The sequence below is a fragment of the Serratia rhizosphaerae genome, assembly GCF_009817885.1.
GTDB classification, from domain to species: domain Bacteria; phylum Pseudomonadota; class Gammaproteobacteria; order Enterobacterales; family Enterobacteriaceae; genus Serratia_B; species Serratia_B rhizosphaerae.
Window position 1 is genome coordinate 1,144,820 of sequence record NZ_CP041764.1, and the last position, 114,348, is coordinate 1,259,167.

The 114,348-nt window shown below is 58.1% G+C and carries 105 protein-coding genes, 7 tRNA genes, 3 rRNA genes, 1 other RNA gene, 4 pseudogenes and 1 other annotated feature (2 of these 121 only partly in view); of the genes and pseudogenes, 42 read left to right on the forward strand and 78 right to left on the reverse strand.

From position 1 onward, the window contains the following. The 5 genes from FO014_RS05435 to FO014_RS05455 all read left to right on the forward strand — a co-directional run. A protein-coding gene (locus FO014_RS05435; protein WP_105229910.1) for an IucA/IucC family protein crosses the window boundary here: on the forward strand, positions 1 to 48 show its 3' end. 1,698 nt of this gene lie to the left of the window's left edge; the window shows 48 of its 1,746 coding nt (coding positions 1,699–1,746); its start codon lies beyond the left edge, outside the window; the stop codon is at positions 46 to 48. After that, positions 48 to 998: a GNAT family N-acetyltransferase gene (locus FO014_RS05440; protein ID WP_201282918.1), complete on the forward strand. Its 951-nt coding sequence runs from the start codon at positions 48 to 50 to the stop codon at positions 996 to 998. Before FO014_RS05435 ends, FO014_RS05440 begins: the two co-directional genes overlap by 1 nt. Next, on the forward strand, positions 995 to 2,746 hold the full coding sequence (gene iucC, locus FO014_RS05445) for an IucA/IucC family protein (RefSeq protein ID WP_160028207.1): 1,752 nt from the start codon (positions 995 to 997) through the stop codon (positions 2,744 to 2,746). Before FO014_RS05440 ends, iucC begins: the two co-directional genes overlap by 4 nt. Next, a complete protein-coding gene (locus FO014_RS05450) occupies positions 2,743 to 4,071 on the forward strand; it encodes a lysine N(6)-hydroxylase/L-ornithine N(5)-oxygenase family protein (RefSeq protein ID WP_105229907.1) in 1,329 nt (442 codons plus the stop codon). The genes iucC and FO014_RS05450 overlap by 4 nt, the downstream gene beginning before the upstream one ends. Positions 4,072 to 4,169: 98 nt before the next feature. Then, a complete protein-coding gene (locus tag FO014_RS05455; RefSeq protein WP_160028209.1) occupies positions 4,170 to 6,368 on the forward strand; it encodes a TonB-dependent siderophore receptor in 2,199 nt (732 codons plus the stop codon). Positions 6,369 to 6,409: 41 nt separating this feature from the next. Here the strand turns inward: FO014_RS05455 and FO014_RS05460 are convergent, their stop codons facing one another. From FO014_RS05460 to dalD, 3 genes and pseudogenes are all read right to left on the reverse strand, one after another. Beyond that, complete coding sequence (locus tag FO014_RS05460) at positions 6,410 to 7,690, reverse strand: RbtT/DalT/CsbX family MFS transporter (protein ID WP_105229905.1); 1,281 nt, start codon at positions 7,688 to 7,690, stop codon at positions 6,410 to 6,412. Between the two features lie 68 nt (positions 7,691 to 7,758). After that, positions 7,759 to 9,222 carry a xylulokinase gene (gene xylB / locus FO014_RS05465; RefSeq protein WP_160028211.1) on the reverse strand — a complete coding sequence of 488 codons (1,464 nt, stop codon included), beginning with the start codon at positions 9,220 to 9,222 and terminating at the stop codon, positions 7,759 to 7,761. A gap of 9 nt (positions 9,223 to 9,231) precedes the next feature. Beyond that, positions 9,232 to 10,601, reverse strand: a pseudogene (dalD, locus tag FO014_RS05470) (D-arabinitol 4-dehydrogenase). A gap of 284 nt (positions 10,602 to 10,885) precedes the next feature. Between dalD and FO014_RS05475 the strand changes: the two are divergent. Further along, a complete protein-coding gene (locus FO014_RS05475) occupies positions 10,886 to 11,827 on the forward strand; it encodes a sugar-binding transcriptional regulator (protein ID WP_111737679.1) in 942 nt (313 codons plus the stop codon). Between the two features lie 95 nt (positions 11,828 to 11,922). On the opposite strand, the gene FO014_RS05480 is transcribed toward FO014_RS05475, so the two are convergent. After that, positions 11,923 to 11,999: transfer RNA gene (locus FO014_RS05480), tRNA-Asp, on the reverse strand. A 156-nt stretch (positions 12,000 to 12,155) separates the two neighbouring features. Next, positions 12,156 to 12,893, reverse strand: coding sequence for a DNA polymerase III subunit epsilon (dnaQ, locus tag FO014_RS05485; RefSeq protein WP_160028213.1), 738 nt, complete (start codon positions 12,891 to 12,893; stop codon positions 12,156 to 12,158). Positions 12,894 to 12,965: 72 nt separating this feature from the next. Between dnaQ and rnhA the strand changes: the two genes are divergently transcribed. Next, a complete protein-coding gene (rnhA, locus tag FO014_RS05490; protein WP_015671062.1) occupies positions 12,966 to 13,433 on the forward strand; it encodes a ribonuclease HI in 468 nt (155 codons plus the stop codon). On the opposite strand, the gene FO014_RS05495 is transcribed toward rnhA, so the two are convergent. Next, positions 13,434 to 14,153 carry a class I SAM-dependent methyltransferase gene (locus FO014_RS05495; protein WP_105229900.1) on the reverse strand — a complete coding sequence of 240 codons (720 nt, stop codon included), beginning with the start codon at positions 14,151 to 14,153 and terminating at the stop codon, positions 13,434 to 13,436. A gap of 44 nt (positions 14,154 to 14,197) precedes the next feature. Between FO014_RS05495 and gloB the strand changes: the two genes are divergently transcribed. Further along, positions 14,198 to 14,953: a hydroxyacylglutathione hydrolase gene (gene gloB / locus FO014_RS05500; RefSeq protein WP_105229899.1), complete on the forward strand. Its 756-nt coding sequence runs from the start codon at positions 14,198 to 14,200 to the stop codon at positions 14,951 to 14,953. A gap of 72 nt (positions 14,954 to 15,025) precedes the next feature. Beyond that, entirely contained in the window at positions 15,026 to 16,417 is a 1,392-nt protein-coding gene (gene mltD / locus FO014_RS05505; RefSeq protein WP_105229898.1) for a murein transglycosylase D, read from the forward strand. Positions 16,418 to 16,475: 58 nt separating this feature from the next. Here the strand turns inward: mltD and FO014_RS05510 are convergent, their stop codons facing one another. Next, the gene (locus FO014_RS05510) at positions 16,476 to 17,255 is read right to left on the reverse strand and encodes an endonuclease/exonuclease/phosphatase family protein (protein ID WP_160028215.1); all 780 of its coding nucleotides are present in this window, start codon (positions 17,253 to 17,255) and stop codon (positions 16,476 to 16,478) included. Positions 17,256 to 17,555: 300 nt separating this feature from the next. On the opposite strand from FO014_RS05510, the gene yafC reads away from it, so the two are divergent. After that, a complete protein-coding gene (yafC, locus tag FO014_RS05515; protein WP_111737681.1) occupies positions 17,556 to 18,452 on the forward strand; it encodes a DNA-binding transcriptional regulator YafC in 897 nt (298 codons plus the stop codon). 56 nt (positions 18,453 to 18,508) lie between these two features. On the opposite strand, the gene FO014_RS05520 is transcribed toward yafC, so the two are convergent. The 24 genes from FO014_RS05520 to rluD form a co-directional block, all read right to left on the reverse strand. Continuing rightward, positions 18,509 to 19,738, reverse strand: a complete 1,230-nt coding sequence (locus tag FO014_RS05520; RefSeq protein ID WP_160028217.1) for a beta-ketoacyl-ACP synthase — start codon at positions 19,736 to 19,738, stop codon at positions 18,509 to 18,511. Continuing rightward, positions 19,735 to 20,466: a 3-ketoacyl-ACP reductase FabG2 gene (locus tag FO014_RS05525; RefSeq protein ID WP_160028218.1), complete on the reverse strand. Its 732-nt coding sequence runs from the start codon at positions 20,464 to 20,466 to the stop codon at positions 19,735 to 19,737. The genes FO014_RS05520 and FO014_RS05525 overlap by 4 nt, the downstream gene beginning before the upstream one ends. Continuing rightward, a complete protein-coding gene (locus FO014_RS05530) occupies positions 20,463 to 20,936 on the reverse strand; it encodes a hotdog family protein (protein WP_160028220.1) in 474 nt (157 codons plus the stop codon). Before FO014_RS05530 ends, FO014_RS05525 begins: the two co-directional genes overlap by 4 nt. Further along, complete coding sequence (locus FO014_RS05535; RefSeq protein ID WP_160028222.1) at positions 20,933 to 22,105, reverse strand: beta-ketoacyl-[acyl-carrier-protein] synthase family protein; 1,173 nt, start codon at positions 22,103 to 22,105, stop codon at positions 20,933 to 20,935. Before FO014_RS05535 ends, FO014_RS05530 begins: the two co-directional genes overlap by 4 nt. A gap of 3 nt (positions 22,106 to 22,108) precedes the next feature. Next, positions 22,109 to 22,678: a DUF3261 domain-containing protein gene (locus FO014_RS05540; protein ID WP_160028224.1), complete on the reverse strand. Its 570-nt coding sequence runs from the start codon at positions 22,676 to 22,678 to the stop codon at positions 22,109 to 22,111. After that, positions 22,678 to 24,978, reverse strand: a complete 2,301-nt coding sequence (locus tag FO014_RS05545) for an MMPL family transporter (RefSeq protein WP_160028226.1) — start codon at positions 24,976 to 24,978, stop codon at positions 22,678 to 22,680. Before FO014_RS05545 ends, FO014_RS05540 begins: the two co-directional genes overlap by 1 nt. Continuing rightward, positions 24,968 to 25,573 (reverse strand): LolA family protein, encoded by a 606-nt coding sequence (locus FO014_RS05550; RefSeq protein WP_160028228.1) that lies wholly within the window; start codon positions 25,571 to 25,573, stop codon positions 24,968 to 24,970. Before FO014_RS05550 ends, FO014_RS05545 begins: the two co-directional genes overlap by 11 nt. Next, positions 25,570 to 25,998: an acyl-CoA thioesterase gene (locus FO014_RS05555; protein ID WP_160028230.1), complete on the reverse strand. Its 429-nt coding sequence runs from the start codon at positions 25,996 to 25,998 to the stop codon at positions 25,570 to 25,572. The genes FO014_RS05550 and FO014_RS05555 overlap by 4 nt, the downstream gene beginning before the upstream one ends. After that, positions 25,995 to 27,713: a glycosyltransferase family 2 protein gene (locus FO014_RS05560; RefSeq protein WP_160028232.1), complete on the reverse strand. Its 1,719-nt coding sequence runs from the start codon at positions 27,711 to 27,713 to the stop codon at positions 25,995 to 25,997. Before FO014_RS05560 ends, FO014_RS05555 begins: the two co-directional genes overlap by 4 nt. Beyond that, entirely contained in the window at positions 27,704 to 28,048 is a 345-nt protein-coding gene (locus tag FO014_RS05565) for a 3-hydroxyacyl-ACP dehydratase FabZ family protein (RefSeq protein WP_160028234.1), read from the reverse strand. Before FO014_RS05565 ends, FO014_RS05560 begins: the two co-directional genes overlap by 10 nt. Continuing rightward, on the reverse strand, positions 28,045 to 29,412 hold the full coding sequence (locus FO014_RS05570) for an AMP-binding protein (protein ID WP_160028236.1): 1,368 nt from the start codon (positions 29,410 to 29,412) through the stop codon (positions 28,045 to 28,047). The genes FO014_RS05565 and FO014_RS05570 overlap by 4 nt, the downstream gene beginning before the upstream one ends. After that, positions 29,379 to 29,957 (reverse strand): COG4648 family protein, encoded by a 579-nt coding sequence (locus FO014_RS05575; protein ID WP_160028238.1) that lies wholly within the window; start codon positions 29,955 to 29,957, stop codon positions 29,379 to 29,381. Before FO014_RS05575 ends, FO014_RS05570 begins: the two co-directional genes overlap by 34 nt. A gap of 15 nt (positions 29,958 to 29,972) precedes the next feature. Further along, on the reverse strand, positions 29,973 to 30,224 hold the full coding sequence (locus tag FO014_RS05580) for an acyl carrier protein (protein ID WP_105229883.1): 252 nt from the start codon (positions 30,222 to 30,224) through the stop codon (positions 29,973 to 29,975). 9 nt (positions 30,225 to 30,233) lie between these two features. Continuing rightward, entirely contained in the window at positions 30,234 to 30,494 is a 261-nt protein-coding gene (locus FO014_RS05585) for a phosphopantetheine-binding protein (RefSeq protein WP_105229882.1), read from the reverse strand. A 4-nt stretch (positions 30,495 to 30,498) separates the two neighbouring features. Continuing rightward, positions 30,499 to 31,308, reverse strand: a complete 810-nt coding sequence (locus FO014_RS05590) for a lysophospholipid acyltransferase family protein (protein WP_160031361.1) — start codon at positions 31,306 to 31,308, stop codon at positions 30,499 to 30,501. Next, on the reverse strand, positions 31,301 to 32,008 hold the full coding sequence (locus FO014_RS05595; protein WP_160028239.1) for a beta-ketoacyl synthase chain length factor: 708 nt from the start codon (positions 32,006 to 32,008) through the stop codon (positions 31,301 to 31,303). The genes FO014_RS05590 and FO014_RS05595 overlap by 8 nt, the downstream gene beginning before the upstream one ends. Positions 32,009 to 32,318: 310 nt before the next feature. Next, positions 32,319 to 32,395, reverse strand: a tRNA-Asp gene (locus tag FO014_RS05600). A gap of 91 nt (positions 32,396 to 32,486) precedes the next feature. Next, positions 32,487 to 32,602 (reverse strand): 5S ribosomal RNA (gene rrf, locus FO014_RS05605). A 106-nt stretch (positions 32,603 to 32,708) separates the two neighbouring features. Then, positions 32,709 to 35,616 (reverse strand): 23S ribosomal RNA (locus FO014_RS05610). 221 nt (positions 35,617 to 35,837) lie between these two features. After that, positions 35,838 to 35,913, reverse strand: a tRNA-Glu gene (locus FO014_RS05615). Between the two features lie 87 nt (positions 35,914 to 36,000). Beyond that, positions 36,001 to 37,542 (reverse strand): 16S ribosomal RNA (locus FO014_RS05620). The 16S, 23S and 5S rRNA genes sit together here with 2 tRNA genes alongside, the layout of an rRNA operon. A gap of 500 nt (positions 37,543 to 38,042) precedes the next feature. Continuing rightward, entirely contained in the window at positions 38,043 to 40,616 is a 2,574-nt protein-coding gene (gene clpB / locus FO014_RS05625) for an ATP-dependent chaperone ClpB (protein WP_160028240.1), read from the reverse strand. Positions 40,617 to 40,745: 129 nt separating this feature from the next. Beyond that, the gene (gene yfiH / locus FO014_RS05630) at positions 40,746 to 41,477 is read right to left on the reverse strand and encodes a purine nucleoside phosphorylase YfiH (RefSeq protein WP_111737689.1); all 732 of its coding nucleotides are present in this window, start codon (positions 41,475 to 41,477) and stop codon (positions 40,746 to 40,748) included. Further along, a complete protein-coding gene (gene rluD, locus FO014_RS05635; RefSeq protein WP_105229878.1) occupies positions 41,477 to 42,454 on the reverse strand; it encodes a 23S rRNA pseudouridine(1911/1915/1917) synthase RluD in 978 nt (325 codons plus the stop codon). Before rluD ends, yfiH begins: the two co-directional genes overlap by 1 nt. A gap of 131 nt (positions 42,455 to 42,585) precedes the next feature. On the opposite strand from rluD, the gene bamD reads away from it, so the two are divergent. From bamD to pheA, 4 genes are all read left to right on the forward strand, one after another. Further along, positions 42,586 to 43,317, forward strand: a complete 732-nt coding sequence (gene bamD / locus FO014_RS05640; RefSeq protein ID WP_160028241.1) for an outer membrane protein assembly factor BamD — start codon at positions 42,586 to 42,588, stop codon at positions 43,315 to 43,317. A gap of 312 nt (positions 43,318 to 43,629) precedes the next feature. Continuing rightward, positions 43,630 to 43,974, forward strand: coding sequence for a ribosome-associated translation inhibitor RaiA (raiA, locus tag FO014_RS05645; protein WP_105229877.1), 345 nt, complete (start codon positions 43,630 to 43,632; stop codon positions 43,972 to 43,974). A gap of 121 nt (positions 43,975 to 44,095) precedes the next feature. Further along, positions 44,096 to 44,222 (forward strand) — a sequence feature (Phe leader region). Beyond that, positions 44,097 to 44,144: a pheA operon leader peptide PheL gene (gene pheL / locus FO014_RS05650; protein WP_102024999.1), complete on the forward strand. Its 48-nt coding sequence runs from the start codon at positions 44,097 to 44,099 to the stop codon at positions 44,142 to 44,144. It overlaps the preceding feature by 48 nt. Before the next feature lie 32 nt (positions 44,223 to 44,254). Then, on the forward strand, positions 44,255 to 45,412 hold the full coding sequence (gene pheA / locus FO014_RS05655) for a bifunctional chorismate mutase/prephenate dehydratase (RefSeq protein ID WP_105229876.1): 1,158 nt from the start codon (positions 44,255 to 44,257) through the stop codon (positions 45,410 to 45,412). Positions 45,413 to 45,465: 53 nt separating this feature from the next. Here pheA and tyrA read toward each other — a convergent pair whose 3' ends face one another. After that, positions 45,466 to 46,587 carry a bifunctional chorismate mutase/prephenate dehydrogenase gene (gene tyrA, locus FO014_RS05660; RefSeq protein WP_111737690.1) on the reverse strand — a complete coding sequence of 374 codons (1,122 nt, stop codon included), beginning with the start codon at positions 46,585 to 46,587 and terminating at the stop codon, positions 45,466 to 45,468. Positions 46,588 to 46,593: 6 nt separating this feature from the next. After that, the gene (locus FO014_RS05665) at positions 46,594 to 47,667 is read right to left on the reverse strand and encodes a 3-deoxy-7-phosphoheptulonate synthase (protein WP_105229874.1); all 1,074 of its coding nucleotides are present in this window, start codon (positions 47,665 to 47,667) and stop codon (positions 46,594 to 46,596) included. A gap of 549 nt (positions 47,668 to 48,216) precedes the next feature. On the opposite strand from FO014_RS05665, the gene FO014_RS05670 reads away from it, so the two are divergent. Then, on the forward strand, positions 48,217 to 49,560 hold the full coding sequence (locus tag FO014_RS05670; protein WP_160028242.1) for an anaerobic C4-dicarboxylate transporter: 1,344 nt from the start codon (positions 48,217 to 48,219) through the stop codon (positions 49,558 to 49,560). A 28-nt stretch (positions 49,561 to 49,588) separates the two neighbouring features. Here FO014_RS05670 and FO014_RS05675 read toward each other — a convergent pair. Next, positions 49,589 to 50,260, reverse strand: a pseudogene (locus FO014_RS05675) (phage repressor protein CI); the annotation flags it as partial. A 424-nt stretch (positions 50,261 to 50,684) separates the two neighbouring features. On the opposite strand from FO014_RS05675, the gene FO014_RS05680 reads away from it, so the two are divergent. From FO014_RS05680 to FO014_RS05715, 10 genes and pseudogenes are all read left to right on the forward strand, one after another. Next, the gene (locus FO014_RS05680; RefSeq protein WP_160028243.1) at positions 50,685 to 50,879 is read left to right on the forward strand and encodes a hypothetical protein; all 195 of its coding nucleotides are present in this window, start codon (positions 50,685 to 50,687) and stop codon (positions 50,877 to 50,879) included. 203 nt (positions 50,880 to 51,082) lie between these two features. Then, positions 51,083 to 51,289, forward strand: coding sequence for a tail protein X (locus FO014_RS05685; RefSeq protein WP_411841398.1), 207 nt, complete (start codon positions 51,083 to 51,085; stop codon positions 51,287 to 51,289). 3 nt (positions 51,290 to 51,292) lie between these two features. After that, on the forward strand, positions 51,293 to 51,511 hold the full coding sequence (locus FO014_RS05690) for an HP1 family phage holin (RefSeq protein ID WP_160028244.1): 219 nt from the start codon (positions 51,293 to 51,295) through the stop codon (positions 51,509 to 51,511). Next, the gene (locus tag FO014_RS05695) at positions 51,495 to 52,007 is read left to right on the forward strand and encodes a lysozyme (RefSeq protein ID WP_160028245.1); all 513 of its coding nucleotides are present in this window, start codon (positions 51,495 to 51,497) and stop codon (positions 52,005 to 52,007) included. The genes FO014_RS05690 and FO014_RS05695 overlap by 17 nt, the downstream gene beginning before the upstream one ends. Then, positions 52,004 to 52,417: an Rz-like lysis system protein LysB gene (lysB, locus tag FO014_RS05700; RefSeq protein WP_160028247.1), complete on the forward strand. Its 414-nt coding sequence runs from the start codon at positions 52,004 to 52,006 to the stop codon at positions 52,415 to 52,417. Before FO014_RS05695 ends, lysB begins: the two co-directional genes overlap by 4 nt. After that, a complete protein-coding gene (gene lysC / locus FO014_RS23920; RefSeq protein WP_246168087.1) occupies positions 52,320 to 52,553 on the forward strand; it encodes an Rz1-like lysis system protein LysC in 234 nt (77 codons plus the stop codon). The genes lysB and lysC overlap by 98 nt, the downstream gene beginning before the upstream one ends. Beyond that, positions 52,528 to 52,761 carry a phage tail protein gene (locus tag FO014_RS05705; protein WP_246168090.1) on the forward strand — a complete coding sequence of 78 codons (234 nt, stop codon included), beginning with the start codon at positions 52,528 to 52,530 and terminating at the stop codon, positions 52,759 to 52,761. The genes lysC and FO014_RS05705 overlap by 26 nt, the downstream gene beginning before the upstream one ends. 12 nt (positions 52,762 to 52,773) lie before the next feature. Beyond that, a pseudogene (locus tag FO014_RS24245) lies at positions 52,774 to 52,863 on the forward strand (GPW/gp25 family protein); the annotation flags it as partial. Positions 52,864 to 53,046: 183 nt separating this feature from the next. Continuing rightward, positions 53,047 to 53,280: an ogr/Delta-like zinc finger family protein gene (locus FO014_RS05710; protein WP_160031363.1), complete on the forward strand. Its 234-nt coding sequence runs from the start codon at positions 53,047 to 53,049 to the stop codon at positions 53,278 to 53,280. Positions 53,281 to 53,392: 112 nt separating this feature from the next. Beyond that, complete coding sequence (locus tag FO014_RS05715; RefSeq protein ID WP_160028249.1) at positions 53,393 to 53,620, forward strand: hypothetical protein; 228 nt, start codon at positions 53,393 to 53,395, stop codon at positions 53,618 to 53,620. A gap of 82 nt (positions 53,621 to 53,702) precedes the next feature. Here FO014_RS05715 and rplS read toward each other — a convergent pair whose 3' ends face one another. The 5 genes from rplS to ffh form a co-directional block, all read right to left on the reverse strand. Continuing rightward, positions 53,703 to 54,059 (reverse strand): 50S ribosomal protein L19, encoded by a 357-nt coding sequence (gene rplS / locus FO014_RS05720; protein WP_004932484.1) that lies wholly within the window; start codon positions 54,057 to 54,059, stop codon positions 53,703 to 53,705. 43 nt (positions 54,060 to 54,102) lie between these two features. Further along, positions 54,103 to 54,870: a tRNA (guanosine(37)-N1)-methyltransferase TrmD gene (gene trmD, locus FO014_RS05725; protein WP_105229852.1), complete on the reverse strand. Its 768-nt coding sequence runs from the start codon at positions 54,868 to 54,870 to the stop codon at positions 54,103 to 54,105. 52 nt (positions 54,871 to 54,922) lie between these two features. Next, the gene (rimM, locus tag FO014_RS05730) at positions 54,923 to 55,471 is read right to left on the reverse strand and encodes a ribosome maturation factor RimM (RefSeq protein ID WP_105229851.1); all 549 of its coding nucleotides are present in this window, start codon (positions 55,469 to 55,471) and stop codon (positions 54,923 to 54,925) included. An 18-nt stretch (positions 55,472 to 55,489) separates the two neighbouring features. Then, complete coding sequence (gene rpsP / locus FO014_RS05735) at positions 55,490 to 55,738, reverse strand: 30S ribosomal protein S16 (protein WP_004712517.1); 249 nt, start codon at positions 55,736 to 55,738, stop codon at positions 55,490 to 55,492. Between the two features lie 215 nt (positions 55,739 to 55,953). Continuing rightward, positions 55,954 to 57,315, reverse strand: a complete 1,362-nt coding sequence (ffh, locus tag FO014_RS05745; RefSeq protein WP_105229849.1) for a signal recognition particle protein — start codon at positions 57,313 to 57,315, stop codon at positions 55,954 to 55,956. A gap of 167 nt (positions 57,316 to 57,482) precedes the next feature. Here ffh and FO014_RS05750 point away from each other — a divergent pair, with 167 nt between their 5' ends. Both FO014_RS05750 and FO014_RS05755 read left to right on the forward strand, forming a co-directional pair. Continuing rightward, the gene (locus FO014_RS05750) at positions 57,483 to 58,274 is read left to right on the forward strand and encodes a cytochrome C assembly family protein (protein ID WP_015671002.1); all 792 of its coding nucleotides are present in this window, start codon (positions 57,483 to 57,485) and stop codon (positions 58,272 to 58,274) included. A gap of 59 nt (positions 58,275 to 58,333) precedes the next feature. Continuing rightward, positions 58,334 to 59,623: an HlyC/CorC family transporter gene (locus FO014_RS05755; protein ID WP_145961159.1), complete on the forward strand. Its 1,290-nt coding sequence runs from the start codon at positions 58,334 to 58,336 to the stop codon at positions 59,621 to 59,623. 21 nt (positions 59,624 to 59,644) lie between these two features. Here the strand turns inward: FO014_RS05755 and FO014_RS05760 are convergent. The 15 genes and pseudogenes from FO014_RS05760 to pncC all read right to left on the reverse strand — a co-directional run bounded on the left by FO014_RS05760 (position 59,645) and on the right by pncC (position 70,942). Then, positions 59,645 to 60,890, reverse strand: a pseudogene (locus FO014_RS05760) (IS3 family transposase). Positions 60,891 to 61,004: 114 nt separating this feature from the next. Beyond that, entirely contained in the window at positions 61,005 to 61,520 is a 516-nt protein-coding gene (luxS, locus tag FO014_RS05765; RefSeq protein WP_105229847.1) for an S-ribosylhomocysteine lyase, read from the reverse strand. A gap of 167 nt (positions 61,521 to 61,687) precedes the next feature. Next, positions 61,688 to 63,289 carry a glutamate--cysteine ligase gene (gshA, locus tag FO014_RS05770; protein ID WP_187043601.1) on the reverse strand — a complete coding sequence of 534 codons (1,602 nt, stop codon included), beginning with the start codon at positions 63,287 to 63,289 and terminating at the stop codon, positions 61,688 to 61,690. Between the two features lie 111 nt (positions 63,290 to 63,400). Beyond that, entirely contained in the window at positions 63,401 to 63,829 is a 429-nt protein-coding gene (locus tag FO014_RS05775; RefSeq protein WP_160028253.1) for a YqaA family protein, read from the reverse strand. Next, positions 63,826 to 64,392, reverse strand: coding sequence for a fructose-1-phosphate/6-phosphogluconate phosphatase (gene yqaB, locus FO014_RS05780; protein WP_160028255.1), 567 nt, complete (start codon positions 64,390 to 64,392; stop codon positions 63,826 to 63,828). The genes FO014_RS05775 and yqaB overlap by 4 nt, the downstream gene beginning before the upstream one ends. A 160-nt stretch (positions 64,393 to 64,552) precedes the next feature. Next, positions 64,553 to 64,671: non-coding RNA, RtT sRNA (locus FO014_RS05785), on the reverse strand. 28 nt (positions 64,672 to 64,699) lie between these two features. Further along, positions 64,700 to 64,776 (reverse strand) — tRNA-Arg (locus tag FO014_RS05790). A gap of 50 nt (positions 64,777 to 64,826) precedes the next feature. Then, positions 64,827 to 64,903 (reverse strand) — tRNA-Arg (locus tag FO014_RS05795). A 107-nt stretch (positions 64,904 to 65,010) separates the two neighbouring features. Next, positions 65,011 to 65,087 (reverse strand) — tRNA-Arg (locus tag FO014_RS05800). A gap of 3 nt (positions 65,088 to 65,090) precedes the next feature. Further along, positions 65,091 to 65,183: transfer RNA gene (locus FO014_RS05805), tRNA-Ser, on the reverse strand. A 312-nt stretch (positions 65,184 to 65,495) separates the two neighbouring features. Next, positions 65,496 to 65,681, reverse strand: coding sequence for a carbon storage regulator CsrA (gene csrA, locus FO014_RS05810; protein WP_004091602.1), 186 nt, complete (start codon positions 65,679 to 65,681; stop codon positions 65,496 to 65,498). Positions 65,682 to 65,933: 252 nt separating this feature from the next. Then, on the reverse strand, positions 65,934 to 68,561 hold the full coding sequence (gene alaS, locus FO014_RS05815; protein ID WP_160028257.1) for an alanine--tRNA ligase: 2,628 nt from the start codon (positions 68,559 to 68,561) through the stop codon (positions 65,934 to 65,936). A 135-nt stretch (positions 68,562 to 68,696) separates the two neighbouring features. Then, positions 68,697 to 69,191: a recombination regulator RecX gene (gene recX / locus FO014_RS05820; RefSeq protein ID WP_160031364.1), complete on the reverse strand. Its 495-nt coding sequence runs from the start codon at positions 69,189 to 69,191 to the stop codon at positions 68,697 to 68,699. 97 nt (positions 69,192 to 69,288) lie between these two features. Continuing rightward, positions 69,289 to 70,341 (reverse strand): recombinase RecA, encoded by a 1,053-nt coding sequence (gene recA, locus FO014_RS05825; RefSeq protein WP_160028259.1) that lies wholly within the window; start codon positions 70,339 to 70,341, stop codon positions 69,289 to 69,291. 112 nt (positions 70,342 to 70,453) lie between these two features. Beyond that, positions 70,454 to 70,942 carry a nicotinamide-nucleotide amidase gene (pncC, locus tag FO014_RS05830; RefSeq protein WP_160028261.1) on the reverse strand — a complete coding sequence of 163 codons (489 nt, stop codon included), beginning with the start codon at positions 70,940 to 70,942 and terminating at the stop codon, positions 70,454 to 70,456. Positions 70,943 to 71,179: 237 nt separating this feature from the next. Here pncC and FO014_RS05835 point away from each other — a divergent pair, with 237 nt between their 5' ends. After that, positions 71,180 to 72,583, forward strand: coding sequence for an MFS transporter (locus FO014_RS05835; protein ID WP_160028263.1), 1,404 nt, complete (start codon positions 71,180 to 71,182; stop codon positions 72,581 to 72,583). 38 nt (positions 72,584 to 72,621) lie between these two features. Here FO014_RS05835 and mltB read toward each other — a convergent pair whose 3' ends face one another. Continuing rightward, entirely contained in the window at positions 72,622 to 73,713 is a 1,092-nt protein-coding gene (gene mltB / locus FO014_RS05840; protein WP_160028265.1) for a lytic murein transglycosylase B, read from the reverse strand. 322 nt (positions 73,714 to 74,035) lie between these two features. On the opposite strand from mltB, the gene mutS reads away from it, so the two are divergent. Beyond that, complete coding sequence (mutS, locus tag FO014_RS05845; RefSeq protein ID WP_160028267.1) at positions 74,036 to 76,588, forward strand: DNA mismatch repair protein MutS; 2,553 nt, start codon at positions 74,036 to 74,038, stop codon at positions 76,586 to 76,588. 73 nt (positions 76,589 to 76,661) lie between these two features. Here the strand turns inward: mutS and rpoS are convergent, their stop codons facing one another. The 8 genes from rpoS to ftsB form a co-directional block, all read right to left on the reverse strand. Further along, on the reverse strand, positions 76,662 to 77,660 hold the full coding sequence (rpoS, locus tag FO014_RS05850; RefSeq protein ID WP_105229836.1) for an RNA polymerase sigma factor RpoS: 999 nt from the start codon (positions 77,658 to 77,660) through the stop codon (positions 76,662 to 76,664). Between the two features lie 54 nt (positions 77,661 to 77,714). After that, on the reverse strand, positions 77,715 to 78,716 hold the full coding sequence (nlpD, locus tag FO014_RS05855) for a murein hydrolase activator NlpD (RefSeq protein ID WP_201282919.1): 1,002 nt from the start codon (positions 78,714 to 78,716) through the stop codon (positions 77,715 to 77,717). Positions 78,717 to 79,035: 319 nt separating this feature from the next. Then, positions 79,036 to 79,662: a protein-L-isoaspartate(D-aspartate) O-methyltransferase gene (locus FO014_RS05860; RefSeq protein ID WP_105229834.1), complete on the reverse strand. Its 627-nt coding sequence runs from the start codon at positions 79,660 to 79,662 to the stop codon at positions 79,036 to 79,038. Further along, a complete protein-coding gene (surE, locus tag FO014_RS05865; RefSeq protein WP_160028271.1) occupies positions 79,656 to 80,417 on the reverse strand; it encodes a 5'/3'-nucleotidase SurE in 762 nt (253 codons plus the stop codon). Before surE ends, FO014_RS05860 begins: the two co-directional genes overlap by 7 nt. Then, on the reverse strand, positions 80,398 to 81,444 hold the full coding sequence (gene truD / locus FO014_RS05870; protein ID WP_160028273.1) for a tRNA pseudouridine(13) synthase TruD: 1,047 nt from the start codon (positions 81,442 to 81,444) through the stop codon (positions 80,398 to 80,400). Before truD ends, surE begins: the two co-directional genes overlap by 20 nt. A gap of 4 nt (positions 81,445 to 81,448) precedes the next feature. Continuing rightward, positions 81,449 to 81,922 carry a 2-C-methyl-D-erythritol 2,4-cyclodiphosphate synthase gene (ispF, locus tag FO014_RS05875; RefSeq protein ID WP_015670983.1) on the reverse strand — a complete coding sequence of 158 codons (474 nt, stop codon included), beginning with the start codon at positions 81,920 to 81,922 and terminating at the stop codon, positions 81,449 to 81,451. 11 nt (positions 81,923 to 81,933) lie between these two features. Beyond that, positions 81,934 to 82,641 carry a 2-C-methyl-D-erythritol 4-phosphate cytidylyltransferase gene (gene ispD / locus FO014_RS05880; RefSeq protein ID WP_160028275.1) on the reverse strand — a complete coding sequence of 236 codons (708 nt, stop codon included), beginning with the start codon at positions 82,639 to 82,641 and terminating at the stop codon, positions 81,934 to 81,936. Between the two features lie 2 nt (positions 82,642 to 82,643). Further along, a complete protein-coding gene (gene ftsB, locus FO014_RS05885; protein WP_015670981.1) occupies positions 82,644 to 82,961 on the reverse strand; it encodes a cell division protein FtsB in 318 nt (105 codons plus the stop codon). Positions 82,962 to 83,363: 402 nt separating this feature from the next. Here ftsB and FO014_RS05890 point away from each other — a divergent pair, with 402 nt between their 5' ends. The 3 genes from FO014_RS05890 to FO014_RS05900 all read left to right on the forward strand — a co-directional run bounded on the left by FO014_RS05890 (position 83,364) and on the right by FO014_RS05900 (position 85,657). Then, entirely contained in the window at positions 83,364 to 84,125 is a 762-nt protein-coding gene (locus tag FO014_RS05890; RefSeq protein ID WP_160028277.1) for a basic amino acid ABC transporter substrate-binding protein, read from the forward strand. Between the two features lie 106 nt (positions 84,126 to 84,231). Continuing rightward, entirely contained in the window at positions 84,232 to 84,951 is a 720-nt protein-coding gene (locus tag FO014_RS05895) for an amino acid ABC transporter permease (RefSeq protein ID WP_160031365.1), read from the forward strand. Continuing rightward, positions 84,935 to 85,657, forward strand: a complete 723-nt coding sequence (locus FO014_RS05900; protein WP_160028279.1) for an amino acid ABC transporter ATP-binding protein — start codon at positions 84,935 to 84,937, stop codon at positions 85,655 to 85,657. Before FO014_RS05895 ends, FO014_RS05900 begins: the two co-directional genes overlap by 17 nt. A gap of 51 nt (positions 85,658 to 85,708) precedes the next feature. Here FO014_RS05900 and FO014_RS05905 read toward each other — a convergent pair whose 3' ends face one another. From FO014_RS05905 to FO014_RS05930, 6 genes are all read right to left on the reverse strand, one after another. Then, the gene (locus FO014_RS05905; RefSeq protein WP_160028281.1) at positions 85,709 to 86,026 is read right to left on the reverse strand and encodes a DUF3561 family protein; all 318 of its coding nucleotides are present in this window, start codon (positions 86,024 to 86,026) and stop codon (positions 85,709 to 85,711) included. Positions 86,027 to 86,120: 94 nt separating this feature from the next. Next, entirely contained in the window at positions 86,121 to 86,750 is a 630-nt protein-coding gene (cysC, locus tag FO014_RS05910) for an adenylyl-sulfate kinase (RefSeq protein ID WP_160028283.1), read from the reverse strand. Positions 86,751 to 86,752: 2 nt separating this feature from the next. Continuing rightward, positions 86,753 to 88,180: a sulfate adenylyltransferase subunit CysN gene (gene cysN / locus FO014_RS05915; protein ID WP_160028285.1), complete on the reverse strand. Its 1,428-nt coding sequence runs from the start codon at positions 88,178 to 88,180 to the stop codon at positions 86,753 to 86,755. A gap of 11 nt (positions 88,181 to 88,191) precedes the next feature. Then, positions 88,192 to 89,100 (reverse strand): sulfate adenylyltransferase subunit CysD, encoded by a 909-nt coding sequence (gene cysD, locus FO014_RS05920; protein ID WP_015670974.1) that lies wholly within the window; start codon positions 89,098 to 89,100, stop codon positions 88,192 to 88,194. Positions 89,101 to 89,110: 10 nt separating this feature from the next. Beyond that, a complete protein-coding gene (cysG, locus tag FO014_RS05925) occupies positions 89,111 to 90,541 on the reverse strand; it encodes a siroheme synthase CysG (RefSeq protein ID WP_160028287.1) in 1,431 nt (476 codons plus the stop codon). Positions 90,542 to 90,735: 194 nt separating this feature from the next. Next, the gene (locus FO014_RS05930; protein WP_160028289.1) at positions 90,736 to 90,891 is read right to left on the reverse strand and encodes a hypothetical protein; all 156 of its coding nucleotides are present in this window, start codon (positions 90,889 to 90,891) and stop codon (positions 90,736 to 90,738) included. Positions 90,892 to 91,232: 341 nt separating this feature from the next. Between FO014_RS05930 and FO014_RS05935 the strand changes: the two genes are divergently transcribed. Continuing rightward, positions 91,233 to 92,306, forward strand: coding sequence for an aminopeptidase (locus FO014_RS05935; RefSeq protein ID WP_160028291.1), 1,074 nt, complete (start codon positions 91,233 to 91,235; stop codon positions 92,304 to 92,306). 63 nt (positions 92,307 to 92,369) lie between these two features. Here FO014_RS05935 and FO014_RS05940 read toward each other — a convergent pair whose 3' ends face one another. The 3 genes from FO014_RS05940 to cysJ are packed head-to-tail and all read right to left on the reverse strand — an operon-like array spanning position 92,370 to position 96,639. Continuing rightward, on the reverse strand, positions 92,370 to 93,101 hold the full coding sequence (locus FO014_RS05940) for a phosphoadenylyl-sulfate reductase (RefSeq protein ID WP_105229819.1): 732 nt from the start codon (positions 93,099 to 93,101) through the stop codon (positions 92,370 to 92,372). A gap of 17 nt (positions 93,102 to 93,118) precedes the next feature. Further along, positions 93,119 to 94,834: an assimilatory sulfite reductase (NADPH) hemoprotein subunit gene (gene cysI, locus FO014_RS05945; protein WP_160028293.1), complete on the reverse strand. Its 1,716-nt coding sequence runs from the start codon at positions 94,832 to 94,834 to the stop codon at positions 93,119 to 93,121. Beyond that, positions 94,834 to 96,639, reverse strand: a complete 1,806-nt coding sequence (gene cysJ, locus FO014_RS05950; RefSeq protein ID WP_160028295.1) for an NADPH-dependent assimilatory sulfite reductase flavoprotein subunit — start codon at positions 96,637 to 96,639, stop codon at positions 94,834 to 94,836. The genes cysI and cysJ overlap by 1 nt, the downstream gene beginning before the upstream one ends. Positions 96,640 to 97,053: 414 nt before the next feature. Here cysJ and queD point away from each other — a divergent pair, with 414 nt between their 5' ends. Continuing rightward, positions 97,054 to 97,413 (forward strand): 6-carboxytetrahydropterin synthase QueD, encoded by a 360-nt coding sequence (queD, locus tag FO014_RS05955; RefSeq protein ID WP_105229816.1) that lies wholly within the window; start codon positions 97,054 to 97,056, stop codon positions 97,411 to 97,413. 63 nt (positions 97,414 to 97,476) lie between these two features. On the opposite strand, the gene queE is transcribed toward queD, so the two are convergent. Then, a complete protein-coding gene (queE, locus tag FO014_RS05960) occupies positions 97,477 to 98,148 on the reverse strand; it encodes a 7-carboxy-7-deazaguanine synthase QueE (RefSeq protein ID WP_105229815.1) in 672 nt (223 codons plus the stop codon). Positions 98,149 to 98,412: 264 nt separating this feature from the next. Here queE and FO014_RS05965 point away from each other — a divergent pair, with 264 nt between their 5' ends. The 8 genes from FO014_RS05965 (at position 98,413) to FO014_RS06000 (ending at position 109,208) form a co-directional block, all read left to right on the forward strand. Continuing rightward, the gene (locus FO014_RS05965; protein ID WP_160028297.1) at positions 98,413 to 99,753 is read left to right on the forward strand and encodes an MFS transporter; all 1,341 of its coding nucleotides are present in this window, start codon (positions 98,413 to 98,415) and stop codon (positions 99,751 to 99,753) included. A 386-nt stretch (positions 99,754 to 100,139) separates the two neighbouring features. Beyond that, the gene (gene hutU, locus FO014_RS05970; protein WP_160028299.1) at positions 100,140 to 101,831 is read left to right on the forward strand and encodes a urocanate hydratase; all 1,692 of its coding nucleotides are present in this window, start codon (positions 100,140 to 100,142) and stop codon (positions 101,829 to 101,831) included. Beyond that, entirely contained in the window at positions 101,828 to 103,363 is a 1,536-nt protein-coding gene (gene hutH, locus FO014_RS05975; RefSeq protein WP_160028301.1) for a histidine ammonia-lyase, read from the forward strand. Before hutU ends, hutH begins: the two co-directional genes overlap by 4 nt. A gap of 101 nt (positions 103,364 to 103,464) precedes the next feature. Beyond that, entirely contained in the window at positions 103,465 to 104,859 is a 1,395-nt protein-coding gene (locus tag FO014_RS05980; protein WP_160028303.1) for an amino acid permease, read from the forward strand. A 63-nt stretch (positions 104,860 to 104,922) separates the two neighbouring features. Continuing rightward, positions 104,923 to 105,903, forward strand: a complete 981-nt coding sequence (locus FO014_RS05985) for an ABC transporter substrate-binding protein (RefSeq protein WP_061324952.1) — start codon at positions 104,923 to 104,925, stop codon at positions 105,901 to 105,903. A 59-nt stretch (positions 105,904 to 105,962) separates the two neighbouring features. After that, entirely contained in the window at positions 105,963 to 106,811 is an 849-nt protein-coding gene (locus tag FO014_RS05990; RefSeq protein ID WP_054305148.1) for an ABC transporter permease, read from the forward strand. Continuing rightward, a complete protein-coding gene (locus FO014_RS05995) occupies positions 106,811 to 107,674 on the forward strand; it encodes a quaternary amine ABC transporter ATP-binding protein (RefSeq protein WP_238404507.1) in 864 nt (287 codons plus the stop codon). The genes FO014_RS05990 and FO014_RS05995 overlap by 1 nt, the downstream gene beginning before the upstream one ends. A gap of 10 nt (positions 107,675 to 107,684) precedes the next feature. Beyond that, positions 107,685 to 109,208: an HAL/PAL/TAL family ammonia-lyase gene (locus tag FO014_RS06000; protein WP_160028305.1), complete on the forward strand. Its 1,524-nt coding sequence runs from the start codon at positions 107,685 to 107,687 to the stop codon at positions 109,206 to 109,208. Between the two features lie 56 nt (positions 109,209 to 109,264). On the opposite strand, the gene FO014_RS06005 is transcribed toward FO014_RS06000, so the two are convergent. From FO014_RS06005 to pyrG, 5 genes are all read right to left on the reverse strand, one after another. Beyond that, positions 109,265 to 110,452 carry a methionine gamma-lyase gene (locus FO014_RS06005; RefSeq protein WP_160028307.1) on the reverse strand — a complete coding sequence of 396 codons (1,188 nt, stop codon included), beginning with the start codon at positions 110,450 to 110,452 and terminating at the stop codon, positions 109,265 to 109,267. A 28-nt stretch (positions 110,453 to 110,480) separates the two neighbouring features. Beyond that, entirely contained in the window at positions 110,481 to 110,861 is a 381-nt protein-coding gene (locus FO014_RS06010; protein ID WP_160028309.1) for a hypothetical protein, read from the reverse strand. 11 nt (positions 110,862 to 110,872) lie between these two features. Beyond that, positions 110,873 to 112,063 (reverse strand): NAD(P)/FAD-dependent oxidoreductase, encoded by a 1,191-nt coding sequence (locus FO014_RS06015; protein ID WP_160028311.1) that lies wholly within the window; start codon positions 112,061 to 112,063, stop codon positions 110,873 to 110,875. Between the two features lie 262 nt (positions 112,064 to 112,325). Continuing rightward, positions 112,326 to 113,621 carry a phosphopyruvate hydratase gene (gene eno, locus FO014_RS06020; protein WP_105229807.1) on the reverse strand — a complete coding sequence of 432 codons (1,296 nt, stop codon included), beginning with the start codon at positions 113,619 to 113,621 and terminating at the stop codon, positions 112,326 to 112,328. A gap of 82 nt (positions 113,622 to 113,703) precedes the next feature. Then, positions 113,704 to 114,348, reverse strand: the 3' end of a protein-coding gene (pyrG, locus tag FO014_RS06025) for a glutamine hydrolyzing CTP synthase (RefSeq protein WP_160028313.1). The gene runs 993 nt beyond the window's last position; 645 of the gene's 1,638 nt are visible here — the last part of the coding sequence; the start codon falls outside the window, past its right edge; its stop codon occupies positions 113,704 to 113,706.

Below are 114,348 nucleotides of genomic sequence, written 5' to 3' on the forward strand. Positions count from 1 at the left end.
ATCTACTTTGATTTCACCAACCCGCTGCGCGCGCAGGAGGATAAATAATGTCGATCGCCAAACTGATGCATGCCGCCGGCGGCTTCCGCTGCGAAATGCTGGCGCAAAACCTGCCGCTGAGCCTCGGGCTGGACGGCAGCGCGGTACTGCACCCGCCGGGCGTCGCCCTGCCCGACGGCTGGCTGGTGCAGGCGCTGGATCAGCTGCTGGTCGCCGCGCCGCAGCTGACGGGCATCGCCCTGCCGTATGCCGCATGGCGTGAAGAGCCGCAGGCGCAGGCGCTGTTCACCCTGGCGCACGGCGACTATCTGGCGCGTGAAGCCTTTTACCAGCTGCCGCTGTGGCTGACGGCACCGCGCGCGCCGGCCGGCGGACAGATGCAGTACGACGCCGAGCGCGAGCTGTGGTTTCCGCAGCGCCCGGCGCGTCCGCAGGGCGAGGTCTACCGCCGTTTCGACCCGCAGATCAAGCACACGCTGAGCTTCCGCCTGCCGGAAGTGGCGCAGGATGCGGAGCGCTTCACCCGCTGGATGAACGCCCCGCGCGTCGCCGCATTCTGGGAGATGACCGGCCCGCAGGAACAACAGGCGGCCTATCTGCAGCGTCAGCTGGATTCCAGCTACTGCTATCCGCTGCTGGGCTGCTTCGACGACCAGCCGTTCGGCTATTTCGAAGTCTACTGGGCGGCGGAAGACCGCATCGGCCGCCACTACCGCTGGCAGCCGTTCGACCGCGGCCTGCATATGCTGGTGGGCGAAGAAGCGTGGCGCGGCGCGCAGTTTATCCGCAGCTGGCTGCGCGGGCTGACCCACTATCTCTATCTGGACGAGCCGCGCACCACCCGCGTGGTGGCCGAGCCGCGCGCCGACAATCAGCGCCTGTTCCGCCATCTGCCGGCGGCCGGCTACCAGACGGTGAAGGAGTTTGATTTCCCGCATAAGCGCTCACGCCTGATCGTCAACCAACGTCACGATTTCTTCCAGGGGCAAGCGGTATGAATCTCACGGAATACACGGACTGGCAGCACGTAAACCGCCAGATGATCGCCAAGATCCTGGCGGAACTTGAGTATGAACGCACGCTGCGCGCCGAAGCCGAAACCGAGGGCTGGCAGCGCATCGCGCTGGGGGATACGGTCTACCGCTTCCGCGCCCGGCGCGGCATCTGGGGCTGGCTGCATATCGACGCCGATTCGCTCTCCTGCGGCGACCAGCCGCTGGCGGCCGACCAGACGCTGCGCCAGCTGGCGCAGGTGCTGACCATGAGCGACGCGCAAATCGCCGAGCACCTGGAAGATCTGTACGCCACCCTGCGCGGCGATCTGCAGCTGCGGGCGGCGCGCCACGGCATGAGCGCCCAGGATCTGATCGCGCTGGATCCTGATGAGCAGCAGTGCCTGCTGGCCGGCCACCCGAAGTTTATCTTCAATAAAGGCCGGCGCGGCTGGGGGCTGGAGGCGCTGCAGCGCTATGCGCCGGAGTATCAGGGTCAGTTTTGCCTGCACTGGGTGGCGGCGCGGCGCGACAACTTCGTCTGGTGCGCCGATGACGACTATCCGCTGGATAACCTGCTGGACAGCGCCATGGACGTCAGTGAGCGTCAGCGTTTCGAACGGCGCTGGCAGGAACTGAAGCTGACGCAGGATTGGATTCCCGTGCCGCTGCATCCGTGGCAGTGGCAGCAGAAAGTCGCCCTGCACTTCCTGCCGCAGCTGGCGAGCGGCGAACTGGTGGAGCTGGGGGAATTCGGCGATCGCTATCTGGCCCAGCAATCGCTGCGCACGCTGACCAACGTCAGCCGCCGCTCGGCCTTTGATATCAAGCTGCCGCTGACCATTTACAACACCTCCTGCTACCGCGGTATTCCCGGTAAATATATCGGCGCCGGCCCGGCGGCCTCCCGCTGGCTGCAGCAGATCTTCGCCGGCGACGCCACGCTGCGCGCCAGCGGCGCCCAGATTCTGGGCGAACCGGCGGCCGGCTACATGGCGCACCAGACCTACGCCAGCCTGCCGCAGGCGCCCTACCGCTATCAGGAGATGCTCGGCGTGATCTGGCGTGAAAATCCGTCCGGCTATCTGCAGGAAGGTGAGCAGGCGATACTGATGGCGACGCTGATGGAAACCGACAACCACGGCCAACCGCTGATCGCCGCCTATATTGAGCGCTCCGGCCTCAGCGCCGAGGCCTGGCTGACGCAGATGTTCCGGGCGGTGGTGATCCCGATGTACCACCTGATGTGCCGCTACGGCGTGGCGTTGATCGCCCACGGCCAGAACATCACGCTGGTGATGAAGGATTACGTGCCGCAGCGCGTGCTGCTGAAGGATTTTCAGGGCGATATGCGCCTGGTGGAGCAGGAATTTGCCGAAGCGGCGTCGCTGCCGCAGTCGGTGAAGGACGTCACCGTGCGCCTGCCGGCCGACTACCTGATTCACGATCTGCAGACCGGCCACTTTGTCACCGTACTGCGCTTTATCTCCCCGCTGATGGCCAGTTGCCAAATCAGCGAAGAACGTTTTTATCAACTGCTGGCGACGGTGCTGCAAGACTATATGGCGCAGCACCCGGACATGGCGGAACGCTTTGCACTTTTCAGTCTGTTTAAACCACAAATTATTCGCGTGGTGCTCAACCCGGTGAAACTTACCTATTCAGAACACGATGGCGGCAGCCGCATGTTGCCGAACTATCTGCAGGATCTGGATAACCCGCTTTATTTGGTCTCCAAGGAGTCTGCCCAATGAATCAGCCCCTCGATTTCATCGGCATCGGTATCGGTCCGTTCAACCTCAGCATTGCCGCGTTGGGCAGCGAAGTCGACGGTTTCAACAGCCTGTTTCTCGAACGCAAGCCGCACTTCTCCTGGCACCCGGGCATGATGGTGCCGGATTGCCATATGCAAACCAGCTTTCTCAAGGATCTGGTCAGTGCGGTGGCGCCGACCAACCCGTACAGCTTTCTCAACTATCTGGTAAAACGTAAAAAGTTCTACCGCTTCCTGACCACCGAACAGCGCACCGTATCGCGCGAAGAGTTTGCCGACTACCTTGACTGGGCGGCCAACGGACTCAGCTCGCTGGCATTCAGCCAGGAGATCCAACGGGTGGAATTCAACGATACGCAGCGGCTGTTTGAGGTCACCACCCAGCGCGGCACCTTCCGGGCGCGCCACGTGTGCCTTGGCATCGGTAAAAAACCGCTGCTGCCGGAGTGCGTCAGCGAGCAGAACGATCGCTGCTTCCACGCCAGCGAAATGGCGCTGCGCAACCCGGATCTGGCCGGCAAACGCGTCACCGTGGTCGGCGGCGGCCAGAGCGGCGCCGATCTGTTCCTGAATATTTTCCGCGGCGAGTGGGGCCAGCCGGTACAGCTCAACTGGGTATCGCGCCGCAACAACTACAATGCGCTGGACGAAGCGGCGTTCGCCAACGAGTACTTTACGCCGGACTACGTGGAAAGCTTCTATACCCTGAACGACAGCGCCAAGCAGCGCATGCTGACGGAGCAGAAGATGACCTCGGACGGCATCACCACCGAGTCGCTGCTGGCGATTTACCGCGCCATGTATCACCGCTTTGAAGTGCTGCGCGAAACGCCCTGGGCGCGCCTGCTGCCCAGCCGCTCGCTGGCGGCGATGCAGCCGCAGGGCAACGGCTACCAGCTGGTCACCCACCACCACCTCGATCAGGGTAAAGAAACCTTTGACAGCGACGTGGTGATTTTCGCCACCGGCTATCAGCCGGAGCGCCCGGCGTTTCTGGCGCCGCTGGCCGACCGGCTGCGGCTGACCGACGACGATAACTATCGCGTGGCGCCGGACTTTACGCTGGAATGGGACGGGCCGGCGGAAAACTGCCTGTTTGCCGTCAATGCCGGCATGCACAGCCACGGCATCGCCGAACCGCAGCTCAGCCTGATGGCCTGGCGCGCGGCGCGCATTCTCAACCGGGCGCTGGGGCAGGAAGCGTTTGATTTAACCTCAAGCCCGTCGCTGATTCAGTGGCGTAGCCAACAATCCGGGGCGACAGCACGAAATGAGCAATCTATGCTGAATTATTCTGAATTTTAGTTTTTAATATTCATCCCTGCGGCGAGCAAGGCGCGCGAAGCCGCGTCCGCCGCCGGGATGCGCAATAATCACAACAACGGGAAAGATTGAGAATAACGATGAAACGCAAGCACCTCTGGATACTGAATCCCTGCCTGCTGGCCATGCTGGCGCCGACCGCCTGGGCGGACGATCAAAAAAATGAAGACCAGTTGGTCGTTTCCGCCAACCGTATGCACCGCAGCGCGACGGAAATGGCGCAGACAACCTGGGTGATTGAAAGCCAGGAAATTGAACAGCAGGTGCAGGGCGGCAAAGAGATCAAAGAGATCCTCGCCCAGCTGATCCCGGGGATGGACGTCAGCAGCCAGGGGCGCACCAACTACGGCATGAACATGCGCGGCCGTTCGATGCTGGTAATGATTGACGGCGTGCGCCAGAACTCCTCGCGCACCGACAGCCGTCAGCTCGACTCGATCGACCCGTTCAATATCGACCATATTGAAGTGATCTCCGGCGCTACTTCGCTGTTCGGCGGCGGCAGCACCGGCGGCCTGGTGAATATCGTCACCAAAAAAGGCCAGCAGGAAAAACAGGTGGAGCTGCAAATCGGCGGTAAAACCGGCTTCGGCGGCCATAACGACCACGATGAAAACGTGGCGGCGGCGGTCAGCGGCGGTAACGAACACGCCTCCGGGCGCCTGTCGGTCTCCTATCAGCGCTACGGCGGCTGGTATGACGGCAAGGGCAAAGAGGTATTGATCGACAATACCCAAACCGGCCTGCAATATTCCGACCGCATCGACGTGATGGGCACCGGCACCCTGAATATTGACGACCACCAGCAGCTGCAGCTGACCACCCAATATTACAAAAGCCAGTCTGACGGCGACCACGGCCTGTATCTGGGGGAGAATTTCTCGGCGGTCACCGGCAACGGCACCGCCTCCAACAGCGGCAACCTCGACTCCGACCGTATTCCCGGCACCGAACGTCATCTGATCAACCTGCAGTACTCCAACACCGATTTCTGGGGCCAGGATCTGGTGGCGCAGGTCTATTACCGCGATGAGTCGCTGACCTTCTACCCGTTCCCGACCCTGAGCAAACAGGGCGACGTCACCAGCATCGGCGCGTCGCAGCAGAAAACCGACTTCTACGGCGGCAAGCTGACGCTGAACAGCAAGCCGGTCGACGGCCTGACGCTGACCTACGGCGTCGACGCCGAGCATGAAAGCTTTAACGCCAACCAGCAGTTCTTCGATCTGGATAAGGCGAAGCAGTCCGGCGGCATGCACCTGGAGAACAGCTACAACGTCGGCCGTTACCCCAGCTACACCACCACCAACCTGGCGCCGTTCCTGCAGGCCAGCTACGACATCAACCCAATCTTCACCCTGAGCGGCGGCGTGCGCTATCAGTACACCGAGAACAAGGTGGATGATTTCGTCGGCTACGCGCAGCAGCAGGGCATCGCCAACGGCCTGGCCAACTCCGCCGACGCCGTGCCGGGCGGTAAAACCAGCTACAACAACGCGCTGTTCAACGCCGGCCTGCTGGCGCACCTGACCGAACGCCAGCAGCTGTGGTTCAACTTCTCGCAGGGCTTCGAGATCCCGGATATCGCCAAATACTACGGTTCTGGCAACTATGATCTGGTTAACGGCCACTATCAGCTGAAAAACAGCGTCAACGTCAATAACTCCAAGCTCGACGGCATCAAGGTCAACGCTTACGAGCTGGGCTGGCGCTACACCGGCGATAACCTGCGCACGCAGGTGGCGGCTTACTACTCGCTGTCCGACAAGACCATTTCGATCAACAAGACCGATATGACCATCAACCTCGACGACGATAAGCGCCGGATTTACGGCGTGGAAGGGGCGGTGGATTACTTCTTCGACGACGGCGAATGGAGCACCGGCGCAACCTTCAACCTGATCAAGTCGCAGACCAAGGTTGACGGCAAGTGGGAGAAACTGACGGTCGATACCGCCAGCCCGTCAAAAGCCACCGCTTACGTCGCCTGGGCGCCGGGCGACTGGAACCTGCGCATGCAGTCGCAGCAGACCTTTGACGTCTCCGATGCCGACGGTAAAAAAATCGACGGCTATAACACCGTCGATTTCCTGGGCAGCTACATGCTGCCGGTGGGGAAAATCAGCTTCAGCATCGAGAACCTGCTGGACAAAGACTACACCACCACCTGGGGCCAGCGGGCGCCGTACCTGTACAGCCCGACCTACGGCGCGCCTGAGCTGTATAGCTACAAAGGCCGCGGCCGCACCTTTGGTCTGAACTACTCGGTACTGTTCTGATCCCTGCCCGAACGGGGGCGCGCCGCGCCCCCGCTTTTCCCTTATGACGATATCCCGGCGGTTTCGCCCTCGCCGCTTGTCTGCCGGCCAATTCCCGGCTGCTCGACGCGAATCAGCGGACAGAGGAAAAACGCCAGCACATACAGCGCCGTGTACGCCACCACCACGCCGATGGTGCTGAAGTACGGCAGCAGCACCACCGCAATCGCCGGCGCCAGGAAGTTCGACATGCCGGCAGACAGGTTATACACCGAAATCGCCGCGCCTTTATGCTTCGGCTCCAGCGCCGGGAACACCGCCGCCATCGGCACGAACGCCGCGACGAAGATCCCCAGGGCAACCGCCGGAATCAACGCCATGGCGAAGTTATGGCCGAAATGCTGCGGGATGTAGTAAAACGCCAGACTGGAGAGCGCCATGCCCACGCAGCCGAACCAGCGCACCACCTTCATCCAGCCCATCTTCTCCGCCACAATGCCCCAGAATACGTTGGAGAAAATGGTGGTAAAGAAGAACACCGCCCATACCTGCAGCCACTCCGGCGTGGTGAAGCCCAGCTCATCGACGAACATCAGCGGCATGATGACCGCAAAGCCGAACAGCGACAGCGTGTTGATAATACGCACCATGCTGGAGAGCAGAATGCTGCGGTTGGTGTACAGCAGCGTCACCGCGCGGCTCAGTTCGCCGAACTTCTCGCGGGTGGTGAGGTTGCGCATATGGCGCGGCGTTTCGGTATTGCGCAGCGCCACCATCGAGATAATGCCGCCGATCACACAGAACACCAGCGCCAGCCACAGGGTGCCCAACTCACCGATCTGCGGAATGGTAAAGCTCGGAATATAGCTGCCGAGCACGCCGATGCCGATGGAATACACCGCCCAGAACCAGCCCAGCGCCGAGCTCGCCCTGTCGCTCGGCACGTTATGCACGATGGCGACGATAAAGGCGTACAAGAACAGCGGATAGGCCAGGCCGCGAATGCCGTAAAACAGCAGAATCAGCGGATAGTTGGCATCGCCCAGGCCGAACACCAGGAACAGCACGTGGAAAATGCACCACATGACAAAGCCGATCATCATGGTTTTCTGCGGAGTGATAATCTCCGCCACCACGCCGGAGATCCAGGCGGCCAGCGCCGCCGCCAGCCCGTAAAGGGTGAAGGCGAAAGAGGCCTGCGCCGGCGTAAAGCCCAGCTCTTTAATGTAGTGCGACAGGAAGGCCAGCTCGAAACCGTCGCCGGTCATAAAGACCGCAATGGCGATATATCCCCATATCAGGTTCAGGGGCAGTCCGAGCCACTGTTTGTTGTTTACCGACATAATGACCTCGTTTTCAGGGTACTGAGGGCCGCCCTGCGAGCGGCCGCGATGTATTATTGTTATTAAAATCAGTGCTTACGGTAATTCAGGTCGTTGACATACAGCGCATTGAACTGTGCATAGCGCGTCATCAGCCGCTGATGTCGCACCGCCTCCGGACGCCAGGTGCGGAAGATTTCCGGCTTTTCACACACCGCCGCCAGCGGCTTGCCGGCCGCCAGACAGGCCAGACGCGCCGCGCCCAGCGCGCCGCCGGTTTCGCCGCCTTTATGCGTCACCACCGGCAAATTCAGGATGTCCGCCAGCAGCTGCGCCCAGAACGGGCTGCGGGCGCCGCCGCCCACCAGCGAACACTGTTCGATACGGGTGCCGCTCTCCTGCAGCACCCGCAGTCCGTCCGCCATGCCGAAGCTCACGCCTTCCAGCACCGCGTAGCCCATCAGCGCGCGCTGGCTGGCATGGTTCAGCCCCCAGAACATGCCGCCCGCGTCCGGGTCGTTATGCGGCGTGCGCTCGCCGGACAGGTAGGGCAGAAACAGCGGCGCGGCGGCTTTTTCTTCCTCGCTCAGCTGGGCAATCTCCTCCAGCAGCGCGTTTTCCGTGACCCCCACCAGCCGGCAGAACCACTGCAGACAGCTGGCGGCGCTGAGCATCACGCTCATCTGGTGCCACAGATTCGGCAGCACGTGACAAAAAGCGTGCACCGCCGACTGCGGCGCCGGCCGGTAAGCCTCCGTGACCACAAACAGCACGCCGGAGGTGCCCAGAGAAATAAACGCATCGCCCGGCGACACCGCGCCGACGCCGATGGCGCTGACGGCGTTATCACCGCCGCCGCCGGCCACCAGCACCGATGGGTTCAGCCCCCAGCGCGCGGCCAGCTGCGGCTCCAGCGTGGCGGAAACCTCACAGCCTTCCACCAGCGCCGGCATATGACGCCGCGACAGGCCGCACTTATCCAACAGCGCGTCCGACCAGTCGCGGCGCGCCACGTCCAGCCACAGCGTGCCGGCCGCGTCCGACATATCGGAGATTTTTTTACCGGTCATTTGGTAGCGCAGATAATCCTTCGGCAGCAGTACCGTCGCGATGCGGGCAAAATTGTCCGGTTCATGGCGGCGCACCCACAGCAGCTTCGGCGCGGTGAAGCCCGGCATGGCCAGATTGCCGGCCACCTGATGCAGTTCCGGCGCGATGTCTTCCAGTTCCACGCACTCCTGCGCGCTGCGGGTGTCGTTCCACAAAATAGCCGGCCGAATAACCTCATCGTTGTCATCCAGCAACACCGCGCCGTGCATCTGCCCGGACAGCCCTATCGCCTTGATGGCTGACCAGTGCTGGCCGCACTTTTCACGCAGCGTGGCCATCAGATAGTCCGTCGCTTCCCACCAGGCCTGCGGCGCTTGTTCCGACCAATGCGGCTGCGGTCGCTGGATAGTCAGCGGCGCGCTGTGGCTGGCGACAATCGCGCCATTTTCATCCACGATCAGCGCCTTGACTTCGGATGTGCCAAGATCGATGCCTAAATACATAGCCGCCCCTCAGTTAATCAGCGCGTAAACCGCGGCAATCTTCTCGCGCAGCAGCGCGACAAAATCCGCCCGCTGCGTCAGTTCGCCAAACAGCGCGCTGTCCTGCGCATAGGCGGCAATCGGATCGTCCGATTCGAACATCGCATGCACCGCCGGCGCATTGAGAATGCCGTCCTGATAGTCGTACGGCAGCCCCCCTGATGCCATCGCTCCATAAAGACAAAGAACAGCGCCGGCAGCATGGCGGTGGCCTCCGGCCGCGCGCCGCGCTGGTAGCACTCCTGCAGGGTAGGTGCAATCATCGCCGGGATCTTGGAGAAGCCGTCCGCCGCCACCCGCTGGTTGGTATCCTGAATATGGGGATTGGTGAAACGCTTGAGCACCACGTCGCGGTAGGCGGGCAGATCGATGCCGTTGTCCCCTAAGCTTGGGATCACGTCCTGTGTGACATAGCGGTCGGCAATGGCGTAAACCGCGGCGGTCAGCGTACTCTCATGGATATATTGCTGACCGAGCAGCGTACCGGCCCAGGCGATGCAGCTGTGCGAAGCGTTAAGAATGCGGATTTTCGCCTCTTCGTAAGGGATCACCGATTCCACCAGCTCCACGCCCACGGCGGCCAAGTCCGGGCATCCGGCGCGGAAATTATCTTCCACCACCCACTGGATAAAGCTCTCCCCCATCACCGGCGCTTGATCGTCGATCCCGGTTTGCGCCTTGATGCGCGCCGGCAGATCCGCCGCCGGACGCGGCGTGATGCGGTCAACCATGGTATTCGGACAGCTGGCGTTGGCCGCCAGCCAGTCGCTGACCGCACTTTTGCCGGTCAGCTGCAGGAATTCCGTCAGCCCGTCGTGGAAGCGATCGCCGTTGTGGCGCACGTTGTCGCAGCTCAGCAGCGTTAACGGCCCGGCATTCTGCGCCATCCGCTGTTCCATAATTTTGGTAATCGCGCCGTAAATGGTTTTGCAGTCACCGTTCAGGTCGGCCGCCAAATCGGCATTCTCCACGTCCAGTTTGTGGCGGGTATTCAGGTAGTAGCCGCCTTCGGTCACGGTAAACGCGATCACTTTCGTCTGCGGCCGGGCGCCCTCCTCAATCAGCGGCTGCAGATCCGGCTGCCACGGCAACAGCGTCTGAATCGAAGTAATCTCTTCATACTCGCGCTCGCCGTCCGGGCTGACGGTTTCCAGCACATAGCGCCCGTCTTGCGCCGCCAGCGCCTGCACCACCTGTTCCGCATCATTACGGATATTGCCGGCGGCAATATGCCAGCGCCGGTCGCCGCCGGCGATCAGACGGTGCAGATACCACGCCTGATGCGCGCGGTGAAAAGATCCCAGACCGATATGCAGCCACGTGTTTTGATCGTTGTTCATGGTTCAACTCCCCAGTACGGTTATGCCGCCCACTGTAGATGATCATTTGAGTTGAATAAGAGCCATGGATCACAAAAGAGCAAAAGACCAATAAAATTACATATGCCCAGAAATGAGCAAATAACTTGCCTGAAGACATAGCTGGCGACACAATGAAAGCCTTGTTCCGACAGGCGCTTTTCCGCTTTCATTTACATGCGGACAGCGCGCTGACAGAGGCTCCCCCGCGCGCATTACGCCGCTACCGGGGGGCGGGCGTGAGGCTTTTACCTGAGGCAGAGTTCGTGAGTAAAGAAGATGATATCCGGCTGGATCAGAAGGTCCGCGCCGCGTGGATGTACTACATCGCCGGTCTTAACCAGAGCGAAATCGCCAGCCAGCTCGGCACATCACGGCCGGTAGTGCAACGGCTGATCGCGGCGGCAAAGGAAGAAGGCATTGTCTCGATCGGGCTGCATCACCCGGTGGCCAACTGTCTGGACTATGCGCAGCTGCTGCAGGAAAAATATCGCCTGCTGGAGTGTAACGTGGTGCCGGCTTACGGCGGCGAGGGAACGCTGGACAGCGTCTCTTTCGGCTGCCAGCAAATCATGGCGCGCTACCTGCGTGACGCCGAGGCCAAGGTGATCGGCATCGGCTCCGGGTTGACGCTGAAAAAAACCATCCACCGCATCGACTTCAGCAGCCAGAACGCCCGCTGCGTCGCCCTGATCAGCGCCATGAACGAAAACGGCGAGTGTAACTATTACGACGATGTGCCGCTGCTGCTGGCGCGGAAAATCCAGGCGAAGTACTACCAATGGCCCGCACCGCGCTACGCGCAAACCACGCAGGAGCACGCCATGTGGAGCGGCAGCCGGCTGTACCGCAACGTCTCGGCGGTGGCGGAAAACTCGGACGTGATCTTTGTCGGCATCGGCGCATTGGGCACGCAAAGCCCGATCTTCAAAGACGGCTTTATCGACCAGCCGCAACTCGCCGAGCTGACCGCGCTCGGTGGGGTCGGTGAAATACTGGGGCGCTTTATCGACGGCGACGGGGAAGTGCTCGACTGTGCGATCAACCGGCGCAATACCAGCTACGATATCCGCCGCAGCGATTGCCCGCGCATCGCCGCAGCCTGCGGTGAAGATAAACGGCCGGCGATACTGGCGGCGCTGAAAGGTGGCTGGATCAATGGGCTGGTGACCGACGAGCACAGCGCCCGCTGGCTGCTGACGCGCTGAACCCGGCGCTGCGCACACCGCGCGGCGCAGGATGTGCTGAATCGCAGAAACGAAAAGGCCCGATGTTATTTGTTAATAACATCGGGCCTGAATAGTGGCGGAACGGACGGGGCTCGAACCCGCGACCCCCTGCGTGACAGGCAGGTATTCTAACCAACTGAACTACCGCTCCGCGTCGTTCCCTCTTGCGGGGGAACGACGCGAATATTACGGATGAGCGCGCATTCCGTCAACGCCTTTTTTTCGGGAAAAACGCCGTTTGCACAGTTTTTCAGCTAACCGGGCAAGCGAGTGATTTTATTGCGCTTTTTTTCGCCGTGAAACGCCGTTATTCTGCGCGCCACAGGCAGTTGCCGCCGCCCTTTTTCGCCACCAGATCCAGGCGCGCCTCATGGGCAACCAGCTCTTCATCGCTGGCGTACACCACTTTCATCGCATTAGCCGGACGCACGATACGCTGCACCTCCTGCACCGAGTCGCTCTGCTGGGTATCCCCTTCCATCTGGAACGCCATCGAAGTCTGGCCGCCGGTCATCGCCAGATAGACTTCCGCCAGGATCTCGGCATCGAGCAATGCGCCGTGCAGCGTACGCTTGCTGTTGTCGATTTCGTAGCGGCTGCACAAGGCATCCAGGTTGTTGCGCTTGCCCGGGAACAGGCGGCGCGCCATCATCAGGCTATCGGTGATGGTACAGAAGGTATCGGTATTCGGGATATCCCGCTGCAGCATGCGGAATTCGTGATCCATAAAGCCGATATCGAACGATGCGTTATGAATAACGAGTTCGCCACCGCGGATAAAGTCGAGAAACTCGTCGGCAATCTGATCGAAGGTGGGCTTGTCAGCCAGGAATTCATCGCTGATGCCGTGAACGCCGTAGGCTTCCGGATCCACCAGCCGATCGGGTTTGACATACACATGATAGTGGCGGCCGGTCAAACGCCGGTTGATCACCTCTACCGCACCGATTTCGATGATGCGGTGCCCTTCATAGTGAACCCCTAGCTTGTTCATACCGGTGGTTTCGGTATCAAGAACGATCTGTCTGGTTGGTGTAGTGATCATATTGCAGTGCTCATCGCGCTCGTTTATGTCAGACTTGGCTTTTAAAACCTAATTAGGAAGAGTCTACCAGAGATGCTCAAACAGGTAGAAATTTTCACCGACGGCTCATGCCTTGGCAACCCCGGCCCCGGTGGTTACGGCGCTATTTTGCGCTACAAGCAGACGGAAAAAAGCCTCAGCGCCGGCTATCGGCTCACCACCAACAACCGCATGGAGCTGATGGCGGCGATTGTCGCGCTGGAAACCCTGACCGCCCCCTGTGCGGTGGTGCTCAGCACCGACAGCCAGTACGTCCGTCAGGGGATCACCCAGTGGATCCACAACTGGAAAAAGCGCGGCTGGAAAACCGCCGACAAAAAGCCAGTCAAGAATGTCGATCTGTGGCAACGGCTGGATCTGGCGATCGCCCGCCATACCGTGCAGTGGGAATGGGTCAAGGGCCATGCGGGCCATCCGGAGAATGAACGCTGCGACGTGCTGGCGCGCGAGGCGGCCGGCAACCCGACTCAGGAAGACAGCGGCTATCAACCGGACGCCTGATTACGGCAGTTTGCGGTAGCTCTTGGTCGCGCCGACCGCGCGGCCAAGGGACGGTTTACGCGCCCCCATTCTCAGCGGCGTCGGCGTCAGCGGCAAGGTGCGCTTACGCGCCACTATCAAGCTCATACAGCCCAGCGCCGGCAGATGCGTGCTGAGAAACTGCCCCCCTTTGCGATGCCACGGCAACACGTGGAAGCGCGTCTGACAAAGCACTTCATAATTCAACAGGCTCAGCCAGTCCAACAGCCGCATCTGCGTGAACATGCGGCTGGCGTACGGCTGACGCTGACGCAGCCGCGGCACCAGTTTTGCCAGCCCCAGCAGGCTGAACGGGTTAAAGGCGCTGATCACCAGCCAGCCGTCATCAACCAGAATGCGGTCCACCTCACGCAGCATACGGTGCGGATCGTCGGCGTAGGGCAGGCTGTGGGCCAGCAGGCAGGCATCCACCGACTTGGCGGCAAACGGCAGTTGGTAGACGTCGGCGCGCACCTGGAGCGCCGCGCCGCTCATCCCCACGTTGACCTGGTGGGAGATGGCGCACTTGTCAGTGGTCAGCTCCGCGCTCAGGCTACCGATTTTCAACAGATGAAAACCAAACAGTTTCGGCCACCAGGGTTGCAACTGCTGCTCCAGCGCTGCACGATAATATTCCCCCCATGGCAACTCGGCCCACGACTGCGGACTATGAAGCTTTTGTAGAGTGTGGGCTGGTTTCATGATTTATTATCTTCTTTCAAGCCGTTGCCAACGAGAGGTGTCCCATGAATCTTATCAGCATTCCTGCCTTCCAGGACAATTACATTTGGTTATTAGACGACCAGCAAGGCCGCTGCGTCATTGTCGATCCGGGCGAGGCGCCGCCGGTGCTGGCGGCATTGCAGCGCCTGCAGCTGACGCCGGACGCCATCCTGCTGACCCATCATCACCACGACCACGTGGGCGGCGTCGCGCAAATTGTCGCGCAATATCCGGCCCTGCCGGTATACGGCCCGCAGGAAACCGCCGATAAAGGCGCGACGCAGGTGGTTAAAGGCGGTGATACGATCGATGTCGGCGGCAGAAACTATCAGGTGATGGCGGTTCCCGGCCATACGCTGGGCCATATCGCCTTTTACAGCGCTCCTTATCTGTTCTGCGGCGATACGCTGTTTTCCGCCGGCTGCGGACGTTTATTTGAAGGCACCGCAGAGCAGATGTACCACTCATTGCAACAATTCATGCAACTTCCCGATAACACCTTAATTTGCTGCGCTCATGAATATACGCTGGCAAATCTTAAGTTTGCACGGGCTATTCTGCCGCAAGATCGACAAATAGAAACATATCAGCAACAGGTTGAGGCATTACGGGCAAAAGGCCAACCCAGCCTGCCGACAACCCTGCAATTAGAGCGAAAAATAAACGTATTCTTACGTTGCCATGACACTGATTTACAAAAAGAATTAGGCTTTAACTCTCCACCGGACGACCTTGCTTCGGCTTTTTCCGAATTACGCCGCCGGAAGGATACCTTTTGAAGCTTTTGGTTGTGTTGATTGGCGAAGCACAGTATTATTGCTCGTCTTTTAAGCAACCACATTGACACACACATGAAGGCTAAAGCGATATTACTCGCCTCAGTCTTGCTTGTTGGTTGCCAGTCGTCCAAGCAGGACGCGCCGGCTCCAGAACAGCATGCACAGAGTTTGTCTTCGGCAGGTCAAGAAAGTGAAGCAGGAAAGTACACAGCAAATAGTCGAGCGAGCTCGGCGCAGTGGCTGAATAAAAACGGCAACAGCGCCCAGCAGCAAGATCTGTGGAACTTCATTAGCGACGAGCTGAAGATGGAGGTTCCGGAAAACTCCCGGATCCGTGAACAAAAAAGAAAGTATTTAAAAAGTAAGAGCTATCTCCACGATGTAACATTACGGGCTGAGCCGTACATGTACTGGATAGTCGAGCAGATTAAAAAACGCAATATGCCGATGGAACTGGTACTGCTACCCATAGTGGAGAGCGCTTTTGACCCACACGCGACCTCGAGCGCCAACGCCGCAGGGCTTTGGCAGATCGTGCCGCAAACGGGTCGTAACTATGGTTTAAAGAACAACAAATGGTATGACGGACGTCGTGACGTCGTCGCCTCAACCACGGCGGCGCTGAACATGATGGAATACCTGAACCGCATGTTTAAGGGCGACTGGCTGCTGACCGTTGCCGCCTATAACAGCGGCGAAGGTCGCGTGATGCGCGCCGTCAAGGCGAACCGCCGCCAGGGCAAACCGACCAACTTCTGGGCATTGTCGCTTCCGCGTGAAACGTCAATCTATGTCCCGAAAATGCTGGCGCTGAGCGAGATTATCAAGCACAGCAAAAAGTATGGCGTGCGTTTGCCGAAAACGGATGAAAGCCGGGCGCTGGCGCGTATCGACGTCGGCCAGCAGATGCGTCTGACCCAGGCGGCCGAGCTGTCCGGGCTGTCGCTGACCAAGATTAAGGCGTTTAATCCGGGTTACAAAAAAGGTGTGACCGCGCCTAACGGGCCTCATTACATCATGGTTCCCCAAGGGCATGCCGATCAGCTGAAAGGGTCGCTGGCTAACCGCGAGGTTGCCGTGACACAGCCAACCACCCAGTTGGCGAAAAACAGCGGCCTGACCGGCGGCAGTACCTATAAAGTGCGCTCCGGCGACACCTTATCGGGCATTGCCCAGCGGCTGAACCTCAGCACCAGCGATCTGCAGAGCTGGAACAACCTGCGCAGCAAAAGCACGCTGAAGGTTGGACAAACGCTGCAGGTAGCCCGCAATGGCGGCAGTAACAGCAGCATCACCTACCGCGTACGCAAAGGTGACTCGCTGGCCAGCATTGCGCGTCGTCACGGCGTTGAAATTAACGACGTGATGCGCTGGAACAGCGCGCTCGAACGCAAGAACAGCAGCTTGCAGCCGGGCCTGACGCTGACGTTGTTTGTGGACAACAATGCCTCGCCGGATACCTGACCGCGCGTAAACGTAAAAAAGCACCTTTCGAGGTGCTTTTTTATTGCCTGCAACCAGGCTAACGCGCCGGCTGAAACTCCACCAGCAGCGGATTATGATCCGAAGCGCGCGTCACCAACACCGACGCCTCCGCCACGCCCAAATCACGGTAGAACACAAAATCCAGCGGACGGCCAAAGGCTTTGCGCCGATGATCGTCAGTAAAGTTCACCTCGCGCAGCGCCATATCGCTGGCAAACTGATACAGCGCATTGATGCGCCTGCGGCTCCAGGCGTTAAAATCCCCCGCCATAATCACCGGCCCCTGATGGCTGGCAATCTGTTCGCCAATCGGCCCCAGCTGTTTACTGTAAACGTCCACGCCCAGGCTGAAGTTCACCGCATGGATGTTCACCACCATCAGCAATTCATTGTTAAATAACGGATAGACGGTAATCAGCGCCGATTTCGCCAGACGCAGCAGCGGCTCTTTTTCACGCAGCGGGCAACAATACACCGGGTGCGCCGCCGCCAGCGTCATCACGCCGGAGGGATGTTGCGGCAGGGAAAAGGCCGGCACCTGATCGGCCGCCAGATAGTTCGACGTGGCGAACTGCACCAGCTCCGGCGTGGTTTGCGCCTCCTGTAACAGTACCAGCTGCGCGTCTTTGCCAAAGCTTTTCAGCACCGACAGCCAGTCGGCGCGCTGCTGCTTGAAGATATTCCAGACCATCACCCGCAGCGCGCCGCCGGTAGGCAACGCGGCGCCCGGCGGCAACGGGGCATTGTGGGCGCCAGGGAAAATGCGTTCTACTGGCTGGCCTGCGACATACCGCATGGCGTAAGTTCGTTTCGGCACGCTATTCGCCTATTTCCCGTTGGATGAAAGGGCGGTAATTATTCCCGCCAACAATGAATTGATTATACGCCGCTCCTGGCCGCTTGTTAGGCTTTCCGCTGCATAACCTTAAATGTTATAGGGGCGACGCTGCGGGTTTTCAATCATAAAGGCGTCCCCCGTCTGTAAAGATAGTCGCTTATTTACTGCCGCATTCAGTTCCCGCCACGCCGGTTCAGATTGATGACGCCCGTTATCCCCTTTATGCTTAACTGATAAAAATGCTCAAAGTTTTAAGTCAGCCTTGCTAGCGGAGCAACAATGAAAGCGAATTCGGATGAACTGATCACCTTTGTCACGGTGGTGGAAAACGGCAGTTTCAGCCGCGCGGCGGAGCGCCTGGGCCAGGCCAACTCCGTGGTGAGCCGCACGGTAAAAAAACTGGAAAACAAGCTGGGGGTGACCCTGCTCAACCGCACCACCCGGCAAATCAGTCTGACGCAGGAAGGAGAAAGCTATTTCCGCCAGGTGCAGAAGGTGCTGACAGAGATGGCGGCGGCGGAAAATACGCTGATGGAGAGCCGCCAGCGGCCGCAGGGACTGCTGCGCGTCGATGCCGCCACGCCGGTGGTGCTGCATGTCCTGACGCCGCTGGTGGCCGAGTTCCGCACGCTGTATCCCGACATGTCGCTGTCGCTGGTCTCGTCGGAAACCTTTATCAATCTGATCGAACGCAAGGTGGATATCGCCATTCGCGTGGGGGAACTCACCGACTCCAGCCTGAAGGCGCGCAAACTGATGAACAGCTACCGTCAGGTGCTGGCCTCGCCGGCCTATCTGGAAAAATACGGCACGCCGACCACCGTGGAGGAGCTGCATCAGCACTGCTGCATCGGCTTTAACGATCTGGTGGCGCTCAATCGCTGGCCGCTCTCCTGCGCCGACGGCCGTCAACTGGAGATCGAACCGGGGCTGACCAGCAACAGCGGTGAAACCCATCGCCATCTGTGCCTGTATGGCAACGGCATCGCCTGCCTGTCCGACTTTATGATTGGTGAAGACGTGAAGCGCGGCGATCTGGTGCCGATCCTGACCGAACAGACGCTGCCGCTCGCCATGCCGATAAATGCGGTGTACTACAGCGACAGCGCGGTCAGTAACCGGCTGCGCAGCTTTATCGATTTTATCAGCGCACGTCTCGGCCCGGTTCAGCCATAAAACAGGCGCCTTACGGCGCCTGCGTCATGATGAGCGGCGGTTCCGCTCGGATATGGCTACGGCCAGCGGCGCAGAACCAGCGAGGTGTTAATGCCGCCGAAGGCGAAATTGTTCGACTGAACAAATTCGGTCTCAATGGCGCGGTAATCCCCCATGATGTAGTCCAGATCGCCGCAGGCGCTGTCCGGCTCGCTCAGGTTAATCGTCGGTGCAAACCGACCGTCGCGCATCATCTCCAGCGCCAGCCAGGCTTCCAGCGCACCGCAGGCGCCCAGCGTATGGCCGAAATAACTTTTCATCGACGAAATTGGCGTACGGTTGCCGTAGATCGCCGCGGTCGCCAGACTCTCGGCAATATCGCCCCGCTCGGTAGCCGTGCCGTGCGCGCTGATATAACCGATATCCGCGGCCGTCAGACCGGCGGCATCCAGCGCCTGCTGAATGCAGATCTGCATGGTTTCACGCTGCGGCTGAGTAATATGTGCGGCGTCGCAGTTGGTGGCAAAGCCGACAATCTCGCCGTAAATCGTCGCGCCGCGCGCCTGCGCATGTTCCAGCGATTCGAGGATCAGCGTCGCCGCGCCTTCGCCGATCACCAGCCCGTCGCGCTGACGGTCAAACGGTCGCGGCGTCAAATCCGGCCGCTGATTCTGCTGGCTGGTGGCGAACAGGGTATCGAACACCGCCGCCTCTGACGGGCACAGCTCCTCCGCGCCCCCCGCCACCATCACCGTTTGGTAACCGTGGCGGATGCTCTCATAGGCATAGCCAATCGCCTGACTGCCGGAGGTGCAGGCGCTGGAGGTCGGGATCACCCGGCCGCGCAGGCCGAAAAACAGGCCGGTGTTGACCGCGGCGGTGTGCGGCATCATCCGCACATAGGTGGTGCCGGTAATATTGTGGGTGTGCTTTTCGGTCAGCATGGTGGCGAACTCGCTCACCGAGTCGGTGCTGCCGCTCGACGAACCGTAGGCGATGCCGGTCGCGCCGCTGGTCAGCACCGCGTCCTCCAGCAGGCCCGCCTGTCCGAGCGCCAGCTCGGTGGCGCGGGTCGCCAGCAGCGACACCCGCCCCATGGAGCGAATGCGTTTACGCGTGTAGTGCTCCGGCAAGGTAAAGTCCTCTACCGGCGCGCCCAACCGCGCATTCAGCCCCCGATACGCTTCCCACTGAGCCATATAGCGCACCGCGCTTTTCCCCTGCCGCAGACGCGCGTCAATCTGCTGCCAGTCGTTGCCGAAGGCGGTGATGCCCGCCATGCCGGTGATCACCACCCGCTGCGTCATACCATGCCTCCGTTAATGGAAATCACCTGCCGCGTCACATAGCCGGCAATATCTGACATCAGGTAGCTGGCCAGCCCGGCAACCTCCTCCGCCGTGCCCATCCGTTTTAACGGAATGGCGCGCATCGCCTCATCCCGCGCCAGTGGCTCCATATCAATCATGCCGGTATCAATCAGTCCGGGAGCAATGCAGTTAACGGTGATTTTGCGCTTCGCCAGTTCAATCGCCAGCGCCTTGCAGGCGCCGATCACCCCCGCCTTGGCGGCGCTGTAGTTGACCTGCCCGCGGTTGCCCATCACGCCGGACACCGACGACAGTGCGATAATTCGCCCGCCTTTGCGCAGACCGATCATCGGCATCACGCACGGATGCAGCACGTTATAAAAACTGTCGAGATTGGTGTGGATCACGCCGTCCCAGTCCCCGTCGCTCAGCGCCGGAAACGCGCCGTCACGGGTGATGCCGGCGTTATTCACCACGCCGTAGTAGGCGCCGTGGCGCTCGATATCCTGCTCCAGCCGCTCGCGGCACTGGACGCGGCCGCTGATGTCAAACTGAATCAGCCGCCCCTGACCGCCGGCCGCCGTGATGTGCTGCAGCGTCTGTTCTGCGCCGACCTTGTCGCGGTGATAGTGCACCACCACATAAAAACCATCGGCCGCCAGACGGCAGGCGATCGCCTGCCCGATTCCTTTGCTGGCGCCGGTAACTAAAACGGAACGCGTCATGCGTTGCCCCCTGGATTGGTGAGTTGAGTAATTTCCTGTTGGTCGGGCTGGTAGGTATTAAGTCTGCCGTGTGCAACCTGCCGCCCATTCAGCGTCAGCGCGCATTCGAAACAGGCCAGCTTCTCATCCTGAAACAGCAGCCGGGCGCTGACCACCAGCTCACTGCCGGCGGCAAACGCCGGCTGCTCGCAGTGAATGGCGCGGCCGCCCAACAGCATGCCCAGCGCCGGCGACCGGCCGGACTGGCGCCCGTGCCAGCCGCTCCAGACGCCGATGGTCTGCGCCATCAGTTCGACCGCATACCAGGCGGGCAGTGCGCCCTGTGCGTCGAGAAATGGCGCCAACACGCCGCGACTGCAGACGCTGACCGCGCAGCAGGCGCCCTCTTCATCCACGCTGACAACCCGCTCCAGCAGCACCATCGGCGCCGCATGCGGCAAATAGTATTCAGCAGCCTGATAACCACTCATGGCAGCGCTCCTAACAGCAGGCAGGCATTATTGCCGCCAAAAGCAAATGAATTCGATAAAATCGTCCGCCGCGTCAGCGCCTGCGGCGCGGTCAGCAAATCGATCGTCGCCAGTTCGTCATCGCGCGGCGCCTGGCTGAAATCCTGCGCCGGCAGCGGCAGATCTTCCGTCAGCAGCAGCCAGCTCAGCCCGGCCTCCACCGCGCCGGCGGCGCCCAGCGTATGGCCGGTCAGATGTTTGGTCGAACTGCACGGCGTGGCGGAGCCAAAGATACGCTGCACCACCTGCGCTTCCATCGCGTCATTCAAGCGGGTCGCGGTGCCGTGCAGGTTGATGTAGCCAATATCCTGCGGCTGCAGCCCGGCGCTCTGCAGCGCCATCGCCATCGCCCGTTCCGCCCCCAGCCCCTGCGGATGCGGCGCCGACATATGCCAGGCGTCGGACGATTCGCCCACGCCCAGCAGCGCCACCGGCGCCGGCTCTGAGCTCAGGAGGATCAGCGCCGCGCCTTCGCCGATATTGATGCCGCTGCGCCCTTGGGCAAACGGCGTACAGCGCGTTGCCGACAGCGACTCCAGGCTGCGGAAACCATTAATCGCCATCCGGCACAGGCTGTCGGCGCCGCCGACAATCGCCGCATCCACCAGCCCGGCGTCGATCAGCCGTTTACCGCTGATGATCGCCCGCGCGCTGGAAGAACAGGCGGTCGACAGCGTATACGCCGGCCCCTGTACGCCAAGCAGCGCGCCAAGAAACTGAGCCGGATCGCCCAGCTCTTGCTGGGCATAATCATAGCCCGGCGGCCAGACGCCGTGCTGCTGGTAATACTGCAGCCCCAGTTCTCCTTCGTGGATCCCCGAGGTGCTGGTACCGAGGATCACCGCCACGCGATCCGCGCCGTAGCGCGCTATCGCGTCCTCAACCTGCGGCGCAATCTGCGCCAGCGCCGCCAGCAGCAGGCGGTTATTGCGCGAATCATGACGGCGCAGCGCCGCCGGCACCGCCGGCAAGCTGTCTTCCACCGCGCCATACCATGACGGCTCATCGCCCAGCAGCCACTGGGTTTGCGGCTGCATGCCCGGCGCATGACCCGAACGCAGACTATGCGCGGTTTGCGCCAGAGTCGTGCCCAGGGCGCTGACCATGCCCAATGCGGAGAAATAAATCATCGCTTATTCATCCAGATTCTCAATGGCGATCCGGTAGTGGAACGCCGACTGACTGATGGATACCGGCTGGCGGCGCGCACTCGTCTGGTAGCGGATCTCACTGATCAGCGCCCCGCGATCGTCATACAGACGACGGCGATCGCCGCGATCCTCCAGCCGCCAGCCCGTCGGCAGTTGAGCCTGCCACTGCGCCTGCGGCCAGTAGCTCAGCATAATATCCGCCAGCACCTGGGCGGCCGGCGGCAGCTCACCCAGCTTGATAAACTGCTGACTGCGGATACCCTGTTCATCATAAACCAGATTAAACAGACGAATACCCAGCGGCGACATGCCCACCAGCGTCAGACGCTGACCGTCGGCGTTCAACAGCACCATCATCGTGTGCCGTTGCCCTTTTACCTGCGCGTTCAGCAACTGCTGCTGGCTGAACGGCTGCGCCAACGTCGGCGGCGGCAGGGCAACCCGTGTACCGGGCTTCAGCCAGGCGCTGGGCGCATCGGGCGCGGAAGATGAACCGGCACAGCCGGTCAGCAGCGCGCCAAGCAGCACGAGCGGGAGCAATAGACCGCGCATCAGACATTACCTCTTAACGTTTTTCTCAGGGTCAGCGGCGCCAGCAAAAACGCCACCGCAATGCCGCCGCTCAGGACGATGCCAAAACTGGCGATCGCCTGCGTATGGCTGAATACCAGCATGCCGAAGGTCAGCTGCGTGGTGAACACCGCCATAAAAATGGCAAACATCGAGGTGGTCGGCGTCCCGCGCGGATTGGTGAAAAACAGCGTGTAGTTGATACCAATCCCCAGCACCAGCACCAGCGCCAGCAGCGAAAACAGATTCAGCGTATGGCCGCTCAGCGCCAGCGCCGCAATGCCGCCGCCCAGCGACAGCAGGGTCGGCACCATACAGCGCAGCGCGTGGCGGATACCGAAGCGCCACAGATAGATAGCCGCAATCGCCGCCACCGACAGCATCAGCAGGTAGGACAGATACAGCCGGTAGTGGCCAAACAGTTCGCTGAACTCCGTTTTGCGGTCGATCCAGCCGCCGCCCGGCACCTGCTGCGCCAGCTTCAGCATCGCGGCACTGTCCTGCACGCCGCTGACGGGGACCAGCGCCGCGCTGCGACCGTCCGGCAGCGACAGCCATAATAGCCGCCATCCTTCGCTGACCACGCTGGTTAACCATTGTTCCGGCTTCACCCAGCGCGCCTGCAGATCGGGCTGAACGACCGCGACGCCGGCCTGCTGCAGCTGCGCCGTCACCTGCGGGGCCACGCGCGCCAGCAGCGCCGCGTCTGCATGCTGCTGACGCAGAGAAGGCAGCGGCAGCAGGCGATAATCACCCAGCAGCCCCTGCCGCTGCGCCTGCTGCAGTTTAGGCCGCAACATTTCCAGCCGCTGCAGCGTCTGCTGCGCATTCTGCCCGTATATCACCAGCCATTTCTGATCGTTATGCTGCCCGGTCAAGGCGGCGATCTGCCGTTCTTGCTGCTGCAGCCCGGCAGGCAGCGACTGCAGCTGACCAATATCATCGTCAACACGCAGTTGACTGATGCCCACGACGACCACCACGGCGATCGCACCGGGCAGACCAAAACGCAGCAGCGGCCGACGCCAGGCCCGCAGCCAGCGCATTATCAGCGTCAGCCCCGGCGCGCTGCGCACCGGCAGACGCCGTGACAGCTGCGGGTACCAGCAGATCACCGTCATGCACGCCGCGCTCAGTCCCACGGCGGCGAACACCGCCAATTGCTGTAAGCCCGGGAACGGGGCGATTAACAGCGCCAGATAGGCCACCACCGTCGTCAGCAGCGCCATCGACAGCGCCGGCAGCAGCTTACGCAGGCTCTGCAACGGCGTCGACTGCTGGCCATGCACCATGCGCTCACTGAGGAAATACAGCGTATAGTCGGCAGAAATGCCGACGATGCTGATGCTCAGCACCAGCGTCATCAGATGAACTTCGCCGAACGCCAGCAAGGTGGCGACCGTTCCCGCCAGCGCGCCGACGCCGATCGACAGCGCACACAGCAGCAACGGCAGCGGCGAGCGGAACATCAGCAGCACCAGCAGAAATACGCCGGCTACAGAGGCCAGTCCGATGGTGGAAATATCGTGCTCAGCCTGCTGGCTGGCATAATCGCTGTAATACAGCGCGCCGCGCTTTAACACCTCACTGCCCGGGAAACGCTGCTGCAGCTGCTGTTGCAGTCCGTTCAACGTCTCTACCATCTGCCGCGCGCTGCGCATATCGTAAGAAGAAGCGCGTAATTCGCCATGCAGCAGGTACCAGCTGCGCCCCTGCCGATCCTGCGCCGTCAGCCAGCCGTCCTGCAGACGCAGCGCGCCGCCGTTTTGCTGCTGCGCCAGCTGCGCGCCCCGCACCAACAGCAGCGGATCGTGCGTCAGTTCCTTGCCGCTGACTCCGGCGAACGCCGAATAGAGCTGGCCGAGGATCCATTGGCTTTGCGCCTCCGCGCCCTGCTGCAAGCGCTGGCGGGTGGCGTCATCCAGCAACGCGTTGCGGTGCTGATAAAAGAACTGCCCCCACTGCTGCTGACGCCCGGCATCCAGCGGGCCGGCGACCTGCTGCAGCGCCGGCAGCGCCTGCAACTGCTGATACCACCAGGTCACCGCGGCGTCATCCTGCCCCGGCGCCGGGCTGACCAGCCACATCAGTTGGCGATCCAAACGCTGGCTGAAACCGTCCGCCAGCGCCTTCGGCACCTGAGACGGCGAGGCGTGCGGCAACAGCGCCAGCACGCTGCTGTTTATCTGGCTGCGCGGCGCCAGCACGCACAGCGCCGCGATCAGCGACAGGCAAACCACCAGCCAGCCATAAGCCAGGCGGCGGTGAATATTAGGGCGCAAAACGTTGCTGCTCCTCGGCGGTCAGCGTCGCCGGCACGGTACGCTGATTAAAGAAGCGGATATGGGTGGCGTCGTTTTGTTTATCATCGATATCGATGGTGTTCAGAAATTGGGCGCCGTTGAGCGTGATGCGGGTAAACAACTTGTCCAGCGGCGTGGTTTTCGGCGTCAGCACCAGGCGCCAGTTTTCATCACCCCGATCGCTGAACTGCAGGGTAAAGTTTTGCTCCAACGCCTGACCGTCCGCATGAAATAGCGCGCTCAGCAGATGGTTGAACTGAAACATCTGCGGGTTATTTTCCGCCGTTATCACCTGCGGCGCCTGCCCGCCCACGGTTTGCACCATGCGCTTGTCATCCAGCAACAGCGTCAGCGGGAAGGGGCGCTGCTGCGCCCACCACAGCCCTTTCTGCTGGGAGATCAGCAACTCGCCGCCTGAGTGCAGCGGCTTGGCCATGCCGCTGATGCTGCGCTGTTGCTCAAATTCGGCGCGCAGCACCGCCTGCTGGCTGAAGCGCTGTTGCAGCTGCGGCAGCGTGACGGCCTGCGCCCCCACGGCAAACAGGCACAGCGTCAGCAAGAGCCACTTTTTCATCGCTTACCCTCCAGCTTGTCCAACAGCACCTGCGGCGCAGCAAAGCACATCTCCTGGCTGCTCGCCTCCACCGCCACCTGAATGGTGTAACCGCTGGTAGTACGCTGGCCGCTTTCCGCATCCAGGATCTGATAGCCGATACGCAGGCGATTCTCATACTCCTGCAGCGTAGCGCAGACAATCACCCGCTGTTCAAAACGCAGCGGCGCGATATATTTCACTCGCGTATCCACGATCGGCCAGATATAGCCGGAAGCCTGCATCTGCCGATAGCCATAGTCGAACTGTTTCAGCAGCGCTTCGCGCGCCACTTCAAAGTAGCGAAAATAGTTGCCGTGCCAAACTACGCCCATCGCATCAACGTCGTGGAACGGCACGGTCATCTCCACCCGTACGGAAAAACGCGGATCGTCTTGCAGATTCATGCCTCAGGCTCCTGTCGTGCAGGCGGCGTGACCGCCAAGTGCCAGAAATCGAAAAAATTAAACCAGTCGAGCGGCGCCTGCAGGCAATAGTGCTCCAGCCGCGCCGCATAGCGATCCACCGCCTGCTGCAGCGCCCGCTGCCGGTCGCCGCGCGGCAGAGGCAGCGGGTCGGCGAAGGGTTCAAAGTAGACCCGCAGCTCGCCCTGCTGTTTAAGGCCGAACATCAGAAAGACCGGGCAGCGCAGCGCCGCGGCCAGCACGAACGGCCCCTGGGGAAAAGGCGCCGCCTGCCCGAGAAAGTCGCTCCAGACTACGCGCGGCTGTTCGCCGCGCTGGTACTGTCCGGCGGAGGTGCGGTCGCCGACGATGGCCACCCATTCGCCGGCGTTCAGCTTATCCATCAGCCGCATAGCCGTTTCCGGTCCCAGCGTGGAAACCTGGATCAGGTTCAGGTTGGCGCGCGGATTTACCTCTTGCATCACCTGGTTAAAGCGTTCAGCGTGTTCGGTAAACACCAGCGCATTGACCTTGACCGCGTCGCCCAATTCGCCCAACGCGCGGCACGATTCGATATCGCCAAGGTGCGATGCCAGAATCAGCGTGCCTTTGCCCGAGTCGATCTGCTGCTGGCAACGCTGGCGATCCATCAGCCGGATCCCCTGCAGATCGCCCTGCCAGCTGGCCAGCTTATCCAGCATGGCATCGCCAAAACGCATAAAGTGGCGAAAGCTGTTCAGCGGCTGCGGTAACGGCTGCTGACGCTGCTGCGCAAAACGCCGCAGGCGCTGTAAATAATCGCGCGATGCCCGGCGCTGCGCGCGTCCGGTCAGCCAGAAATAGCCGGCCACCGGATACAGCAGCAGCTGAAACGCCCGGCGGCCGAACAGCTTGTACACCCTGAGCATTAGGCGAATGCCCCACAGCCCCTGGCGCTCACGCGCCGCCGACCAGTGCTGCGGTTCCGCCTGCCGCCGGCGCTGGCGTAATAAACGCGGAATGCGCGGCAGCATGCCGATAAACAGCCGGGTATGCATCCAGGAAATACGCAGGTTGTCACGCAGCGCGTCGAAGTGGGAAATGCCGCCCGCCGGATAGGTCACGCGGGTCGGTAAAAAGCGGCTGGGTACTCCGCGCCAATACAGGCGCACCATCACTTCGGTATCGAAATCCATGCGCTGCCCCAGCCGGCGGCTGTTCAGCAGCGTCAGCGTTTCTGCCAGCGGATAGACGCGAAAACCGCACATGCTGTCCTGCAGAGAAAAGGAGAGCGTTTCCAGCCATACCCAAAAGTGGGTGATATAGCGGCCATACAGTCGCGCCTTCGGTACCGACTCATCGTATACCGGGCGGCCGGAGATCAGCGTATGCGGATAACGGCGGGCCTCATCCAGCATGGCTGGAATATCGCTTAATTGATGCTGGCCGTCGGCGTCCAGCTGCAGCGCATGGCTGAAGCCACGCTGCTGTGCCAGTTGCAGGCCGGCGCTTACCGCGCCGCCTTTACCGCGGTTTTGTTCCAGCCGCTGCAGCGTCATCCACGGCCACTGCGCCGCCAGACGCTGTAATTCCGTCGCCGTCTCGGCATCGCTGCCGTCGTCAATCACCAGGCACGGCAGTTGATAGGCCGCCAGTTGCTCCAGGACACCGGCCATCATCGCGCCGTGATTAAAACAGGGGACGATCAGGCAGGGCAGAAACTCACGATTCAGCGACATAGTGCAATCTTCCCGCTGCTGGCGATAACCTCACCGACGTGATAGCTGAACAGCAGTTTCTGCCGGGCCGGCTGCCACTCCAGCAACAGCGTCACCGTCTCCAGCGGCAGAATCGGCCGCTGAAATTTCAGCACTTCCATACCGCAGAAAACGCCGTCAATCGGCAACAGCGCGGCGGCGAACTGCATCGCCCAGTTAACCTGCGCCACGCCGGGCAAGATAGGGTGCTGGGGGAAATGACCACGAAACCACGACAGCTCTGCGGGCAGCCTCATCGTCACCGTGGCGTGGGTCGTATCCGTTGTCTGCTGTTGCAGCACCTCGGGATGCATCATAAAAAGAGTTCCTGTAATTCAGCGTAGGCGCGTTTCCCCTGCGGATTGCGCGGGATCGCCGTGACAATCCGCCAGCTGCGCGGCAGCGCCACCGGCTCCAGCCACGGGCGCAGCGCCTGATGTAAACGCCGGGTGAACAGACCTTCCGACAGCGTCTGCCGTTCGGCGCGGCCCTGTGCCGACAGGACAATCACCGCCCCCAGGCTGATGCGCCCTTTACGCCGCAACGGCAATACCGCCGCATCGCTGACGGCCGGCAGCGCCCGCAAGCGTCGTTCCACTTCAGTCAGCGACAGGCGCTTTTCTTCGATTTTAATAATACGGTCGCTGCGCCCCAGCAGGTGAAAATAACGCGTATCCGCCGCCGGTTGCAAAATATCATTCAGCGACAGCGGCGCATCCAGCAGCGGCGAGTCAATCTGCGGCAGCCCCTGCGCATCAACCTGCAGGGTGACGCCGTCAAACAGGCGCCACGCCGACTCTGGCTGATGCTGCTGCCGCCAGCCGATAATGCCGGTTTCCGTCGCACCATAAATCTCCAGCGGTAACGTCCCCAGCAGACGCAGCGAACGCTGCGCCTCTGCGAACGGCAACGGGCCGCCGGCGGAGAACACCAGCGCGCAATCCAGCGGGCTTAGCGCAGCGTCCAGCCGTGTTAGCCAGGCCGGGCTGCTGATAAACAGCAGTTGACCCACCTGACGTTTGGCAATCAGTTGTTCATGATATTCCGTAAGTTGCGCATCGAACGGCACGCCGCAGGCCATCGGCATAAAAAGGCGGAAGCTCAGGCCATATAAATGCTGATGAGAAACGGAGGCCGCGATCCAGCGCCCCTGAAACTGCGGCAACCAGCGGGCTGCCAGTAACGCGCATTCTTCATCCAGCGCCGCGACCGGCTTGTGTACCTTCTGCGGCTCCCCCGTCGAACCGGAGGTATAGAGAACCAGGCTGGCGGCATCCGGCCAGTCCGGCAACGCGGCGCTGCCTGCGGCGCCTTCTTCGACCGTCAGGCTCGGTACGCCAAGCATCAGCGGCAAATCACTCAGCAACGCATCAAAATCCGCGCGCTGCTCTTGCAAAATGGCTTCTCGCTGATGGCCGAAAATAATCGGCACTTTGCCGCAGTACAGCGACGCTAACAACGCGACCGTAAAACGGTAGCAGTCATCGAAGCAGAGCGCCCAACGTTTTTCCCTGTACGCGTTAAGCTCGTGATACAGCCCGGCGACATCACGACGCAGCTGAGCCAGCGTTATCCGCAGCTCACCGCGCCAGGCGACCACGTTATCAGGCGCTCGCTCCTGCGACAGCCAGCGGCTCATCGGCAAGGTCAGCGGCGTTTTACCCTTTGTCTCGCGATCCATTCTCCCCCCATCAGGGCGCCCATCAGCAGGTAACTGATCCCGCCGTTGTATAACGTCCATAGCTTGATATCCCCCAGTTGGCAGGTGATTAATGCTATTGAGGCGTTGACAATAAAGAACCCGCACCAAACCTGGGTGACCCGGCGCGTATAAGCCACGCCTGCGGCAGACAGCGCCGGTTCGCGCAGGCGCGCCAACCGCTCGACTAGCGTCGGGGGAAACCACAGGGAACAGGTGAAAAGCACCAGCAGCAGCAGGCTGACCAGCATCGGGTAGTACAGCAGCCAGTGGGATTGCCCCAGCAACCAGCTGCTCACGGCCAACACGATGCCCACCAGAGCCAGCATTTTCGCCAGGCCGCCATGCTGACGCCATCCGCCGCGCAGCGACAGCAGGCGCAGGGTGAAGAGTAAAGCCAGCAATGGCGCCAGCAGCTGCGTACCCCAACGGCTGACGCCAAACCATACCGCAAACGGATACAGCGCCAGCAGCAGCCAGGTCAGCGCCTGTAACAGCGTTCGACTATGCGCCAGCCAGCGTCTCACCGTGCGCCAGCTGTATCAGTTGCCGGGGTTAAGCAATTGATCGATAGCATCGACCACGTCTTGTACCGTACGCACCGATTTGAACATTTCCGGTTTGATCTTCTCACCGGTGATTTTTTGCAGATGCACCACCAGGTCTACGGCGTCGATGCTGTCCAGATCCAGTTCGTCATACAGGCCGGACTGCGGCGTAATATCCTGGGCATCAAGCTCAAACAGCTTCGCCATCAGCGTCTGAACCTCTACAAAAATCTGCTGCTTATCCATGAAAACCCCTTATTTGCTACGCTGTGCGGAAACAAACGCGGCCAACGTTTCCACAGAATAAAAATGCTGACGCATATCGTCGCTTTCGGCCGACAGCACAACGCCATAGCGGTTTTTCAACGCCAGCCCCAATTCCAACGCATCAATGGAATCCAGTCCTAATCCTTCGCCGAACAAAGGCGCCTGTGTGTCAATCTCATCCGGCGTCATGCCTTCAAGATTGAGCGAATCAATAATCAATTGCTTGATTTCGGTGCTCAATAAATGCATTCCACTATTTCTCATTATTTATAGAATCTGACTGTAAGGCGTCAGTTAAATGCTGGGTTAAACGTCTTGCTGCGCGGGCAGGAGAAACATCGTCCTCGCGCATAAAAGTGCGCGTATCGATCTTATCCAGAACAGTTACGCGAAACTGCGGTTTTGTCGCCGGGATATTATACCATTTGCCCTGTTTCGTCAGCATTGGCGGCTCGCAGTGGATCTGCACCAGTCGGATGGGACATTGGCTGCGAATCGCGATATTCGCCGCACCGCGCTGCAGCGTCAGCGTGGTTCCCGGCGTGGTGCGCGTCCCTTCGGGGAAGATGAGAATCGTGCCGCCGCTGGCCAGACGTTGCCGGCACTGCTCCAGTAAACGCTCAGATTCGGCATTCGCCAGATAACCGGCCGCCTTAATCACGCCGCGCACGAATACATTGCGCAAAAGCGCCTGTTTAACGATGCAGTCGCAGCGCGGCATGCGCGAAGCCAGTAGCACATAGTCCAACAGGCTGGGATGATTGGCGATCACCAGACAGCCGGCATCCTCTTGCAGACGTTCTTCATGCTCGAAAGCATAATCGAGTACGCCGAAAAAACGGCAGGCGGCCAGAAAAACGCGAAAGCTGTGGCGGATAGAATCCTGAGTTAGCTGATGACGCCGGGCCGAATCACGCACCAGCAGGCGCAGCAGATTGAACCAAACGCAGGAGAGCAGCAGGCCGCCGACGCCAAACAGGGCGAATAATCCGCCGGTCGCAACCACGCGCCAGCTGCGGTTCAGCCACGATGAGGGTGGCGTGGGGTTAGCTTTCCTAGCCATCATGCGTCCAGCGCCAATCGTGTCGCGGACCCGGCACGATAAACTCTGTTTGCCCGCTTAACCAGTGGCGCAGAAAGGATAAACTTTGTGGTAAAGACTCAGCGGCCGCTTGCCTGGCGACCGGTACGCATTGTAATGACTCCCCCGCCGCCAACAGCAGCGCCAACGCATAGGGGCGAGCGGTTAGCGAGACAAAAGGTTGGTAGACCTCAGGCAGCGCACCGTCAAAATCCACCAACAAAACCCGTTCCGCCGCGCCGCTGGCTAATATCCCCAGCGCTTCCAGTATTCCCTGTTGAAAACTGTCTTCGCCAGCGGCCAGAGAGGTGGTGGGTAAGGTATTTTTAGCAATGATAGTTAACCAGCCTGCAGCGGTATTATGCACCGACATGGCAAAATCGGTCGGCGACAGCGATTGTTGCTGGTTCAGGTGCTGCAGGATCTTATGGGTGCGCTCCAGCTCGCCGTGGCGGCTGGTAAAGATGGCCATATCCACAACCTGCTGCTCCAACAATGTCAGACCACATTCGACGGCCAAGCGTGTGCCTGCGCTCATGCGTCGTAAAGACATCATGGGAATATGTGGGCAAGGAGGCAAAGTCTGCGTGGTTGTCTCGCCATGTGGCCCTCTGGCCCACTGACGCCAGTTATCTGCAGTTTCATATCCGGCGGCCAACGCCCACCAATTGAGTATCTTCATGCGACCCGCTTGTCACCAGAATATATCGTGCATAAATTTATGATATTTACCCCCGGATAACATGGCTAAAAGTCTGATTTTATAACCTGCATTTATTTTAGTGAAAATAAATTTTATTTATTAGTCAGTTAACTATATATCAATCTGCCAGCGTCGCATTGTGCTAACGCATTAAAGCCGAACGAGACAGGAATAAAATAGGCTGATAACCGCAGCGTTCTTTCCAGGGTAAGGTACTAAGAGTTTTATTAGGTGTGATTTTTGCACATGAAAAAGCCCTGAGTCAGAGACTCAGGGCTTATCAATAAAGTGGCGGAACGGACGGGGCTCGAACCCGCGACCCCCTGCGTGACAGGCAGGTATTCTAACCAACTGAACTACCGCTCCACCGATTCTGTTACGTTGCTTTTTTCAAAGCAGCAAGGCTTCTTTTGAGCCTCGCAATTATCAGGCGTCACTCTGATAACGTTTATTTGATGCCTGGCAGTGTCCTACTCTCGCATGGGGAGACCCCACACTACCATCGGCGCTACGGCGTTTCACTTCTGAGTTCGGCATGGGGTCAGGTGGGACCACCGCGCTATTGCCGCCAGGCAAATTCTGTTTCAATCAACCCGCAACGCATCCACGCCGCCGGTCAATCCAATCTCGGAACTTCGCTGAAAATAAAATCGCGTCTCTAAAACACCTTCGGTGTTGTAAGGTTAAGCCTCACGGTTCATTAGTACTGGTTAGCTCAATGCATCGCTGCACTTACACACCCAGCCTATCAACGTCTTAGTCTTAAACGTTCCTTCAGGGACCTTAAAGGCCCAGGGAAGACTCATCTTGAGGCAAGTTTCGCGCTTAGATGCTTTCAGCGCTTATCTTTTCCGCACTTAGCTACCGGGCAATGCCATTGGCATGACAACCCGAACACCAGTGGTGCGTTCACTCCGGTCCTCTCGTACTAGGAGCAACCCCTCTCAATCTTCCAACGCCCACGGCAGATAGGGACCGAACTGTCTCACGACGTTCTAAACCCAGCTCGCGTACCACTTTAAATGGCGAACAGCCATACCCTTGGGACCTACTTCAGCCCCAGGATGTGATGAGCCGACATCGAGGTGCCAAACACCGCCGTCGATATGAACTCTTGGGCGGTATCAGCCTGTTATCCCCGGAGTACCTTTTATCCGTTGAGCGATGGCCCTTCCATTCAGAACCACCGGATCACTAAGACCTGCTTTCGCACCTGCTCGAGCCGTCACTCTCGCAGTCAAGCTAGCTTATGCCTTTGCACTAACCTCACGATGTCCGACCGTGATTAGCTAACCTTCGTGCTCCTCCGTTACTCTTTGGGAGGAGACCGCCCCAGTCAAACTACCCACCAGACACTGTCCTCACCCCCGATTAGGGGGCCGAGTTAGAACATCAAACATTAAAGGGTGGTATTTCAAGGTTGGCTCCATGCAGACTGGCGTCCACACTTCAAAGCCTCCCACCTATCCTACACATCAAGGCTCAATGTTCAGTGTCAAGCTATAGTAAAGGTTCACGGGGTCTTTCCGTCTTGCCGCGGGTACACTGCATCTTCACAGCGAGTTCAATTTCACTGAGTCTCGGGTGGAGACAGCCTGGCCATCATTACGCCATTCGTGCAGGTCGGAACTTACCCGACAAGGAATTTCGCTACCTTAGGACCGTTATAGTTACGGCCGCCGTTTACCGGGGCTTCGATCAAGAGCTTCTGGTTACCCATAACCCCATCAATTAACCTTCCGGCACCGGGCAGGCGTCACACCGTATACGTCCACTTTCGTGTTTGCACAGTGCTGTGTTTTTATTAAACAGTTGCAGCCAGCTGGTATCTGCGACTGGCTTCAGCTCCATCCGCAAGGGACTTCACCTACGCGCCAGCGTGCCTTCTCCCGAAGTTACGGCACCATTTTGCCTAGTTCCTTCACCCGAGTTCTCTCAAGCGCCTTGGTATTCTCTACCTGACCACCTGTGTCGGTTTGGGGTACGATTTCGTGTTACCTGGAGCTTAGAGGCTTTTCCTGGAAGCTTGGCATCAACTACTTCTGCACCGTAGTGCATCGTCATCACGCCTCAGGGTTAGCAAGTAACCGGATTTACCAGGTCACTCCCCCTACACGCTTAAACCGAGACAACCGTCGCTCGGCTAGCCTAGCCTTCTCCGTCCCCCCTTCGCAGTAACACCAAGTACAGGAATATTAACCTGTTTCCCATCGACTACGCTTTTCAGCCTCGCCTTAGGGGTCGACTCACCCTGCCCCGATTAACGTTGGACAGGAACCCTTGGTCTTCCGGCGTGCGGGTTTTTCACCCGCATTATCGTTACTTATGTCAGCATTCGCACTTCTGATACCTCCAGCATGCCTCGCAGCACACCTTCAACGGCTTACAGAACGCTCCCCTACCCAACAACGCATAAGCGTCGCTGCCGCAGCTTCGGTGCATGGTTTAGCCCCGTTACATCTTCCGCGCAGGCCGACTCGACCAGTGAGCTATTACGCTTTCTTTAAATGATGGCTGCTTCTAAGCCAACATCCTGGCTGTCTGTGCCTTCCCACATCGTTTCCCACTTAACCATGACTTTGGGACCTTAGCTGGCGGTCTGGGTTGTTTCCCTCTTCACGACGGACGTTAGCACCCGCCGTGTGTCTCCCGTGATAACATTCTTCGGTATTCGGAGTTTGCATCGGTTTGGTAAGCCGGGATGGCCCCCTAGCCGAAACAGTGCTCTACCCCCGAAGATGAGTTCACGAGGCGCTACCTAAATAGCTTTCGGGGAGAACCAGCTATCTCCCGGTTTGATTGGCCTTTCACCCCCAGCCACAAGTCATCCGCTAATTTTTCAACATTAGTCGGTTCGGTCCTCCAGTTAGTGTTACCCAACCTTCAACCTGCCCATGGCTAGATCACCGGGTTTCGGGTCTATACCTTGCAACTAGACGCCCAGTTAAGACTCGGTTTCCCTACGGCTCCCCTATTCGGTTAACCTTGCTACAAAATATAAGTCGCTGACCCATTATACAAAAGGTACGCAGTCACACCACGAAGGTGCTCCCACTGCTTGTACGTACACGGTTTCAGGTTCTATTTCACTCCCCTCGCCGGGGTTCTTTTCGCCTTTCCCTCACGGTACTGGTTCACTATCGGTCAGTCAGGAGTATTTAGCCTTGGAGGATGGTCCCCCCATATTCAGACAGGATAACACGTGTCCCGCCCTACTCATCGAACTCACGACCTGTGCATCTTCGTGTACGGGACTATCACCCTTTACTGTGCGACTTTCCAGACGCTTCCACTGACACACAAGCCGATTCAGGTTCTGGGCTCTTCCCCGTTCGCTCGCCGCTACTGGGGGAATCTCGGTTGATTTCTTTTCCTCGGGGTACTTAGATGTTTCAGTTCCCCCGGTTCGCCTCGTTAAGCTATGTATTCACTTAACGATAGTGTGTCGAAACACACTGGGTTTCCCCATTCGGGTATCGTCGGTTATAACGGTTCATATCACCTTACCGACGCTTTTCGCAGATTAGCACGCCCTTCATCGCCTCTGACTGCCTAGGCATCCACCGTGTACGCTTAGTCACTTAACCTCACAACCCGAAGGTGTCTTTCGACATCGTCGCATTGCTACATTTGAGAGACTCTATGACAGGTTACTCCTCATCCCGAACTTCTACGGGGGACAAGTTTCAGCTGCCATGTTTCAATTTTCAGCTTGTTCCAGATTGTTAAAGAGCAAATATCTCAAACATGACTCGCAAGTCAGTTTTGAGATATCGTTTGATACCGTCTTTCACCCGATATCAGCAAATGGCGTCCCCTAGGGGATTCGAACCCCTGTTACCGCCGTGAAAGGGCGGTGTCCTAGGCCTCTAGACGAAGGGGACACGGTATATGTCGGCTTCGCAGACGCTTTGCTCGTTCTTTTCATCAGACAATCTGTGTGGACACTGCACAGTCAGGATATCTTTAGGTAAGGAGGTGATCCAACCGCAGGTTCCCCTACGGTTACCTTGTTACGACTTCACCCCAGTCATGAATCACAAAGTGGTAAGCGCCCTCCCGAAGGTTAAGCTACCTACTTCTTTTGCAACCCACTCCCATGGTGTGACGGGCGGTGTGTACAAGGCCCGGGAACGTATTCACCGTAGCATTCTGATCTACGATTACTAGCGATTCCGACTTCATGGAGTCGAGTTGCAGACTCCAATCCGGACTACGACGTACTTTATGAGGTCCGCTTGCCTTCGCAGGTTCGCTTCTCTTTGTATACGCCATTGTAGCACGTGTGTAGCCCTACTCGTAAGGGCCATGATGACTTGACGTCATCCCCACCTTCCTCCAGTTTATCACTGGCAGTCTCCTTTGAGTTCCCGGCCGAACCGCTGGCAACAAAGGATAAGGGTTGCGCTCGTTGCGGGACTTAACCCAACATTTCACAACACGAGCTGACGACAGCCATGCAGCACCTGTCTCAGAGTTCCCGAAGGCACCAAAGCATCTCTGCTAAGTTCTCTGGATGTCAAGAGTAGGTAAGGTTCTTCGCGTTGCATCGAATTAAACCACATGCTCCACCGCTTGTGCGGGCCCCCGTCAATTCATTTGAGTTTTAACCTTGCGGCCGTACTCCCCAGGCGGTCGATTTAACGCGTTAGCTCCGGAAGCCACGCCTCAAGGGCACAGCCTCCAAATCGACATCGTTTACGGCGTGGACTACCAGGGTATCTAATCCTGTTTGCTCCCCACGCTTTCGCACCTGAGCGTCAGTCTTCGTCCAGGGGGCCGCCTTCGCCACCGGTATTCCTCCAGATCTCTACGCATTTCACCGCTACACCTGGAATTCTACCCCCCTCTACGAGACTCTAGCCTGCCAGTTTCAAATGCAGTTCCCAAGTTAAGCTCGGGGATTTCACATCTGACTTAACAAACCGCCTGCGTGCGCTTTACGCCCAGTAATTCCGATTAACGCTTGCACCCTCCGTATTACCGCGGCTGCTGGCACGGAGTTAGCCGGTGCTTCTTCTGCGAGTAACGTCAATGTAATGCCGTATTAAGACACTACCCTTCCTCCTCGCTGAAAGTGCTTTACAACCCGAAGGCCTTCTTCACACACGCGGCATGGCTGCATCAGGCTTGCGCCCATTGTGCAATATTCCCCACTGCTGCCTCCCGTAGGAGTCTGGACCGTGTCTCAGTTCCAGTGTGGCTGGTCATCCTCTCAGACCAGCTAGGGATCGTCGCCTAGGTGAGCCATTACCCCACCTACTAGCTAATCCCATCTGGGCACATCCGATGGTGTGAGGCCCGAAGGTCCCCCACTTTGGTCCGAAGACGTTATGCGGTATTAGCCACCGTTTCCAGTGGTTATCCCCCTCCATCGGGCAGTTTCCCAGACATTACTCACCCGTCCGCCGCTCGCCGGCAAAGTAGCAAGCTACTTTCCGCTGCCGCTCGACTTGCATGTGTTAGGCCTGCCGCCAGCGTTCAATCTGAGCCATGATCAAACTCTTCAATTAAAAGCTTGATTCGCTAAGTTAATAGCTATTGCTCAAAGATTTACTGCATGAATTTTACTTCAGCTAGTCACTCTTCAAGACTTGATATTTTTTTGCATCCGAAGATGCTGGATATCGCCTTGTGAGTGCCCACACAGATTGTCTGATAAATTGTTAAAGAGCATCGCCGGAGATAATTCTCATCGGCGCGGGCTGCGTATACTACGCTTTTCGCCCGGAGAGTCAAGCGTTTATTTCGCTTTCTTCTCGCTGACCCGGCGGCTTGTCAGTCGTTGTTCCCGGTCAGTGGAGGCGCATTATAGGGAGTTCTCAGAACGCCGCAACCCCTAATTTCAAAAAAAACGCCAACCGCACAAAAAACACGCGATATTGTCATTTTAGGATATTTATTAGGCAAAAAAGGGACTTTTTTGCCCCTCTTCAGTGACAACCCCGACAAAACCGCCAAAAAGAAAAGGAGCGGTTACCCGCTCCTCTTTATAGATACCACTCACGCCCTTCTACTGTTTGGCGACAATATGGTCGTTTTCCACGTCCAGCGTCACCGGTTTGCCGGGCACCAGCTCACCGGAAAGGATTTGCTGCGCCAGCGGGTTCTCGATCTCCTGCTGGATAGCGCGTTTCAACGGACGTGCGCCATAGACAGGGTCGTAACCGGTCTTGCCAAGCAGCTCCAACGCCGGCTCGGTGATAGTGACTTCGTAACCGCGCTCTTCCAGACGTTGATACAGACGATCCAACTGAATCTTGGCGATAGCGGCGATGTGTTTTTGCCCCAGCGGGTGGAATACCACAACCTCATCTATACGGTTGATGAATTCAGGACGGAAGTGATGCCCCACCATTTCCATCACCGATTCTTTCATCTGCGCATAGTTCATCTGGCCAAAGTGTTCCTGAATCAAATCAGAACCCAGGTTAGAGGTCATGATCACCACGGTATTACGGAAGTCGACGGTACGCCCCTGACCATCCGTCAGGCGACCATCATCCAGCACCTGCAGCAGAATATTGAACACGTCCGGGTGCGCCTTTTCCACTTCATCCAACAGGATGACGGAATAAGGACGACGGCGGACGGCTTCCGTCAGGTAGCCCCCTTCTTCATAACCAACATAGCCCGGAGGCGCACCCACCAGCCGAGAGACCGAGTGTTTCTCCATAAACTCGGACATATCGATACGCACCATCGCGTCGTCGCTGTCGAACAGGAACGATGCCAATGCTTTACACAGTTCGGTTTTACCCACCCCGGTCGGGCCGAGGAACAGGAAGGAACCGATCGGCCGGTTCGGATCAGACAGGCCGGCACGGCTGCGGCGAATCGCATTGGATACCGCGCTGACCGCTTCATCCTGACCAATCACCCGTGAATGCAGCTCTTGCTCCAAACGCAGCAGCTTATCGCGCTCCCCTTCCAGCATGCGCGCCACCGGAATACCGGTCGCTTTGGCCAACACCTCGGCGATTTCCGCATCCGTCACGCGGTTACGCAGCAGCTTCATGCTCTTGCCTTCAGCCTGCGTCGCCGCCGCCAGCTGTTTTTCCAAATCAGGGATCTTGCCGTATTGCAGTTCGGACATCCGGCCCAGGTCGCCGACGCGACGCGCCTGTTCCAGCGAGATCTTCGCCTGCTCCAGCTCAGCCTTGATATTCTGCGTGCCGGAGAGGGAGGCTTTTTCCGCTTTCCACTCTTCTTCCAGCTCAGAATATTCACGCTCTTTCTGTTCCAGTTCGGTGCTGAGCATTTCCAGCCGTTTCTTACTGGCGTCGTCCGACTCTTTATTCAGCGCCTGCTGCTCCAGCTTCAGCTGGATAATGCGGCGCTCCAGACGGTCGAGCGATTCCGGTTTGGAATCCATCTGCATACGGATGCTGGAAGCGGCTTCATCGATCAGGTCGATGGCCTTGTCCGGCAACTGGCGGTCAGAAATATAGCGGTGCGACAACGTTGCCGCAGCCACGATCGCCGGGTCGGTAATCTGTACGTGGTGATGCAGTTCATAGCGTTCCTTCAAGCCACGCAGGATCGCAATGGTGTCTTCCACGCTCGGTTCCGCCACAAAGACTTTCTGGAAACGACGTTCGAGCGCCGCATCCTTCTCTATATACTGACGGTATTCGTCCAGCGTCGTGGCACCAACGCAGTGGAGCTCACCGCGCGCCAGCGCCGGCTTCAGCATATTACCGGCGTCCATCGCGCCGTCGGCCTTACCGGCCCCGACCATGGTGTGCAGTTCATCAATAAATAGAATGACGCTGCCTTCCTGCTTGGCGAGATCGTTCAGTACGCCTTTTAAGCGCTCTTCAAACTCGCCGCGGTATTTGGCGCCGGCAATCAGCGCGCCCATATCCAACGACAGCACGCGTTTGTTCTTCAGACCTTCCGGCACTTCGCCGTTCACAATACGTTGCGCCAGCCCTTCGACGATCGCGGTTTTACCCACGCCTGGCTCACCAATCAGCACCGGGTTGTTTTTGGTACGGCGCTGCAGCACCTGGATGGTGCGGCGGATTTCCTCGTCACGGCCGATTACCGGGTCAAGCTTGCCCTGTTCAGCGCGTTCGGTAAGGTCGATAGTGTATTTTTTCAATGCCTGACGCTGATCTTCAGCCCCTTGGTCTTCCACGCTGTCACCACCCCGCATTTGGTCAATTGCCTTGCTGATTTTGTCGCCCGTTGCGCCGGCGGCTTTCAGCAGTTCGGTCAGGGTGCCGCGATCTTCCAGCACCGCCAGAACGAATAATTCGGAAGAGATAAATTTGTCGGCGCGCTTCTGCGCCAGTTTGTCGCACAGGTTCAGTACACGCACCAGTTCATGGGACGGCTGTACGTCACCACCGGTGCCTTCAACCTGCGGCAGGCGCGATAGTGCCTGTTCGATGTCAACACGCACGCGCCCGGCATCAATACCGGCGGACGTTAATAAAGGACGAACCGAGCCCCCTTCCTGATTGAGCAGCGCGCTCATCAGATGTAACGGTTCGATAAATTGATTGTCGTGCCCAAGGGCGAGAGACTGGGCATCGGCGAGGGCCAGCTGGAATTTGTTGGTAAGACGATCCAGACGCATAACACCTCCAATATGGTCAAAATTGCTACTGGAGATTAAATGAGGTCATTCCTCAAATTTTCAAGGTTATTTCGACACTATATTATCGGTACTACGTTATGCGTCAGTGGATCGTCCTAATTCAATAGGTTATATCAGCCAGATTAAACTTGCCAGACGTCCGGTTATGCCATCGCGCCGATAGGAAAAGAAATCGCTCTTTTCGCTAACGGTACAGCGGTCACCGCCGTAAACGGCGTTGATGCCGGCGCGTTGCAGTCGCTGGCGCGCCAGCAGATAAATATCGGCAAGATATTTCTCCCCGAATGGGGTAAAGGCCCGCTCGGCAAGTGCATCCGCAGCGATAAACGCCGTCCGCACCTCAGCACCGACCTCAAACTGCCGCGGGCCGATCGCCGGCCCCAGCCAGGCGCTGATCTCGCCCGGCTCGGCATAAAACTCGGCGATCGTCTGCTCCAGCACGCCATGGCACAACCCGCGCCAGCCGGCATGGGCGGCGGCCACTTCGTCGCCGCGACGGGAGCAAAACAGCACCGGCAGACAATCCGCCGTCATCACCGCACACACCTGCCCCGGCTCACGGGTATACACCGCATCGGCCTGCAGATCGTCCGGCGTCTGCCCGTTAAGGCGTACCACCCGCGTACCATGCACCTGGTCCAGCCAGTGCGGCATCTGCGGCAGGCCGGCGACGCTCACCAGGCATTCCCGGTTTTGCTGTACCGACTGCGGCCGGTCGCCGACGTGCATGCCGAGATTCAGGGAATCATAAGGCGGCAGGCTGACTCCGCCCCGGCGGGTGGTGCTGCAGGCCTGAACGCCTTGCGGCAACGGCCAGTCGGGCAGAATCAACGTCTCCATCACCAATCCATCTGGTCTTTAAATTCTTCGGTATCCGCTTTCAGCGCGTCGATAAGGTCGACCATATCCTGCGGCAGCGGCGCATGCCACTCCATCTGGATGCCGCTGATCGGATGATACAAACGCAGCATGGTGGCATGCAGCGCCTGACGGTCAAAACCGCGCAGGGTATGGATAAACGCGTCCGATGCGCCTTTAGGCGGACGCGGACGGCCGCCGTACAGCGGATCGCCCACCAGCGGGTGGCTGATATGCGCCATATGTACGCGAATCTGGTGCGTACGCCCGGTTTCCAGCCGCAGCCGCAGCCGCGTATGCGCGCGGAAGTGCTCCATAATGCGGTAATGGGTTACCGCCGGTTTCCCCATCGGATGCACCGCCATGTGGGTACGTTTGGTGGAGTGGCGCGCAATCGGCTCCTCCACCGTACCGCCGGCGGTCATGGTGCCAATCGCCACCGCTTCATACTCGCGGGTAATATCACGCGCCTGCAGCGCTTCCACCAGGCGCGTCTGCGCCGGGACGGTTTTGGCGACCACCATCAGGCCGGTGGTGTCTTTATCCAGACGGTGCACAATGCCGGCGCGCGGTACGTCAACAATCTCGGGATAGTGGTACAGCAAGGCGTTAAGCACCGTGCCGTCCGGGTTGCCTGCCCCCGGGTGCACCACCAGATCGCGCGGCTTATTGATCACCAGAATATCCCCATCTTCATAGACGATATCCAGCGGGATGTTCTGCGGCTCCCAACGCGCTTCTTCTTCAATCTGCGCATCAATGGCGACCGTCTCTCCTCCCAGCACCTTCTCTTTCGGTTTGTTTATCGTTTTGCCGTCGACCTGCACCCGATCTTCCAAAATCCACTCTTTTATGCGAGATCTTGAATAATCAGGGAACAATTCGGCCAAAGCCTGATCTAAACGTTGTCCGAGTTGAGATTCGGCCACCGTTGCGGTGAGTTGTACTTGTTGTGCCATATGCAGCTTCTTCGTTAACGTTGGGTTTTCACGGCGATGCCGTTTAATATAATGTGCTATTGTAACTGGTCTTTGTCGGGAGCTTAACGGACAGTCTCCCGGAATAACACCCTGAGGATAATCAAAACGTCATGACGCGTATGAAATATCTGGTGGCTGCAGCCACGTTGAGCCTGGCGCTGGCAGGTTGCTCCAGTTCCAAGGATGCGGTTCCCGACAACCCGCCTTCGGAAATCTATGCTAACGCCCAGCAAAAATTGCAGGACGGTAACTTCAAGGGCGCGATTACGCAACTCGAAGCGTTAGACAACCGCTATCCATTCGGGCCTTACTCCCAGCAGGTACAGCTCGATCTGATCTATGCCTACTATAAATCGGCCGATCTGCCGCTGGCGCAGGCGTCTATCGATCGCTTTATCCGCCTTAACCCGACGCACCCGAACATCGACTATGTGATGTATATGCGCGGGCTGACGGATATGGCGCTGGATGACAGCGCGCTGCAGGGCTTCTTCGGGGTCGATCGTTCAGACCGCGATCCGCAGCACGCCCGTGCCGCGTTCCGCGACTTCAGCCAGCTGATTCAGCAGTATCCGAACAGCCAGTATGCGACCGACGCGCAAAAGCGTCTGGTGTACCTGAAGAACCGTCTGTCCAAGTATGAGCTGTCAGTGGCGGAATACTACACTAAACGCGGTGCGTACGTCGCGGTTGTTAATCGCGTCGAGCAGATGATGCGTGAATACCCGGATACCAAAGCGACCCGCGATGCGTTGCCGCTGATGGAAAATGCGTATAAGCAGCTGCAGCTGAACAGCCAGGCGGACAAAGTGGCGAAAGTCATCGCCGCCAACCGCGCCTGATGCATCCTGCACAGCAGAAAGACAAAACGGCAGCCCTGGGCTGCCGTTTTTTTTGGCGCACTCTTAACGGATGATAAAAAATACGCCAGCCAAAACACGGCGTTAGCAAAGAACTTTCACCGGTTAACCTATCGATAATGCGCCATTACGCACCAAGACTCAAGCGTCAGTTAACGGTTTCCGAAAGCAAATCACAGATTGAACTAACTTTGCAAAAAGTGACAAAAAAAGGCGATTTTCGTCGCCCATTTACGCCAAAACGGGGGTATGCTGAATTTATCCAAAGACGGAAAGACAAGAGAGGTAAGTCATATGACAATCAACATTACCAGCAAACAAATGGATATCACCCCCGCAATCCGTAGTCATGTCGAAGACCGTCTCACCAAACTGGATAAATGGCAGGCCCAACTGATTAACCCGCATATCGTGCTGTCCAAAGAGCCGAAAGGGTTTGTGGCCGATGCCACCATCACCACGCCGAATGGCCCGCTGGTCGCCAGCGCCAAGCATGAAGATATGTATACCGCCATCAACGAGCTGATCGCCAAGCTGGAGCGCCAGCTGAACAAGGTGCAGCACAAGGGTGAAGCACGCCGCGCCTACGCCAGCGTGAAAGATATCGTGCCGGAAGCGGCGCCGGAGCAAGAATCATAATATCAGGCCTGTACCACATCAAACGCGCCTCCCGGCGCGTTTTTTGTCTGCCGGTTTTTATTGACACAGGGAAAAGCCTGCGGTTACTTTAAAACCTGTTGGCAACAGACTTGGATACCCAAATGCAACGCACACCGTTTTTCTTCGCATTCTTTTTTACCTTCCCCTGATTGGGAGGCGTTTCGTCGTGTGATAAAGAATGCGAAGACGAACAGCAAAGCCTCCTGGAGACAGGGGGCTTTTTTTATGACTATTAGAAAAACATAAGGCACAACTGATTATGACCGATAACCCGTTACTGGTGCTGCGCGAACGCATCAGCGCACTGGATCTGAAGCTGCTGGCGTTGCTGGCGGAGCGCCGTGAGCTGGCTCTGGAAGTAGGAAAAAGCAAACTGCACTCTCACCGCCCGATCCGTGATAAAGAACGCGAGCGCGATCTGCTGGATGCGCTGATTGCCGCCGCCAAGCCTTATGACCTTGACGGCTTCTACGTCACCCGCCTGTTCCAGCTGATTATCGAAGACTCGGTGCTGACCCAGCAGGCGCTGCTGCAGCATCAGCTGAACCAAACCAGCCAGCATTCCGCGCGCATCGCCTTCCTTGGCCCTAAAGGCTCCTATTCGCATCTGGCGGCGCGCCAGTACGCCGCGCGCCATTTCGACCAGTTAATCGAACACGGCTGCCAGAAATTCCAGGACATCTTCACCCAGGTTGAAACCGGCCAGGCGGACTACGCGGTGCTGCCGATTGAAAATACCAGCTCCGGCTCCATCAACGACGTGTACGATTTGCTGCAGCACACCAGCTTGTCGATCGTCGGCGAACTCACCAATCCGATAGACCACTGCGTACTGACCACCGGCAACGGCACGCTGGATCAGATTGAAACCGTCTACAGCCACCCGCAACCGTTCCAGCAATGCAGCCAGTTCATCAGCCGCTATCCGCACTGGAAAATCGAATACTGTGAAAGCACCGCCGCGGCGATGGAGCAGGTCGCCAAACTCAATTCACCAACGGCCGCCGCGCTCGGCAGTGAAGCCGGCGGCGCGCTGTATGGCCTGCAGGTGTTGGAACATAACCTGGCCAATCAACAGCAAAATATCACGCGCTTTATCGTGCTGGCGCGCAAGGCCATTGATGTCTCCGAGCAGGTGCCGGCGAAAACCACGCTGATCATGGCGACCGGCCAGCAATCCGGGGCTTTAGTAGAGGCGCTGCTGGTGCTGCGCGAGAACGGCATCATCATGACCAAGCTGGAGTCGCGCCCGATCAACGGTAATCCGTGGGAAGAGATGTTTTATCTCGATGTGCAGGCAAATATCCGCTCAGAGGCGATGCAGAAAGCGCTGCAGGATCTGACGCCAATCACCCGCTCGCTGAAGGTGCTCGGCTGTTATCCCAGCGAAAACGTGGTACCGGTCAACCCTTCCTGATACGCATAAAAAAGGTCTGGCGAATGCCAGACCTTGTTCTTTCACCAAGATGTTTAGCGACGGCTGTCGTTCGCCTGACGCAGCAGTGAGCGGCTCTCAACCAGGAAACGCTGGGCGTAATCGCCAAACCAGTGCTCAACCTTGCGGAAACTGTCGATAAACGCCTGTTTATCGCCCTGCTCCAGCAGTTTGATCGCCTCGCCAAACCGGGTGTAGTAGCGTTTAATCAGCTGCAGGTTGTCGCCTGAAGACATAATAATGTCAGCGTACAGCTGCGGATCCTGCGCAAACAGCCGCCCTACCATCGCCAGCTCCAGGCGATAAATCGGTGATGACAGCGCCAGCAACTGCTCCAGCTGCACATTCTCTTCTGCCAGATGTAGTCCGTAAGCAAAGGTGGCGAAGTGACGCAGCGCCTGAATAAACGCCATATTCTGGTCGTGCTCCACCGCGCTGATGCGGTGCAGTCTGGCGCCCCAGACCTGCAACTGTTCCAGCAGCCACTGGTACGCCTCCGGCTGACGGCCGTCGCAGTACACCACCACCTGCTTGGCTACGCTGCCGACATCCGGCCCGAACATCGGGTGCAATCCCAATACCGGCCCGCTATGCGCCGTCAGCATCGCCTGCAGCGGCGGATTTTTCACCGAGGCCAAATCCACCAGAATACAGTCATCCGGCAGCTTAGGCAGACGGCCAATCACCTGCTCCGTTACGTGGATCGGCACGCTGACGATCACCATCCCGGCATCGCTGAGCAGGCTTTCCGCCTGCGGCCAGTCCTGCTGATCCAGTACTTTGACCTGATAGCCGGACAGCGTCAGCAGGCGGTTGAACAAACGCCCCATCTGCCCGTTACCGCCGATAATCACGATAGGCCGCAGCTGCGGGCACAGCGTTTTAAAGCCTTTGTCGTTTTCGCTGGTGTAGGATTCGCGCATCACGCGACGCAAGATATCCTCAATCAAATCCGGCGGTACGCCGAGCGTTTCCGCCTCCTGCCGGCGTGACGCCAGCATGGCCGCCTCCCGCTCGGGAACATAGACCGGCAAGCCGTAGCGGCTTTTTACTTCTCCCACTTCCGCCACCAGATGCAGGCGCTTTGCCAGCAGATCCAACAGCGCCTTATCCACCTCGTCGATTTGATCGCGTAATGCGGTCAGTTCAGCCACCATAACTTGCTACTCTCCAGTGCGGGCCATCAGCGCGGCGCCCAGTTGCTGATGCATATCACGCAGCAGCGTTTCCGTGCTTTCCCAGTCAATGCAGGCATCGGTCACGGACACGCCGTAGCGCATCTCCGCGCGCGGTTGTTCGGAGGACTGATTGCCTTCATGCAGGTTGCTCTCCAGCATAATGCCGGTAATTGAGCGGTTACCCGCGTTAATCTGCTCAACCACGGAAGCGGCAACCGCAGGCTGACGACGGTAATCTTTATTTGAGTTGCCGTGACTGCAATCTATCATCAGGGACGGGCGGAGTCCCGCATCGCGCATCTGTTTTTCACAGGCGGCGACGTCTTCCGGGCCGTAGTTCGGCGTTTTGCCGCCGCGCAAAATCACATGGCCGTCCGGGTTGCCCTGCGTCTGCAGCAGGCACACCTGTCCGGCCTGATTGATGCCGACAAAGCGGTGCGGCATTGCCGCAGCGCGCATGGCGTTAATGGCCGTACTCAGGCTGCCGTCAGTGCCATTCTTAAAGCCGACCGGCATCGACAGGCCAGAGGCCATTTCACGGTGGGTCTGAGATTCGGTGGTGCGTGCGCCAATCGCCGACCAGCTGAACAGGTCACCCAGGTATTGCGGGCTATTCGGATCCAGCGCTTCGGTCGCCAGCGGTAATCCCATTTCCACCAGGTCCAACAGCAGACGACGTGCAATATGCAAACCGGCTTCAACGTCAAACGAACCGTTCATATGGGGATCGTTGATCAGGCCTTTCCAGCCGACGGTGGTTCTCGGTTTCTCAAAATAGACGCGCATAACGATATACAGCCGATCGCTCAAGTCGGCCGCCAGTGCTTGCAAACGACGGGCGTAGTCCAGCGCCGCATCAGGATCATGGATAGAACACGGCCCGCAGACCACCAGCAGACGGGGGTCGCGCCCCTGCAGAATATCGGCGATGGTTTTGCGCGCCGTGGCGATTTGGGCTTCATCCGCCACGCTGAGCGGGAATTGATTCTTCAGTTCTTCCGGCGTAATCAAAACCTGTTCTGCACTGATGTGCACGTTGTTGAGCGCGTCTTTTTGCATGGTGTTTGTCCTGTCGTTTGCCGTTATGCATAAATGAAGTAAAACATGAGCGTTTCGAGGACTACCTTACCACGCATTGTAAAGTTTTCAATCCATTCGGTGTAAATAAAAAATTACCACTCAAGGAAGTATGAACAAAACAAGATAAACACTATAAATAACAATTAAATGAAAAAAAACAAAAGAAAGCAGACAATGACAATGATTAGGATTAAAAACACCAAGCTGTAAACAAAAAATTACACACATTCTCAAGCCGAACGCTCAGACGGAGCTTAAATGGCATAACCCCGCCACGCTATTTCAGACTATGTGAAACGCTGGCTCCACAAACAACAACCCGTTGATTTCCAACACTTACGCATTACTACACAGATAAAAAACGCGCTATTTCCTTATAAATACTGAGCTATCTCAAGGTTCTGTCTGCGCAATTCATGAATGATGGCAAAAACGGCCAATACCTCTTTCCGGTTAGTTTGCGGTTATCAGTGACGCCGGCGGCAAAGGTAATAAGCCGAGCCTCTCTTTTTCAGCGAAGGAACCCGCATGATAACTCTGGAATTCGGCATCATCATTGCTTGTTTATTGGTCGGCACGCGCTATGGCGGCATGGGGCTGGGATTAATCAGCGGCATCGGTATCTTTGTGCTGTGCTTTGTCTTTGGGCTGCAGCCGGGCAAGCCGCCTATTGATGTGATGCTGACCATCCTGGCGGTAATCGGCTGTGCCTCGGTACTGCAAACCGCCGGAGGACTGAACGTATTGATGCAATATGCCGAACGTCTGCTGCGTCGGCACCCTCAGCACATTACGCTACTCGCGCCGTTCACCACCTGGATGCTGACATTTCTGTGCGGTACCGGCCACGTGGTATACACCATGTTCCCGATCATCGGCGATATCGCACTGAAAAAAGGCATTCGCCCGGAACGCCCGATGGCCGTGGCCTCGGTCGCCTCACAAATGGCCATCACCGCCTCGCCGGTTTCCGTCGCCGTCGTGTCTCTGGTCTCGATTATCGCCGCCGGGCACGGTATCGGCCGCGCCTACTCCCTGGTGGAAATCCTGGCGGTTTCCATACCTTCCTCACTGGTTGGCGTGCTGATCGCGGCGCTCTGGAGCCTGCGCCGCGGCAAAGATCTGGAGAAGGACGCCGATTTTCAGGCGCGTATCAGCGATCCTGAACAGCGCGCCTATATTTACGGCGCCGGCGAAACCCTGCTGGACCAGCGTTTTGCCAAATCTGCCTATGCGTCAACCCTGATCTTTTTTGCTGCGATCGCCGTCGTGGTCTTGCTCGGTGCCTTCTCTGAGCTGCGTCCGGCCTTCGCCGTCAAAGGCGTGATGAAGCCGCTGTCGATGAACCTGGTGATTCAAATGATGATGCTGATTGCCGGCGCCGTCATGCTGATCGGCTGTAAGGTCAAGCCGGGTGATATCGCCAACGGCGCGGTGTTCAAGGCGGGTATGGTCGCCATTTTCTCGGTATTCGGCGTCGCCTGGATGAGCGACACCTTCTTCCAGGTGCATATGGGAGATTTAAAACTGCTGCTTGAAGACGTGGTTAAAAGCCAGCCCTGGACTTACGCCATTGTGCTGTTTCTAGTATCGAAGCTGGTAAACAGCCAGGCCGCCGCGCTGACCGCCGTTGCACCGATGGCGCTGCAGTTGGGCGTCGAGCCGAAAATGCTGCTGGCGTTTTTTCCGGCGGCCTACGGTTACTTCGTATTGCCGACCTACCCCAGCGATCTGGCCTGTATCGGCTTCGACCGCTCAGGGACGACGCGCATCGGGAAATTTATCATCAACCACAGTTTTATCCTGCCGGGGCTGATTGGCGTTTCATCCGCCTGCGTAACCGGCTACCTACTGGTCACGACCCTGCTGTAAGAGGATGCTGCGGCCCGACACGGGCCGTTTACGCCTGTGGCGACAGGGTCAGCCACACCATGCCCAGCGCTTTTACGGCATCGGTACTGCACTGAAAATCAGTACCTTTACCGCTGACCTGCAGCTGATTACCCGGCAAACGGGCAATATCATACACGTCCAGGTTACCGTCGATATCAAGCAGCCAGCGTCCGTTGGCAATGTTCGTTACTGACAGATCCACCAACCAGGCTACACGCCCACCGTCCACGTATGCGGGCTGCTCGGCCGTTGATGGAATCAACGTTCGATCGGCCAGCCATTCGCCGCCATCTTTCAGCTGGCCGGCAATCAGTCGATACAGCGGTACGGCACGTGCCGGCGGCGCCATATCCTGCGGATCGGCCGCGCGCATTTCCCCCAGCCCGGTAGCCAGCCACTGCAGAGAAACGCCGGTATCCAACGCGCAGGTCACCACAATATCCCCCGGGAAGTAATTACGACGTACCCAGGTGCTCATGGTGCCGGATGAAATACCCAGTAAATCCCCCAACTCCTTCTGCAAGCTGAAACCATAGGCATCCAGAATCCGACGCAGCACGCTCTTGCCGCCGGACGCCAGTACGCGCTCATACAACGCCTTACCATGCGCCGCAGCCCGCCCATTCATAGTATCTTCAGCCATATTTTCCCCGGTCATCATTAAAACTTGCATAAGCAAGCCACACTTTTCGACTTAACGCGCATAGGATTCGTTATTAACGCCAGGCTCGCCTGTTATTTAACCTATGGTTAAATGATGCAATATAGTCGCCGAAAATACAAATACCGATACCTGTCACAAACGTTGTTTAGCACTCAACAATCTCATTAACTATCCATTTCATGATGATAATTAAAGAAAAAACCTAAAACTTGAATTTGCGAGAAAAAATAAAAATTTCATGGCATTTCCCCTTGCCCGACGCACAAGGCATGGCAGCAAACGACGCTGGCCTCTGCGAATCGGGCCGACGTCAGCATGCCTGAGTTGTCCGTTTGTGCCGCCCGGCCATACCAATAATGGCGTCGAGAACCATTGACCCATTTAGCGTTTTGCTTAATACTGTATAAATACACAGTATATTTAAGCGAGGGCAAACACGGTGGAAATTACGGATAAACAACAACTAACACTGTCACGCATCCAGTTCATCGCCGATGTATCACAAGCGGCCCAGTGCAGTCCATCCGAATACCTGATCGCACTGTCACTGATTTCCGATCTGGCCGCTCAGGAACTCCCCGAGCACGACTACCAGGCCGTCTATTATTCGGCAGATGAGCAACACTCCCGCTAGCCCCGTCCCCCGCATCTTAATACCGATTTTTACCCGCCGTCCGGCGGGTATTTTTTTATCTGCCATCCGGGGATTTATCCCGATCCGTTGTGCCACAACGACTACAACCCTATTGCATTGTGACGATAGGCCACCATCAGGAAACTACGGATAACCGGGCGCACTCCCGCGTCCTTCACCAACAACCGCATAGCAGGATGGTAATGATGAAAATTTATGCACAACAAGGCGACGCCATTGACGCGATGTGCTGGCGCTATTACGGCAGCACAGAAAACGTGGTGGAACAGGTTGATCACGCCAATCGTGGGCTGGCGGCATACGGCGCGCTGCTGCCGCATGGCTGCCCGGTAGAAATGCCCGAACTGAACGCCGCCGCCAGACGGGAAACGGTGAAACTGTGGGACTAAACGATGGAAAAATTTACCTCAACACTTTCCTACCTTATCGCCGCCGGCCTGGCCTGGTTCGGTCGTCACTCGACGGAAGACATCGCCATGATGGTCGGCGCTGCGGTAGGCGTCGGCACCTTTGCGGTGAACTGGTACTACCGCCATAAGAGCTACCAGTTACTGAAATCGCTCAGAAAGAAAGTTCTCAAACGGGGGAAATACGATGAACCCACTCCTTAAACGCTGCAGCGCCGTCGCCATTTTAGCGCTGGCCGCCACTCTGCCACAGTTCGGCCAGCTGCATACCTCCGAACGGGGACTGCGCCTGATCGCCGATTTTGAAGGATGCCAACTGTCACCCTATCAGTGCAGCGCCAACGTCTGGACCAACGGTATCGGCCATACCGCGGGCGTAAAACCCAATACGGCGATCACCGAGCGTCAGGCGGCAGCCAACCTGCTGGACGACGTACGCAACGTGGAAAAAGGCATCGCGCGCTGTATGAGTGTGGATATGCCGCAGCCGGTTTACGACGCGGTCAGCGCTTTTACCTTTAACGTCGGCGTCGGCGCCGCCTGCCGCTCTACGCTGGCCGGCTTCATTAGACAGCGGCGCTGGCAACAGGCCTGCGATCAGTTGCCACGCTGGGTATACGTCAACGGCGTCAAAAGCAAAGGGCTGGAACGTCGCCGTCAGGCCGAACGCGCGCGGTGCTTACAGGGGGTGTCACCATGAACCGCTGGCTGCTCAGCCTTGGCGCACTGCTATTGACCCTGCTTGCTGCGTCGCAGTGGCAGAACCAGCGTTTGTTGCAGACGCTGGCGCATCAACAGCAACGCCTTGGCGAGGCGCAGGCCACGCTAACGACACGTGACGCCCAGATCAATCAACTGAAACAACAGATTCAACAGCGTGAACGCGCTGAGCTGGCGCTACGTCAGGCGCTGAACGGCGCACAGGGCTTAACGCTGCAACGTGAAAAACGGTTACAGGAGTTACTCAATGAAAACAAGAAACTGCGCGACTGGTACCGCACTGGGTTGCCTGATGATGTTATCCGGCTGCACCAGCGCCCCGCCTTCGCCAGGCCCGGAGATTACCTACGCTGGCTGTCCGAAAGTCAGCAGTTGCCCCATCCCCGGTAATCATCTCACTATTAACGGCGATCTCAGCGCCGACATCCGCCAGCTTGAGCATGCGCTCATACAGTGCGCATTACAGATAGAAGCGATTAAACAGTGTCAGGAGGAACACAATGTTAAAACCCGACCAGCTGCGTAACGCCTTGTGCAAGGCGTTACCGGATCTACAAGCCCAGCCGGAAAAACTGACGATGAAACTGGCGGACGGCCGCGTCGCCACCACGCCTGGCCCCTCATTGTCATTTGAATACCGTTACCGGTTGAGGTTAACGCTGACCGATCGCGCGGCCGACTGCGATCTGGTGATAGTCACCCTATTGGCGTGGCTGCGCAGCCATGCTGGCTAACGTGGATCACCCCTGTGCCTGCAAATCATGGCCGCCTGTTACAGCGCGATGCTGCAATGGGAGCCAAGGATCAGTCTGACCGAGATCGCGGTCAACTCAACAAAATCCCCCATAACCTGAGCAGCAGCGGCTATACCTGTGCATTGGATCTGCTGGTGATGCTTGATGACGTCACGTATCACACAACAGAAATACGAGTTCAAATGCGACTCGATAACTTGTATTTACAAGATCGTAGTGTAGTATGAATATTACTGTTTGAATAAACACGAGAGAGATTTAATTATGATGCACTGTCCAGTATGCGGTAACGTCGCTCACACTCGTTCCAGCCGTTACCTGAGCGAATCAACCAAAGAACGCTACCACCAATGTCAAAACATCAACTGCAGCTGTACGTTTGCCACGCACGAGTCGGTCGCACGCGTCATCGTTAAGCGCGGTGATAACCCACAAGTGCCAGCGGCGGTAGCCACGGGCAAGACGCGCCCAGCGGCGCAGACTGCGGCTAAGAGGTAAATAATGCCATCGTTTGACTCCGATTTATCGCCGATTCCGGCAAACAGCCGGTTGGTTCGGCACCGATCGCAGTCGCCGCCGCACAAGCCTGCGCGAACTGGAGCACATATCAGTGTCACTGCGCGACTTATGGAACCCGGCAACCTGCCCAGCCACATTACGCATGATGGAGCAGAGCAACCTGGACGCCTTTAAACAGCTGACGGAAGCCGCCGATAAAAAGCTGCTGAAAAAAGTCATCAAGACCTACTGCAGCCAAATCGATATGTGTACCTATCAAAACCTGAAGATGATGTACGACCGCGATCTCGAGGCCAGTAAACAAGACTTGAACTGGTAATGTCCCGTCAAAAAAACCCATAAAAAAAAGGGTCTGCCAGCAAGGCAGACCCTTTATTCACTATTAACTTTCGGATGCAGCGTTAGCCGACGCGGTTCAGACGCTCTTTGATACGAGCAGCCTTACCAGTACGCTCACGCAGGTAGTACAGTTTGGCTTTACGAACGGCACCACGACGTTTCACAGTAATGCTGTCGATTACTGGGGAGTGAGTCTGGAATACACGCTCAACACCTTCGCCGTTGGAAATCTTACGAACAGTGAATGCAGAGTGCAGACCGCGGTTACGGATAGCGATAACCACGCCCTCGAATGCCTGCAGACGTTTTTTGCTACCTTCAACGACCCATACCTTAACTTCCACGGAATCACCCGGACGGAACGCAGGTACGTCTTGCTTCATCTGCTCTTGTTCAAGTTGCTTAATAATGTTGCTCATAATATGTCTCTTACCCTAGGTAAACTGATATATCGGCGTCGTCTTAGACGTTGCCTTCATAGTCCTGTTGCGAAGCCCGGTGTTCCCGTTGGAACTCGGCCAGCAACACCTCTTGCTCGTCAGTCAGAGCTAGGCTTTCTAGAAGTTCAGGTCTTCTAAGCCAGGTTCGGCCCAGCGACTGCTTTAAGCGCCAGCGACGTATCTCGGCATGGTTGCCCGACAGTAAAACCGGCGGTACTTCCATCCCTTCCAACACCTCAGGCCGGGTATAGTGCGGGCAATCCAGCAATCCGTCGGCAAAAGAGTCTTCTTCTGCTGACGCCTGACGTCCCAGCACGCCCGGAATAAATCGGGCGACAGAGTCAATCAGGGTCATTGCCGGCAGTTCTCCGCCGCTGAGTACGTAATCGCCGATTGACCACTCTTCGTCAATTTCGGTTTGGATCACGCGCTCATCGATCCCTTCGTAGCGGCCACACACCAAAATCATCTTTTGGTTGGCCGCCAGTTCGCACACGCCGGTTTGATCCAGCTTGCGCCCCTGAGGTGAAAGATAAATCACCTTTGCACCCTCGCCTGCCGCTGCCTTCGCAGCCGTGATGGCTTCCCGTAAAGGTTGCACCATCATCAGCATTCCCGGGCCGCCGCCGTATGGGCGATCGTCCACGGTACGATGCCGGTCGTAGGTGAAGTCACGCGGACTCCAACACTGGACGCTCAGCAGGCCATTCTTTACTGCCCGGCCAGTCACTCCGTAATCGGTGATTGCGCGAAACATTTCAGGAAACAGGCTTACAATACCAATAAACACAAGCCAATCTCCGTACCGTTATTCCGCTTGCTTCGACCGCATGTTCCGGAGGTCAAAAACCAGGATCCCAATCTGCCTCGATCACCTTGGCAGCGAGATCGACTTTCTTGATAACCTGCCCATGAAGGAACGGAATCAACCTTTCCTTCATACCGAATGCATCTTTCAGGTTTGCCCGCACGACCATTACGTCGTTTGATCCGGTTTCCATCATATCGATGACTTTGCCCAGATCGTAGCCGGAGGCGGTGACTACCTGGCAGCCCATCAGGTCTTTCCAGTAGTAATCATCCTCTTCCAACTGCGGAAGCTGATTGGAATCCACGACAATTTCGCAATTGGTCAGCAGATTCGCCTCATCCCGATCGTCAATGCCTTTCACCTTAACGATCAGATCCTGATTGTGGCGACGCCAGCTCTCAAGCTCAACGTGCTGCCACTGACCCGCCTTCTGGATAAACCAGGGCTGATAGTCAAAAATGCTTTCGGCGTTTTCGGTGGATGAAAACACTCTGAGCCAACCACGAATGCCGTAACTGGAACCCAGTTTGCCGAGTACAATCGGCTGTTCAGGCACCAGCGGTTTATGTTGCTTGCTCATTGCCACCACCGCGACAGATTAAGCTGCTTTCTTAGCGTCTTTGATCAGCGCAGAAACGCGATCAGAAACGGTTGCACCCAGGCCGACCCAATGTTCGATACGGTCCAGGTCCAGACGCAGTGCTTCAGCCTGACCAGAAGCGATCGGGTTGAAGAAGCCTACGCGCTCGATGAAGCGACCGTCACGAGCGTTGCGGCTGTCGGTCACTACTACTTGATAAAACGGACGCTTTTTAGCGCCGCCACGTGCCAAACGAATTGTTACCATAACATCCTCTTTAGTTAATAAAACAGCCGGGCCCCATTGAGGGACGGGGCCCGGTTGCAATATAAAAAGCCCGAAAATTTTACTCATTTTGGCGCAAAAAGCAATCTAAAGCGTAGATTGCCGCTAATTCGTTTTGTCGCCATCACACTTTCGGGCATTTTTTTGCCGCAAGCGGCAATACGGTCAGCGCCGAGATCTCCAGGAGATCGCGACGCTTAGCGGCCCGGGAAGCCCGGCGGCATCATGCCTTTCATGTTGCGCATCATCTTCGCCATGCCGCCCTTTTTCATCTTCTTCATCATGCGCTGCATTTCGTCAAACTGCTTGAGCAGACGGTTAACGTCCTGCACCTGCATGCCGGACCCCATCGCGATGCGGCGCTTGCGCGAGCCTTTGATGATTTCCGGTTTGGCGCGCTCTTTCTGCGTCATCGAGTTGATGATCGCTTCCATACGCACCAGCACCTTGTCATCCATCTGCGATTTGACGTTATCCGGCAGTTGGCCCGCGCCCGGCAGTTTGCTCAGCATGCTGGCCATACCGCCCATATTGCGCATCTGCTTCAGCTGATCCAGGAAGTCGGTCAAATCGAAGCCGTCGCCCTTTTTCAGCTTGCTGGCCAGTTTTTCAGCCTGCTCGCGGTCAACCTTGCTCTCGATATCTTCGATCAGCGACAGCACGTCGCCCATGCCGAGAATGCGCGAGGCGACGCGATCCGGGTGGAACGGCTCCAGCGCTTCGGTTTTCTCGCCGACGCCCAGGAATTTGATCGGTTTGCCGGTGATGTGACGAATAGACAGCGCGGCACCGCCGCGCGCATCGCCGTCAACCTTGGTCAGCACCACGCCGGTCAGCGGCAGCGCTTCATTAAAGGCTTTCGCGGTATTGGCGGCGTCCTGGCCGGTCATGGCGTCAACCACAAACAGCGTTTCCACCGGGTTAATCGCCGCGTGCACCTGTTTGATTTCGTCCATCATCGCTTCGTCGACGTGCAAACGGCCGGCGGTATCGACGATCAGCACGTCATAGAACTTCAGCTTCGCCTGCTGCAGCGCGCGGTTGACGATATCAATCGGCTTGTCTTTGGCGTCGGACGGGAAGAAGTCGATGCCGACGTTTTCGGCCAGGGTCTCCAGCTGTTTGATCGCCGCAGGGCGGTAAACGTCGGCAGACACCACCAGTACTTTCTTCTTCTGTTTCTCTTTCAGGAATTTACCGAGCTTACCGACGCTGGTGGTTTTACCGGCGCCCTGCAGGCCCGCCATCAGCACCACCGCCGGCGGCTGGGCCGCCAGGTTCAGTTCGGTGTTCACCTCGCCCATCGCGGCGATCAGCTCGCCCTTGACGATTTTGACAAACTCCTGCCCCGGCGTCAGGCTCTTGTTGACTTCATGACCGACCGCGCTCTCTTTCACGCGATTGATAAAGTCCCGCACCACCGGCAGCGCCACGTCGGCTTCCAGCAATGCCATGCGCACTTCACGCAGGGTTTCCTTGATATTCTCTTCTGTCAGCCGCCCGCGGCCGCTGATATTGCGCAGTGTGCGCGATAATCGATCGGTTAAATTTTCAAACATCGTCTCAGGCTCAACGTAATGACAGGCCGCCATGGCGACACAATTGCGGCGATTATAACACGAAGCGTTAACGATCTCTGCCTCAGCGTTGGAGATCGGTTGGAGTGCGGCGCGCTCAACGCTATACTGACCGTTCGATTAACCACGCCGATGCCTAAAATAACGCTATGCCAGTATTTTCCATCGTGGCTTTGATAGCCTACCTGCTCAGCCTTGGACTGATCATTCCCAGCTTGTTGCGGCAGAATAGCGCATACCGTCGGCTTGCCATCATTTCCGCCGTGGTGGCGCTGGTCAGCCATGCCATTGCGCTGCAACAGCGGGTATTCGACGTCAGCACCGGGCAAAACCTGAGCCTGCTGAATATTGGCTCCATCGTCAGCCTGATCATCTGCACCGTGATGACGATTGTCGCTTCACGCAACCGTGGCTGGTTCCTGCTGCCGATCGTCTACAGCTTCGCCATGATTAATCTGGCCTTCGCCAGCCTGCTGCCCGGTGAGTTTATCACTCACCTGGAGGCCAGCCCCGAACTGATGGTGCATATCGGCCTGGCGCTGTTCGCCTACGCCACGTTGATTATCGCCGCGCTGTACGCGCTGCAGCTGGCGTGGCTCGATTATCTGCTGAAGAACAAAAAGCTCAGTTTCAGCGCAGATATGCCGCCGCTGATGAGCATTGAACGTAAAATGTTTCATATCACGCAGATCGGCGTGGTGTTGCTGACGCTGACCCTGTGCACCGGGCTGCTGTATATGGATAATCTGTTCAGCAAAGAGAACGTGCACAAGGCGGTGCTGTCGATCATGGCATGGTTTGTCTATATCGTTCTGCTATGGGGCCATTACCATGAAGGCTGGCGCGGTCGCCGCGTGGTCTGGTTCAGTTTCGCCGGGGCGTTCTTACTCACGCTGGCCTATTTTGGCAGCCGACTCATTCAGGAAATCATGGTGCGCTGAGCGCGCCATGCCTCATTCACCCATGAGGCAATCTTTCTCCATATATAAGGAATCTCGCGTTGGAGCACGTTTCGACAGCCACCCTAATCATCATTCTGGTGATCATGATTGTGGTTTCCGCTTATTTTTCAGCTTCCGAAACCGGCATGATGACGCTCAACCGCTATCGTCTTCGTCACCTTTCCAAACAGGGCAACCGATCTGCCCGCCGGGTAGAGAAACTGCTGCAAAAGCCTGACCGCCTGATCGGACTGGTGCTGATCGGCAACAACCTGGTGAACATTCTGGCCTCGGCGCTGGCGACCATCGTCGGGATGCGTCTGTACGGCGATCTGGGCGTGGCCATTTCCACCGGCGTACTCACCTTCGCCGTCCTGCTGTTCGCCGAGGTGCTGCCGAAAACCTTTGCCGCCCTGTATCCGGAGCGCATCGCGTTCCCCAGCAGCATGCTGCTGGCGCCGCTGCAAAAAGTGATGTTCCCGCTGGTCTGGGTGCTTAACGGCATTACCAGCATGGTGCTGCGGCTGTTCGGCATCCGCATGAACCAGCAAATCAGCGACGCGGTCAGTAAAGAAGAGCTGCGTACCATCGTGAACGAATCCCACTCGCAGATTTCACGCCGCTATCAGGATATGCTGATTTCGGTGCTCGATCTGGAGAAAGTCACGGTGGAAGACATCATGGTGCCGCGCAATGAGATCATGGGCATCGACGTCAATGACGACTGGAAGTCCATCATGCGCCAGCTGACGCACTCGCCGCACGGCCGCATTGTGCTGTATCGCGATTCGCTGGACGACGCCATCGGCATGCTGCGCGTGCGTGAAGCCTACCGCCTGATGACGGAAAAGAACGAGTTTAACAAAGAAAATCTGCTGCGCGCCGCCGACGAAATCTACTACGTGCCGGAAGGTACGCCGCTGAACGTACAGCTGGTCAAATTCCAGCGGAATAAAGAGAAAGTGGGCATCGTCGTTGATGAATACGGTGATATTCAGGGGCTGGTCACGGTGGAGGATATCCTGGAAGAGATCGTCGGCGACTTTACCACCTCCATGTCCCCGACGCTGGCAGAAGAAGTCACGCCGCAAAGCGACGGTTCCGTACTGATCGACGGCACCGCCAACGTGCGGGAGCTGAACAAGGCCTTCAACTGGAACTTGCCGGCCATTGAAGCGCGCACCATCAACGGATTGCTGCTTGAAGAGCTGGAAGAGATTCCGGAAAGCGGTACCCGCATCCGCATTGGCCACTATGATTTTGACATTCTGGACGTGCAGGACAATATGATTAAGCAGGTGCGCGTCACGCCGATCAAGCCGTTGGAGGAGAGCGTGCAAAATAGCTAGTGCCCTCTGTCTGCCATCTGACTAGTCCTGATATAGGTTGACACTTTTCAGCCTTATAACGCCCGATGAACCTCATCGGGCGTTTTGTATTGTAGCGACAGATGCGGTCGCCGTGCGTTGTAGATTTCCACAGACTGCCTGACCATCTTTCTTGCCTGCACGATGTCTTTCGGTTTGCCAAGCAAGTATTCCGTTTTCAGTATCCCGTTTATCCTCTCCGCCAGCGCATTCTGGTAACAGTCATACCCGTCTGTCATCGAACAGGTGACGCCATATCGCTTGTGTAACGTCTGATATTCCTGCGAGCAGTACTGGATCCCCCGGTCCGAGTGATGTACCAACGGAGCTGCGGTGCGCCTGCTGGCCAGCGCCATTTTGAACGCACAGGCGACATGCCGGGTATGCAGGCTGTCATGCACATGATACCCCACGATTTTTCTCGACCACGCATCCGTTATCAGACTGATATACGCCGTTCCTGTTTTCAGCGGCAGATAGGTGATATCCGCTACCCACACCTGTTCCGGGCGGCTGGCTATAACCTGATGTTCTCCCGCTTTCAGCAAGTTGGGATGACGGTAAAAACGATGATGGCTGTGCGTTGTCTTATGATACGCCCGTTTAGGCATCACCAGTAAACGGGCGCAGCGCAGTATCCGGAACAGACGGTCTCGCCCCACATGCACGGGGGCTTCCGGCTGCTGTCGCAGTAAGTGGTGCAGCTTGCGTGTACCCAGTCGGGGCTGGTGTAAGCGGATAGCGGTCACCTGCTCCACTATATGGTGGGCTTGCTCTTCTCTTCCACGTTCACGTTGCAAGGACTGATACCATGCCTGCCGGCTGATACCCATCCACCGGCAGGCGCGTGCTACCGTGAGTCGTGGCGCTTGTGTTTGCGCGATAAGGCAGCCAACTGCTTTTTTGTCAGGGTAGCTCCGAACTCGGTATTCATCACTTTTACGACGGCTTCAAAGAACTGCGCTTTGACTTCAGATTCAGCCAGTTGCTGTTCGAGTTCTTTGGTGCGCTGTTCAGGAGTCAGGGGTAACTTGGGCATATCATCTCCGCACAGTCTGGTTGAAGAGGACGAACGCCAGTCGAGTTGGCCATATTTACGCAGCCAGTTCATGACGGTATGACTGCCCTGGATACCGTAGCGGTCTTGTGCCTGACGGTAAGTCATCTCGCCTTTTTCGACCTGTTGGACGACGGCCAATTTAAAGGATAGAGGGTAATCGCGTTGCGTGCGTTTAACATACTGGTTCATCACACTTTCCTCTGTTCGTGAGTAAAATGTGTCAACGCTATTTAGGACGGGTCAGTCACCATAAAAAAAGACGCGATAATCGCGTCTTTTTTATTACCTGCGGCCAGCACCCTATCAGATGTGCAGTTCCTGCAATTTATCTGCCGGCAGCGCCAGTTCGTCATTGCGGTTGACTACCACGTCGCGATCCAGAATATGCTTGGCGATATCCTGCGCTTCCTGCAGCGAGTGCATCTCGTAAGTCCCGCACTGGAATTCATTCAGCTCAGGGATTTTACGCTGGTCGGTCACCTTCAGCACGTCCGCCATCGCCGCTTTCCAGGCGTCGGCAACGCGTTGCTCGTCCGGCACGCCGATCAGGCTCATATAGAAGCCGGTGCGGCAGCCCATCGGCGAGATATCAATGATCTCTACGCCCTGGCCATTCAGGTGATTACGCATAAAACCCGCGAACAGGTGCTCCAGCGTATGGATACCGCGCTCAGGCATCACTTCTTTGTTTGGGATGCAAAAACGCAGGTCAAACACGGTGATGGTATCGCCATGAGGAGTTTTCATGGTTTTCGCAACGCGGACAGCCGGGGCTGCCATGCGAGTGTGGTCTACGGTAAAGCTATCCAGCAGTGGCATGTTGTCACCTCCTCGTAAAAGAAAAATTATTTAGGATTTTTTTTAGCGATCCAAGGAAACCTTTTCCCACCCTGCGGGTCTCAGTATATGAAAGACGCGCATTTGTTATCATCATCCCTGTCATCAGAGATGCATATTTGGCCACATTGATGTGGCCTTTTTCTTTTTCAGCCCCCGCCGTTTGCCTTCAGGAACTGTTCAAAGCTTAGCGTATCCGCCGCTTCTACGTCGCGCTGTCGCTGCCATGACTCACGTGATTCTTGTGTAAACAGCTCGTCGCTAAGAATTTCCAGCGGTTCAGACTGCAGCATTTGGCGATAATGTTCCGCCAGTTCAAGACCCACCTTACCGGTTCCGTCTTCCAGCATCGCCTTTAAAATACGGGCGGAGAACGTCTGCTCCGGATCGTCAAAAGCGGCAACCAGTTGATCGCACACCTGCTGGTACGCCCGGTCGCCGGCTTCGCTGTCCAGCACTTCCGCCACGCGCCGCAGATCGGCAAACAATGCTTTCCCCACCTGCACCAGCGGCTTACGCGTATCGTTACAACCGATGCCGATGGTTTGCCCCGGTTTACGGCCTTCCAGAATCACCCGGTTCCAGTTTTTACGCGTACACAGCAGTTCATCGCTGCTCATTTCCGGCGCATCCGCCAGGGTGCACCAGATCAGGAACAGGTCAAGGAAACGTGCCTGTACCGCATCAACGCCAATCGGCGAGAATGGGTTAATATCCAGCGAACGCACTTCAATATATTCAATACCGCCGCGCAGCAAGGCATCGGACGGCGTTTCGCCGCTGCGGGTCACGCGCTTGGGACGAATCGGCGCATACAGCTCATTTTCAATCTGCAGCACATTGGTGTTCAGCTGCAGATAATGGTCGCCCTGTTTCACGCCTAATTGAGCAAACTCTTCCGACGGCGTCGCAATCGCCTTTTTCAGCCCCTGGACATAGCTGTGCAGGTCATTGAAGGTAATACCCAGATTGCTTTGCGACTTGTTGGTATAACCCAGGTCGCTCAGACGCAGCGAGGTTGCATACGGCAGATACAGCATGCCGCGTCCGTTGCTTTCAAACGGCAGCGAGGTTTCCCGCCCTTTCAGGAACGAGGAGCAAATAGCCGGCGATGCACCAAACAGATAAGGGATCACCCAGCCGAACCGGTAATAGTTGCGGATCAGACGGAAATAACCGGCGGAGATTTGCTCTTTGCCACTTTCCGCATCCTCAACCCCCGCCCAGGCCTGCCAGAACTCCATCGGCAGCGAGAAATTATAGTGAACGCCGGAGATGGTCTGCATCAAGGCGCCATAGCGATTCTTCAGCCCTTCGCGGTACAGCGTTTTCATCCGGCCGATATTTGATGAACCGAACTGCGCCAGTTCAATATCCTGCTCAGCGCCGATAAAACACGGCATACTCAGCGGCCACATACGCTCTTCGCCAATATTGCGCGCCACATAGCGGTGGATGTCGCGTAAAAACGTCAGCAGGTGATCGATATTGTCATCAACCGGCGTAATAAACTCTAACAGCGCTTCGGCAAAGTCCGTGGTAATCCAATGGTGCGTTAATGCCGCCCCCAGATGTTCCGGATGTCCGGTTGTCGCCAGCTTGCCATCCGCCGTCACGCGTAGCGTTTCACGCTCAATACCGCGGCGGATGCCTTTTAATGCCTGAGGGTGGGCTTCCAACCAAGAAAGCGCCTGTGATACGTCCGGGATCAAATTGACCTCCCGCTCCAAAAAACGATTACTCGTAAGCATACTGAAACCACGCCCGAAGAATATTGTATTCATTCCCGCTAATTTCAGTTGCGGCAACGCATGCGCACTCCGCCATCAATCTGAAACCTTCCGGGGTTATGTTTAACTTCGTTAATGCCACCAGGAAATCCCCTGTAGCGTTATCATAGTCAAAATGACGTAACGCAGCGCCTTTCCGATCGCCAGAAACAGCACAACAGGTCCCCATGGCATGCGCAGCCAGCCTGCCAACACGCACAACAAATCGCCCACTACCGGCAACCAACTGAGCAACAGCGCAGCCGGGCCAAAGCGTTGTAACCAGCGCAGTGCCGTTTCCAGCCCGCGTTGCGGCTTCAACGCCGGTAACAGGCGCCCGATAATCACATTCGTCAGTCCGCCAAGCGTATTGCCCAAAGCAGCCGCCAGCACCAGCCATTCCGGTGCAACACGGCTTTTAGTCAGCAAGGCGACCAAAAGAATTTCTGAATTTCCCGGCAGCAGCGTCGCACTGAGAAAGCTGCTGCCGAATAATGAAAATAGCGTTAGCGTACTACTCACAACGTACGGACGTCTACCACCGCCATATTGGCGCTGCGTGCCGCCTGAATGCCGAAGTCGGCGTCTTCAAACACTACGCACTGTTCCGGCGCTACGCCGATCAGCTCCGCACAGCGCAGGAAGGTGTCCGGCTCCGGCTTATGGCGCTGGACGTCATCGGCGCCGACAATCGCGTCAAAGCACTGATACAGCCCCAGATGACGCAGCAGTCTCTCCGCCATACGGTGTTCACTGCCGGTGCCCACCGCCATTGGGCGGCGCCCGTGATAAGACTTCACCACCTCAACCAACGGCAACGGACGCACGCTATCGAGCAACATCGCTTCTACCGCACGAGTTTTCTCCGCGGCGAGCTGATAAGGATCGAGATCGGCCTGCTGAGCGGCAAGAATCGCCTCGGCGATGCGCCAGGACGGCGAACCGTTCAGCGCCACCACGGCAGACTCGTCAAATGCCATGCCATAGCGCCCCAGCACGTCACGCCACGCTTGCCGGTGTGTGGGTTCGGTATCCAGAATGGTGCCGTCCATGTCAAAGATCAGACCTTGGTAGCGATCGTACATCGTTACTCCATGATCATTGAGGAAAGAAAACTACTTTATCGCAAAGCAGGGAAATTGTCGCCGATCGCGTGATGTCGGAAAATGCCGCGTTGTGGGTAAGGGTTTCAGAACGGGGGGCTTGCAGAAAGCGAAAAACCCGCCGAAGCGGGTTTCTCTTAGATGGTGCATCCGGGAGGATAATTCGGCTGCGCCTCCCCTGCGGGCCGTTGCTCACGCAACGTTGTCTCGCTGCGCTCGGCTCGAACCTCCCACCGCTCTCCTCGCGGTCGGAAAAGCGAAAAACCCGCCGAAGCGGGTTTCTCTTAGATGGTGCATCCGGGAGGATTCGAACCTCCGACCGCTCGGTTCGTAGCCGAGTACTCTATCCAGCTGAGCTACGGATGCATTGTCTATTTTTGCTTTCCTGACAAGACAATCAGGGAAGACTTGAAGAATGGTGCATCCGGGAGGATTCGAACCTCCGACCGCTCGGTTCGTAGCCGAGTACTCTATCCAGCTGAGCTACGGATGCACAGTAATTCTTTTTGATACCGTATGGTATTTTGTTACTCACCCTACCATACTGCTCTATGGCGTGACACGGGTCTGAATTACGACGTTCAAACACATGTCTAAATATGGTGCATCCGGGAGGATTCGAACCTCCGACCGCTCGGTTCGTAGCCGAGTACTCTATCCAGCTGAGCTACGGATGCAAATGGCGGTGAGGCGGGGATTCGAACCCCGGATGCAGCTTTTGACCGCATACTCCCTTAGCAGGGGAGCGCCTTCAGCCTCTCGGCCACCTCACCAACACGCTTCTTTCGAATTGTGCCTAACTCGCTTTAGAGAAGCTCATCGGCACTGCGTGGCGCACATATTACTTTCCCCGACTTATAAGTCAAACAATTTTTCCCAACTTATTTTTGTTTGCACACTTCGCAGGCAATATGGGCAATTACACGGCAAAAAGGGTGTTTTATCAACAGACAAACGGCGATATCCGTGCAACAACCTGAATAGCGCTCAGAGAAAAAATTATCAGCGAGGGGAAGAAAAACGGCGTCGGAAGGGAGAAAAAAGGCAGAAGCGTCCCGTTAGGCAACGAGACGCTACGATTGAAATCAGTAAGTCGTCTGCTGAGACTTCTCTGCCTGGATACGTTGATAGATTTCTTCCCGGTGTACGGACACTTCTTTCGGAGCATTCACACCAATACGAACCTGGTTGCCTTTTACCCCTAGCACTGTGACCGTAACCTCATCGCCAATCATGAGGGTTTCACCAACTCGACGAGTCAGAATTAACATTCTTTGCTCCTTGAAAGATTAAAAGAGTCGGGTCTCTCAGTTTCCCCGCCATTATCCATCATATGTGGTGAAAAAGTAAGCCATAGAACCCACAGTAAATGTAAGTAGACTTGGTATCACCCCAGTTAATGATAAGTTTAGCCGACCTGAAAAACTTTGTTCCCGTTATTATAACCACATTGTTTTAGCACACTGAAAAAACGCCATAATCAACAATGAGTTATGGCGTTCAGCTAGGCTATTTATTTATATTCACAGTTTCGAAGCCACCCAGGCTTCTACGCTGCCTAATGCCGCAGGCAAGGCGTTGACGTCGCTTCCCCCCGCTTGCGCCATATCCGGACGACCACCGCCCTTGCCACCTACCTGCTGGGCGACGCTGCCGATCAGCTCGCCGGCTTTTACCCGGTCGGTCAGATCTTTGGTCACGCCAGCAATCAGGCTGACTTTACCGTCAGCAACCGTAGCCAGAACGATGATTGCAGAACCCAGTTGATTTTTCAGATCGTCAACCATGGTTCGCAGCATTTTCGGTTCGACGTTATCCAACTGGCTAACCAGCAGTTTCACACCGTTGACCAATTGCGCTTTGCTGGACAGTGAAGCGCTTTCCGACGCCGCCTGCTGGTCTTTAAGCTGTTGCAGCTCTTTTTCCAGCACGCGAGAGCGATCGAGCACCGCACGCACTTTGTCCGTCAGGTTGTTGCTATCACCTTTCACCAGGTGGGCAACCTCCTGCAGTAAATCACTCTGCTGATGCAGTGAAGCAATTGCACCTTCGCCGGTTACCGCTTCAATACGACGAATCCCCGCAGCCGTACCAGACTCGCTCTGAATACGGAACAGGCCGATATCGCCGGTGCGGGCCGCATGCGTACCGCCGCAAAGCTCGGTAGAGAAGTCGCCCATGGTCAGTACGCGCACATGGTCGTCGTACTTCTCACCAAACAGCGCCATCGCGCCCTTCTCTTTTGCATCATCCAGCGCCATCACCTCGGTCTGCACCGGCAGATTACGACGAATCTGCTGGTTGACCAAATCTTCCACCGCACGCAGCTGTTCAGGCTTTATCGCTTCAAAATGAGAGAAGTCGAAACGCAGATACTTATCGTTAACCAGTGAGCCTTTCTGCGCCACGTGTTCGCCCAGCACCTGGCGTAACGCCGCGTGCAGCAGGTGAGTGGCAGAGTGGTTCAGGCGAATGCGGTTGCGACGCGCCTGGTCAATCTCGGCGGCAACGCTGTCGCCGACCTTCAGCGAACCTTGTACCAATTTGCCCTGATGGCCGAGCGCCTGACCATATTTTTGCGTATCGCCGACGACAAATTCCGCCGCCGAAGCTTTCAACACGCCCTTATCGCCAACCTGGCCGCCAGACTCGCCATAAAACGGCGTACTGTCCAGCACCACCACGGCTTCTTCACCGACAGCGATAGCATCAACGGGCTGGCCGTCACGGAACAGCGCGGTAACCTTGGCCTGCTGCTTATCATGGTCATAGCCGCAGAACTCGCTGGCACCATCAACGCGAATCATGCTGTTGTAATCCGCACCAAAACCGCTGGATTCACGAGCACGGCGGCGCTGCGCTTCCATCGCCTCGTCAAAACCGGCTTCATCAACTTTCAGACCGCGCTCGCGGCAAACGTCAGCGGTCAGGTCAACCGGGAAGCCGTAGGTGTCATACAGACGGAAAGCCGTTTCGCCATCCAACGTATCGCCCTGCAGCTTGGACAACTCTTCGTCGAGCAGCGCCAGACCACGCTCCAGCGTACGGGCAAACTGCTCTTCTTCTGTTTTCAGCACCTGCTCGACCATCGCCTGCTGGCTCTTCAGCTCTTCGGCTGCCGGCCCCATCACCTCGATTAACGGTGCAACCAGTTTATAGAAGAAGGTCTCTTTCGCCCCCAGCATATTGCCGTGACGTACCGCGCGACGAATGATGCGGCGCAGTACATAGCCACGGTTTTCGTTAGACGGGATAACGCCATCGGAAACCAGGAAAGCGCAAGAACGAATATGGTCGGCGATAACGCGCAGAGATTTGTTATCCAGATCGGTCGCGCCGGTCACTTTGGCGACCGCAGCGATCAGGGTGCGGAACAGGTCGATTTCGTAGTTGGAGTTAACGTGTTGCAGTACCGCGGTAATGCGCTCCAGCCCCATGCCGGTATCCACCGACGGTTTAGGCAACGGCAACATCGTGCCGTCAACCTGCCGGTTGAACTGCATGAAGACGATATTCCAGATCTCGATATAACGGTCACCATCCTCTTCCGGACTCCCCGGAGGGCCACCCCAGATATGATCGCCGTGATCGTAGAAAATTTCGGTACACGGACCGCACGGGCCGGTGTCGCCCATCTGCCAGAAGTTATCGGAAGCAAATGGCGCCCCCTTGTTGTCGCCGATGCGAATGATGCGTTCGGCAGGAATACCGATTTCGTTCTGCCAGATATCAAACGCTTCATCATCGGTTTCGTAGACGGTCACCCACAGCTTTTCTTTCGGCAGGTTAAACCAGTTTTCACCGGTCAGCAGTTCCCAGGCATAGGCAATGGCATCACGTTTGAAGTAATCACCGAAGCTGAAATTACCCAGCATTTCGAAGAAGGTGTGGTGACGAGCGGTGTAACCGACGTTTTCCAGGTCATTATGCTTACCACCCGCGCGAACGCAGCGCTGAGAGGTGGTCGCGCGGGTATAGGCGCGTTTGTCCAGCCCCAGGAAAACATCTTTGAATTGGTTCATACCGGCGTTGGTAAACAGCAACGTCGGATCATTGTTAGGCACCAGGGAGCTGCTTGCTACGACCTGATGACCTTTACTATGAAAGAAATCGAGAAACGCTTGACGGATCTCAGCGGTGCTCTTGCTCATATTTTTCCCGGAAAGACTAGAATAACGATACGTGAACAGGGCGCGCGTCATCCTTACGATGGCAGCCTGCTCACGAACTAAAGTGGGGATAAGATAAATTTTCTTCAGAGGGAAGTAAAACCCCGTGTGCGATGATTACGCAAAATCACGGTAAATCGACTGAATTTCTTCCTGAAAAAAGCCGCGATAAAGCAGATAACGCTGCACTTTGGCTTTGTCTTTCCACTCTTTCGGTAATGGTTCGCCAAACTTACGCTGCGCAACCTCTTTGGCCTGTTCGCACCAGTCAATGTCACATTCGGCCAACGCCGTCTGCACTACCTCTTTATCCACACCCTTTTGCATCAGCTCGGAACGAATGCGCTGCGCGCCGTATCCCTTACGGCTGCGGCTACCTATATAGCGCGTCGCAAAACGCCGATCGTCCAACCAATTATGCTGATAACAATAATCAATGACTTGTTCGACAACGGCTGGGTCGATGGGTTCATCGCAAGATGGGGAAGAAGTGTTGTTGGAGAATTTGGCGCGGGCGAAAAACGGCTGCGCCGCAAGTTTGCGGCGCAGTTCGTCTTCACTATGATCGCGTTGTGACAGCAAGCGCATCGCGCGGCTTAACAGGTCATTCAGCGTGTTTCCGGTCTTTGGGGAAACCCGTTCGTTCATAGGATTACAACCTTGGCGTGCGGCGATACGTCATAATCAGAACGTATCGCCTCTGTCGCGATTAAAACTCTTCGCTGGTTTCAGTTTCGCCATCGAAGCCTTCATCCGCTTCGACGGTGCTGCTGTGCAGCAGCAGATCGCGCAGCCTTTTGTCCAGCTCGGCGGCAATCGCCGGGTTTTCCTTCAGGAAGTTGCAGGCATTCGCCTTGCCCTGGCCAATTTTATCACCGTTGTAGCTGTACCAGGCGCCGGCTTTTTCAATCATCTTGTGCTTCACACCCAGGTCAATCAGCTCACCACGGCTGTTGATGCCTTCGCCGTACATGATCTGGAATTCAGCCTGTTTGAACGGCGCGGCAACCTTGTTCTTCACCACTTTTACGCGGGTTTCGCTGCCGACCACTTCATCACCCTCTTTAATCGCGCCGATACGGCGGATATCCAGACGGACAGAGGCATAGAATTTCAGCGCGTTGCCGCCGGTGGTGGTTTCCGGGTTGCCGAACATCACGCCGATTTTCATACGGATTTGGTTGATGAAGATCAGCAGCGTGTTAGCGTTTTTCAGGTTGCCGGCCAGCTTACGCATCGCCTGGCTCATCATACGCGCCGCCAGACCCATGTGCGAATCACCGATTTCACCTTCGATTTCCGCTTTTGGCGTCAGCGCCGCAACGGAGTCGACGATGATCACGTCAACCGCGCCGGAACGGGTCAGCGCGTCACAGATTTCCAGCGCCTGCTCGCCGGTGTCTGGCTGAGAACACAGCAGATTATCAATATCTACGCCCAGCTTTTTCGCATACACCGGATCCAGCGCGTGTTCGGCATCGATAAAGGCGCAGGTTTTGCCTTCACGTTGCGCGGCGGCGATAACCTGCAGCGTCAGGGTGGTTTTACCGGAAGATTCCGGCCCGTAGATTTCTACGATACGGCCCATCGGCAGGCCGCCGGCGCCCAGTGCAATATCAAGTGACAGTGAGCCGGTAGAGATCGTTTCCACATCCATGGAGCGGTCTTCACCCAGACGCATGATGGAGCCTTTGCCGAATTGTTTTTCAATCTGGCCCAGTGCCGCAGCTAACGCCTTTTGCTTGTTCTCATCAATAGCCATTTTTGCTCCTTCGTTTCGCAATGTCGGTTTTACCCCACACTGCCACTGAATGTATGTTGTGCAGGAAATGTCACTAATTATACTGTACAGTCATACAGTATCAAGCCTAATTTTACAAAAATTCGTCAAGCACGGTTTGCAGTGCGAAAACTGTCGCCTGCAGCCGGACGGCGTCGCGATCGCCGCTGAAACGCCGCTCGCACGCCAGCACCCGGCCCGAGCGCTCGGCAAAGCCAAACCATACGGTGCCGACCGGTTTCGCCGCGCTGCCGCCGTCCGGCCCGGCGATGCCGCTGACCGACAGCGCAATGTCGGCGTCCGCCGCATGCAGCGCGCCCTGCGCCATCTCACGCACTACCGCTTCGCTGACCGCGCCATGCACCTGCAGCGTACTTTCGGAGACGCCCAGCAACTGGTGCTTCGCCCGGTTACTGTAGGTCACGAAACCGCGGTCGAAATAGGCGGAGCTGCCGGCAATATCGGTGATCGCCTTGGCGATGCCGCCGCCGGTGCAGGACTCCGCCGCCGTGATCCAGCGTCCGCCTGCCTTTAATTTGTCGCCGACGGCCACGCTAAGTTTACGCAGGCTCTCTTCGCTCATAACGCCCCCTGAATGAATCATCGCTATATGCGTCCGATAGTAGCATTTATCAAGCGCCGGCGATGGCGGACTCAATGAATTGCGCAGCGACGCGCAAAACCGGCAAGGTTTGAAGCCGCAGAGCAAACTGCTAGTATCAGAGAATGCGCCCAGGTAACGGGCGGAACGCAATAGCGCACACAACAAGGATGCTGGTGGCCGGGCAATAATCAGCGCCGATGACGATAGGATGAGCGAGTGAAAAAAACGTTTGGCGTATTCTTTCCGTTATATACCACAACGCTGCTGATGCTGCTTGGCTCCGGGCTGCTGACCACCTATATCTCTTTGCGCCTGACCTCGATTCACGTCACCGGCGGCCTGATCGGTGCCATTACCGCCGCCAACTATATCGGGCTGGTGATCGGCGGCAAGGTCGGTCATTTTTTGATTGCGCGCGTCGGGCATATCCGCGCCTACGTCTCCTGTGCGGGCATTATTACCGCCGCGGTGCTGGGGCACGGTTTGACCGAATTCATCCCGATTTGGGTGGTGCTGCGGATGATTATCGGCCTGTGCATGATGTGTCAGTTTATGGTGCTGGAAAGCTGGCTTAACGATCAGGCCGAATCCAATCAGCGCGGCGTGGTTTTCGGCTTCTATATGGCCGCCACCTATCTGGGCCTGTCTCTGGGCCAGGTGGTGCTGATGCTGCAAACCGATCTGGGCATCACCACCCTGCTGATTATCGCCCTGTGCTTCGCGCTCTGCCTGGTGCCCATCGCCCTTACCACCCGCACCAATGTCCGCCATATGTCGCCGGCGCCGCTGGAGCTGCTCTACTTTATTCGCAACATCCCCAGCGTGCTGACCAATACGCTGGTTATCGGCATGGTGGTAGGCTCGTTCTACGGCCTGGCACCGGTGTATACCAGCCAGCAGAATTTAAGTACCCAACATACCGGCCTGTTTATGGCGCTGGCGATTTTCGCCGGCCTGGTGGCGCAGTTCCCCTTGAGCTGGCTGTCCGATCGTTACAACCGTACGCTGCTGATGCGCCTTAACGCTATTCTGCTGGTGTTAGCGGCGCTGCCGCTGGCGATTTTGCCGCACATCACTTTCCCGCTGCTGCTGGCTATCGGTTTTGTCGTCAGCATGCTGCAGTTTACGCTGTATCCGCTGGCGGTGGCGCTGGCCAACGACCTGGTCGAGCCGGAGCGCCGTGTGTCACTGGCGGCCTGTCTGCTGATGGCCTTCGGCGTGGGCGCCAGCATCGGGCCGCTGACGGTCGGCATGCTGATCCAGCCGCTGGGCGGCAATATTCTGTATGTATTTTTCGCCCTGTGCGGCGTGCTGATTGTCGGCTTTAGCCGCACGGTGAAAGAGGATGAATCGCAGTTTGTCGACGATGCGCCGCTGCCGCACATTCCGATGCCGGACAGCCTGGTCAGTTCGCCGCTGTCGCCGGCGTTGAACCCGACCTTCGATGAACAAACGATTCATGACACCATGCCGCCACCGGAAGCCGCACCAGATCCGGTCGAACCGGAACCCGCCGCAGAGAATACGGAAGCGACGGATGAGGAAACGGCAGAAGCGCCCGCCCAAGGCGCGGACCCAGATGAGGACACCGGGCTGAAAAAAGCCTACACCATGCTGTAGAACAAAGAAAAAGGGCCGTCACCGGCCCTTTTTGCTGTTCAGAATACGCTGCCGCCGCGCCGCTCGCGCCCGACCGCCTCACCCAACTGCCATACCGCCATCGCATAGTGCGTGCTGTGGTTATAGCGGGTGATGGTGTAAAAGTTAGGCAAACCGAACCAATACTGATAGTCGCTGCCCATATCCAGACGCAGCAGGCTCACCTCCTGGTCATGGCCCAGCCCGCCCTGCGGCGTCAGCCCCGCGGCCTGCAGGGCGCCGACCGTATAGCGGGTCTTGAAGCCGTGCTCCATATATGGCGCCTGGCCGCTGGCCGGCACCGCTACCGGCGCATCGCGCTGCCAGCCGTGCGCGCGGAAATAGTTCGCCACGCTGCCGATCGCGTCCTCAGGGTCCCACAGGTTAATGTGTCCGTCGCCGTTAAAGTCGACCGCGTAATCCTTGAAGGAGGACGGCATAAACTGGCCGTATCCCATCGCGCCGGCATAAGAACCGCGCAGATCCAGCGGATCGCGCTGTTCTTTACGCGCCATCAGCAGGAAAGTTTCCAGCTCGCCGGTAAAGTATGTCGCACGGCGGGGATAATCGAAGGACAGCGTCGCCAGCGCGTCGATAATGCGCGTTTTTCCCATCACCCGTCCCCAGCGGGTTTCTACCCCGATGATGCCAACGATGATTTCCGGCGGTACGCCGTATACCCGGTGCGCGCGCTCCAGCGCGTCGGCATACTGATTCCAGAAGGCTACGCCGTTGGGAATATTGTCCGACGTAATAAATTTATTACGGTAGCGCAGCCAGGCGCCGTTCGGCCCGGAAGGCGGCTGGCCGGTCGGCCTTGGCGCCTGACGATCCATCAGGCGGATCACCCAGTCCAGGCGCTTGGTTTGCGCAAAAACATCATGCAGCTGCTGACGATCAAAACCGTGCTCGCGCACCATTTTGTCGATAAAGCGCTGGGCCGCTGCGTTGTAGGCGTAATCGCCGGACAGCATCGGATTGACGTGATCGGTATCCAACAGGAAACCGCCTTGCACCGCGCGGCTCTGCGGCGGCTGGGTGGTATTTTCCGGCTTGCTGCTGCAGGCGGAAAGCAAAACGACCAGAGGAATAAGAGGGGCAAATTGACGCATCAGGTATCCATACAGCCAGGCTAAAAATATGTGGGTTATGGTAAATCATAGACGGTGATGCACAAACAGGAATATCCGCGTCGAATAATCAGTTAAATACGTCTCACTTTTCCACTACCGGCACCAGTAATGCGAACGATTTAGCAGAAGCGGAGGAAAAAAGCACCGGCGCTTGCAGATGCATTTGAAACTGCGTTATCACCTGTTAACATCTTCACTCTACAGAGCAGCCGGCATTTGGCCTTTTTGCAGGACGCATCAACGTGGCTACGGTAAGCATCATGCTCATGACGCATAATCAGAACATAACGCAGTGAACATTATGGAAAACAAAGAATACGTCGAACACACGCCGATGATGCAGCAATACCTGCGCTTAAAGGCGCAGCATCCTGAAATTCTGCTGTTCTATCGGATGGGTGACTTCTACGAGCTGTTTTATGACGATGCCAAGCGCGCTTCACAGCTGTTGGATATCTCCCTGACCAAGCGTGGCGCCTCGGCGGGCGAACCGATCCCGATGGCCGGCGTGCCGCACCATGCGGTAGAAAACTATTTAGCCAAGCTGGTGCAGTTGGGCGAATCCGTCGCCATCTGTGAGCAGGTCGGCGATCCCGCCGCCAGCAAAGGCCCGGTGGAGCGTAAAGTGGTGCGCATCGTCACGCCCGGCACCGTCAGCGACGAAGCGCTGCTGCAGGAGCGGCAGGACAACCTGCTGGCCGCCATCTGGCAGGACGCGCGCGGCTTCGGCTACGCCACGCTGGATATCAGCTCCGGCCGTTTCCGCGTCGCCGAACCGGAAGATGTGGAAACCATGGCGGCCGAACTGCAGCGCACCAACCCGGCCGAGCTGCTGTACCCGGAAAGCTTCGAACAAATGGCGCTGATCGAACAGCGCCACGGCCTGCGCCGTCGCCCGCTGTGGGAGTTTGAGCTGGACACCGCACGCCAGCAACTGAACCTGCAGTTCGGCACCCGCGATCTGACCGGCTTCGGCGTAGAACAGTCGCAGCAGGCGCTGCGCGCCGCCGGCTGTCTGCTGCAGTACGTCAAAGACACCCAGCGTACCGCGCTGCCGCACATCCGCGGCATCACCATGGAGCGCCAGCAGGACGGCATCATTATGGATGCCGCCACCCGCCGTAACCTGGAAATCACGCAAAGCCTGTCCGGCGGCAGTGAAAATACCCTGGCAGCGATCCTCGATCGCACCGTCACGCCGATGGGCAGCCGGATGCTGAAGCGCTGGCTGCATATGCCGACCCGTGACGTCAAAGTACTGAACAACCGCCAGCAGGCAATTGGCGCATTACAGGATCTGACTGCCGATCTGCAGCCTCCGCTGCGTCAGGTGGGCGATCTGGAGCGTATTCTGGCGCGCCTGGCGCTGCGGACCGCGCGCCCGCGCGATCTGGCGCGCATGCGCCACGCCTTCCAGCAACTGCCGGATATTCGCGCGCTGCTGCAGGGCGTTGAGGCGTCGCATGTGCAGCAGCTGCTGGCGCAGGTCGGCCAGTTCGACGAGCTGCAGGACCTGCTGGAGCGCGCCGTGGTTGAAGCGCCGCCGGTGCTGGTGCGCGACGGCGGCGTCATAGCCACCGGCTATAACGCCGAGCTGGACGAGTGGCGCGCCCTGGCGGACGGCGCCAGCGACTACCTCGATCGTCTGGAGGTCCGCGAGCGTGAAAAGCTGGGCCTGGATACGCTGAAGGTCGGCTTCAACGGCGTACACGGCTACTATATTCAGGTCAGCCGCGCCCAAAGCCATCTGGTGCCGATTCATTACGTGCGCCGTCAGACGCTGAAAAACGCCGAACGTTACATCATTCCCGAACTGAAGGAGTATGAGGACAAGGTTCTTACCTCCAAGGGCAAGGCGCTGGCCATTGAAAAGGCGCTGTATGACGAATTGTTCGACCTGCTGCTGCCGCATCTGGGCGAACTGCAGCAAAGCGCCAGCGCACTGGCGGAACTCGACGTGCTCAGCAACCTGGCGGAGCGGGCGGAAACGCTCAACTACGCCTGCCCGACCATGAGCGACCAGCCAGGCATTCGCATTACCGAAGGCCGCCACCCGGTGGTGGAGCAGGTGTTGAGCGAGCCGTTTATTGCCAACCCGGTCGCACTGTCGCCGCAACGTCGCATGTTGATCATTACCGGCCCTAATATGGGCGGTAAAAGTACCTATATGCGGCAAACGGCGCTGATCGTGCTGATGGCGCATATCGGCAGCTACGTGCCGGCCGCCAAAGCCAGCATCGGCCCGGTCGACCGCATCTTTACCCGCGTCGGCGCGGCGGACGATCTGGCCTCCGGCCGCTCCACCTTTATGGTGGAAATGACCGAAACCGCCAATATCCTGCACAATGCCACCGAACACAGTCTGGTGCTGATGGACGAAATCGGCCGCGGCACCTCCACCTATGACGGCCTGTCGCTGGCCTGGGCCTGCGCTGAGAATCTGGCTAACCGCATCAAGGCGATGACGCTGTTCGCCACCCACTACTTCGAGCTGACTACCCTGCCGGAGAAAATGGAAGGCGTCGTCAACGTGCACCTGGACGCGCTGGAGCATGGTGACACCATCGCCTTTATGCACAGCGTACAGGACGGTGCCGCCAGCAAGAGTTACGGGCTGGCGGTCGCCGCGCTGGCCGGCGTGCCGCGCGACGTTATCAAACGCGCACGGCAGAAACTGCGCGAGCTGGAAACACTCTCCAACCACACCGCCGCCGGTACGGTAGACGCCACCCAGATGACGCTGCTGACTGAAGAAACTTCGCCGGCGGTTGAAGCGCTGGAAACGCTGGATCCGGATTCGCTGAGCCCGCGTCAGGCGCTGGAATGGATTTATCGCCTGAAAAACCTGGTCTAATCCGCTTTTGTAGCCATAAAAAAACGGTGAGCGCAGGCTCACCGTTTTTATTTCATTCATCAGGCAACCGACGCTACTCGCGGAACAGCGCCTCAATGCTCAGTCCCTGCGTCTGCAGGATTTCACGCAGGCGACGCAACCCTTCCACCTGAATCTGACGAACGCGCTCACGCGTCAGGCCAATCTCACGGCCAACGTCTTCCAGCGTCGCCGCTTCATAGCCCAACAGGCCGAAACGCCGCGCCAACACTTCACGCTGTTTGGCGTTCAGTTCGAACAGCCATTTGACGATACTCTGCTTCATATCATCGTCTTGCGTGGTGTCTTCCGGTCCGTTGTCCTTTTCATCAGCCAGAATATCCAGCAGCGCCTTCTCCGAGTCGCCACCCAGCGGTGTATCAACCGAAGTAATGCGCTCGTTCAGACGCAGCATGCGGCTCACATCATCCACCGGTCTGTCGAGTTGCTCGGCAATCTCTTCAGCACTCGGCTCATGATCCAGTTTATGTGAAAGCTCGCGCGCGGTGCGCAGGTAGACGTTAAGTTCTTTAACGATATGGATGGGCAAGCGAATGGTGCGGGTTTGGTTCATGATCGCCCGCTCAATGGTCTGCCGGATCCACCAGGTGGCATAGGTGGAGAAACGGAAACCGCGTTCCGGGTCGAACTTTTCAACCGCGCGGATCAGACCCAAATTACCTTCTTCAATCAGATCCAGCAGCGCCAGGCCGCGGTTGCTGTAGCGACGGGCGATTTTCACCACCAGACGCAGGTTACTTTCGATCATACGACGGCGGGACGGCACGTCACCACGTAGCGCCCGCCGCGCAAAATAAACTTCCTCCTCTGCGGTCAGCAGAGGCGAATAGCCAATTTCTCCGAGATAGAGCTGCGTTGCGTCTAACACACGCTGGGTTACCCCTTGGGACAGCAGCTCTTCTTCAGCTAAATCATTCTCGCTGGCCTCGGTTTCAGCCAGCGCTTTTTCATCAAATGATTCCGCCTCAACTCCATTCTCGTCGAAATCTGCATCAGTCTGTAACTCGTTAACTTTCAGCGTATTGTGGCTCATAAGCTGCTCCTACCCGTGATACCGCGAGCAGAATATCAGCATATTCTGCCCAATCTATCGCTGCGGAAGATAACGCAGCGGGTTTACGGATTTCCCCTTGTAACGAATTTCAAAATGCAAACGTACTGAACTGGTTCCGGTGCTACCCATGGTGGCTATTTTTTGACCCGCCTTCACTTCTTGTTGTTCCCGGACCAGCATTGTGTCGTTATGAGCGTAGGCGCTCAGGTAATCATCATTATGTTTGATGATGATTAGATTACCGTAACCCCGTAAAGCATTGCCGGCGTACACAACGCGACCATCAGCGGTCGCAAAAATGGCTTGCCCACGAGTGCCAGCGATATCGACCCCTTTATTCCCACCGTCTGATGAGGAAAAGTTATCAATAACCTTACCGTCAGTCGGCCAACACCAGGTACTGACCGGCGAATTATTACTGGCGGCGCTGCTCGCCGGAGGCGTAGCAACTGGCGCGGTAACAGGAGCAGTGGCGCTTCCCGCCGCGGCGGCTCCTGCTGCAGGTAACATCTTACCTACATTCTGTTTACCCGAATTGTCAGAATACGCGTTAGTTGGTTGAGAATCAACCGTTGCCGTTTGTATCTGGCTGCTGGATGGTGGTTTAGGAATACCGCCACCGGTAGCGTCCGTGGCCGCTACTACGCCGCCGCCGGCATTGGCTGAACCATTACCAAGTTGAATGGTTTGGCCAACATTCAGGCTATAGGGTTCAGGGATATTGTTGCGCTGCGCCAGATCACGGAAATCATTGCCGGTGATCCAGGCGATATAGAACAGCGTGTCGCCGCGCTTTACCGTATAGGTGCTGCCGTTGTAGCTGCCCTTTTGAATTGAGTCATAACTGCGATTATAAACGATACGCTCTTGCGGCGTGGCCTGCGCAGACGGAGCTGCAACGCTGCCAGCCGTCATCGGGCTACCGCCACCGCCGTTGACGCTGCTGATAGGAGCAGAAGACGAACCGCTGTTCGTACAACCCGCCAACCACACACCGATCATCGTACACACCGCAACCCGGCGAAAAGTAATCATTGGGCTTCCCGTGCTCATGCTTCCCCCATTACAGCATCTATAGCCAAAAAATATCCTATACAGCGTAGCTGAGCTTTAAGTCTTTTCTCAGTTTCTACCTGAAGAGGTTCCCCTGACCGATGCCTGAATACCAGGCCATCTCCCGTCAGAGAGCCAAAAATTCGTTGTCAATGTAGCGGCCTCAACGCGTCCGCGCTATCAGATAACGCCGCAGAAAGGCAATTGTATTGGAAATTAGTCTTATTGGAACGTTAAAAACCGCTCCTGACGTATGAAAGTGCAACAGATTTTGCGTTTAGCCGATAAAACAGACAGCCGGTTAGGCCAGCTCGCCTTTTACCAACGGGACAAAACGCACCGCCTCCACCGCATCAATAACAAATTCGCCACCGCGACGTTGAATACGCTTGAGAATTTGTGACTGTTCTCCCACCGGCAGCACCATAATGCCGCCCTCGTCCAGCTGTGCCATCAGCTCCTGCGGGATTTCCGGCGGCGCAGCCGTGACGATAATGGCGTCAAACGGCCCGCGCGAGGCCCAGCCTTGCCAGCCGTCGCCGTGGCGGGTGGAGACATTATGCAAATCGAGCTGCTTCAGGCGACGTTTGGCCTGCCACTGCAACCCTTTGATGCGCTCGACGGAGCACACATGCTGGACCAGATGCGCCAGGATAGCCGTCTGGTAACCGGAACCGGTGCCGATTTCCAGCACGCGCGACGTCGGCGTCAGGTTCAGCAGTTCGGTCATACGCGCCACCGTATACGGCTGGGAGATGGTCTGCCCCGACCCTATCGGCAACGCGGTATTTTCATAGGCTTTATGCTGGAGCGCTTCATCGACAAAGCGCTCACGCGGCACGGCCGCCATGGCCTGCAACAGTCGTTCGTCCTGGATCCCCTGCTGACGCAGCTGAGCCAGCAATGTTTGCATTGACTTACTCACCATTCCCCGCTGACCTCGGCTTTGGTTAACCATGTTTTTACCACATCCTGGGCGGCATACGCGGTTAAATCCACCTGTAACGGCGTTACCGCAACATAGCCCTGCTCAACGGCAGCAAAATCCGTATCCGGCCCGGCATCAAATTTATCGCCCGGCGGCCCAATCCAGTAGAGATCCCGACCGCGCGGATCCTGCTGACAAAACACCTGCTCCGCCGGATGGCGGCTGCCGCAGCGGGTCACGCGGACCCCTTTGATTTCAGCGAGCGGCACGTCCGGCACGTTGACGTTGAGAATTTTTCCGGTACGCAGCGGCTCACGCAACAACGCGCGCAACAGACGGCAGGTTATGGCCGCTGCGGTGTCATAATGCCGGTGGCCATTCAGCGACACCGCCAACGCCGGCAGGCCTAAATGCCGCCCTTCCATTGCTGCCGCCACGGTGCCGGAATAGATCACATCGTCGCCCAGGTTAGGGCCGGCGTTAATGCCGGAAACCACAATATCCGGCGCCGGACGCATCAGGGCGTTCACGCCCAGATACACGCAGTCGGTCGGCGTGCCCTGCAGTACGGCGATATCGCCGTTGGGCAACGTTTGGGTACGCAGAGGCGCTTCCAGCGTCAACGCATTGGACGCGCCGCTGCGATTGCGATCGGGGGCGACAACCATCACGTCGGCAAACTCACGCAGCGCCGCGGCCAGCACCTGAATGCCCGGCGCGCTGACGCCGTCATCGTTACTCAGTAATATCCGCATCACGGTTATCCTGCTGCATAATCTCGCGAACTACGCTGGTGGCGAAACTGCCGGCCGGCAGCCAAAAACGCAGTTCAACGGTGACATCATCCCACCAGTTCCATTGCATATTCTGCGGCTGCAACAGCAAAGCGCGTCTGGCAGGGTCTACGCGCTCACGCTTTAAGAGACTAAGCAATTGTGGCTGCTGCGCCAAGCACTGTTGTTCAAAATCCAGCGCGGCGCCGGCGGTGCCAGGCTCGCCATCTCCCGGCAGCGGCGCGGTAATCAGCAGTTCACCGTCATTCACACGCTGCTGCACATTCTCCAGCTCATCCGCCTTGGCGACAAACCAGCTGCCGCGTCCGCTCAGTTGCAACGCATCACCTTCCAGCACGCTGCGCTGCTGCTGATTGGCCAGCCGCGTCGACGTCACCAGATTAAACAGGGCGCTGCGGCTGGCGGAAAGGTAAAAGCTGCGCTTGTTGCGTTCTTTAACGCGGATCTCGTCATTGGCCCAGCGGCGCGCCATCGTCAGATTATTACCGCCGTGGCCAAAGCGCTGGCTGCCGAAATAGTTCGGCACGCCGTCCGCGGCAATCGCCTGCAGACGACGCTCTACGTCGTCACGATCGCTGATATGGCGCAGCACCAGCGTAAAGCCGTTGCCTTTCAGCGTGCCAATGCGCAGTTTACGGCGATGACGAGCGGCGGCGAGCACTTCGCAGCCTTCCAGCTCAAAACGGGCGAGATCGGGCGTTTCCTTGCCCGGCAGGTGCAGGCAGAACCACTGCTCGGTCACCGCGTGACGGTCTTTCAGGCCGGCATAGCTGACCGCGCGTCCGTGAACGCCGGCAAAACGCGCCAGATAGTCGGCGACAAACTGCGTATTGCAGCCGTTTTTGCGAATATTGACCAGCAGATGCTCGCCCTCGCCGTCCGGCGTAAAGCCCAGATCTTCCACCACCACGAAATCTTCCGGGTTGGCCTTCAGCACGCCGCTGGCCTGCGGCTGGCCGTGCAGCCAGGTCAGGTTTGCCATATCCATCGGTTTACTCCTTGATTAACAAGGCAACCGCTTCGCAGGCAATCCCTTCGCCACGGCCGGTGAACCCCAGTTTTTCCGTAGTGGTCGCCTTAACGTTGACGTCATCCATATGGCACTGCAGATCTTCCGCCAGGAAAACGCGCATCTGCGGGATATGCGGCGCCATTTTCGGCGCCTGAGCGATAATCGTGACGTCCAGGTTGCCCAAACGGTAGCCTTTGGCGCGGATACGGCGCCAGGCTTCACGCAGCAGTTCACGGCTGTCGGCGCCTTTAAAGGACGGATCGGTATCCGGGAACAGCTTGCCGATATCGCCCAGCGCGGCAGCGCCCAGCAGCGCGTCGGTAGCGGCGTGCAGCGCCACATCACCGTCGGAATGGGCCAGCAAACCTTGTTCGTAAGGAATGCGGACGCCACCGATCACCAGCGGGCCTTCGCCGCCGAATTTATGTACATCAAAACCGTGACCGATTCGCATCGAGCCTGCTCCTATTGGTTCAACTGGGTTAAATAAAACGCCGCCAGCCGTAAATCTTCCGGCCGCGTCACTTTAATATTATCGGCGCGTCCCGCCACCAGCAGCGGATGGTAGCCGCAATGCTCCAGCGCCGAGGCTTCATCGGTGACGTTCGCCCCTTCATCCATCGCCCGCTGCAGGCACTGTTTCAACAGCGCCTGCGGGAAGAGCTGCGGCGTCAGCGCGTGCCATAAGTCCTGGCGCTCCACCGTATGGGCGATGGCCGCAACCCCGCTTTCCGCCCGTTTCATGGTATCGCGCACCGGCGCAGCGAGAATACCGCCCACTTTACTGTGTTCGGTAATCGCCAGCAGACGCTCAAGATCGTCGGCATGCAGACACGGACGCGCGGCGTCGTGCACCAGCACCCATTCGGCGTCGCCCGCCAGCTGCAGGCCGGCCATCACCGAATCCGCGCGCTGCTGGCCGCCGACCGTCACCACCACCCGCGGATCGCGGGCAATCGGTAAACGGGAAAAGTGGCCATCGTCCGGGCCGATGGCCACGATCGCCTGACGGACACGCGGATGACGCAGCAAAGCGTGGATCGCATGTTCAAGAATAGTTTGGTTGCCGATGGTGAGGTACTGCTTTGGGCAATCTGTTTGCATACGGCTGCCAATGCCTGCCGCCGGCAGTACGGCAACCACCTGCGGCAAGGAGCCTGCGGAGTGATTCATGTTTATTTTACGTTGTTTTGCGAGGAAGGCGTCACGCCGCGTCTGGCTTGGTCAGGAACCAGACGATAGAAAGTTTCTCCGGGCTTGATCATGCCCAGTTCGTTACGCGCGCGCTCTTCAATCGCTTCCTGACCACCGTTAAGATCGTCGATTTCGGCGAACAACTGATCGTTACGCGCTTTCAACTTGGCGTTGCTGCCCTGCTGGACTGCAACATCGTCATTGACCCGCACGTAATCGTGAACCCCATTCTTGCCCAGCCACAGCGAATACTGTAACCAGCCAAGCAATGCCAACAATAGTAGCGTAAGTTTTCCCATCCGCGCCCCCTGAAAAACCGCCTAATCATCCCACAACTTTTCGTTGGACTCCACACTGAGAGCGGCATTTCGCCGCCAGTTTAAGAATACGGATGAGCACTTATGTGCGTTTATAACCTAAAAATGCGCTGAAAGCGGCAAAAAAACCTTCACAGCCGGAAAAAACCGTACGAAAGCCCAACAACCGAGCAGCCACGGTTCATATCTTGTACAGAGCATCACACTGGCTGACTAGCGAAGCCGCCACGGTTTCCACCAGCCAATCGGCAAAAATGAATATTTAACACCATAAACCAACAAAACCCACCGTCACGGTTGTAATTTCATTCTTTGGTTATTACTTTTATGCAGTAAATATGAATAAACACCAACAAAGCATCTATAAACTTCCGGGGATTCACCATGTTAAAACACTTGCTGCTGATGGCAGCCTGCCTGACCGCCGGCTTTTCCGCCGCGGCTGAAACCACCTACGTCGTCGGTTCCGGCGGCACCTACCGCCCGTTCGAGTTCGAAAACAGCAATAAACAGCTGGAAGGTTTTGATATTGACATCATCAAAGCCGTCGCGGCGGCCGAAGGCTTCAAGATCAAACTGGTCAATACGCCGTGGGAAGGCATCTTCGCCACGTTGAACACCGGCGATCGTGACATCATTATCTCCGGCATTACCATTACCGATAAGCGCAAACAGATGGTGGAATTCTCCGCGCCGTACTTCCCGGCGGAGCAGGCGATTGTGGTGCCGAAGGATTCAACGGTCGACGCCATCGCCGCGCTGAAGGCGCTGAAAGTCGGCGTGGTCAACTCCAGCACCGGCGATATCGTGGTATCCGACGTGCTGGGGAAAAACAACACCGCCATCAAGCGTTTCGACAACACGCCGCTGATGCTGCAAGAGCTGTATGAAGACGGCATCGGCGCGGCAGTCGGCGACGTCGGCGTCGCCAAGTTCTATATCAAAACGCATCCGGAAAAGCAGTTCAAGCTGGTGTCCGACGCCAAGTTTGAACGGCAGTATTTCGGCATTGCCGTCGCCAAAGGCAACGATGAACTGCGCGACAAGATCAACGCCGGCCTGAAAAAAATCATCGCCGACGGCACCTACGCCAAAATCTACCAGACCTGGTTTGACAACAACGTCCCCACGCTGCCGGCCCAATAATCCGCTTGCCTGATACGGGCCGGATGCGTCCGGCCCTGCAACTGCCAATAAGGAATTTACCGTGAATTTCCGCTGGGAGATCATCCAGGAATACGCCCCGCTGTTTATGGAAGGCGCCTGGATGACCATCAAATGCACCATTATCTGCGTCCTGCTGGGCACCACCTGGGGCCTGCTCCTCGGTTTAGGCCGGCTGGCGCAGGCGCCGCACGGCGTCTGGAAACCCATTTTGCACTACGGCGTTCAATGGCCGGTGCGTATCTATATCAGCGCCTTCCGCGGCACGCCGCTGTTCGTGCAGATCATGGTGGTGCACTTCGCCCTGGTGCCGCTGTTTATCAATCCGCGCGACGGACTGCTGGTCGTCGGCGGCATTATGAGCAGCGATTTTGCCCGCGAGCTGCGCGCCGATTACGGCGCTTTCCTGTCCTGCGTGGTAGCGATTACGCTCAACGCCGGCGCCTATGTGTCCGAAATTTTCCGCGCCGGGATCCAGTCTATCGACCGTGGGCAGATGGAGGCCTCGCGCTCGCTCGGCATGAGCTACGGCAAAACCATGCGCAAAGTCATTTTGCCGCAGGCGTTTCGCCGCATGCTGCCGCCGCTGGGCAATAACGCCATCGCCATCGTGAAGGATTCCTCGCTGGCCTCTGCCATCGGCCTGGCCGATCTGGCCTACGCGGCGCGCACCGTATCCGGCGCCTACGCCACCTACTGGGAACCCTATCTGACCATCTCGCTGGTCTATTGGGTCATCACCTTCTTGCTGTCGCTGATGGTGCAACATCTGGAAAAGAGGTTCGGGAAAAGTGATTCGCGTACATAATCTGCAAAAACAGTTTGGCCCCACCCATGTGCTGCGCGGCATTGACTGCCAGATTGCCGCCAACGAAGTGGTGTGCGTCATCGGCCCGTCCGGCTCCGGCAAAAGCACCTTCCTGCGCTGCCTAAACGCGCTGGAAAGCCTGTCCGGCGGCGAAATCGAGGTTAACAGCTTCGCGATTCACGATCGGAAGACCGATCTCAATAAAATGCGCGCCAGCGTCGGCATGGTATTCCAACGCTTTAACCTGTTCCCGCATATGACCGTGCTGGAAAATATTATTATGGCGCCGATGGACGTGAAACGACTCTCCCGCGCCGACGCCACGCGGCAGGCCGAAACGTTGCTGCGCAAGGTCGGTCTGCTGGATAAAATCGACGCCTATCCCGGCAGTCTGTCCGGCGGCCAGCAGCAGCGGGTGGCGATTGCCCGCGCGCTGGCCATGGAGCCGAAAGTCATGCTGTTCGACGAACCGACCTCCGCGCTCGACCCGGAGCTGGTCGGCGAAGTGCTGGCGGTGATCAAGGCGCTGGCCCATGAAGGCATGACCATGGTGGTGGTGACGCACGAAATGGCATTTGCCCGCGAAGTGGCGGATCGGGTGCTGTTTATCGATCAGGGCGTCATTCAGGAGGAGGGAACGCCGCAGCAGATTTTCAGCCAGCCGGCCAACCCGCGTACTCAGGCGTTTTTAAGCAAAGTTTTGTAACCTTCGGCACGGCTTTGCAATCAGTCGGCGCGCGCTTGCGCGCCCGGCTGGTTACCAACCGCTCAGCAGACTGAATACCAGCCAGAACAGGCAAAGCACCGCAACGCCGGTCAGCAACAGCGTCAAAATCAGGCGTCCGCGCAGCAGCATGCTGAGCGTGATGCCGATCAGGACCGACACCGGCATTAAAGCCAGGAAGAAAGGCCAGGTATACAGCAGGAAAAACAGCGTGTTGGAGCCATAGACCAGGAACGGCAGCGTAAACGCCAGCCAATAGAAAACGAAACCGCTGACGCCACCGAGAAACGAGTAAGAAGGTTCTTCTTTCTCTGATGTTGAATCAATCACGACGGGCGAGACATTTTGCATAGTAATCCCTGGTTATTCATCGCTCTCAGCACGCTCTGCGGCGTGTCAGAGTAAAAAGCGCATGGCAGATAACCGCCACACGCTCTTTGGGAACTCAGGGTTTGATAATAGCCTGACCACGCAGCACGTCTAACAATTGCGCAACCAAATTTGTTACCAATTGTTCGCCATTCAGGTGGATATCTGCCGCCTCCGGCGCCTGATAAACCGCGTCGATGCCGGTGAAATTGCGCAGCTCGCCGGCGCGGGCTTTTTTGTATAAGCCCTTCGGATCGCGCGCTTCACAGATGGCCAGCGGCGTGTCGACAAACACCTCGACAAACTGGCCGTCGTCCAGCATGTCACGCACCATTTGCCGTTCGGCGCGGTGCGGAGAAATAAACGCGGTCAGCACCACCAGGCCGGCATCCACCATCAGCTTCGCCATTTCACCGACCCGGCGGATATTCTCACGCCGGTCATCATCCGAGAAGCCCAGATCGCGGCATAGCCCGTGGCGCACGTTATCGCCGTCAAGCAGATAGGTGCGCACGCCCATCGCGTGCAGCGCCTGCTCCAGCGCGCCGGCCACGGTGGATTTTCCCGAGCCGGACAGCCCGGTAAACCACAACACCACGCCGCGATGGCCATTGCGCGTTTCGCGGTCCGCACGCGTTACCGCATGCGGATGCCACACCACGTTTTCATCGTCCGGCCCGGTCGGCCGCTGTTCACGCTCGGCCACGCTTACCGGCCTCCGAGCAGGTCGCGCGCGCCCCAGTGCGGGAAGTGCTTGCGCACCAACGCATTCAGCTCCAGCTCAAACGCGCTGAACTCGCCGGCGGCGGCAGTGGTTGTCTGCTGCGCCTCACGGATCAGGCCGGCGCCGACGGTGACGTTGCTCAGACGGTCGATAATGATCATGCCGCCGGTATCCGGGTTGCTCTGGTAGCTGTCGAGCACCAGCGGTTCATCAAAGGTCAGCGCCACCAGGCCGATGCCGTTCAGCGGCAGGCTGTCGGTCTGATACTGCGCCAACGAGTTGATTTCTACCTGATGGCGAATCGCCTCCACCCGGGCGCGGGTTTTCTTGCCGGCCACCTTGATATCATAGCTCTGCCCCGGCTGCAGCGGCTGTTCCGCCATCCAGACCACATCCACCAGCGCGCTTTGCGCCGCCTGCAGGTCATCATCGGCCGCCACCAGCAGATCGCCGCGGCTGATATCCACTTCGTCCTGCAGCACCAGCGTCACCGCCTCGCCCGGCACCGCTTCCTGCAGGTCACCGTCAAAGGTGACGATGCGCGCAATGCTGGACTCCACGCCGGAAGGCAGCACTTTTACCCGCTGCCCGACGTGCGCCTTGCCGGCAGACAGTGTGCCGGCATAGCCGCGGAAATCCAGGTTCGGGCGGTTCACGTACTGCACCGGGAAACGCAGCGGCTGGGCTTCCGAACGGCCAATCACCTCCACGCTCTCCAACACTTCCAGCAGCGTCGGACCGCTGTACCAGGGCATGTTGGCGCTCTGGCCGGCAACGTTATCGCCGTCCAGCGCCGACAGCGGCACAAACTTGATGTCGAGATCGTTTGGCAACTGCTGGGCAAACGTCAGGTAGTCCTGTTTAAACTGTTCAAACACCTGCTCGCTGTAATCCACCAGATCCATTTTGTTGACCGCCACCACCAGGTGACGAATACCCAACAGCGTGGCGATAAAGCTGTGGCGGCGCGTCTGGTCCAGCACGCCTTTACGCGCGTCAATCAGCAAAATCGCCAGATCGCAGGTCGATGCGCCGGTGGCCATATTACGGGTGTACTGCTCATGCCCCGGCGTATCGGCGATGATAAATTTGCGCTTCTCGGTGGAGAAATAGCGATAGGCCACGTCGATCGTGATGCCCTGCTCGCGTTCTGCCTGCAGGCCATCCACCAGCAGCGCCAGGTCGAGCTTTTCGCCCTGCGTGCCCAGACGTTTGCTGTCGGTGTGCAGCGTAGACAGCTGATCTTCATAAATCTGACGGGTATCGTGCAGCAGGCGGCCAATCAGGGTGCTTTTGCCATCATCGACGCTGCCGCAGGTCAGGAAGCGCAGCAGGCTCTTATGCTGCTGCGCATGCAAATAGGCTTCCACCCCGCCCTGCTCGGCGATTTGTTGTGCAATTACGTTGTTCATCCGGCGGCTCCTTAGAAATACCCTTGACGCTTTTTCAGCTCCATCGAGCCAGACTGATCGCGGTCAATCATACGGCCCTGACGTTCGCTGGTGGTGGAGACCAGCATCTCCTCGATGATTTCCGGCAGCGTTTCCGCCGAGGACTCCACCGCGCCGGTCAGCGGCCAGCAGCCCAGCGTGCGGAAGCGCACCATGCGCTGGCTGATCACTTCGCCCGGCTGCAGATCGATACGGTCGTCATCCACCATCATCAGCATGCCGTCACGCTCCAGCACCGGACGCGGCTTCGCCAGATACAGCGGCACGATGTCGATATTTTCCAGGAAGATGTACTGCCAGATGTCCAGCTCGGTCCAGTTCGACAGCGGGAATACGCGGATGCTTTCCCCTTTGTTAATCTGGCCGTTGTAGTTGTGCCACAGCTCCGGACGCTGGTTTTTCGGATCCCAGCGGTGGAAACGGTCGCGGAATGAGTAAATACGCTCTTTGGCGCGGGATTTTTCCTCATCGCGCCGCGCGCCGCCAAAGGCAGCGTCAAAACCGTATTTGTTCAGCGCCTGCTTCAGGCCTTCGGTTTTCATGATATCGGTATGCTTGGCGCTGCCGTGCACAAACGGGTTAATCCCCATCGCCACCCCTTCCGGGTTTTTATGCACCAGCAGCTCAAAACCGTACTCTTTCGCCGTGCGGTCGCGGAACTGATACATCTCCTGGAATTTCCAGCCGGTATCCACGTGCAGCAGCGGGAACGGCAGGGTGCCCGGATAGAAGGCCTTGCGCGCCAGATGCAGCATCACCGAAGAGTCTTTACCTATGGAGTACAGCATCACCGGGTTGCTGAATTCAGCGGCAACTTCACGGATGATATGGATACTCTCCGCCTCCAATTGCCGCAAGTGAGTGAGTCGTTTTTCGTCCATAACAGATCCTTTAAGCCAAATTCACTACGGCGGGACGCGCAGCCCCGTCCGTCTGAGGTTGATGCCCAAACCAGGCGATTTGATGGTGCAGTTCCACCACTTCGCCAATCACCAGTAGCGCCGGCAACGGCGCCTGCTGGGCTAATTGTTCCAACTGCTGCAGCGTGCCGATCAGCACCTGCTGGTCAGCACGCGTGCCGCGGCTGATCACCGCCACCGGGGTCTGCGCCTCGCGGCCATGGGCAATCAGACGCTGGCTGATATCCGCCGCCTTCATGGTGCCCATATAAATCGCCAGCGTCTGGCGCGCACGCGCCAGGTCGGCCCAGTCCAACCCGTCGCCATCGGGACGACAGTGGCCGGTGATAAAGGTCACGCTCTGCGCATGATCGCGGTGGGTCAGCGGGATGCCGGCATAGGCCGTCGCACCGGCTGCCGCCGTGACGCCCGGCACCACCTGAAACGGGATCCCCGCCGCCGCCGCAACCTGCAGCTCTTCCCCGCCGCGGCCAAAGATAAACGGATCGCCGCCCTTCAGGCGCACCACGCGTTTACCCTGCTGCGCCAGTTCCACCAGCAGGCGGTTGGTCTCTTCCTGGATCACCAGATGCGCGCCGGCACGTTTGCCTACGCAGATGCGTTCCGCATCGCGACGCACCAGATCGAGGATCTCGTCGCTCACCAGGTGGTCGTACAGCACCACGTCGGCCTGCTGCATCACCTGCAGGCCGCGTAAGGTCAGCAGACCGACGTCGCCCGGCCCGGCGCCGACCAGCGCAATCTCGCCCTGTGACGCCTCATCGCCGGCGGCAAAAGCGGCCAGGTCTTGCTCCAGCTGTTGCTGCGCCTGCTGCGGCTGCTTATTGGCCGCCAGCGTGGCAAAGCGGCCGTTAAGAGATTTCTCCCAGAAACGACGACGTGCGCCGATCGAACTCAGCTGCTGCTTTACCCGTGCGCGAAAACCGCCGGCCAGTTGCGCCATGGTGCCAAGGCTGGCCGGCAGCAGCGCCTCCAGCTTTTCACGCAGCATCCGCGCCAGCACCGGCGCCTTGCCGCCGGATGACACCGCCACCATCAGCGGTGAACGGTCAACAATCGACGGAAAAATAAATGAGCAACGCGGCTGATCGTCCACCACGTTGGCCAGCAAGCGGCGCTTATCCGCCTCGGCATAAACCTGGGCGTTCAGCGCGGCGTCGTCGGTTGCGGCGATCACCAGAAACACCTCATCCAGCTGGTGCGGCGCAAACGCCTGCCCCAGCCAGTTGATGCGTCCAGACTGGCGATGCTGTTCAAGTTCCGGTGAGAGCGACTGCGCAACTATCCGTATTTCAGCCCCGGCGCGCGCAAGCAGTTCAACTTTACGCGCAGCAACTTCACCGCCGCCAACGACCAGTACCGGACGTTGTTTCAGATCGGCAAATATTGGTAGATAGTCCACAACAGCCTTTTCATATAACGGAAAGATAGTGTGACTATACGGGCTGCGATTTAGCCCCTGAAATGACGAAAAGGAATGATATGTGCATTTATGGAATATAGGCCGCGGCGCAGGCGCGGTGAGGCACCGGCATACGCCGCCATCATGCCCGGACAAACAGGCACATAACGCCGTTTAAGAGATGGCGAAACCGCTCAGAACCACAGCTTGGCGGCGGTCATGCACCGTGCGGCAACGCCGAATATACAACTGACCATCCATTTGGTTTGGCTGACAACCTCTTTATTCACCAAACTAATTTCCCGGTGCAGCAGGGCCACCTCCTGACGCAGATCGCCCTTGGTCACCATTCTAACGAACGCATGTTCAGCTCGGCCAAATCAAGGTTGACCTGATTGACGTCCGCCTCCCCCCGTCCGACACGCTTCTCAACGCCCTCAACACGCTGATTCATGCGCTCTCCCTGCCGAGAAAAATCATCTCGCTGGATAGTAGACCTATTGTTCAGGCGGTTAAATAGCGATTCCGCTAATTTGCCATACGCCTCGCAATCGCCTTCCACCGACGGCGTTCAGCTTTTACCGCCATAAATTAAGAGCAGATGAAATTGTCTAATCCACCATTGCGTTTCATACTAAGGCCGAAAAAAATAATCGGCGTAATTGCGCGCCTACGAGAAGGATTTTCCGCTATGTTTTCCCGCCAGTGTCTGAAAGCCGGCCTGTTGGCTGCGGCATTCAGCAGCGTTTTTTGCGCCTCAGCCGCGACGCATCCCGGCCAGGACGCGCCAATGGGTCAATTCGCCGCCGAAAAAATGCGTTATATCGCCACCTATTTTCCGGGACGTATGGCAGGCAGCCCGGCAGAACAGCTGGCCGCCGACTATCTGAAACAGCAGTTCGGCCAGATGGGCTACCAGAGTAATATTCGCAGCTTCAACAGCCGCTATCTCTATCGCAACAAAAACGGCAGCGAAAACTGGCGCACTATCCGGGTGAACTCGGTGATCGCCGCCAAAAGCGGCGATCGGCCACAGCAGATCATCGTGATGGCGCATTTCGATACCTATACGCCGCGTAGTGATGCCGACGTCGACAACAACCTGGGCGGTCTGACGCTGCAAGGGGTCGACGATAACGCCTCCGGCGTCGGCGTGATGATGGAACTGGCGCAGCGGATGAAGGATATCCCCACCCGCTACAGCCTGCGTTTTATTGCCGCCAGCGGTGAGGAACTTGGCTCGCTGGGCGCGAAAAATTATCTGCAGCGCATGAGTGCGGAAGAGCGGGCGAACACGCTGCTGGTGATTAATCTCGACAGCCTGATCACCGGCGACAAACTCTATTTCCACGCCGGCCGCAACACGCCGCCGAAGGTTGCCAAACAGAGCCGCGATCGGGCGCTGGATATCGCCCACCGCTACGGCATCGCCGCCTCGCTCAACCCCGGCAGCGACCCGTATCCGAAGGGCACCGGCTGCTGCTCCGATCAGCAGGTGTTTGACGACGCACGTATCCCGGTCATGGCGGTCGAGGCCACCAACTGGGCGCTGGGCAAAAAAGACGGCTATCAGCAGCGTGCGGCCAGCCCGCACTTCCCGCAGGGTATCTCCTGGCACCGGCCGCAGTACGACAACGTACAATATCTGGATCGCTACCTGCCGGGACGGATTGATAAACGCAGCCGGGACAGCGTGCAGGTGCTGCTGCCGCTGTTAAAAGAGCTGGCGCAGGCGCACCCGGCGCCCAAAGCGAAAAAGTCATAAAAAAAGGGATGGCCGGCGCCATCCCTTCTTCGTTATTCCGTCTGCGCTCTCAGCGCATCCGGATTACTCATGCAGCCCGCATTCACGTTTCAGGCCGAAGAAGCGCGTCTCTTCTTCATTCATGCCCGGCTCCCACTTGCGCGTGGTGTGGGTATCGCCCACCGACAGGTAGCCCTGCTCCCGCAGCGGGTGATAGCTCAGCCCGTGATCCGTCAGATACTGATAAATCTGACGGTTGTCCCAGTCAATGATCGGCAGCACCTTAAAGACGCCGCGCTGTACCGCCAGTACCGGCAGGTTGGCGCGGCTGCCGGACTGCTCGCGGCGCAGGCCGGCGAACCAGGTGTTGGCGCCCAGCGTTTCCAGCGCGCGGTTCATCGGCTCAACCTTATTGAGCTGGTTATAGCGCTCAATCCCTTCGACGCCCTGCTCCCACAGTTTGCCGTAGCGCGCTTCCTGCCAGGCCGGCGAGTGCTCGGCGCGGAACACCTGCAGGTTCAGGTTCAGTTTGTCGGTCAGCTGATCGACAAACTGATAGGTTTCCGGGAACAGATAGCCGGTATCGGTCAGGATCACCGGAATATCCGGCTGGATACGCGTCACCAGATGCAGACAGACCGCGGCCTGAATCCCGAAGCTGGAAGAGAGCACAAACGCGCCCGGCAGCTGTTCCAGCGCCCACTCCACGCGCTGTTGCGCAGAGAGCCGCTCCAGTTTGCCGTTGACCTCAGCCAGCGCCAGCGCCTGCCCGGATTTCGGCAGCGCATTCAGCGCCGCCAGATCGAATTCAGCCATGTTGTCAGCCTCCTCGGTTAGTCCCAGAAATCCCGTGCCGGATCCACCACCGGACGGATAATACCGGCGCGGATGGTGAAGTCGCCGAACCCTTCGCCCGCGTTGCGCTCTTGCGCCCAGCGGCCGACCAGTTGGTCGATCTCCTGCAGGATCTGCTCTTCATTGATATTCTCGCGATACATGCGCGGGATACGCGTCCCTTCGCGATTGCCACCCAGGTGCAGGTTATAACGGCCGACCGCTTTGCCCACCAGACCGATCTCCGCCAGCAGCGCGCGGCCGCAGCCGTTCGGGCAGCCGGTCACGCGCAGCACCACGTGCTCATCGCCCACCCCGTGCTGATGCATGATGCCTTCAACCTTGGTGACAAACTGCGGCAGGAAGCGCTCGGCCTCCGCCATCGCCAGCGGGCAGGTCGGGTACGACACGCAGGCCATCGAGTTTTTACGCTGCTCGCTGACGCCGTCATCGATCAGACCGTGTGCGCGAGCGATGGCTTCAATATTGGCCTTCTCGCTTTCCGGTACGCCGGCGACGATCAGGTTCTGGTTGGCGGTCAGGCGGAAGTCGCCCTGATGCACTCTGGCAATTTCCGCCACGCCGCTTTTCAGCGGACGGCCCGGATAGTCCAGCAGACGGCCGTTCTCGATAAACAGCGTCAGGTGCCAGTGGTTATCGACCCCTTTCACCCAGCCGATGCGGTCGCCGCGGCCGGTAAACTCATAAGGACGAATCGGCTCGAAGGTGATGCCGGCGCGTTTTTCCACTTCGGCGCGGAAGGTGTCGACGCCGACACGCTCCAGCGTATATTTGGTTTTGGCGTTTTTACGATCGGTGCGGTTGCCCCAGTCGCGCTGGGTGGTTACCACCGCCTCGGCCACCGCCAGCGTATGCTCCAGCGGAATATAGCCGAACTCGCTGGCGTTACGCGCGTAGGTTTTCTTGTTGCCGTGTTCAATCGACAGGCCGCCGCCCACCAGCAGGTTAAAGCCCACCAGCTTGCCGTTTTCCGCAATGGCGACAAAGTTCATGTCGTTGGCGTGCAGATCGACGTCGTTCTGCGGCGGGATCACCACCGTGGTTTTGAATTTGCGCGGCAGATAGGTCGGGCCGAGGATCGGCTCTTCGTCGGTGGTCGCCACCTTCTCTTTATCCAGCCACACTTCCGCATAGGCGCGGGTGCGCGGCAGCAGATGCTCGGAGATTTTTTTCGCCCACTCGTAGGCTTCCTGATGCAGCTCGGACTCCACCGGGTTCGAGGTGCACAACACGTTACGGTTAACGTCGTTGGCGGTCGCCAGTGCGTCCAGCCCCAGCTTGTTCAGCAGCTGGTGCACCGGCTTCACGTTGCCTTTCAGAATGCCGTGAAACTGGAAAGTCTGACGGTTGGTCAGGCGAATGCTACCGTACAGCGTGCTCTCCTCGGCAAACTTATCAATGCCCAGCCACTGCTGCGGGCTGATAATACCGCCGGGCAGACGGCAGCGCAGCATCATCGCATGGCGCGGCTCCAGTTTCTGCTCGGCGCGTTCGGCGCGGATATCGCGATCGTCCTGCTGATACATACCGTGGAAACGGATCAGCAGGAAGTTGTCGCCGTTAAAGCCGCCGGTCAGACCGTCATTCAGATCTTCGGCGATGGTGCCGCGCAGGAAGTTACTCTCACGCTTCATGCGCTCGGCATCGGCCAGTTTGCCTTCTACAACCAGAGGGCCGGGGTGTTTATCACTCATCAGTAAACATCTCGCTGATAACGGCGCTCAAAGCGCAGCTCACTTAAAAATTCGTCGGCCTGCTCGGTATCCATCCCACCGTGCTCGGCGACCAGTTCCAGTAATGTATTTTCCACGTCTTTCGCCATGCGATTGGCATCGCCGCAGACGTAAATGTGCGCGCCTTGCTGGATCCAGCGCCACACTTCCGCGCCCTGTTCGCGCAGTTTGTCCTGTACATACACCTTGTGCTGCTGGTCACGCGACCAGGCCAGATCGATGCGGGTCAGCAGGCCGTCTTTCACGTAGCGCTGCCACTCCACCTGATAGAGGAAGTCTTCGGTAAAGTGCGGGTTGCCGAAGAACAGCCAGTTCTTGCCGCCGGCGCCGTCGGCGTCGCGCTGCTGCATAAAGGCGCGGAACGGCGCGATACCGGTGCCGGGGCCGATCATGATCACCGGCGTGTCCGGGTTGGCCGGCAGGCGGAAGTTGTCGTTGTGTTCGATAAACACCCGCACATCACCGTCTTCCTCCAGGCGATCGGCCAGGAAGCTCGATGCGCCGCCGGCGCGCGCGCGGCCGTCGATGTCATAGCGCACCACGCCGACCGTGACATGCACTTCGTTTTCCGTTTCCGCCTGCGAAGAGGCAATGGAGTACAGGCGCGGTGTCAGCGGACGCAACAGGCCAAGCAGCTGTTCGGCGCTGAGTTCAACCGGCGCCTGACGCACCATATCGACGATCGGCGTATTGTGCGCATACTGCTGCAGCGCGGCTTTGTCGGCCACCAGCGCCAGCAGCTTTTCATCACGCGCCAGCGCGGCGTATTTCTCTACGATTGGCGTAGTGTTCTGCGTCAGCTCATAGTGGCTGCGCAATGCGTCGCTCAGCGGCAGCGTTTTACCGTCCACCTCGACCGCTTCATCGCCTTTCAGCCACAGCAGCTGCACCAGTTCGTCGACCAGCGCCGGATCGTTATCGAACCAGACGCCCAGCGCATCGCCAGGCTGATAGCGCAGCCCGGAGTCGCCCAGGTCGATCTCAATGTGGCGCACGTCTTTATCGGAATGACGGCCAGTCACCTTTTGGTTCACCGCCAGCTGCGCCGTCAGCGGCTGCTCTTTGCTGTACGGACTGCTGTCGAGCTGGTCTACCGCCGCGCCGGCCAGCACGCCCGGCGCGGCGCTTTCCGTTGGCGCGCGCTCTTTCAGCACCGTCACCACCTGTTTGCGCCAGGCGGCCGCCACGTCCTGATACTCGACGTCGGCATCAATACGTTCAACCAGACGCTCGGCGCCCAGTTCCGCCAGTTTGGCGTCGAAATCCTTGCCGGACTGGCAGAAATTCTCATAGGACGTATCGCCCAGGCCAAATACCGCAAAGGCGGTTTCATTCAGCTTCGGCGCTTTTTTGGAATGCAGGAACTTATGCAGCGCCACCGCCTCTTCCGCCGGTTCGCCTTCGCCCTGGGTGGAGGCCACCACGATCAGCAGGCGTTCCTGAGCGATCTGCTTATATTTGTAATCCCCGGCATTGACCAGGTTGACGCTCAGCTTGGCCTCCAGCAGATCGTCGCGCAGCTGTTCCGCCAGGCGACGGGCGTTGCCGGTCTGCGAGGCGGAAATAATGGTAATGCTCGGCGCGGCAGCAGCGGCGGGCGCGGCCGGCAAGGCGACGGCTCCGGGCTGTTGGTTAACCATTCCCCAGAAGTAACCGGACAGCCACGCCAGCTGCGTCGGCGAATAGTCGCCAATCGCCGCCTGCAGGTTAGAGAGCTGTTCGGGCGTCAGCGGGAGCAAAGATGTTGGAGGAGCCTGAGTCGTCATTGCGGACATAATTCCTATGCTTAGCCAGTGTCATTCGCTGTCTTTTCGTTCAGTCTGATTTCCTGAAAAGATCAGGAGAGTTTGTAAGGTTACCGAGCCAAATAGCAACGAATAAATAAGGGATAGCAATAATTAATAACCAAAATGACTAAGCTGTTTTACTGGTAAGGCATAACGCTTAAAGCGCTAAGGTTTCATTTTTATCATTTTGAATTTAATGCGATTTTTTTGATGTTTTTTGAATGAATCGCATTTACCCGCTAACCGGCCCGGCCGGTAAGGCCCCGCAGGCGTCAATAAAAAATGCAGAGGATGCATTGCGTGCGCAATCATGTAGACCATAACGGTATAAATGGCAAGCAATCACGCTTTCCGGTAGTATGCGTCGGTTTTTGAGTCAATGAGGCCGTAACAATGGCAACCACGCTGTTTAAAGATTTTCAATTTGAAGCCGCACACCGCCTGCCGCATGTGCCTGAAGGCCATAAATGCGGCCGTCTGCACGGGCATTCGTTTATGGTGCGTCTGGAGATAACCGGTGAGGTGGATCCGCACACCGGCTGGGTAATGGACTTTGCCGAACTGAAAGCCGCATTCAAACCCGTTTGGGAGCGGCTGGATCACCATTATCTGAACGATATTCCAGGGCTGGAAAATCCGACCAGTGAAGTGCTCGCCGCCTGGATCTGGCAGCAGATGAAACCGCTGCTGCCGGAACTGAGCGCGGTGATGGTGAAAGAGACCTGCACCGCCGGCTGCGTCTATAAAGGTTAAGCGCGCAACGATAACGGGCGCGCAGTGCCGCGTCCCGCTATCTTGCCCACCGGCCGGACAGCCTTAAGCAATATTCAGATACTTGTGCGTCTGCATCGACAAGCGCCAGTTGCGCTCGATGCAGGTGGCGATACAAAGCTTCGTCGCTTCATCTTTCTGACTGATCGGCTGCAGGGCAATCACCCGCCGTTTCTCATCGTGCAGCGTCTCCAACAGCGCATCCAGCGCGTCAATATCGCGCTGACGCCCGACCGGATGTTTGATTTCATCCGCACGCGTTAGCGCCTGATCCAATACTTTCATGCCGCCGCGCATATTCACCTTCGGGGAAACCGTCACCCAGGTATCCGCCGTGCACTGCACCTCGTGGGTGCCGCTGGTTTCGATCTGGCAGCCGTAGCCGTGCTCTTCAAACAGGCGGGTCAGCGGGGTTAAATCGTAAATGCACGGTTCGCCGCCGGTAATGACGATATGGCGCGCGCTATAGCCCTGCTGGCGTATTACCGCCAGCAGCTGTTCGGCGCTGGCGCTGCCCCAGGCGTCGCTTTCCTCGGTTTTCACCAAAATGCGCTGCATGTCCACTTCCCGATGAGCATCCTTTTCCCAGGTGTGTTTGGTATCGCACCAGCTGCATCCTACCGGACACCCCTGCAGGCGGATAAAAATAGCCGGAACGCCGGTGAAATAACCTTCGCCCTGTAAAGTCTGGAACATCTCATTAATCGGGTACTGCATGCATCTCTCAATATTGGACAGGTAAAACGCGATTATCTCAGATTCCCGCCCGGCGGCCAAATAACCTCATCGCCGCCTATGTCGCGCTCTGGCGCACAACAATCGATCCTGCGTCGCAAAAATAACAATTAGCCAACAAATAAGATAAATGTATTTGACATTAATCCCCGCACACATCACTGATGTATATACATGCAAGCACAAGTCGGGCATCCGTTCCGGCGTTCGATACAACAACCATCACAAGCACTTTTCGAGGGGACTATGGCTCATTCCACCAAGTTGAACATCCAGCAGGCGATCGACGACAGTAAGTTCTCGCTGTTCCACTGGACGCTGATTATTCTCGGTTTTCTGGTTCTGGCCATCGACGGCTTCGACACCGCCGCCATGGGCTATATCGCGCCGGCGCTCGCCGAGGACTGGGGGATCGTCAAGCAGGATCTGGGGCCGGTGCTGAGCGCCGCCCTGCTCGGGCTGTCGCTGGGCGCGCTGGTGGCCGGGCCGCTCTCCGACCGCATCGGCCGTAAGCGGGTGCTGGTGTTTTCCTGCCTGTTCTTCGGCTTGTCCAGCCTGGCGACCGCCTACGCCGGTTCGCTCGACAGCCTGACGCTGTGGCGCTTTCTTACCGGTCTCGGCCTTGGCGCCGCCATGCCCAACGCCATTACGCTGATTTCCGAGTATGCGCCGCAGCGCTGCCGTTCACTGGCGATCAACACCATGTACTGCGGTTTTCCGCTGGGCGCCGCCGCCGGCGGCGCCATCTCCTCCTGGCTGATACCGGGCTACGGCTGGCACAGCGTGCTGCTGCTCGGCGCGATCGCACCGCTGATGCTGACGGTGCTGCTGATTCTGCTGCTGCCGGAATCGGTCAAATACCTGGTCAACCGCGGCAAGGATATGCAAAAGATCAAACGCATTACCCAGCGCTTCAGCGGAAAAAACCTCGACGGCGTCGAACATTTTTATCTGTACGAAGCGCCGCTGGCGGCGCCAAAAAGCAGCGTCGGCCTGCTGTTCAGCCGCCCCTATCTGCTCGGTACCCTGATGCTGTGGGTCACCTACTGCATGGGGCTGGTGATCTACTACATGCTGCTGAGCTGGATGCCGATTCTGATGCAGGGCCTGGGTTATCAGCTGGAGCAGTCCGCCATGCTGACCTCGCTGTTCACCTTTGGCGGCACCGCCGGCATCCTGATGGCCGGCTGGATGATGGACCGCTGGAACGCGCATAAGGTGGTCGCCGCCGGCTTCATCGTCACCGCGCTGTTGATCGTCGGCATGGCCACCGAAGATCGCCATATCGTTCTGCTGGGCGGCTTGATTTTCCTGATGGGCATTACCATGAACGGCGCACAGTCGGGGCTGCAAACGCTGGCCGCCACCTTTTACCCGACCCACAGCCGCGCCACCGGCATCGCCTGGATGCAGGGCATCGGCCGTTTCGGCGGCGTGGCCGGCACGATGATTGGCGCGCAGCTGATGGCGCTGCAGTGGGAAGTGCACAGCATTCTGCTGTTCCTGTGCCTGCCGGCGGTCGTTGCCGCCGTCGCCACGCTGGTTAAAATGGCGCGCCGCAAGACGCTGCAGACGGCCAATCCTTGATGCCAACGGGCGCGGCCGGCCGCGCCCGACTCTCCCGCCATAACGCTTTTTTATCCATCACGCCGACATGTAATTCTTATGTAAATTAATTGTGATTTAACGCTCAAAAATGACGCATTTTTTATCCGTTTTTGCCTGTCAGCTCACTATTCCTCGCCTCGTTTTCTTCCCTGTGCCGAGCCAATAAAACAGTAACCACATGATTAAAAACAAAAATAACTTTTACTTATGCCATTTTAGCGGTTAATTGATTCCCTATTGCATATGCTTGTACATACAAGTATATGTTAATAAAACCTGACGCCCGATTCAGACATGATGGGCAGGCAACGACGCCATCAATTCACACCGATTGAATTGCTACACTTCAAGTTGAGGAAAGAGCTGTGACTGCAAATAACAAAGTTCGCAATGTCGATGTACGCGCGCCTCGCGGCACACAATTAAACGCAAAAAGCTGGCTGACCGAAGCGCCGCTGCGCATGCTGATGAACAACCTCGATCCGGAAGTCGCAGAAAACCCGCATGAGCTGGTGGTTTACGGCGGCATCGGCCGCGCCGCCCGCGACTGGGACTGCTACGACAAAATCGTCGAAACGCTGAAAACGCTGGAAGAAGACGAAACGCTGCTGGTGCAGTCCGGTAAGCCGGTCGGCGTGTTCAAAACCCACAGTAATGCGCCGCGCGTGCTGATTGCCAACTCCAACCTGGTGCCGCACTGGGCCACCTGGGAACACTTTAACGAACTGGACGCCAAAGGGCTGGCAATGTACGGCCAGATGACCGCCGGCAGCTGGATTTATATCGGCAGCCAGGGCATCGTGCAGGGCACCTACGAAACCTTCGTCGAAGCCGGCCGCCAGCACTACGACGGCAACCTGCAGGGCCGCTGGGTGTTGACCGCCGGCCTGGGCGGCATGGGCGGCGCGCAGCCGCTGGCGGCCACGCTGGCCGGCGCATGCTCGCTGAATATCGAATGCCAGCAGAGCCGCATCGATTTCCGCCTGAAGACCCGCTACGTCGACGAACAGGCCAGCGATCTGGATGACGCGCTGGCGCGCATCAAGCGCTATACCGTCGAGGGCAAGGCGATCTCCGTCGCGCTGTGCGCCAACGCCGCCGATGTTCTGCCGGAACTGGTCAAACGCGGCGTACGCCCGGATATGGTCACCGACCAGACCAGCGCCCACGATCCGCTCAACGGTTACCTGCCGCAGGGCTGGAGCTGGGAAGAGTATCGTGAACGCGCCCAGCGCGAGCCGGCGGTGGTGGTGAAGGCCGCCAAGAACTCGATGGCGGAACACGTCAAGGCAATGCTGGCGTTCCAGCAGATGGGCATCCCGACCTTTGACTACGGCAACAACATCCGTCAGATGGCCAAAGAGATGGGCGTCGACAACGCCTTCGACTTCCCGGGCTTTGTGCCGGCCTACATTCGTCCGCTGTTCTGCCGCGGCATCGGGCCGTTCCGCTGGGCCGCGCTGTCCGGCGATCCGCAGGATATCTACAAGACCGACGCGATGGTCAAGGAGCTGATCCCCGACGACGAACACCTGCACCGCTGGCTGGATATGGCGCGTGAGCGCATCAGCTTCCAGGGCCTGCCGGCGCGCATCTGCTGGGTCGGCCTGGGCCAGCGCGCCAAGCTGGGCCTGGCGTTTAACGAAATGGTGCGCCGCGGCGAACTGTCAGCGCCGATCGTCATCGGCCGCGATCACCTGGACTCCGGTTCGGTCGCCAGCCCGAACCGTGAAACCGAAGCGATGCAGGACGGTTCCGACGCCGTGTCCGACTGGCCGCTGCTCAACGCCCTGCTGAACACCGCCAGCGGCGCCACCTGGGTTTCCCTGCACCACGGCGGCGGCGTCGGCATGGGCTTCTCACAACACTCCGGCATGGTGATCGTCTGCGACGGCAGCGACGAAGCCGCCGAACGTATTGCCCGTGTTCTGCACAACGATCCGGCGACCGGCGTGATGCGCCATGCCGATGCGGGTTACGATATTGCCATCGACTGCGCCCGCGAGCAGGGTCTGAACCTGCCAATGGTTGCCGCCACTCAGGGGAAAAAAGCATGAAAACTCTCACTATCCGCCCTGGCAAACTGACGCTCGCCGAACTGCGCGACGTGTATCACCATCCGGTCAAATTAACCCTGGATGACAACGCTTACGCCGCCATCGAACAGAGCGTCGCCTGCGTTGAACGCATCGTCGAGGAGAACCGCACCACCTACGGCATCAACACCGGCTTTGGCCTGCTGGCCTCGACCCGCATCGCCCGGGACGATCTGGAAAATCTGCAGCGCTCCATCGTGCTGTCCCACGCCGCCGGCGTCGGCGCACCGACCGACGACAGCCTGGTGCGCCTGATTATGGTGCTGAAAATCAACAGCCTGTCGCGCGGTTTCTCCGGCATCCGCCTGGAGGTGCTGCAGGCGCTGATGGCGCTGGTTAACGCCGAGGTCTATCCGCATATCCCGCTGAAAGGCTCGGTAGGCGCCTCCGGCGATTTGGCGCCGCTGGCGCACATGAGCCTGCTGCTGCTGGGGGAAGGCAAAGCGCGCTATCAGGGCGAGTGGCTGTCTGCCGGCGACGCGCTGGCGAAAGCCGGTCTGAAGCCGCTGCAGCTGGCGGCCAAAGAGGGGCTGGCCCTGCTGAACGGCACCCAGGTGTCCACCGCTTTCGCACTGCGCGGCCTGTTTGAGGCGGAAGATCTCTACGCCGCCGCCACGGTCTGCGGCAGCCTGAGCGTAGAGGCGGCGCTGGGTTCGCGCAGCCCGTTCGATCCGCGCATTCACGAGGTTCGCGGCCAGCGCGGCCAGATCGACGCGGCGGCGGCCTATCGCCACCTGCTGGGCGAACGCAGCGAAGTGTCCGACTCGCACCGCAACTGTGAAAAAGTGCAGGATCCCTACTCGCTACGCTGTCAGCCGCAGGTGATGGGCGCCTGCCTGACGCAAATTCGTCAGGCCAGCGAGATTCTGGCTGTCGAAGCCAACGCGGTGTCCGATAACCCGTTGGTGTTCGCCGAACAGGGCGACGTGCTGTCCGGCGGCAACTTCCACGCCGAACCGGTGGCGATGGCCGCGGATAATCTGGCGCTGGCGTTCGCCGAAATCGGCTCGCTGTCCGAACGCCGCATCTCACTGCTGATGGATAAGCATATGTCGCAGTTGCCGCCGTTCCTGGTGAAAAATGGCGGCGTTAACTCCGGCTTTATGATCGCGCAGGTGACCGCCGCGGCGCTGGCCAGTGAGAACAAAGCGCTGGCGCACCCGGCCAGCGTCGACAGTATCCCAACCTCCGCCAACCAGGAAGACCACGTCTCCATGGCGCCGGCCGCCGGGCGTCGCCTGTGGGAAATGGCCGACAACGTGCGCGGCATTCTGGCGGTCGAATGGTTGGCCGCCTGCCAGGGTCTGGATCTGCGCGAAGGGCTGCACACCAGCGAAGGGCTGGAGCAGGCGCGCCGTCTGCTGCGCGAGCAGGTCAGCCATTACGATCAGGATCGTTTCTTCGCCCCTGATATTGAAGCGGCCAGCCAGCTGTTGGCGGCCCGTCACCTGACAGCGCTGCTGCCTGCGGCGCTGCTGCCAAGTCTGGCATAACCACATACTGACCACGCAGTTTGTTCTGCCCCGCCGGGTACGTTTCACCCGGCGCGGGCAGCATGTACCTGTTTCGCAAAACAACAACAACGGGAAGCAACATGCGTAGCGACACAACACAACTCAGACGCGGACTTAACGCGCGGCATATTCGGTTTATGGCATTGGGTTCGGCGATCGGCACCGGCCTGTTTTACGGCTCCGCCGGCGCCATCCAGCTAGCCGGCCCGGCGGTCCTGCTGGCCTATCTGGTGGGCGGCGCGGCGGTGTTTATGGTGATGCGCGCGCTGGGAGAGATGGCGGTGCATCAGCCGGTTTCCGGCTCGTTCGGCCATTACGCCAGCCGTTACCTCGGCCCGCTGGCCGGTTTTCTCACCGGCTGGACCTATACCTTTGAAATGGTGATCGTCGCGCTGGCCGACGTCACCGCCTTCGGCATCTATATGGGGCTGTGGTTCCCGGACGTCGCCCAGTGGGTCTGGGTGCTGAGTATCATCCTCTTTATCGGCGCACTGAATATGTGCAGCGTAAAAGTATTCGGCGAAATGGAATTCTGGCTGTCGCTGATCAAAGTGGCGGCGATCGTCGCCATGATTATCGGCGGCGCGGCGGTGATGATGTTTGGCTTCGGCCAGGCCCAGCAGGCCACCGGCCTCAGCAATTTATGGCAGCACGGCGGCTTTATGCCTAACGGCTTCGGCGGCGTGGTGGCCTCGCTGGCGGTGGTGATGTTCGCCTTCGGCGGGATTGAAATTATCGGCATCACCGCCAGCGAAGCAAAGGATCCCGCCAAGGTGCTGCCAAAGGCGATTAACGCCGTCCCGCTGCGCATCCTGCTGTTTTACGTGCTGACGCTGATGGTGCTGATGGCGATCTATCCGTGGAACAGCATCGGCCAGAACGGCAGCCCGTTTGTCGAGATCTTCAGCAGCCTGGGCATTGAATCGGCCGCCAACCTGCTGAACGTGGTGGTGATCACCGCCGCTATTTCCGCCATCAACAGCGATATCTTCGGCGCCGGACGGATGATGTACGGCATGGCGCAGGAAGGCCAGGCGCCGAGGAGCTTCACCAAACTGACCGGCAACGGCGTTCCCTGGATGACGGTGCTGGTGATGGCGATCGCCCTGCTGGTCGGCGTGGTGCTCAACTACCTGATCCCGAAACAGATCTTTATGATCATCGCCTCCATCGCCACCTTCGCTACCGTGTGGGTGTGGCTGATGATCCTGCTGTCGCAGATTGTGATGCGCCGCACCATCAGCAAAGAGGAAGCCGCCGCGCTGAGCTTCCCGGTGCCGTGGTGGCCGGTCGCGCCGGCGCTGGCGACGGCGTTTATGGTGTTTGTCATCGGCCTGCTCGGTTACTTTGAGGAGAGCCGCATCGCGCTGTATGTCGGACTGGCCTGGGTGGCACTGCTCACGCTGGCCTACTGGCTGTGGGTGCGCAAAAAAGGCGGGGGTTCACCCGTCGCGACCCTCTCCCAGAATATGTAGTCATCAGGCCCGCCGTTCCCGGGCCTTTATTCGTTACCCTCTACACAACGGGGAAATACTGCTATGCAAACAACAACATCGGGGTTGGTGAAAACACTGCGGCTGCCGCTTATCACACTTGGACTGGCACTGGCCAGCGGCGGCGCCAACGCCGCCGGCTGGTGCGAAACCGGTAAACCGGTCAAGTTCGCCGGTCTGAACTGGGAAAGCGGCATGCTCCTGACCGATATCATGCAATACGTACTACAAAAGGGTTACGACTGTAAAACCGACACCCTGCCGGGCAACTCGATCACGATGGAACAGGCGGTCAGCACGGATGATATTCAGGTGTTTGCCGAAGAGTGGATTGGCCGCAGCGAGGTCTGGAAAAAGGCCGAAGCGGCCGGCAAGGTGGTCAGCGTCGGCGCCCCCATCGTCGGCGCTGAAGAAGGCTGGTACGTTCCGCGCTATGTGATCGCGGGCGATGCCAAGCGCGGTATCAAACCGGCGGCGCCGAACCTGAAAAGTATTGCGGATTTGACCCAATACGCCTCACTGTTCCGCGATCAGGAGGAACCCGATAAAGGTCGTTTCTATAACTGCCCCGCCGGCTGGACCTGCGAATTGGACAACACCGCCATCCTGAAAAAATTCAAGCTGGACGACAAGTTCACCAATTTCCGCCCCGGCACCGGCCCGGCGCTGGATACGGCGATTTTATCCGGCTACCGCCGCGGCGAACCCATTCTGTTCTACTACTGGTCGCCAACGCCGATGATGGGCCAGCTCGATCTGGTCAAACTGGAGGAGCCAGGCGCGGATAAGCAAATTCATATCAAAGTCGGCCTGTCTCAGGTCTTCAATCAGCAAGCGCCGGAACTGGTTACGGTGTTGAGCAAGGTAAACCTGCCGCTGGATCTGTTGAATCAGAATCTGGCGCTGATGAAACAAAAGCGCATCAGCTCAGAAAAACTGGCGCAGGCGTTCTTCAAACAGCATCCGGAAATTTGGCAAAAGTGGGTAAGCGACGACGCCGCGAAGAAAATTCAGGCGTCCTTGTAACACAGTCAAACCGATAACCATCGGGGCCATCCGGCCCCGCGCTCAGACAGGGGCTAACCATGTTTCCAGAACGCTTTACCTTCTCGATTGCCGATTGGATCAACGGCTGGGTTGAAACCCTGGTCAACAATTACGGCGATACCTTCCGCGCTATTTCCGACAACCTGCTGTGGGTCGTCATCCAATTGGAGAGCCTGCTACGCATGACGCCCTGGTGGCTGATGCTGGCGATCGTCGGCTTGCTGAGCTGGCATGCCACGCGCCGCTGGCTGCCGACGGCGGTAATGGTCGGCCTGACTCTGCTGGTCGGCGCCGCCGGACTGTGGGATAAATTAATGCTGACGCTGGCGCTGGTGTTGGTCGCCACGCTGCTTGCCGTCATGATCGGCATTCCGCTGGGTATTCTGGCCGCCCGCAGCAACCGCGTGCGGGCCGTGATGATGCCTTTGATGGACGTGATGCAAACCATGCCCAGCTTTGTCTACCTGATCCCGGTGCTGATGCTGTTCGGGCTGGGTAAAGTCCCCGCGATTCTCGCCACGGTGATCTACGCCACGCCGCCGCTGATCCGCCTGACGGATTTAGGCATTCGTCAGGTCGATGCCGAAGTGATGGAGTCCGCCACCGCGTTCGGCGCCAACCGCTGGCAAAAACTCTTCGGCGTACAGCTGCCGCTGGCGATGCCAAGCATTATGGCCGGCATCAATCAGACCACGATGATGTCGCTGTCGATGGTGGTGGTGGCCTCCATGATCGGCGCCCGCGGGCTAGGGGAAGACGTGCTGGTCGGCATTCAGACGTTAAACGTCGGCATGGGGCTGGAGGCCGGGTTGGCCATAGTGATTCTCGCGGTGGTGATTGACCGTATAACTCAGGCCTATGGCCGCTCAGCCGTGGTTGCGGGGTAATGATGATGAACAAAATCGATATCAAAAACGTCTACAAGATCTTCGGCCATAAGACCGCAGCGGCGCTGGCGCTGAGCCGGCAGGGGAAAACCAAGCAGGAAGTGCAGGCGGAAACCGGCTGCGTGATCGGCGTGCACGATCTTTCCCTGTCGATCAAAGCCGGCGAGATATTCGTCATCATGGGGCTGTCCGGTTCTGGAAAATCCACCCTGGTGCGCCATATCAACCGGCTGATCGAACCCACCAGCGGAGAAATCCTGATCGACGGTGAAGACATTCTGCGTTACGACGAAAAACAGCTCGAGCATTTTCGTCGTCATCAAATCAGCATGGTCTTTCAGAGTTTCGGCCTGCTGCCGCATAAAACGGTGCTGGAAAACGTCAGCTATGGCCTGAAAATCCGCGGCGGCAAAAAAGAGGCCTATCAGGATCGCGCCCGCCACTGGATTGATACCGTCGGGTTAGCGGGATACGAGAAATCCTATCCGCATCAGCTGTCCGGCGGTATGCGTCAGCGCGTCGGTCTGGCGCGCGCCTTGGCGACCGATACCGATATTATCCTGCTGGATGAGGCCTTCAGCGCGCTCGACCCGCTGATTCGCGCCGAAATGCAGGATCAGCTGCTGGCCCTGCAAAAAGATCTGCACAAGACGCTGGTCTTTATCACCCACGATCTGGACGAGGCGGTGCGCATCGGCAACCGCATCGCCATCCTGAAAGACGGCCGCCTGATCCAGGTCGGCACGCCGCAGGAAATCCTGAGTAAGCCGGCGGACGAATACGTCAATCGCTTCGTCCAGCGCCGGCTGGCCCTGGATGAAAATATGCACAAACCCCGTCCGCATATCATGGTCAGCGCCTGAGGATACCGCCATGCATGATATTTCCGTTGTGGAGATCGGCAGCCAGCCCGTGCGCTGGCAGGATGTCTTCGCCGTCGCCCGCGATGGCGCACGGCTGGCCCTCACCGAGAACGCCTGGCGGCGGATCGAAAACGCTCAGGCCATCGTGACGCATATCGTCGCCGGTGAACAGCGCGCCTACGGCGTCAACACCGGGCTTGGTGCCTTATGCAATCAGGCGCTGCACGGCGAACAGCTGGCGCAACTGTCGCGCAACACGCTGATGAGCCATGCCTGCGGCGTCGGCGAACCGCTCAGCGTGCCGCAGACGCGGGCGATTATCTGCTGCGCCATCGTCAACTACAGCCACGGCAAGTCGGGGATTCAACGTCACGTCGTGGAGACGCTGCTGGCGTTGCTTAACCGGGGCATTACGCCGCAGGTGCCTTCACAAGGCTCCGTCGGCTACCTGACGCATATGGCGCATGTCGGCGTAAGCTTACTGGGCATGGGACAGGTCAGCTACCGCGGGCAGCTCGTCTCCGCCGCCCAGGCATTCGCCGCCGAAGGGCTCGAGCAGCCGTCGCTCGGCGCCAAAGACGGACTGTGTCTGGTGAACGGCACGCCATGTATGACCGGTCTTGCCTGCCTGGCGCTCGCCGATGCCTGGCGGCTGGCGCGCTGGGCCGACGTGCTGGGCGCCATGAGCTTCGAGGCGCTGCGCGGGCAGATCGCCGCCTTCGACGCCGAGATCCTGGCACTCAAGCCTCACCCCGGTATGCAACAGGTCGGCGGTAACCTGCGCGCATTGCTGGCGAACAGTGAGCTGATTGCCGCCAGCGAAGGCATCCGCACGCAAGACGCACTAAGCCTGCGCGCCATACCGCAGGTCCACGGCGCCTGCCGCGATCAGTTGGCGCACGCCACGCAACAGATTGAATGCGAACTGAACGGCGCTACCGATAACCCGCTGCTGCTCGGCTCGCCGGAATGCTACCGCGTCGTATCGCAGGCCAACCCCCACGGCGAGTCCGTGGCGATGGCCGCCGATCTGCTGGCCATCGCCATCGCCGAACTGGGCGGTATTGCGGAACGGCGCATCGACAGGCTGGTCAATCCGCTGGTCAGCGGCCTGCCGGCATTCTTAGTCAGCGAACCCGGCGTCAATTCCGGCATGATGATCGCGCAATACGTCGCCGCTTCACTCTGTGCGCAGAACCGCCAGCTGGCCCAGCCCTGCAGCGTGGATAATTACGTCACCTCAGCACTGCAGGAGGATCACCTCAGCCTTGGCACTAGCGCCGCGTTACGCGTGCATCAGATGCTGGCGAACTGCCAGCAGGTTCTGGCCATTGAATACCTGCTGGCAGCCCAGGCGTTCGAATTCCTAACCCCTTGCCGCTTCGGCGACGGGACGGGGCGCGCCTGGCGCTATCTGCGGCAAAACATCGCCCCGTATCACCAGGACCGCTGGCTCGCGCCGGATATCGCCCTCAGCGCGGCGTTAATTGCTGATGAACGCGCGCTGGCCGAGATTGCTCCCACCTTAACCTGACGCACAAGGCCCACCGGTTACCGCGTGGGCCTGTTACTTTCACCTGCCGGCCCGCCTTATTGCGCCAGCGCCTGCTCGATATCCGCCAGCAGATCGTCGGCGTCTTCCAGCCCGGCGGAAAGCCGGATCAATCCGTCGCTGATATGGTGACGGTGGCGCTCCTCTTCGCTATAGGCCGAATGCGTCATACTGGCCGGATGCTCCGCCAATGATTCACAATCTCCCAGGCTGACCGCCCGCAGAATCAGCTGCAGCGCATTGAGGAAATGGATGCCCGCCGCCATGCCGCCCTTCAGCTCAAAGGCGATCATGCCGCCCGGGCGCGCCATCTGCCGCTGCGCCAGTTGGTACTGCCGGAAGACGGGCAGCCCCGGATAATAAACCCGCTCGACCGCCGGATGCCGCGCCAGCATTTCTGCAATGCGCTGCGCGGTGTCGCAGTGGCGTTCCATCCGCAGCGGCAGGGTTTTCAGCCCGCGCAGCAGCAGCGCCGCATCCTGCGCCGACAGCACCGCGCCGTTCATATCCTTCAGGCCGATCAGGCGGATATCCTGCGCCAGCTCGGCGCGGGTCACCACCACCCCGGCCAGTAAATCGCCGTGCCCGCCAAGGTACTTGGTCGCCGAGTGCAGGACGATATCCGCCCCCAGCGCCAGCGGCTGCTGCAGATAAGGCGTACAGTAGGTGTTATCCACCAGCAGCAGCGCCGCATGCCGGTGGGTAATCGCCGCTACCGCCGCAATGTCCACCAACCGCATATTGGGGTTGGCCGGCGTTTCACAATACACCAGCCGGGTGCGTGGCCCGATCGCCGCCGCCAGCGCCTCCGGCTGCGTCATATCGACGTGGGTCACCTTAACGCCGAAACGCTCCAGCCCATGATGGAAGTAGCTGAAGGTGCAGCCGTACAGCGTTTCATCCACAATCAGCTCATCGCCCGGCCCGAGCAGCGTCCAGCAGCAGGCCGTCACCGCCCCCATGCCGGATGAAAACGCCACCGCCGCTTCACCGCCCTCCAGATTGGCGATACGCTGCTCCAGCAGGTTAAGCGTCGGATTGGCGATGCGCGAGTAGAAATAGCCGGGTTCGGTGCCGGCAAAACAGGCGCCGCCGTATTCCGCCGACGGGAAAGTAAAGGTGGAGCTCATAAACACCGGCGGGCACAGTGCGCCATGATACTGCTGCGGGTCATAGCCATGATGGATGGCCCGCGTGGCGAAAGCCTGCTTGCTTGCTGACGACATAGTGACTCCTCGACGTGGATGGTGACGATTATTCCGGTGTGACATCCGCCGGTAGGCTCGCGGCGCGCATGCGTCCGCCGATAATATTCAGAGTGCGCAATACCAACATCAGCCCGAGCAGCGTTTCCGGCTGACGCAACAGCGCATACAGCCCGCGCAAGGTCGCCGGCTGCTCATTCTGCTGCAGTTCGCTATAGGCCATTTTCAGCGCCGTCCCCCCTTCCCAGCCGGCGCTGGTCAGGTCTTCAAACACTGCAGCCAGCTTCTCGACCAGCGCGCTATCCGCCATGTCGATCAAATCCGAGGTAAGCGAGAGCGCGTCGACCACGTTATTCAGCAGGCCGCTCGCCAGCAGCGGGGACAGTTTTTCCATCAGCGCCGCCAGCGCCTCAGTCTGCGTGTTTTCCATGCTCCACTCCGTTATATCAGGCCGCGCACCGCAGCCCAGTACAGACCGCGGTTCACGCCGTTGCGTAACATACCGCCCAGTTTGGTGGCCGGGGTTGGCACGACGTCATGACGATAGTCATACACCAGCGGCATACCGCTGCTCAGGCCGAACTGCGCCACCGCCTGCACCTTGCCGTCGTAATGGCGCACCGGATGGCCCAGCTGCATCTCCGCCACGATATTGTCGGCGATCACCGGCGCCTGATTGTGACAGGAGCCGCCCGCCTTGCTGATCGGCAGGTCGACCGTATCGCCGATCACATACACCCCCTGCTGGTCGTAAACCTGCAGCGTCTGCGGGTCGGTCGGCAGCCATCCTTCGCCGTTATCGATATCGCTCAGGCCGGTATTGCGCACCATTTCCACCGCGCGAATCGGCGGTGTCGCCATCAGGATGTCGAACGGTTGTTCATCGCCCTCGGCGGAATAGGCGATGCGCCGCCCGGCATCCACCTGATTCAGGGTAAAGCCGCGCTGGTGCTTAATGCCGCGCGCGGCAAAAATTTCCGGCAGCGCTTCGCCGGTAGGACGCTGTAAAAACAGACAGTTACGCAGCAGCTGGGAAATGGTCGGGTAGGTATAAATTATCTCTATCTGATTACGTACGCCGCGCTGGCGCAGGTACTCATCCAGCATCAGAGTGGTTTCAATCGGCGCGATGCCGCACTGATGCGGAACGTTGGGCGTCTGCGGGAAAGAGACGGTGATAAAGATGCGCCCTTTTTCAATCGTCGCCAGCTTACCCGCCAGCCGGCGTGCCGCCTGATACTGATAAAAGTGGTCGCCGGCTTCGGCCAGCCCGGGAATTTTTTCCGTCCAGGGCAGGCATCCGGTGGCAAAGACCAGAAAGTCATAGTCATAATTATTGCCGCTGGCGGTAAATAAGCGACGCTGCTGAAAATCAACGCCCTCCGCTTTATCGACAATAAATTTAATTTCCGGACGTAACAGACTTTGCTGCGCACGCATTAATTCATGTTTAAAAAATGCGTTAAACGCGACATACATAAAGGCCGGTTTGAAATAATGCGCCGCCGTTTGAGAAATCATTAATAACTCAACTTTATTATTAATAATTTCACGATGTAGTTTGCGCGCCAGAATGTTGGCCAGCATGGTGCCGCCGGTGCCGCCACCGACAATCACGATTCTTTTCCGCATGATATCTCCATTCAACCCGGCGCCAGGCCGGCGAAAGTGATAAAGAATATCCTTACGGAATATAAGTCTAGTGATGAAAGGTTATAATGCCAGCAAAAAAAGAATAAATAATTAACGCTATGGTTATTAACAATAAATATCACCGGAAAAGAAAAAATAAATGATGAGATATTAATAAATAACCGGCATATAATTTCTCTGCGGACTGGCATAAAAAAACCCGCCGCAGCGGGTTTTTATTATTCGCGACAATTCGCGATTATTACTGGCCTTTAACTTCTTTCAGACCATTGAACGGCGCACGCTCGCCCAGCGCTTCTTCGATACGAATCAGCTGGTTGTACTTGGCAACGCGGTCAGAACGGCTCATAGAACCGGTTTTGATCTGGCCTGCTGCAGTACCTACCGCCAGGTCAGCGATGGTTGCGTCTTCGGTTTCACCGGAACGGTGAGAGATAACCGCGGTGTAGCCGGCATCTTTCGCCATCTTGATCGCCGCCAGGGTTTCGGTCAGAGAACCGATCTGGTTGAACTTGATCAGGATAGAGTTGGCGATGCCTTTTTCGATACCTTCTTTCAGGATCTTGGTGTTGGTGACGAACAGGTCGTCGCCAACCAGCTGGATTTTGTCGCCCAGTACTTTGGTCTGGTAAGCGAAGCCGTCCCAGTCAGACTCGTCCAAACCATCTTCGATGGAAACGATCGGGTACTGTTTGGTCAGCTCTTCCAGGAAGTGGGTGAACTCTTCAGAGGTGAAGGCTTTGTTGCCTTCGCCGGCCAGCACGTACTTGCCGTCTTTGTAGAATTCGGACGCTGCGCAGTCCATCGCCAGGGTGATATCTTTGCCCAGTTCGTAGCCCGCTGCTTTTACCGCTTCCGCGATAACCGCCAGCGCTTCAGCGTTGGAACCCAGGTTTGGCGCGTAGCCGCCTTCGTCGCCGACAGCGGTGTTCATGCCTTTGGATTTCAGCACTTTCGCCAGGTGGTGGAACACTTCAGAGCCCATGCGCACCGCTTCTTTCAGGGTCTTCGCGCCAACCGGCTGAATCATGAATTCCTGAATGTCGACGTTGTTGTCAGCGTGCTCACCGCCGTTGATGATGTTCATCATTGGCAGAGGCATGGAGAATTTGCCTGGGGTACCGTTCAGTTCAGCAATGTGCTCGAACAGCGGCATGCCTTTGGAGGCAGCGGCAGCTTTAGCAGCAGCCAGGGAAACCGCCAGAATGGCGTTGGCGCCGAACTTGGATTTGTTCTCGGTGCCGTCCAGTTCGATCATGATCTTATCGATGTTAGCCTGGTCTTTGGCATCTTTGCCCACCACGGCTTCAGCGATTGGACCGTTTACTGCGGCAACGGCTTTCAGTACGCCTTTACCCAGGAAACGAGACTTGTCACCGTCACGCAGTTCCAGCGCTTCACGGGAACCGGTAGAAGCACCTGACGGCGCAGCAGCCAGACCAACGAAACCGCCTTCCAGGTGAACTTCGGCTTCTACAGTTGGGTTACCGCGTGAGTCGATGATTTCACGGCCGATGACTTTAACGATTTTGGACATAGTAGGTTTTCCTCAAGTCACAAGTTAACTAAAACTCCAGACAAACAACGCGCGGTTCTCACCGCGCGTTGTCGCTAAAACGTTACTTCTCCTGACGCTTCTGCTGGTCAGCCGCCGCCTTCACAAAACCGGCGAACAGCGGATGCCCATCACGCGGCGTCGAAGTGAATTCCGGGTGGAACTGACAAGCGACGAACCATGGATGGTCCGGCAGCTCGATAATTTCAACCAACTTGTTGTCCGCAGAGCGGCCGGCTACGCGCAGCCCGGCGGCTTCAATCTGCTTCAACAGCATATTGTTAACTTCATAACGGTGGCGGTGACGCTCGACGATGGTCGGCTCGCCGTACATCTGACGCACCAGGCTGTCGTCGCTCAGATGACACTGCTGGCCGCCGACGCGCATGGTGCCGCCCAGGTCGCTCTCTTCGCTGCGCACTTCAACGTTGCCGTCTTCGTCGCGCCACTCGGTAATCAGCGCCACGACCGGGTACTTACAGTCTGGCTCAAATTCGGTGGAGTTGGCGTTTTCCATACCCGCAACGTGACGGGCAAACTCCATCAGCGCCACCTGCATACCCAGGCAAATGCCCAGATAAGGAATATTGTTCTCGCGCGCATAGCGTGCGGTCATCACTTTGCCTTCCACGCCGCGATAGCCGAAGCCGCCAGGGATAAGGATAGCATCCAGCCCTTTCAGCACTTCCACGCCGCGCGTCTCCACGTC

What these genes read in the sequence shown, in the direction of transcription:
- FO014_RS05440 (WP_201282918.1), top strand. Translation starts at nt 48, where the DNA reads ATGTCGATCGCCAAACTGATGCATGCCGCCGGCGGCTTCCGCTGCGAA.
- iucC (WP_160028207.1), top strand. Translation starts at nt 995, where the DNA reads ATGAATCTCACGGAATACACGGACTGGCAGCACGTAAACCGCCAGATG.
- FO014_RS05450 (WP_105229907.1), top strand. Translation starts at nt 2,743, where the DNA reads ATGAATCAGCCCCTCGATTTCATCGGCATCGGTATCGGTCCGTTCAAC.
- FO014_RS05455 (WP_160028209.1), top strand. Translation starts at nt 4,170, where the DNA reads ATGAAACGCAAGCACCTCTGGATACTGAATCCCTGCCTGCTGGCCATG.
- FO014_RS05460 (WP_105229905.1), bottom strand. Translation starts at nt 7,690, where the DNA reads ATGTCGGTAAACAACAAACAGTGGCTCGGACTGCCCCTGAACCTGATA.
- xylB (WP_160028211.1), bottom strand. Translation starts at nt 9,222, where the DNA reads ATGTATTTAGGCATCGATCTTGGCACATCCGAAGTCAAGGCGCTGATC.
- dnaQ (WP_160028213.1), bottom strand. Translation starts at nt 12,893, where the DNA reads ATGATCACTACACCAACCAGACAGATCGTTCTTGATACCGAAACCACC.
- rnhA (WP_015671062.1), top strand. Translation starts at nt 12,966, where the DNA reads ATGCTCAAACAGGTAGAAATTTTCACCGACGGCTCATGCCTTGGCAAC.
- FO014_RS05495 (WP_105229900.1), bottom strand. Translation starts at nt 14,153, where the DNA reads ATGAAACCAGCCCACACTCTACAAAAGCTTCATAGTCCGCAGTCGTGG.
- gloB (WP_105229899.1), top strand. Translation starts at nt 14,198, where the DNA reads ATGAATCTTATCAGCATTCCTGCCTTCCAGGACAATTACATTTGGTTA.
- mltD (WP_105229898.1), top strand. Translation starts at nt 15,026, where the DNA reads ATGAAGGCTAAAGCGATATTACTCGCCTCAGTCTTGCTTGTTGGTTGC.
- yafC (WP_111737681.1), top strand. Translation starts at nt 17,556, where the DNA reads ATGAAAGCGAATTCGGATGAACTGATCACCTTTGTCACGGTGGTGGAA.
- FO014_RS05520 (WP_160028217.1), bottom strand. Translation starts at nt 19,738, where the DNA reads ATGACGCAGCGGGTGGTGATCACCGGCATGGCGGGCATCACCGCCTTC.
- FO014_RS05525 (WP_160028218.1), bottom strand. Translation starts at nt 20,466, where the DNA reads ATGACGCGTTCCGTTTTAGTTACCGGCGCCAGCAAAGGAATCGGGCAG.
- FO014_RS05530 (WP_160028220.1), bottom strand. Translation starts at nt 20,936, where the DNA reads ATGAGTGGTTATCAGGCTGCTGAATACTATTTGCCGCATGCGGCGCCG.
- FO014_RS05535 (WP_160028222.1), bottom strand. Translation starts at nt 22,105, where the DNA reads ATGATTTATTTCTCCGCATTGGGCATGGTCAGCGCCCTGGGCACGACT.
- FO014_RS05540 (WP_160028224.1), bottom strand. Translation starts at nt 22,678, where the DNA reads ATGCGCGGTCTATTGCTCCCGCTCGTGCTGCTTGGCGCGCTGCTGACC.
- FO014_RS05550 (WP_160028228.1), bottom strand. Translation starts at nt 25,573, where the DNA reads ATGAAAAAGTGGCTCTTGCTGACGCTGTGCCTGTTTGCCGTGGGGGCG.
- FO014_RS05555 (WP_160028230.1), bottom strand. Translation starts at nt 25,998, where the DNA reads ATGAATCTGCAAGACGATCCGCGTTTTTCCGTACGGGTGGAGATGACC.
- FO014_RS05560 (WP_160028232.1), bottom strand. Translation starts at nt 27,713, where the DNA reads ATGTCGCTGAATCGTGAGTTTCTGCCCTGCCTGATCGTCCCCTGTTTT.
- FO014_RS05565 (WP_160028234.1), bottom strand. Translation starts at nt 28,048, where the DNA reads ATGATGCATCCCGAGGTGCTGCAACAGCAGACAACGGATACGACCCAC.
- FO014_RS05570 (WP_160028236.1), bottom strand. Translation starts at nt 29,412, where the DNA reads ATGGATCGCGAGACAAAGGGTAAAACGCCGCTGACCTTGCCGATGAGC.
- FO014_RS05580 (WP_105229883.1), bottom strand. Translation starts at nt 30,224, where the DNA reads ATGGATAAGCAGCAGATTTTTGTAGAGGTTCAGACGCTGATGGCGAAG.
- FO014_RS05585 (WP_105229882.1), bottom strand. Translation starts at nt 30,494, where the DNA reads ATGCATTTATTGAGCACCGAAATCAAGCAATTGATTATTGATTCGCTC.
- FO014_RS05590 (WP_160031361.1), bottom strand. Translation starts at nt 31,308, where the DNA reads ATGGCTAGGAAAGCTAACCCCACGCCACCCTCATCGTGGCTGAACCGC.
- FO014_RS05595 (WP_160028239.1), bottom strand. Translation starts at nt 32,008, where the DNA reads ATGAAGATACTCAATTGGTGGGCGTTGGCCGCCGGATATGAAACTGCA.
- clpB (WP_160028240.1), bottom strand. Translation starts at nt 40,616, where the DNA reads ATGCGTCTGGATCGTCTTACCAACAAATTCCAGCTGGCCCTCGCCGAT.
- yfiH (WP_111737689.1), bottom strand. Translation starts at nt 41,477, where the DNA reads ATGGAGACGTTGATTCTGCCCGACTGGCCGTTGCCGCAAGGCGTTCAG.
- rluD (WP_105229878.1), bottom strand. Translation starts at nt 42,454, where the DNA reads ATGGCACAACAAGTACAACTCACCGCAACGGTGGCCGAATCTCAACTC.
- bamD (WP_160028241.1), top strand. Translation starts at nt 42,586, where the DNA reads ATGACGCGTATGAAATATCTGGTGGCTGCAGCCACGTTGAGCCTGGCG.
- raiA (WP_105229877.1), top strand. Translation starts at nt 43,630, where the DNA reads ATGACAATCAACATTACCAGCAAACAAATGGATATCACCCCCGCAATC.
- pheA (WP_105229876.1), top strand. Translation starts at nt 44,255, where the DNA reads ATGACCGATAACCCGTTACTGGTGCTGCGCGAACGCATCAGCGCACTG.
- tyrA (WP_111737690.1), bottom strand. Translation starts at nt 46,587, where the DNA reads ATGGTGGCTGAACTGACCGCATTACGCGATCAAATCGACGAGGTGGAT.
- FO014_RS05665 (WP_105229874.1), bottom strand. Translation starts at nt 47,667, where the DNA reads ATGCAAAAAGACGCGCTCAACAACGTGCACATCAGTGCAGAACAGGTT.
- FO014_RS05670 (WP_160028242.1), top strand. Translation starts at nt 48,217, where the DNA reads ATGATAACTCTGGAATTCGGCATCATCATTGCTTGTTTATTGGTCGGC.
- FO014_RS05685 (WP_411841398.1), top strand. Translation starts at nt 51,083, where the DNA reads ATGATGAAAATTTATGCACAACAAGGCGACGCCATTGACGCGATGTGC.
- FO014_RS05690 (WP_160028244.1), top strand. Translation starts at nt 51,293, where the DNA reads ATGGAAAAATTTACCTCAACACTTTCCTACCTTATCGCCGCCGGCCTG.
- FO014_RS05695 (WP_160028245.1), top strand. Translation starts at nt 51,495, where the DNA reads ATGAACCCACTCCTTAAACGCTGCAGCGCCGTCGCCATTTTAGCGCTG.
- lysB (WP_160028247.1), top strand. Translation starts at nt 52,004, where the DNA reads ATGAACCGCTGGCTGCTCAGCCTTGGCGCACTGCTATTGACCCTGCTT.
- lysC (WP_246168087.1), top strand. Translation starts at nt 52,320, where the DNA reads ATGATGTTATCCGGCTGCACCAGCGCCCCGCCTTCGCCAGGCCCGGAG.
- FO014_RS05705 (WP_246168090.1), top strand. Translation starts at nt 52,528, where the DNA reads ATGTTAAAACCCGACCAGCTGCGTAACGCCTTGTGCAAGGCGTTACCG.
- FO014_RS05710 (WP_160031363.1), top strand. Translation starts at nt 53,047, where the DNA reads ATGATGCACTGTCCAGTATGCGGTAACGTCGCTCACACTCGTTCCAGC.
- rplS (WP_004932484.1), bottom strand. Translation starts at nt 54,059, where the DNA reads ATGAGCAACATTATTAAGCAACTTGAACAAGAGCAGATGAAGCAAGAC.
- rimM (WP_105229851.1), bottom strand. Translation starts at nt 55,471, where the DNA reads ATGAGCAAGCAACATAAACCGCTGGTGCCTGAACAGCCGATTGTACTC.
- rpsP (WP_004712517.1), bottom strand. Translation starts at nt 55,738, where the DNA reads ATGGTAACAATTCGTTTGGCACGTGGCGGCGCTAAAAAGCGTCCGTTT.
- ffh (WP_105229849.1), bottom strand. Translation starts at nt 57,315, where the DNA reads ATGTTTGAAAATTTAACCGATCGATTATCGCGCACACTGCGCAATATC.
- FO014_RS05750 (WP_015671002.1), top strand. Translation starts at nt 57,483, where the DNA reads ATGCCAGTATTTTCCATCGTGGCTTTGATAGCCTACCTGCTCAGCCTT.
- luxS (WP_105229847.1), bottom strand. Translation starts at nt 61,520, where the DNA reads ATGCCACTGCTGGATAGCTTTACCGTAGACCACACTCGCATGGCAGCC.
- gshA (WP_187043601.1), bottom strand. Translation starts at nt 63,289, where the DNA reads ATGCTTACGAGTAATCGTTTTTTGGAGCGGGAGGTCAATTTGATCCCG.
- yqaB (WP_160028255.1), bottom strand. Translation starts at nt 64,392, where the DNA reads ATGTACGATCGCTACCAAGGTCTGATCTTTGACATGGACGGCACCATT.
- csrA (WP_004091602.1), bottom strand. Translation starts at nt 65,681, where the DNA reads ATGTTAATTCTGACTCGTCGAGTTGGTGAAACCCTCATGATTGGCGAT.
- alaS (WP_160028257.1), bottom strand. Translation starts at nt 68,561, where the DNA reads ATGAGCAAGAGCACCGCTGAGATCCGTCAAGCGTTTCTCGATTTCTTT.
- recA (WP_160028259.1), bottom strand. Translation starts at nt 70,341, where the DNA reads ATGGCTATTGATGAGAACAAGCAAAAGGCGTTAGCTGCGGCACTGGGC.
- pncC (WP_160028261.1), bottom strand. Translation starts at nt 70,942, where the DNA reads ATGAGCGAAGAGAGCCTGCGTAAACTTAGCGTGGCCGTCGGCGACAAA.
- mltB (WP_160028265.1), bottom strand. Translation starts at nt 73,713, where the DNA reads ATGCGTCAATTTGCCCCTCTTATTCCTCTGGTCGTTTTGCTTTCCGCC.
- mutS (WP_160028267.1), top strand. Translation starts at nt 74,036, where the DNA reads ATGGAAAACAAAGAATACGTCGAACACACGCCGATGATGCAGCAATAC.
- rpoS (WP_105229836.1), bottom strand. Translation starts at nt 77,660, where the DNA reads ATGAGCCACAATACGCTGAAAGTTAACGAGTTACAGACTGATGCAGAT.
- nlpD (WP_201282919.1), bottom strand. Translation starts at nt 78,716, where the DNA reads ATGATTACTTTTCGCCGGGTTGCGGTGTGTACGATGATCGGTGTGTGG.
- FO014_RS05860 (WP_105229834.1), bottom strand. Translation starts at nt 79,662, where the DNA reads ATGGTGAGTAAGTCAATGCAAACATTGCTGGCTCAGCTGCGTCAGCAG.
- surE (WP_160028271.1), bottom strand. Translation starts at nt 80,417, where the DNA reads ATGCGGATATTACTGAGTAACGATGACGGCGTCAGCGCGCCGGGCATT.
- truD (WP_160028273.1), bottom strand. Translation starts at nt 81,444, where the DNA reads ATGGATATGGCAAACCTGACCTGGCTGCACGGCCAGCCGCAGGCCAGC.
- ispF (WP_015670983.1), bottom strand. Translation starts at nt 81,922, where the DNA reads ATGCGAATCGGTCACGGTTTTGATGTACATAAATTCGGCGGCGAAGGC.
- ispD (WP_160028275.1), bottom strand. Translation starts at nt 82,641, where the DNA reads ATGAATCACTCCGCAGGCTCCTTGCCGCAGGTGGTTGCCGTACTGCCG.
- ftsB (WP_015670981.1), bottom strand. Translation starts at nt 82,961, where the DNA reads ATGGGAAAACTTACGCTACTATTGTTGGCATTGCTTGGCTGGTTACAG.
- FO014_RS05890 (WP_160028277.1), top strand. Translation starts at nt 83,364, where the DNA reads ATGTTAAAACACTTGCTGCTGATGGCAGCCTGCCTGACCGCCGGCTTT.
- FO014_RS05895 (WP_160031365.1), top strand. Translation starts at nt 84,232, where the DNA reads ATGGAAGGCGCCTGGATGACCATCAAATGCACCATTATCTGCGTCCTG.
- FO014_RS05905 (WP_160028281.1), bottom strand. Translation starts at nt 86,026, where the DNA reads ATGCAAAATGTCTCGCCCGTCGTGATTGATTCAACATCAGAGAAAGAA.
- cysN (WP_160028285.1), bottom strand. Translation starts at nt 88,180, where the DNA reads ATGAACAACGTAATTGCACAACAAATCGCCGAGCAGGGCGGGGTGGAA.
- cysD (WP_015670974.1), bottom strand. Translation starts at nt 89,100, where the DNA reads ATGGACGAAAAACGACTCACTCACTTGCGGCAATTGGAGGCGGAGAGT.
- FO014_RS05930 (WP_160028289.1), bottom strand. Translation starts at nt 90,891, where the DNA reads ATGGTGACCAAGGGCGATCTGCGTCAGGAGGTGGCCCTGCTGCACCGG.
- FO014_RS05935 (WP_160028291.1), top strand. Translation starts at nt 91,233, where the DNA reads ATGTTTTCCCGCCAGTGTCTGAAAGCCGGCCTGTTGGCTGCGGCATTC.
- FO014_RS05940 (WP_105229819.1), bottom strand. Translation starts at nt 93,101, where the DNA reads ATGGCTGAATTCGATCTGGCGGCGCTGAATGCGCTGCCGAAATCCGGG.
- cysI (WP_160028293.1), bottom strand. Translation starts at nt 94,834, where the DNA reads ATGAGTGATAAACACCCCGGCCCTCTGGTTGTAGAAGGCAAACTGGCC.
- cysJ (WP_160028295.1), bottom strand. Translation starts at nt 96,639, where the DNA reads ATGACGACTCAGGCTCCTCCAACATCTTTGCTCCCGCTGACGCCCGAA.
- queD (WP_105229816.1), top strand. Translation starts at nt 97,054, where the DNA reads ATGGCAACCACGCTGTTTAAAGATTTTCAATTTGAAGCCGCACACCGC.
- queE (WP_105229815.1), bottom strand. Translation starts at nt 98,148, where the DNA reads ATGCAGTACCCGATTAATGAGATGTTCCAGACTTTACAGGGCGAAGGT.
- FO014_RS05965 (WP_160028297.1), top strand. Translation starts at nt 98,413, where the DNA reads ATGGCTCATTCCACCAAGTTGAACATCCAGCAGGCGATCGACGACAGT.
- hutH (WP_160028301.1), top strand. Translation starts at nt 101,828, where the DNA reads ATGAAAACTCTCACTATCCGCCCTGGCAAACTGACGCTCGCCGAACTG.
- FO014_RS05980 (WP_160028303.1), top strand. Translation starts at nt 103,465, where the DNA reads ATGCGTAGCGACACAACACAACTCAGACGCGGACTTAACGCGCGGCAT.
- FO014_RS05985 (WP_061324952.1), top strand. Translation starts at nt 104,923, where the DNA reads ATGCAAACAACAACATCGGGGTTGGTGAAAACACTGCGGCTGCCGCTT.
- FO014_RS05990 (WP_054305148.1), top strand. Translation starts at nt 105,963, where the DNA reads ATGTTTCCAGAACGCTTTACCTTCTCGATTGCCGATTGGATCAACGGC.
- FO014_RS05995 (WP_238404507.1), top strand. Translation starts at nt 106,811, where the DNA reads ATGATGATGAACAAAATCGATATCAAAAACGTCTACAAGATCTTCGGC.
- FO014_RS06000 (WP_160028305.1), top strand. Translation starts at nt 107,685, where the DNA reads ATGCATGATATTTCCGTTGTGGAGATCGGCAGCCAGCCCGTGCGCTGG.
- FO014_RS06005 (WP_160028307.1), bottom strand. Translation starts at nt 110,452, where the DNA reads ATGTCGTCAGCAAGCAAGCAGGCTTTCGCCACGCGGGCCATCCATCAT.
- FO014_RS06010 (WP_160028309.1), bottom strand. Translation starts at nt 110,861, where the DNA reads ATGGAAAACACGCAGACTGAGGCGCTGGCGGCGCTGATGGAAAAACTG.
- FO014_RS06015 (WP_160028311.1), bottom strand. Translation starts at nt 112,063, where the DNA reads ATGCGGAAAAGAATCGTGATTGTCGGTGGCGGCACCGGCGGCACCATG.
- eno (WP_105229807.1), bottom strand. Translation starts at nt 113,621, where the DNA reads ATGTCCAAAATCGTTAAAGTCATCGGCCGTGAAATCATCGACTCACGC.